The organism is Micromonospora sp. I033 (assembly GCF_053890995.1).
This window is the reverse complement of sequence record NZ_JBSSLX010000001.1, coordinates 1-113,484: the sequence shown is the minus strand read 5'-3', so window position 1 is coordinate 113,484 and position 113,484 is coordinate 1. Positions and strand designations below refer to the sequence as shown.

The following is a 113,484-nucleotide window of genomic DNA, read 5'->3' as shown; positions in this document are numbered from 1 at the left end:
TGTCCCCGCCCGCCGGGGAGGGCCCGTCCGCGCGGATGGCCCCCGCGGCGGGGGGGGGCGGGCCCGGGGGGGGGTAGCCGCCTCCGGCCCGATCACCCACACGACCCCTTTGGGCGCCGGCCGATCACCGCCCCGCGGCCGCCCCCCCGTCACCGCCGATAGACGCTGCCTAGTGCTCTGACCGGGACCGTTTACCGGGTTGGCGGCGGCGGGGCCGGAACCGGTTGGGATGAGACGGACATCCGACGGGTTTGGGGGCGTGGTGGCGGACCTGGTTTACGCGTTCGGGTCCCAGTCTGCGAGCTGCTCCATCGGCTCGGTGTCGCCGGTGGTCTCCAGGCCGTCGAGCGGGACACGGTCGTAGAAGTAGAGGACCAGTTCGCTCGCTGCGCCCCGCATCGCCATGTCGCCCGGCTCCGCGTCGGCGGCGAGGTCGTCGCAGCGGACGCCGTCGGCGTTGAGGGTCAGGCGCCAGGACCGGCCCTCGGTCGTGTGCAGGTCGATGGTCGCCGGCTTGAACGGCCAGGGGACGGTCGTCGCCGAGACGGTCGTCAGGAACTCGTCGACGCCCTCGACCGCGACGTCCGTCGGCAGCGGCTGCGCGGCCCCCTGGGTGAGCTGGGCATCGTAGGTGTGAACGGCGATCTCCTGGATCTGGTGCCGGGCCACGGCTCCGCTGGTCTGCGGGGCCTGCGAGCGGCCCCACCAGGTCCAGCAGCCGCGGTCCGGGCCGGCCTCGCGCATCGCGTCGAGCATGAGCTCGGTCGACTCGGCGAGCCAGGCGTCCAGGGCTTCGCGGTCGCGGGGCGCGGTCGGGGCGCCCTTCGGGTCCGTCCTCGCCGGGGGCTCAGCGCCCGGGCCCGCCGCGATGATGGCGGCCTGGCGGCGGCGGCCGTCGCCGAGGTGCTGCGCCAGTTCGCGCAGCGTCCAGTCCGGGCAGGTCGGGACCTGGACGTCAAGGTCGGGGGCGGACGCGATCGCGGCGCGGAACGCGGCCGAGCGGTCTTCGATCAGTCGCAGGACCTCGGGGAACTCCAAAATGTTTTGCACCCCGGTTGTGTATCACTGCGCTCCGGCCGCCGAGTAGCGAATTTGTCGGACGAACGCGTCGACAGCCGGGCGGAGCGCCGGCGCCGAGTTCATCGGCCGCGGATTGGCGTTCGTGCTGCCGTACGTGATCCTGCAGTTGGGCCGGCCACTCATCCTGAAGCCCGCGCTGCGCGGACACCCCCTGCAGCAGCTCCACCGCCGGTCGCTGCCGTGGCACCACCCCGACGTCCTCGCCGCCCGACGCTGGGAACGAGCCCGGCATCCGCGGCGAACGCCAACAACGCTGGGGACGGCCCCGAACCGAGGCCAGCTGATTCGTTCCTGTCACATGCCGCCGAGCCATTCGGTCTAATTGGTGCAATTCAGCAGATCGAAGACCTCGCCGGAAAGGCCGCCCGCGCATGAAGACCATCGTTCTCGTCCACGGCTTCTGGGTGACCCCCCGCAGCTGGGAACACTGGATCGACCGCTACCAGCGGGCCGGCTACCACGTCATCGCGCCCGCCTACCCGGGGTTCGAGGTGGAGGTCGAGGCACTCAACGCCGACCCGACGCCGATCGAGGAGGTGACGGCCCCGGCGATCATCTCGCACCTGGAGTCGGTGGTCGGCGCTCTCGACGAGCCGCCGATCATCATCGGCCATTCCGCAGGCGGTGCGTTCACGCAGGTCCTGCTGGACCACGGATTCGGCGCCGCGGGTGTGGCGATCAACTCCGCGGCGACCGAAGGCGTGCTCGTCGCCCCGCCGTCCCAGATCAAGTCGACGTTCCCGGTGCTGAAGAACCCGGCGAACCGGCACAAGGCCGTCGGCCTGACGCCCGAGCAGTGGAAGTACACGTTCGCCAACACCTTCACCGAGGAAGAGTCCCTCGAGCTCTACCAGCGGTACCACGTCCCGGCATCCGGGCGGATCCTCTGGGACAGCGTGCTGGCGAACTTCCAGCCCGGCCCGCAGGACATCCACGTCGACTACCACAACGACAGCCGGGCGCCGCTGCTGTTCGTCTCCGGCGGCGAGGACCACCTCATGCCGCCGAGCGTGCAGCGGTCCAACGCCAAGCACTACAAGTCGTCGGAGACCATCACCGAGATCAGGGAATACGAAGGCATGGCGCACCTGCTGCCCGCGCAGAAGGGGTGGGAGCAGGTCGCCGACGACGTCCTGGCCTGGGCCGTGGAGCACGCCGGCTGGCCGGCCGCGACCGGCGCCTGAAGGACGTCCGCGTCACGCACACCGGCGGGCCGGCGGTCCTGATCGAGGCACACGTGGTGCCTGCCTCCTGATCACCGCCGCCGACCCGGTCTCGCGGGTCAGCCGCTGGATCGAAGATCGCAGTGGCAGGTCGATCAGACGATTGTCCGCACCGCCCCGCCGCCACCGCACCATCGAAATCCCATGAGCCGTTCCGCTTCTGTCGCCGTCCGTGCACTACGGCGCGTCCCGGCTCGCTCGGGCCAGGGTTTGCTCTTCCGCCCGTTCGAGCCAGCCCGGTACCAGCGAGTGAAACCCATTGGACTCCCGTCGGACTCGTACAGAGGCCGGAACCCGCCGAAGCTGGCTGTGTCGTCCGCCCACGTCTGACCGCGAGCAGGTCCACCGATGCGAGGGCTTCGCGGTGAGCGCAGCCACGGCCGGTTTCGGACGAGGTCTACGCCCCGACCGCAGGCGAAATTCTCCCCGGGTCAGCAGGCGATGTGGCAGCGGTACCGGTCCAACACGGCCCGATTGGCGCGCAAGGTGACGGGTCGCCACCGCTGCGGTGATCGGAACGACAACTCACGTACCTTCTCTGCCGCGGAGCGCGTTGGGATGCGTGACTTTGCTGCGCCTGGCGCAGACGGCGATCGAGCAGCCTTCCGCAGGCCCCGCTGGGCAGAGGGGAGCGCTACCTCGACTTACTAATCGGCTCTGCTCAGATCCGGGTTCATCGAGTCGATGCCGTCGTCCAGGTCACCGGCGAGCGAGTCTGGGGCACGCATGCGCCACGCGTCGGTGACGAGCTCCTTCAGACGATCGACGCTTACCTGCGTCAACCGCAGCATGACCAGGGGCAACCCGTCATACGCGGGCGTGGTGAAGAAGACCTCTGGCTCGCCGAGGAGTAACGCCTGCTTCTCCGCCTCGTCGCCCACGTACAGCACCGCGATATCGGTCCGGATGCGGCGCGACGCACCAGGCCTGCGCTCGGGGTAGGACCAGACGAACCCCTTGTCGGAGACCCGGAAGTCGAAACCGTCGCTGTCGACCTCGACCACGTGAGGCAGCCCCAGCGCCACGTGACGGACATCGTCCGCGTCAGCCATCGAGGTCGCTCCAGGACACCGCCTCCTGCATCCGTACAGCCTAACCGCCGCGCCGCCACCGGCCCACGGGACTCGACGGCGAGGCGACCCGCCGGTAGCGACAGAGCCGCCGGCGGACCGTGCAGAACCAAGGCCTTTCTGCTGGCGTCGGTGACCGCTGGCCCGGCCGCACGCGCTCAAGCTGCCTGGAGTCCGGCCGCGGGCGAGGGTCTGCGGCTGCCACTCGGACGGGCCGGCGTGCGGATGCCGCGCGGTGGGAAGCTGTCAACCATGGGAAGCCGACCCGGGCCAGTGGAAATCATGTGGCGGCAGGGGGCGGAGGCCTTCGCCTTCCTGATCGAGGAGTGGGATTTCACCGGTCCTGAGCGCACCGACGCCGGAATCGCCTTCCACCGGCCCGACCTGCATGTCGAGGTCGAGATCTGGGCGTGGAAGAACGAAGCCGGCTTCCACACAGGGGTGCGCTGGGTGGACCCGGCGGCCGGCGAGCAGGAGACCGCCGGGTTGGACCGTCTCTACGTCGAGTGCGGCCTCGGCCCGCCACAGCACGTCCCCGAGAACCTCGGCGGCGGACACACCATTGTCAAGCGGTTGACCCAGCACGCCCGAGCTCTACGGCTGCTCATGCCGTACCTGACCGGACCGGCGGCGGCCGCACTGTTCCGTCGATGTCGCAGTGGTCCGCGACAGGAGCCGGAATGACGTCTCGGGTGGCCTCGACAAACGCAGCGGCATGCCGCGGGGCGCGCGGTCGGTCACGCCCGCCGATCCGCTAATCCTCGAAGGCGAACTCGAAGGTGCCCGCCTCGATGCGGTCGATGAGCTGGCTGACATCGTCCGCTTGCCGGATCGCGTTCTCCCAACCGTTGCTCGTGATGTCGACCAGCAGCACCGGTGCAGGGTCGCTGCGCAGATCGAGTACGAGCTGTTCACGGGAGCCGGCACCACCGATGATCGCGATGCCGGGGTGCGCGTCGGTGGCTTCGTCCCATGCATCATGCAGCTCGAACATCTCGCGTGGCGAATAGAGGCAAACGTAGGCTCCGCTGGTCACCCAGCCTCGCCGGAACCACGACTCACCTTGGAGGTAGGCGCGCCACTCGACCGGCAGAGATCGGCCCAATGCCTTGTCGGCGTCGATGAATTCCTGGTCGCTCACTGGGCCGCGGTACTCGGCTTCCTCGATGATCACGCCGACGAGGTGGGCGTTGAGGTCGGCAAGCTGCTCGGCGGGGATCCAGTACTCCAGTACGTCGCGGCCACCGGCCTGGTGAACCTCGTAGCGGTCCAGGTACGAACGCTGCACGTCGAACCGGGTCACGTAGCCGACACCCTCGGCGGGGACGTTCCACTCGCGGGCGATCTTCGTGGCGTACCAGCGGTTGAGTACGGGGTAGAAGATCGGCTGGTCCGGCAGGCGTGGTGGCCAAGCCCGCCACCCCGACGCCGCCACGAGGTCAAGTTCGGCCTGCCCGGTGGGCCGCCACAGGGTGATCGTGTCGGAGTTGTCGATGTTCTGCTCCTCGCCAGTCGTGGTTGCGGGTGGTCGTGGCGAGCCACGCGTCAAACATTCTGGTGGTATCGGCCCCGACCGTCGCCGTTGCCCGGTCGGCTCGGCCATGCGAAGAGGCGCAGACGCACTGTCCGGATGCGCTCACCTGCCGAGAACCGCGCATTCGTTTCTCGCCGGTCGGTGCGCAGTCATGCCGATGTGAGTGCGACGGTTGACCGGTTGACAGAAATCAAGCTGGAGGGTGTCGGATCTGCCGGATGCCGTTCGTAGCGTCTGCAGACGGACGTCGGGTCCGGGGACGATCAGAGGGAGCGGACATGCCTGAATACCTCATCTACTTCAATCAGCAGTGGGTGGGTGACCACACCGAGGAGTGGTTCCGCGGGCGCGGTCCACTCGCCAGGGCGGTTGTTGATGAGATCAAGGCCGCCGGGGCATTCGTCTTCGCCGGGGGCCTGGAGGAAGAGGACGGCCCGGTCTTCACCGCAGACGCCACAAGCGGTGCGGTGGTCTTCACCGACGGGCCCTATGTCGAGAGCAAGGAGTTCCTGGGTGGCCTGACCATCGTGGATGTGCCGGATGAGGCGACCGCCCGGATGTGGGCCGGCAAAATCGCGGAGGCATGCGGCTGGCCGCAGGAGGTTCGCCGGTTCAAGCCGCGGCGCGTCTTGCAGGGATGAGATCGTCGCCCGTCGGCTCAGGCTTGAGCCGAGGCGTGGCCGGCACCGGGGCGACGTCGCTGCTGCGGTATCGGCAAGGATTCGACCAGGCACGGGGGCGGCCAGAAAAGTGCCGCCCACGGAGCCGGCCGACGAAAGCGCTTCGCCGTACTCATCTGCCGCAGACCGAGCGGTTGCGGTGCACGGCTGGATCGCCGGGCGCGGCCGGCAGGTGCACGAGGAGTCCGACGTGCCGGCCCGACGTCGAGACCGTCCTGAGCAAAGTCGTCGAGGTCCTGCCTGCGAGGGTCCGCCGAGCGACCGGTGCGCCGGCAGCCCGGCGAGTCGGTCCGGCCCACAGGCAGAGGCTGCGGCAACTGCAGCGGTAGCCTGCCGTCATGGGGAGCGCCGAACTGGATGAGTTGATCCTCGCGGACGCCGACGCGCTGCGCGCGTGGTTGTCGGCCAACCACGCCACGTCGCCCGGTGTCTGGCTCGCCCTGACCAAGAAGGGCGGCACCGTCACGACGCTGACCTGGCAGCAGGCGGTCGACGAGGCCCTGTGTTTCGGCTGGATCGACGGGCAGGCCCGTAAACGGGATCAGGAGTCCTCCTGGATCCGGTTCACCCCTCGCAGGCCCCGCAGTTCCTGGTCACAACGCAATGTCGCCCACGTGGCCCGGCTGGAAGCGCAGGGCCGAATGCTGCCCCCAGGCCGCGCCGCGGTGAAAGCCGCGAAGGCCGACGGGCGGTGGACGGCCGCCTACGCCCCGCCGTCGGAAGCCGAGGTCCCGGCCGACCTGCTCGCCGCCATCGCCGCCGAACCCGCCGCGCAGGCCATGTTCGACGTACTCACCAAAACCAACCGGTTCGCCCTCATCTACCGCGTCAATGCCGTCAAACGCGCGGAGACCCGCGAGCGGAAGATCCGCGAGTTCGTCGCCATGCTGGCCCGTCACGAGACGATCTACCCGCAGAAGGCCAAGCCTCCGAACTCGCCGTAGTCAAACATTTTCGTGATCATGTAACGGCATGTTGCCGCCGACGTGCGCCCGCCAGCCGCTACCGCCCGGCTCTGCCGAATCGAGTGTGGTCAGGGTGTTCGACTCTCCCAGACCGGCTCCTGGGGCTCGTCATTGTGCACGATGATGTCGACGTGATCGGTCGGGCGGACCGTAGCGAAGTAGAACTGCTGGGAGGGGATGTAACGCTCGCGCCAGCGCCGTTCGACTTCTGCCCGAGATGACACCCGGCGCTCGCGGATCACCGCACGTCCCACTGTCTTCTCGAGCGCGGTTGACACGAAGATGCGCAGATCCCACCTGCCGATCAGCTCCGGGCGCATGAGGAAGACGCCGTCGAAGACCAGCACGGCGTCGGCGGTGGCAGTGGTGGCCGGCGGGGACAGCGCCGTATCCGCGGTGCGGTCGTAGACCGCGTGTTGGAAGCGTCGATCTCCGGCCGGGCCGAGCGAATCGAGCAAAACCCGGTTCAGCGCCTGGTAGTCGTGGGCGTCGAAGTAGCAAGCTTCGGCCGAGTACTCGCCGCGCGGATAGCGCTGTGCCCGGGGGACGAGGAAATCGTCGATCGTCGCGCCGATGACGTCGCGGCCCTGGTCGCGCAAGATGACGGCCAGCTCGTCGGCGAGGGTGGTTTTGCCGGCGGCGGGCGGTCCGTCGATGGCAACCCGCGTCGGGTGTGCGACGGTGATGGACCCAACTGCCTCAGCCAGGCGGCCGAGCACCTCGTTGCGGGTGCCTTGGTCCATCTCCTGGCCCGTCCGATTCTCGCGAAGGTTGCCGTGTCGAGCCGACCTTATGCGCGTCAGCCTTTTCCGCGCCCGCCACGCCCGAGTCAGCGAGTTTGCCGCGTGCGCAGTGGTGCAGTCGCGGCGCAACCGGGCAGCAGGACGTGGGCCGACCTCCACGCCGCGTCGCGTCGATGATCGGAGACACTTTCACCGTGCGAAACGACCTCGACCAGATCGAAGCGGCGTTCGTCGGCACGCCACTGGCCGGCCTGCCGATCGGGCACGGCCCGTCGGGCACTGTCCTCGTCGACGACATCGACCCCAATCGCCTGCACGAGGCCTGGCAGGCTGCCGAGGCGCTGGTGCCGGTCATCGGCCGCCGGCCCGTCATGGTCACCGACGACTTCGACGACACGCTGAGGATCCGGCCCGAGCCCGAGCCGGGCCCGTCGGTGTCGGAGCTGCGCGCGTTCGCCGAGGCGGCCCAGGCTTCCGATCCCTGGCTGACCTACCGCCACTACAGCGAGGACGACGAGGTCGACGAGGGCGAGGTCAGGTACTACGCGCGCGGTGTGGCCGGCGTCGACCTGACAGCTCTGGTGTCGGACGTGGCGCTGCCGACTGAGCGCCCGGCGCTGGAGAGGGCGCTGTACGACCGGCTGCTCGCCGACGCCGACCTGTACGCCCGGGTGACTGGCAGCGTGCGGTTCGTGACGCAGACCGACTACTGGTACACGCCGGACAGCGTCCTGCTCATGCTGCTGCCCACCAGCGACGTCCGCAGCTCGGGGTACTGGGTGGACTTCTTCGGTGCGCTCACGCGGGAGTACCAGCAGAGGCTCGCCGAGGTGTTGGCGCAGTGGCGTCACCGGTGGGACGCCCGCCTGGTCGCGTCGTGGGGCACCATGCTGCAGTTCCAGGTGGGTCGTCGCCCGGCACCGGGTGACGAGGCCTGGACCGCGGCCGGCCAGCTCAAGGCGCTCGCCCCGAACCTCGACCTGCACCGGTGGGAGGTCGCCGTTGCCATGGCCGCAGGTGACGCGTGGTTTGTGCACAACCGGCCCTGACCAACCCGACCACGTTGCCCGCCGAGCTCGGCCGTGAACCGGGCTCGCCGATCCGCCAGCCCGCAACTGCCACTCCGCACTCTGCCTCGCGGCAACCCTCCGCTGGATCAACACTGGGTTCAGCGCGACGCCCTGGGTACATGGCGAGCGCGCGACCTGATCCACGTTTGCGGCCGGCCGGGGCTACGGTGCCGAGCACGTGTGCACCGGGTACAACGCCTTCCCGCGGTTGCTGGGCTCGTGCTGGAAGCGGCTGGCTTTTGACGCCGGGGGCGGCGAGCTCCGTATCCCTGCTGCCGCGCGCACACCTTGCGTCAACCGTTCGTGATCATGATGTGGTTGGCGCGTCGTGGCTCGGGCTCGAACATGGTCAGCAGGCTCTCGCCCTCGGCGACCACGGCGTCGCGCTCGGGCGTCGTGAGCGCGCGCAGCGGCGTGATCTGCAACGTCGCCGCGCCGTCGTCGACCGCGACCGCCCAGGTGCCCACGACCCGGCCGTCGACCAGCAGGAAGCGGGCACCCGTGACACTCAGCCCGCGATGTTCGGTGTCGATGACGCGGCTGCGGTCGTCGTAGCCGAGCACCGCGTTGTCGAACGCCGGCAGGAAACGCGGCGGCACCGGGGTCTCCGGGTCGGGCAGCGCGCCGTCGGGAACGTCGAGCAACTCGCGGCCGCGCTCGTCGCGGAACGTCCGCAACGACGGTCGCAACCGCTGAACGGACTCCCGCAGCCCGCTCAGCCCCGACCAGGCGCGGATGTCAGCGCTGGCCGCCGGCCCGTAGGCGGCTAGGTACCGCAGGACCAGCGCGTCGACGGCGGCCGGCGACTCCGGCTCCAGCGGGCGGCCCAGCCACATCTCGATCGTGGTGTTGTACGCGGCGCCGCGCTCGCCCCAGACACCGCGGGGCGGCACCTGCACGAGCGGCACGAGCGTGCTGAGCGCGTCACCCAGCGAGCGCGGCTCCACCCCCGGCCAGCGGTCGGCGATCGCGCGAGCCGCCTCGGTCAGCATGCGCGGCCGCTCCTCGAACAGCGGCCGGCCCAGCCTCGCCAACTCGTCGAGGCCGACGCCGGGCAGCACCCGGCGCAGCGTCGACCACATGCGTGAGACCAGCATTGCCTGGTGCACCGGCCGCAGCGCCAGGCAGTCGCGCGCGGTCACCAGATGGAGGGTGCGGCGCATCAGCAGCGTGCGGACCGCCCGGCGGCTCACTAGCAGCTCGGCCAACGCCGACGGCTGGAAGCCCGCCAGACGGCTCCACAACCCGACGTACGGCTCCAGGGGCTCCTGCGCCTGCAACCCCACCAAGTGTTCAAGGGCGTCGGCGACCGGCATGTCGTGCCGCTGCAGCAGGAGTTGGCGAGCCAGAAGCGCCCGGTTGAGGGCGCGGCGGTCGAGCACGATCACGGCGATGACACTATCTCCCACCCCAGACACATCCCCGCGTCGTGCAGCGGGTCACCGACGAGCCCGTCACCACGCCGGCCAGAGAATCCCGCCGGAGAGGGAAACCCGCATCACGTTCTCCCAGCCGTTGCAGAGCGACGAAGGCTTCGAGAGGGGCGCGACGCGGCGTCGTCAAGGCGGAGACCCGGAGCCGTCACTCATATCCCATGGCCGGGATGACTTTGCCGAGTGCTTCTTTGACGAACTCGCGGGTTTCGTCGTCGAACTGGTTGTTGCGGTTCGTCAACCTGTGCGACTGAAACATTGAAGAGGTGGCGAAGTCGTCGACGCCGAGCCGTTCGAACAGGGCGCGGCGCTGCCCGGGCCAGTCGGCTGCGAGATCTTCCGCTTTCACCTCGATGTATCGCCTGCCCGTCAGGTCGACCGTGTCCTTCCAGGTGAGCCATCGGTGGTAGACCGGCTTGAGGTAGGCGAGTGCGCCGTCGACGGTCGACGGTGCCCATGGCTGAGCCAGATGGGATGCGAGCACTGAGACCGGGTGACGCTTGATGTGCACGATGGTCGCTTCGGGGACCAGTTCCCAGAGGAACTCCATGCACAGCAGGTTGAACGGTGTCTTCTCGCACCAGGTCGGCTTGCCCGCGTCGGCGGCTGCTCCGCCGAACATGGTGTCGATCAGACCCCGCAGGATTCCGAGCAGTTCGCCCCGGTCGCTGAAATACCTGGGGACCACCCGCCGGCGGCTGAGCGGCTCGAACGGCCCGGCAGGCCGGTCGGCGTTTCCGAAGCCTTCCGCGGGCGCAGGTTCGTCGTATGTGTGCGCGATCAACTGCGGCCAGAGCTGTTGCACCGCGTCCCGGTAGCGCCCCTGGCCGACCAGCTCGGGAACGGTCTTGCCGCGATCGTCGCGCCGGCCGGGCACTCGTACGGTGAGGAAGTCGCTCAGCCGGTGCAGGGCGTCCTCACCGACGGTCGGGTCGTATCGATCGGTGAGCGCGTCAGCCAGGTCCCGTAGACCACCCGGGTCGACGAGGAACTTGGTCTCCATGGGAATCCGATGGATCAGCGGATGTTCGCCGATGATGTCGGCGATCCGTGACGTTCCCGAACGACCCGTACCCGCGACGAAAATCGGTGAGGGGGAAGGCATGGCGAGCAGTCAAACTTTCCGCCCGGCGCCTGTGCAAGCCATTTATCCCCTTCACGAGCTGCTACGGGCTTTACCCGCACCCGCCGCGCCGGGTCCGTGCCGGACGGCCGCCTCCGACAAGCGAGCAACGAATTGTCGGAGCTTCCCAACGCGCTGCATCCCTCCCACACGGATGCCCTGATCTCGGCATGCCCCGCGGGTGCCGCCCGCTGGGACGCTCGGCCGCGCTCTGCGGATGGCCCTCCGGCTCGTACGCCGACGGCCCTCGTTGCCTGCGCTGGACGGGGGAGCACGTTGGGAGCGGCTGGGAGCACTGGACGGCGATGAACGGGACCCCGTAGGCCACGCCCGGACCTTCACTTCCGCAGATCGGGGCGTGTTCCTCGTTGATCTTGCTGTACTGACCTCCTCGGGAAGACCGAAGGCATCAGTGCTAGGTGGTCGCCCTAGATGACTGCGCTGGTCGCCCGCTGCTCCCCGGAGACTGGCATCGCCTCGCTGACCCGCTACCGGCGCCAGCAGGACATCGAGCGGAGGCACGATTACTGCATGAGGTGACGGACCCGTTCGAAAGCAGGATCGAGCTGCGTTTCCACCGTTGCGCGGCCCTCTCGCCACCGCGGCAGGTGTGACTCGAGCTCGGTCCGCGCGTTGCTCTGTGAGTCGACGTAGAAATGCAGCATGCGTTCGCGGCCCCCGGTTTCGTGCGCGACGAGCGCGCCGTTGCCTCCGATGGCGGCGCTCAGTTCGTCCTCGAACCTGCGTAGGGCAGCCAGCGACTCGTCCACCGGGAGCTGCCCTTCGTTGTGCCGCTGATAGGGCAGCCTGATCGGCATGTACAGGTCGAACCGTGGCCAGCGAGCGGGGCGTAGCGGTGACGCCGCCGTGGCGAGCAGCGGTGTGCCATCCCGCCGCTGGCCCTGCATGAGCACCCAGGAGTCCTCGTCGCCGGCCACGGCCGTGACCGCGTGCCGGAGGTCCTCCGGCGTTCTGGGGTTCGTCGGCTCAATCGCGGTCCAGGTGATCTTGCCGAGCCAGGTCTCCACGTCGTCTTCGCCAAGCGCCCAGTCGAGCGTGAGGAAGGTGATCTGGGCTTGGATGTTGTCCGGCAGGTCGGCGAATGCGGGGTGGTAGCAGGCGACGTCGATCTGATGGCTCTGCATGTTCACGGCAACGCCGTACCGGACGTGCGTGAGTTCCAGCGAGTGACCGCCAAGTTCAATGGTGGACTCGAAGGCCGACCGATCGCCGGTGCGTACGGACCGGTAGGACCAGGTTTCGTCGGCAGGTGGAGCGGCGGTCAACCACCGGGCGGCGATGGCACGTATCGTTGCCTGCCCGCCGGACGTAACGACCAGCACGTGCGCGGACGTGACGCCGGGAGCCAACTCCCATTGCAGGTCGGGATGGATCGCGTGGACACGACGACCGAGCTCATCGGCGAAGTCCCGCACTGCGCCGGTGAGGATCGCCTCCGCTACATCGTCGCGTGCTGTCGCCCACCACCGCCAGAACTCGGCGATGGTTTCGGCTTCGGGCCGTGCCTTCTTCCGAAAAAGACCCATGGCCGCGCAGCGTAACGGACAGCGTGTTCACGTGCTCATTGCACTCTGCTGGCCGACGGAGCCTGCCATATCGTGACCCCGATCCGCGGCTCATGACACTGCGTCCACCATCGGCCCGACCAGGTTTGCCATCCGGATGGGCTCGTCCTCGGCGAGCTTCTGACTTGTGCAGATGCGCAAAGTCGTTCTTGTGTCGCTGACGACACCGCGGTGAGGGTGAGCAGAACCCGTGCCGCAAGGAGTCGGCCGGGCGCTGGACACCTTGCAGGAGCACAGATGCGCAGACTCAAGGCACCACCCGCCCTCGCCATCCTGGCGGCGGCCGCCCTCCTCGGAACCACCGCCCAGGCCGCGAACGCGGCGCCCTCATCGCCGACGGGCGCGACGACGGCCGCGGAGGCCTCCGTCCCGGCCACCGTGGCGCCCGGCACGGACACCCCTGCGCTCGTGGACGACCTCGCCGACCCGGTCGACGCCACGATCGCACCGGACAAGGCCGCCAAGGCCCACCTCGCGGGCCACAAGGACCGCTACAAGATCGCCGACGCGGCCGGCACGCTCACCACGGCGAGCGTCGACACGCAGGGCGCGCGGGAGACGGTCCGGCTGAACCAGAAGTACAAGGGCCTGCCGGTGTTCGGCGCCCAGTACGTGGTGCGGATGGAGAAGAAGGCCGGCAAGCGCACGGTGACCGGCACGTCGGGCAGCTACTTCACGGACCTCGACGTCGACACGACGGCCACCCGGATGCCCGCGAACGTCGCGATCTCCCGAGCGGTCGAGGACGTACGCAAGAGCCTGCACCCCGGCGCGGCCGTCGTGGCCGGCGCCCCGCGGCCCGGCACGAAGCCCGATGCGGCCCACACCGACCTCACCGGCACCGACCAGGGGCTCGTGGTCATGCCGACCGGCACCGGCGTGCTCGCCCGGCGCGTGCTGGTCAAGGGCAAGGACGTCGTCACGGGCCAGCCCGTGCTCCGCGACGTGTACGTGGGCGCGACGAACGGCGTGACGCTGCTCAGCGTCAGCCGGATCAAGTCGTTCGCCACCGCGCAGCAGGCCGCCGCCCTGGCCGCCGGCGGCAGCGCCGTCGCGCCGCGGGCCGTGACGGAGCCGGCCCCGCCGGGCACCGGCACGACGCCGGTCGTCGGCGAGGGCACGAGCCTGCACGGCGCCACGCTGTCGGTCCCGCTCGTGCGGATCGACGACGCCGGCTCCTACCTCATGATCGACCAGACGCACACCCTCCCGGACGGCCGGACGGTGCCGATCACCACCTGGGACGCTCGGGGCCGGGACTACTACGAACTGCTCGACGGCCAGCTGCCCGAGGGCGTGGGACCGTTCGCGTCGCCGTCGAGCACCCTCGGCGCGGACCTGACCGACGCCGGCGCCGTGGACGCGGCCTGGGACGCAGCGAAGGTTTTCGAGTGGTTCCAGACGCAGCTCGGGCGCAACAGCCTGGACGGCGACGGCATGCCGATCAACTCGATCGTCGGCATCACCTACGGCGGCTACCCGTTCGTCAACGCGTACTGGGACGGCACCCGCATGGTGTACGGCAGCGGCGACGACGAGTACCTGCCGCTGGCCGCCGACCTGGACGTCGTGGGCCACGAGATGACGCACGGTGTGGTGGAGAACTCCGCCAGCCTCGTCTACGCCGGCCAGCCGGGCGCGCTCAACGAGGCGATCGCCGACTACTTCGGCAACGCCATCGACCTCGACGCGGCGGGCACGCCGATGTCCGACCCCGAGGCGAGCCTGATCGGCGGCGACCTCTGCCGCACCCTGACGCCCACCAAGTGCGCCCTGCGCAACCTCGACGACGGCGCCACCACGGCGGACTTCCAGCACCTCATGGACACGCCGCAGATGGACGACGGCGGCGTGCACCTCAACTCGACGATCGTGTCCGGGGCGCTGTGGGACCTGCGTCAGGCGTTCGGCGGCCCGGTTGCCGACAAGATCGTCTACCGGGCGCTCACCGACTACCTCACGCCCATGTCCGACTTCGTCGACGCCCGCGACGCGGTGCTCGCCTCCGCCAAGTCCTTCGGCTTGAGCAACAAGGACGTCAAGGCGGTGCAGGCGGCGTTCGACTCGCGCGGGATCACCGCGAAGTGGAAGGCGAACCTGTACGGCAAGAACACCGACCTCCTGGTCGACCGGCTCAACACCGGGATGTACGTCGACATGACGGCGAGCATGGCCGGCGGCTGGTTCACCGTGCCGCGCTCGGACGCGAACCACACCCAGCCGCCGTCGATCTGGGTGGGCCGCACCGACGGCAAGGTCGCGCCGTACCGGATCTCCCCGGACGACGGGAACCCGCACAGCTTCCCGCACACCGACGGCAAGCGGGTCGTGTGGCTGTCGATCGAGGTGGACCCCGACTCGCCGACGTGGGAGACCAACCGCATCCTGTCGGCGCCCGTCGGCGGCGGCGACGTCGAGGAGCTCTACAGCTCCCCGTACCGGGTCGACGGCCTGGGCTTCGACGGCAGCGTCGTCGCGTGGAGCCAGTACGACCCGGAGCAGGGGTACCGCGACGTCGTGCGCTACCTGCAGGGCGGCTCGCGGACCGTCCACACCCTCGCCCACCCCGACTGGCTCGGGAACGCGACGGCGCCGAGCGTCAGGAACGGGAAGATCTCCTACGTCCGCTACGAGGACTACCCGCAGCCCGACGCCAACGGCAACTGGTGGTCGCTGGGCGTCGAGGTGTACGACGTCGCGACGGGTACGACGACCTTCGCCGGCGGTGACCCTGGCGCCGAGACGATGAGCTACCCCCAGGTGTCCGGCACCGGCGTCGCCTGGGTGATCAACCGTGACTACGGCAGGTACGTCGACGGCGAGTGGAGCCAGGGGACGTTCAACGACTCCGTGCGGCTCTTCGACTTCGCCACCGGCACGAGTCACCTGCTCTTCGAGGAGAACTCCCCGCAGGCGATCCGCGCCGACGTCCTCACGTTGTCCGACACGATGCTGACGGTCACCGAGGAGGCCCCCGTGGACCTCTGGCTCGGGACCGGCGGCTACCCGGACAACTCGCTCAACCCGAAGCTCAAGCAGTACACGTTCGACGGAACGTACGTCGGCCCGGCGTCGTGCAGCCCGGGCGCGCAGATGTTCGCGACGGCGGGCGCGGGGCGCGAGGTGATCTTCATGGACTCGTCGGCGGGCGGCTTCGGCCTGGCGTACGCGAAGGGAGCCAGGTCCTGCGAGTGAGCCCCTGCTAGGAGCGCGCCGCACGACGGCGCGCCGGGACCCCGAACGGCGGTCCCGGCGCGCCGTCGTCTTCGGGATGTGCCCTGGCAAACAAGGGATTGAACGAGCGGCGGCTGCGGGTGCCGGACCGGCAGGCCCGGTGCGGCATCCCGTCCTCACCTACCCCTTCAGCCACCCCCGCTCGGCCGCCAGCAGCGCGATCTGGAACCGGGTCCGGGCGCCGAGCATGGAACCCGCATCGCTGACATGTTTCTGCACGGTACGGCGGCTCACCTTGAGCACGCGTGCGATCGCCTCGTCCTTCATCCCGGTGGCCATCATGTGCAGGATTTCCCGTGTGCGCCGGTCCGGGCCCGCGGTCGTCAGACTGCCCTTCGGGGCGGGCCCGTGTCGGCTCGCCAGCGACACCGGGTCGGCGCGTTCCCACACGCTCTCGAACAGCGCCACCAGCGCCACCACCAACGCGGGGGAGTGCACGACCAGCGAACCCGCCGCGGGGCGGTCGCCGCGCACCGGCAGCAGAGCCGCAGCCCGGTCGAACACCACCAACTTCACCGGCAGCCGTGACGCCAGCCGCAGTTCCCCGCCCTGACCCGTCCCGCGCAGCGCCGTCCTGAGCGACACCGCGTCGGTGAAGCCCTCCGTCTCGTACACCGAGCGCATCCGCACCCCGGCCGCCACTCCCGGCTCCCCGACGGACGCCTGCGTGGCCGTCACATACGGCGGCTTGGCCAGATGCAGTACCTCGACCGAACTCCCCTTCAGCAGCTGACCGTAGCGCGCCGGCACCTCGTCCTCACGCTCCAGCACCTCCACCAGGTGCGCAGCGCGCGGCCCGGACACCGCCTCGTACACCTCGTGAAGCCGCTCCACGAGGCCCTCGACGCGGGCCAGTTCGGCCCGCCGCCGGGCCAGCAGGGCGCTGAGCGATGACCGCGGGGGACCGGCCGCCCATCGCGGTGCCGTTCCCTCGATCTGCAGAACCAGTGCGGAGTCCGTAAGGTGCCGCAGCGCTCGTTCCGCCTCCAACGGGGGCACCCCGACCGCCGCCGCCACCTCGGTGACGTCCGCCGACGGCACGGTCACCAGGTGCTCCAACACCCGCCCGGCGAGTGGATCCAGACCGGTTACCGCCCACGGGCTGCCCGCAGTTCCGTCCATACGTTCTGACACTCCTGTGGTCTGAGCGTGTTCCGCTTCGGCGGACACCATCGGTGTGGTGGTCAGGCCGTCAGGGCGGCCTCGTAGTCGGCGGGACTGCGGTGGCCCAGGCTGCTGTGCAGCCGGTGCAGTTGTACCAGCCGGAAGGGCAACCGAGGACGCCCGTACCAGCCGATGGCCGTCGAGCCGGGAAACCGAGACGGCGCGTCAGCCGTTTGATCGGGAGGTGAGCCAGTCGAGGACCTTGGCCGCATGCTCATGGGGCGGGAAGATCGGATAGAAGACGTGCTCGACCTCGCCGTCGCGCACGATCAGGGTCTGGCGCTTGTAGAGGCGCTGGCCACCCGCGTCGAAGGTGGGCAGCCGCAGTGCCTCGGCGAGGGCGAACGTGGGATCGGACAGCATCGCGAAGGGCAGGTGCAGGCGCTCGACGACCTCGCTCTGGTACTCGGTCGTCTGACTCGAAAGCCCGTAGACAGCGGTCGCTCCGGCATCGAGGAGGTCACGGTGGTGATCGCGGAAGGCACAGGCCTCCGGGGTGCATCCGCGTGCGCCGGGAATGGCGTCCCAGCCGTCGGGCAGGTCGATCCCGGGCCGACCGGTCAGGGGATAGAGGTAGATCACCGTCCGTCCGACCGCCAGCCGGTCGAGGGCGATCTGGTCGCCGTTCGTGGCGGTGAGGCCGAGCGGGGGCATGGGCAGTCCCGGCACGTGAGCCGTGGCGCCGTCGTCCTCGGGGACGGGCAGTTCGCTGGGAAGGTACCCCAGGTCGGTCATGTGGCCGTCTCCTGTCTGACCAGGAGACGACATGTGGTTGCCGCGGTTCGCGGCCGTGTGCAGATGTGTCAGCAGCGCATCGCGCCGCGAGACGAGTCCGCTGATACGTCGGGTCAGGTCGTCGATGGCGTCCCGGTATCCGGCCAGCGATGCCGGGCAGTCGTCGCCGTGGTCGTGTCCTGCGCTCAGGCACTCCACGAAGGGACGGCACTGCTCGGCCGCGACGCCAAGGCCGGTCAAGGTCTTGATCTCACGGACCACACGGACGTCGTGCTCGTCATAGTCGCGATACCCGTTGGGCAGGCGCCGTGGCGCGATGAGGCCCAGTCCCTCGTAGTAGCGAACCGCCTTGGTGCTCACACCTGCGCGGCTGGCGATCTGGCTGATCTGCATGCTCACCTCCGCCGCGACCGTAGACCCTGCCCTCCAGGGCAAGGTCAAGCATGCGACAGCCGAAGCCGAGCGGCTCACGTAGGCGGGTCCCGCAACCGTTTCGGTCGCGGGACCCCACCTCCGTCACCAGGTCGTGGGCTTGCCCTTCTGGAACAGCCACACGTCGAAGAAGGCAGTGAGGTCCTGCCCGGATTCCCGCTCGGCCAGAGCGATGAAGTCGGCCGTTGCGGCGTGGCTGTACCGGTGGCTGGCCGCCCACTCGCGCAGGATGCGGAAGAAGGCGTCGTCACCGATCTTGCCGCGCAACGCGTGCAGGGTCATCGCCCCCCGGTTGTACGGGATGTTGCTGAACATGTCCTCGGGGCCCGGGTCGGCGAGGACGATCTGCCAGAACGACGACGACGCGGCCCGACCGTAGTTGCTGCTGCTGTTGAAGGTCTGGCCGACCGACGCGCCGCCGTTGTACTCGGTGTACATCCACTGGGCGTAGGTGGCGAAGCCCTCGTTCAGCCAGATGTCCGACCAACGCTGCGGGGAGACGGAGTCGCCGTACCACTGGTGTGCCAGCTCGTGCGCCATCGTGCCGACGCTCGCCGCGCTGGAGAAAATCGGCTTGGTCTGGGTCTCCAGGGCGTAGCCGACGTCGGGGGCCCGGTCGATGATCGCGCCGGTCGAGGCGAACGGATACGGGCCGAACATCGAGGAGAAGAAGTCGATCATCTTGGGGATCTGCGCGACCGCGGCGGCGGACCCGGCGACCTGCCGCGGGTCGATCGCGACGTACACGGGGATCCCGCTCGGCGTGGTCGACTCCGTGACCACGAAGTTGCCGATGGTGATCGTCGCCAGGTAGGTGGCCATCGGCTCGGTCGAGTCCCAGGTGAAGGTGGTCCAGCCGTCCCGGGTCTCCTGGGACAGGAGCTGGCCGTTGCCGACGGCGGTGAGCCCCTCCGGCACCTTCGCGGTGAACCGGAAGGTGGCCTTGTCGGTCGGGTGGTCGTTGGTGGGCAGCCAGGCCGGCGTGCCCTGCGGCTCCCCGACGACGAAGGCGCCGTCGTCGGTGGGCACCCAGCCCTCGATCGACCCGTCCGGGTCGGTGATCGGACCCGGTACGCCGGCGTACCTCACCACCACGGTGAAGGCCTGCCCGGTCCTGAGCTTCGGGCGCGGCGTGACGACCAGTTCCTGGCCGTCCCGGACGAAGTCGTGCGCGTGCCCGTTGACCGTCAGCGACGAGATCTCCGGACCGCGGAAGTCCAGGTTGAACCGGTCGAGATCCTGCGTGGCGATCGCGGTGATGGTGGCGGTGGCGGCCATGAACCGGGTTGCCGGGTCGTAGGAGAAGTTGAGGTCGTAGTGCTGGACGTCGTATCCGCCGTTGCCCTCGGCCGGGAAGTACGGGTCGCCGACGCTCGCGGCACCGGCCGAGTAGCGAGGGGCTGCGGGGTTGCCAGGTGCTGCGCCGGCCGCGTCCGGTACCACCATCGACCCGATGGTCACCACAGCGACCGTGGCCAGCGCGGCACCGCGCAAGCGTGGGAATGTCATGTGAACCCTCTCCCTTGGACTGCCCTGGCACCATCCACCCGCACCGAACGGGGATCGTCAAGGTCTACAGGCCAGCCACGGCAGTGCGGCGAGGGTCTCGGCGGTCAACCGGTCAGCCGGACGAACTTCTCCCAGGGGCCGATGGCGGTGCGGTTGGCGATCAGTGGCCGGGTGCCGGCTTGCTCGGCGGTCACGTACCGGTTGTTCGCGTTGGCCAGCAGGCTGGCCGTGCCGTCGGTGTTGGTGATGAGGCGGAACTTCTCCCAGGAGCCGACCGCGGTGCGGTTGGCGATCAGCGGCGAGGCGCCGGCGTTCTCCGCCGTGACGTACCGGCCGTTGACCCGGGCGCGGAACGCCACGAACCCGCCCCCGGCGTCGACCTGGTCGAACTGCTGCGCCGGGCCGGTCGTGGTCCCGTTGGCGATCAAGGCCGAGGCGCCGCCGGCGTCCGCCGTGACGTATCGGAGGTTCACGGTGGAGAGCAGATTGACCGCGGCCGGCGGCGTGACGACGCGGAACTTCTCCCAGGGGCCGATGGCGGTGCGGTTGGCGATCAGTGGCCGCGCACCGGCCTTTTCGGCGGTCACGTACCGGTTGTTCGCGTTGGCCAGCAGGCTGGCCGTGCCGTCGGTGTTGGTGACGACGCGGAACCTCTCCCAGGGTCCCACCGCGGTGCGGTTGGCGATCAGCGGCGACGCGCCGCCGTTCTCCGCCGTGACGTACCGGCCGTTGACCCGGGCGCGGAACGCCACGAACCCGCCCCCCGCGTCGATCCGGTCGAACTGCTCCCAGGGACCGATCGCGGTCCGGTTGGCGATCAAGGCTGAGGAACCGGCGTTCTCCGCGGTCACGTAGCGGTTGTTGACGGTCGCCAGCAGGCTGGTCGCGGGGCCGCCGAGCAGCCGGGCCAGGGCGGCGTGGTCGCCCTTGAAGACGTCCAGATCGGCCGAGGAGAAGTCGGAGCCGGGGATGGCGGCGCCCGCGGCGTGCTGCCAGATGGTGAAAGACGTCCAGCCGGCCGGCAACGGCGGTGGGTTCTGTGAGTAGTTGGCGATGAACAGCGGGTTCGCCGCGAAGCTCTGGCTGCTGCCCGTGCAGGGATTCCACCAGTTCCTGTTGGTGTAGATCATGGCCTGCCGGCCGGTGCGCACCGCGATCTCGGTGACGAAGTCCCGGACCCAGGCCACCAGTTGGCCGGGCGTCATGTTGTAGCAGTCGTTCAGGCCCCACTCGGGCCGGGGCCACTCGATGTCCAGCATCGGCGGGAGGCTGCGTCCATCGGCGACGTACGGGGCGAAGCCGAGCAGGACATCCGCCTGCTGCTTGCCGCTGCTCAGGTCGGGGCGGGCTCGGTGGTACGCCCCGGTGTACAGGCCGTTGGCCCGGGCGCCGGCGAAGTTGGTGGCGTAGAAGGGATCAGGATTGTTGTGCGGCACCGCTCGGCCGTCCTGCTCGCTGACCCGGATGTAGGCGAACTTCGCGCCGCCCCGGGCTGCCGCGGCCCAGTCGAACGACGGTCCCTGGAAGTAGGACACGTCAACGCCGGTGATCGAGTAGCCGGACGGAGTCGGCAGCGCCCGGGCCGGCGAGGCGCCCCCGACCAGCCCCACGAACCCCAACGCCGTACCCAGCAGCACAGCCAGACCTCTGCGTACCATGGCTCGCCTCCCGACACCAGCCAAGGCGCGACGCCGCGTCCATACGAAGCGTAAGCGCGCGGCGGACGCCCAGGCATGGGCCGCTCGTCCATAGCTGCAGGTGGTGGGGCCGGGCTGGGATGGGACGGCGTCAGCCTTCTTCTGGCTCCGGTGCCCCCCAGCCGTCGGGAACGGACAGGCCGGCGAGCCGTCGGGCCAGGATGGCGGCGCCGATCTGTGCGGCCTGCGCACCGAAGGCGGAGCGCAGCACCGGGGGCGGGGTCCGCCATGCGAGGGCCGCGCGCAGGGCGTCGCGTACCGGGTCGAAGAACAGCGCGCCCGCGTCCGCCAGCCCACCGCCGAGAACGATGCGGGCCGGGTCGAGGGTCAGGGTGAGGGTGGCCAGGGCGATCCCCAGCGCCTGGGTCGCGTCGTTCCAGACGGCGGCGGCGACCGGATCGGTGGCCACCGCGTCGGCGATGGCTCGGCTGTCCGAACCCGGGGTTCCGCCGAGCCGGGCATAGCGGCGGGCCAGCCCACCGGCGGAGGCGTAGACCTCCAGGCAGCCCCGCTGCCCGCAACTGCACGGCTCTCCGCCGGGGTGGACCGGCATGTGGCCGACCTCGCCGGCCGAGCCGGTCGCGCCCGGCACCGGCTCGCCGTGCACCACCACCGCCGCGGCGATGCCGGTGCCCAGCGGCAGCAGCAGGAAGTTGTCCAGCCCACGGGCCGCCCCGGCCACCGCCTCGGCGACGCCGGCCGCCCGCGCGTCGTGCCCGACCGCCACCGGGAGCCCGAGGTCGTCCCCGACGAGGGCGCGGAACGGCACGTTGCGGAACCGGAGGTTGGCGGCGTACCGCACCACCCCGTTCGTCTCGTCGACGAGGCCCGGCGTGACCACGCCGATCGCGGCGGGTGTGGCGCCGAGATCGAGCGCGTCGTCGCGCAGCTGGAGGCACAGGGACCGGACCGCCTTGACCGGGTCGTCGTCCGCGCGCGACGGCACGGTCAGCGTGTGCCGGCGCCGGCCGTCCTCGCCGACCACGGCCCCCTTGATGGTCGTTCCGCCGACGTCGACGGCGAGGACGCAATGGCCTTCGGGCTGGGTCACGCGATCACCCGGTCACCACGGTGAGGTCCGCGGTGAAGTCGCGGTCCAGGGGAAACACCGGTCGCACCACCTTCTGGTACGGCAGTCGCGCGAGGTCCTGGTCGACGCCGCCCGGCGTGAGGGCGAGCAGCCAGTCTCCGGCCGCGTCGAACAGTTCGGGTTCGAGGTAGCCGATCTTCACCACGACGAGATCCATCTCGTCGACCTTGATGCCCAGCCGGGCGTAGGACTCCAGCAGGCGGTACTGCATCCGGCGCGAGGTGACGAAGACGCTGAGCCCACCCACCCGCACGCTGACGCACCGCCCGCCGTCGGGATCGTCGGCGACCGCCTCCAGGACCCCGTCGAGCGGGAGCGGCCCCGGGTCCCGGGAGTCGATCCGCCCGCCGACGGTCACCCGGACCGGCGAGCCGAGCGGCTGGTCGGCGATCTGCGCCACGGCCTGCGGGTCGACCAGCGAGGCGAACACGGCACGACGGGAGCCGTCGCGGATCTCGGGGCGGGCCAGCATCCGTTCGACGGCGAAGGTGACGTCGTCGGCGCCGCCGGCGCCCGGGTTGTCGCCGGAGTCGCTGATGAAGAACGGTCGCCGGGCCGGATCGGCGACCGCGGCCAGGGCGGTGTCGAGGCACTCGTCCATCGAGCCGGTGGGGGCGACGAAGGCGAACTCGTCGCGGGCCGCCCAGAAGTGCCCGCCCAGCTCACGGGCCGCCTCGGTGGTGGCGGTGGCGTCGGTGCCGGTGACGACGACCGCGCCCCGGCAGCGCGGCTGGTCGGCCCAGGCGAACCCGATCCAGATCGCCGCGTCGACGACGCCGTCGCGGGCTTCGATGTCGGGGATCCGCGCGTAGAGTCCCCGGGCCGGCTCCTCGCGGGTGCTGGTCATCTCGCCCGGCAGCAGGATCGGCACGTGGACCAGCGCCTTGTGCGGGCGCTGCTGCCGGCGCAGCGCCTCGACCAGGTTCCGGGCGGCGCGCTCACGGGTCTCCCACACGTCGACGTGCGGGGCGGTGCGGTAGCAGGTGAGCAGGTCGCAGGCGTCGAAGAGCACCTGCGAGACGTTGCCGTGCAGGTCCATCGCGGCGGAGACGAACGGCTCCGGCCCGATCACCGACCGGATGGCGGTGACGAGTTCGCCCTCCGCGTCGTCGCTCCCGACGACGGTCATCGCACCGTGGATGTCCAGCAGCATGCCGTCCAGGGGGCCGGCCGCAGCCAGCTTCTCCACCATCTCGGTGGCCCAGGCCTCGTACGTCGCGGGGTCCACCGCCCCGCCGGGCAGGGCCCGGGCGTGCACGAGCGGGATCCACTCGACGTCGGCGGCCCAGGGCTGGGCGGGGGAGAGCCAGTCGTATCGCGCCAGCAACGCATCGCCCCGGGTGACCTCGAAGTCGTCGGCGGTGCTCAGGTGCGGCGAGAACGTGCTGGACTCGATGTGGATGCCGCCGATGGCGACGCGGAGGGGACGGGGCACGGGTGTTGCTCCTCAGGAGGGTCGTACGTCGGTCGTCGTGCGCAGCAGGTGCCCGAGGCCGACCAGGGCCGCGTCCGGGCCCGCGACGCTGGCTTCGATGGTCAGGGACTGGGTCATGGACGGTAGGCAGCGTTCGTAGAGCATCCCCCGGGTCGCGGCCACGTAGACGTCGAGGCTGGACAGCGCGCCGCCGATGACGACGGCGTCGGGGTTGAGGAAGTTGACCAGGCCGGAGAGGGCGACGCCGAGCAGTCGACCGGCGTGGCGCACCATGGTCACCACGGTCGGGTCGGCGTCGCTGACCGCCGCCACGATCTCCCGGATCGTGGTCGCCGAGGAGCCCTGCTCGGCCAGCTGGCGGGCCAGGGCGGCGCCGCTGGCGACGGTCTCCAGGCAACCCCGGCTGCCGCAGGAGCACTCCCGCTCGCCGCTGTCGGCCACGCGGACGTGGGTGACGTCGCCGCTGAGGCCGCGCCCGCCCCGGTAGATCTGACCGCCGCTGACCAGACAGGCGCCGATGCCGGTGCCGGCCTTGACGTAGATCATGTCGCCGAACTCGTTGCGCCGGGTGACGTACTCGCCGATCGCCGCCGCCTTGGCGTCGTTGTCGACGACCACCGGCACCGGGAAGCGCTCGGCGAGGCGGGCGCTCGCGTCCACGCCGCTCCAGCCGGGCATCCGGGCCGGGCCGATCAGCCGCCCACCGGGGAACTCGACCGGACCCGGCAGGGCGACACCGACCCCGAGCAACTCCTGACCGGGCGCGGTCGCCGCCTGGAGCCGGTCGACCGTCGCCGCGACGACCTCGAACACCTCCGCCGGCCCGGCGGCGATGTCGATGGCCACCTCCTCGGTGGCGCGCAGCCCTCCGTCGGGCGCGCACAACCCCACCCGGGCGTGCCGGCCGCCCAGCTCGGCGACGGCGAGGATCCCGTTGGTCTCCCGCAGGCGCAGGATCCGGGGGCGTCGCCCGCCGGTGGACCGGCCCACCCCCTCCTCGAGGATGACGCCCTCCTCCAGCAGCCGGCGTACCACGCTCGTGACGGTCGAGGGGGCGACCTGCAACGCCTCGATGAGGTCGGCGCGCGAGGTGACCGTGCCGCTGGCCAGCAGGCTCAGGGTCTGGTCTCGCAGCGTGGCGGAGATCGATGGTTCCAAGGGTGCCTCTCCTTGTTCGGGCGGTCCTCCGGCGCCGCCTCAGTGTCGCAGTGCCCGGCAGGGTGCGCGCCGGAGCCCACGCGAAGAGTTTCGGTCGATGCTTCGCCGACTTAGATCGTACCCTGGCCGAAGTCTCCGAATAAAGAGGGTAACTTTCGTTGACTACAGACTTCGGCCTGGATACATTCTCCGCGTCGAACGTCGAGGAGCAGCACCAGGTGGCCGAACGCGTGGCACCGCAGGTAGCGCCCGGAGACGCGGGGCAGTGCACATCAATCGAGGAGATTCATGAGGAGCAGATTTCCCCGGCGAGCCCTCCGCGGCGCGGTCGCGGTAGCCAGCGCGGTCGCCCTCGGAGCGGGTCTGGTCGCCTGCGGTGGTGGCAGCGGTTCGTCGAAGGGCGGCGGGAGTCAGGGCAAGGACACCGCGACCGTCGCCTTCCGTACCCCCAACTGGATCCTGCCGATCTCGGCACCCGGCTTCACCCAGGGCGAGAACGCCATCTTCGGCCAGGCGCTGTACCGGTCCCTCTACCAGTACAAGCTGGACGGCACGGCGCAGTACAACATCGACCCGCAGCGCTCGATGGCCGAGGCGCCGGTGGTGAGCGACGGCGGCAGGACCCTGACCATCACGCTGAAGGACAACACCTGGTCCGACGGCAAGCCCGTCACCACCAGGGACATCCAGTTCTGGTACGACCTGGTCAAGGCGAACAAGGACAAGTGGGCGTCCTACCGGGCCGGCGGCCTCCCGGACAACATCGCGCAGTGGTCGGTCAAGGACGACAAGACCTTCTCGATCACCACCACGAAGGTCTTCAACACCGCCTGGTTCGTCGACAACCAGCTCAACAAGATCACCCCGATGCCGCAGCACGCCTGGGACAAGGACTCTGCCGGCGCGGCCGTGAGCAACCTGTCCAGCACCCCGGCGGGCGCGAAGAAGGTCTTCGACTTCCTCACCGCGGCCGCCAAGGACCCCAAGACCTACGACTCCAACGAGCTGTGGAAGGTCACCAGCGGCCCCTGGAAGCTGGCGAAGTACGTGCCGAACGGCGAGGTCACCCTCGCCGCCCAGCCGAACTACTCCGGCACGGACAAGCCGAAGCTCGCCAAGATCGTGCTCCGGCCGTTCACCGGCGACGACGCCGAGTTCAACGTCCTGCGCGCCGGTGACATCGACTACGGGTACGTGCCCGCGGCGAACCTCTCCCAGGAGGGCTACCTCAAGTCCAAGGGCTACACGGTCTCGCCGTGGTACGGCTGGTCCGTCACCTACCTGCAGCTGAACTTCAACAACCCGAAGACCGGGGTGCTGTTCAAGCAGCCGTACCTGCGGCAGTCGCTGCAGATGCTCATCGACCAGCCGACGATCAGCAAGGTGATCTGGTCCGGCACGGCCGCGCCGACCTGCGGCCCGGTGCCGGCCAAGCCCGGCACCAACGGCGCCGACGCCGCCGGCTGCGCGTACTCCTTCGACCCCGCCAAGGCGAAGGAACTGCTGGAGAGCCACGGCTGGAAGGTGACCCCGGACGGGCAGACGACCTGCCACACGCCGGGCACCGGACCGAACCAGTGCGGTGACGGCATCGCCGCCGGCACGGCGCTGAACCTCACCGTGACCAGCCAGACCGGCTTCGCCGCCACGACCAAGATGTTCGCCGAGATCAAGTCGCAGATGGCCAAGCTCGGCATCCAGCTGACCATCAAGGAGGTGCCCGACTCGGTCGCGGTCACCCCGGCCTGCAAGCCGACGGACGCCACCTGCTCGTGGGACATGTCCTTCTTCGGCTCGCAGGGCAGCTGGTACTACCCGGCCTTCGCCAGCGGCGAGCGGCTCTTCGCCACCGGCGCCCCGGTGAACCTGGGCAGCTACAGCAACCCGGAGGCCGACAAGCTCATCGAGGCCACGCAGTTCTCCGGCGACGAGAGCGCGCTCAAGGCGTACAACGACTTCCTCGCCAAGGACCTGCCGGTGCTCTGGATGCCGAACCCGGTGTTCCAGGTCTCGGCGTACCGGTCCGGCCTGCAGGGAGTCGAGCCGCAGGACCCGATGAACTTCATGTACTTCCAGGACTGGTCCTGGAAGTGACCGATCACTGATCGTCCCGGCCCCGGCGGCGCCCACCGCGCCGCCGGGGCCCCGACCGGGGAGGAGGCAGGGCCCAGGTGGTCCGGTACCTCATCACGCGCTTGGGCCAGGCCCTCGTCGTCGTCGTGCTCGTCACGGTGATCGCGTTCCTCATCCTGCACCTGCTGCCCGGTGGCGCGGCACGCGCCACCCTCGGCAAGGAGGCGACGCTGGAGCAGCTGGCGGCGTTCAACCACGACATGGGCTACGACCGGCCCTGGATCCAGCAGTACGGCATGTACGTGCAACGCCTGCTGCGGGGCGACCTGGGCTACTCGTACCAGCTCAACCAGTCGGTCGTCGAGGCGATCAGCCAGCGGCTGCCGAAGACGATGGTGCTGTCGCTGCTGTCGACCGTGCTCGCCATCGTGCTGGCGATCCCGCTCGGGGTGATCCAGGCGGTACGCCGCAACCGCTGGCCCGACTACGCCATCACCTCGCTGTCGCTGCTGGCGTACGCCACGCCCATCTTCTTCATGGGCCTCATGATGATCATCCTCTTCTCGCAGGTCTGGCCGATCCTGCCGCCCGAGGCGCCGCAGGGGTTCACGGTGGCGGAGGTGCTCGCCGATCCGGCCGGGCTGGTCCTGCCCACGGTCACACTCGCCATCGTCACCATCGCGGTCTACTCGCGGTACGTCCGCTCCGCCATGGTCGACAACCTCAACGAGAACTACGTCCGTACCGCCCGCAGCAAGGGCCTCTCCGAGCGGCGGGTGGTGCTGCGGCACACCCTGCGCAACGGGTTGTTCCCGGTCATCGCGCTGCTCGGGATGTACCTGCCCGCGCTGTTCAGCGGGGCGCTGGTCGTCGAGTCGCTGTTCAACTTCCCCGGCATGGGGCACCTGTTCTGGCAGGCGGCGCTCAAGCGTGACTTCCCGATCCTGCTCGGGGTCACCGTCATCATCTCGATCGCGACGGTCGTCGGCGCGCTCGTCGCCGACCTGCTCTACGCCGCCGTCGATCCCCGGGTCCGACTCCAGCGGAGCGCGTCATGACCACACCCACCGAGGCGGTCCGCCCAGGTGCCGTCCCCGACCAGCCGGCCGACACCGAGGCGCCGGTGCGCGGCCTCTGGCGGCAGGGGTTCGTCGTCTTCTGCGAGAACCGGCTCGCCCTGGTGGGCCTGGGCCTGTTCGTCCTGCTGGCCGGGATCTGCTTCCTCGGTCCGCTCTTCTACCACACCGACCAGGTGCACACCGACCTCACCGCCGTACACCTGGCCCCGGGTGAGCAGGGGCATCCGCTCGGCACCGACGGGGTCGGCTACGACCAGTTGGGGCGGCTCATGCTCGGCGGGCAGACCTCGATCATCGTCGGGCTCGCCGCCGGGATCCTCGCCACCGCCCTGGGCACGATCTGGGGCGCCGTCGCCGGGTTCGCCGGCGGCTGGGTGGACTCGGCGATGATGCGGGTCGTCGACGCGATGATGTCGATCCCGTCGCTGTTCCTCTTCATGCTGCTCGCCGCCATCGTCACGCCGAGCGTGTCCATGCTCATCCTCATCATCGGCGCCTTCGCCTGGCTGGGACCGGCCCGGCTGGTCCGGGGTGACGCACTGACCCTGCGCTCCCGCGAGTACGTCCAGGCCATGCGGGGGATGGGCGGCACCGGCGGCCGGGCGGTGCGCCGGCACATCGTGCCGAACGCCATCGGGACCGTGATCGTCAACGCGACCTTCCAGGTCGCCGACGCGATCCTCTACGTCGCGTACCTGTCCTTCCTCGGCCTCGGCGTCCCCCCGCCGGCCGCGAACTGGGGCGGGATGCTCTCCGACGGCCTGGCGGACACCTACAGCGGCCACTGGTGGCTGCTGTACCCGCCCGGCATCGCCATCATCCTCATCGTCCTCGCCTTCAACTTCATCGGCGACGGGCTGAGGGACGCCTTCGAGGTCCGCCTCCGGCGACGCTGAGCAGGAGCAGAAAATGAGCGAATCGACCGTCCGACCCGCGCCGGCAACCGGCGAGCCGGCAGTGGTCCGGCCCCTGCTGGAACTGCGCGACCTCGACACCGACATCGCGCTGCGCCGCGGCACGGTGCACGCCCTGGACGGAGTCGACCTCCAGGTCATGCCGGGGGAGACCCTCGGCGTCGTGGGGGAGTCGGGCAGCGGCAAGACGATGACCGCGCTCTCGATCATGGGCCTGCTGCCGCCCGGCGGCCGGGTCTCCGGGGGACAGATCCTCTTCGAGGGCCGGGACCTGCGCTCGCTGCCGGCCGACGAGGTACGCCGGATCCGCGGTGTCCGGATGGGCATGGTCTTCCAGGACCCGCTCACCTCGCTCAACCCGACCATGCGGATCGGCGTCCAGGTCGGCGAACCGCTGCGCGTGCACGAGCGGGTCGGCCGGGCGGAGGCCCGGGAGCGGACCATCGAGATCCTGCGCCGGGTCGGGATGCCGCGCCCGGAGCGGATCGTCGACAACTACCCGCACGAGCTGTCCGGCGGGATGCGGCAACGGGTCGCCATCGCGATGGCACTGATCTGCTCACCCCGCCTGCTGATCGCCGACGAGCCGACCACGGCGCTCGACGTCACCACCCAACGGCAGATCCTCGAACTCATCGACGACCTGAAGGAAGAGTTCGGGATGGCCGTCATCCTGGTCACCCACGACCTCGGGGTGATCGCCGGCCGCGCCGACCGGGTCGCCGTCATGTACGCCGGACGGGTGGTCGAGACCGCCGCGACCGCAGAGCTGTTCCGCTCGCCCCGGCACCGCTACACCGAGGCCCTGATGGAGGCGCTCCCCGAGTCGGCGATCCGGGACTCCGGTGAACACGCCCGGCTCTACAGCATTCCCGGCCTGCCGCCGGACCTGTCCCGGCCCCTGACCGGCTGCCGCTTCGCGCCACGCTGCCGGCACGTCACCGACGAGTGCCGGACCACCGAGGTGACCCTGTCGGCCGGCGCGCACCAGCATGCCTGTCTGCACCCCGTCCCGGCGGAGCCCGCCGCGCCGGTCAGCCTGCCCACCCCGGTACGGGTCGAGCCGGTGCCGGAGCCGGCGGGCGCGGCGGCCGGATCCGGTGAGCCGGTGGCCACGCCCGTCCTGTCGGTGCGGGACCTGGTCAAGAACTACGCCGCGCGCGGCCGTGGGCTGCTGGGCCGGACCGCCGGGCAGGTGAGCGCCGTGGCGGGTGTGTCGTTCGACGTCGGCCCGGGTGAGACGTTCGGTCTGGTCGGCGAGTCCGGCTGCGGCAAGTCCACCGTGGGCCGGCTGGCCGTCGGGCTGGAGCAGCCGACCGCCGGGCAGATCCTCCTGGACGGCACGGACATCGCCGGCCTGGCCGGACGGGAGCGCCGCCGGATGCACCGGCACGTCCAACTGATGTTCCAGGACAGCTACGCCGCGATGAACCCGCGGATGCGCGTCGACGCCATCCTCGCCGAACCCCTCGAGATCCAGAAGGTCGGCGGGGCGGCGGCGCGGCGGGCGCGGATCGCGACGCTGCTCGACCAGGTGGGGTTGTCGCGCCGGGTCCTGGAGCGCTACCCGCACGAGTTCTCCGGCGGTCAGCTGCAGCGCATCGGGCTGGCCCGGTCACTGGCCCTGCAACCCCGGCTGATCGTCGGCGACGAGCCGGTGAGCGCGCTGGACGTGTCCATCCAGGCGCAGGTCCTCAACCTCATGCGGGACCTGCAGCGTGAGCTCGGCCTGGCGTACGTCTTCATCAGCCACGACCTGTCCGTCGTCGACTACATGGCGGACCGGATCGGCGTCATGTACCTCGGCAAGCTCGTCGAGGTCGGGCCCGCGCGGGACGTGGTCCGGGCCGCCCGGCACCCGTACACGCAGGCGCTCATCGACGCCGTCCCCTCCGTCACGCCGAACGCCGCGACCGCGCGCGACGGGGTGACCATCCGGGGCGAGCTGCCCAGCGCGCTCAACCCGCCCACCGGATGCCGGTTCCGGACCCGATGCCCCCTGGCCCAGGACATCTGCCAGACCGAGCCGCCGCTGGCCGGCGACGCGCACCAGGTGGCCTGCCACTTCCCGCTGCGTCCGGAGTCGACCGCGGTGTCCGCTCGGGCCGGGGCGGTCGCATGACCACGGTCGAGATCTGCGTGAGCGACGTGCCGACCGCGCTGGTGGCCGAGGCCGCCGGAGCCGACCGGCTGGAGCTCTGCGCCGACCTCGGGCAGGGCGGCACCACCCCGAGCCTGGGAACGGTCGAGGTCGCGCTGCGGACGTTGCGCAGGGCAGCCGTACGGGTCATGGTCCGTCCCCGCGGCGGCGACTTCCGGGTGAGCGAGGTCGAGGAGCAGGTCATGCTCGCCGACATCGAGGCCATCCGCGCCCTGCCCAATCCACACGGTCTCGCGGTCGGGATGGTGGTCGGTGCCCTCACCGCCGCCGGCGACCTCGATCTGGCCGTGCTGCGACGCCTGATCGAGGCGGCGGGACCGCTGCCGGTGACGGTGCACAAGGCCTTCGACGAGGTCGGCGACCAGCTGAGGGCGATCGACGAGCTCATCGACCTCGGGGCCGACGCCGTGCTCACCTCGGGCGGGGCGCCGACCGCGCTGGCCGGCGCCACGCGGATCGCCGCGCTGCGGCAGCGGGCCGGCGACCGGTTGCGGGTCATCGCCGGCGGCGGTGTCCGGTCGCACAACGTCCGGCAGGTGCTCGCGGAGACCGGAGCGCGGGAGGTGCACCTGCGGGCACCGGTGCGGCGCGACGGACGTGAGGCCACCGACGGCGAGGAGGTACGCAGGGTCGTCGCCGCCACGCGTGCCCAGACGGATCCGGCCCCGCTTCCTCGGGAGTAGCTGATCGTCCCCCGTGCCGTCCACACGGGCCCGGCGCGGTGCCGGCAACGTCCCGCACGGCGGTGGGCCGCGACGCCGGTTCCGGCGCCGCGGCCCACCGTTTCCCTGCCGACGGGCTACTGCGCCTCGGTGGGCAGGGCGCGCAGGACGGTCAGGGTCACGCTGTTGTTCTGGTAGGACACCCGGAACAGGTGACCGCCCGCGTTCAGGACGCGGTTCTCGGGCAGTGCGTGGAAGCCGCCGCTGATCGAGCTGCCGCTCATCATGGTCAGCACGGTGCCCGGGGTCAGCCGCCCGCGAACGTCCAGGTCCAGCTCGCCGGCCAGCGCCAGCGCACCGGCGGCCCGGACGCTGGTGTAGTCACCGTCGCCCGAGACGGTCACGGCGAAGCGGCCCGCCCGCCCGATGGTCACGTCCCCGCCCACGGCCAGGACGTCGCCGGCGGTTACCGGCACGTCGGTGATGCGCGCCGCCTCGTCCGACGAGAGGCCCGGCTGCAGCACGCCGCCGGTGACGTCGATGCTGCCCGCCACGCTGCCGCTGCCGCCGAGCGTGCCGCCGCACACGTCGATCGCGCTGGCGTGCGAGCCGACGATCGACAGCTTGCCGGCTTCGACAGTGCTCGTCCCGTGCCAGGTGTTGGCGCCTGTGAGGAACAGCGTGCCGTCGCCCCGCTTGGTGAGGCTTCCCTCGTGCGCGCGGGCGTCGCGAGCCTGCTCGCGCCGCACGCCGATGGCGTAGTCCGACCTGTCGGCGTCGCTCGCGCCGGCGGGCAGCCCGTTCGTCCAGCCCTTGGCGGCCTTGGTGGCCTCCCACGCGGCCGCCTCCGCGACGTCCTCCTGCTGGCGCGCCCGGATCGCGACGTCGGAGATGTCGTTCGACCAGACGTCGTCCTGTCCCTGCAGGTCGGCCACGAACGGCCCCAGGAACTGGCCCGGGCCCTTCATGGCCTCACGCAGGCTGACCGTGTGCCAGCCGTTGCGGGTGTCCGGAATCTGCACGATCTGGCCCCGGGTGGGATTCGGCACGGCGGTGCCCGCCGCGTCGTTGATCGTGTTGTTCTGCCGGCCGGTGGTGAACATCGTGTAGAGCGCCTGCTCGTTCGTCATGTACGGGAAGCGCTGCATGATCAGTGCCAGCGCCGCCGCCGAGTGCGGCCCGGCCATGGACGTGCCGGACGAACTGCCGTAGCGGGCCTCCGGCACGCCGTTGACCACCGACACCGTCGTGCTGTTGATGCCGTTGCTCGGCGCCGTCACGCAGGACCACTTCGCCACACCGCACTGGTTGAACGTCTGCTGGCCGGGGACCAGGACGGAACCGTCCGGGTTGAGCGTGCGCCCGACGTTCGGGTTGACCCCCGAGGTCGTGTACCAGCGGCCCTCGAGCTCCGGCATGAAGTACGGCGCGGCGCCCCGCGGCGACGGGTTCACGTAGCCACTGTTGCCGGCGGTGAACTGGATGATCGTGCCAGTGCGCCCGGCCTCGATGGCGCCGTTCAGCCAGCGGACGGTGCTGCCGTTGGCGTCGACCACGCCGTCCGGGGTGGACCAGAGGCGCCAGGCCGTGTTCAAGCCGAAGCCGGCCGGGCTGCCGGGGGGCGTGTCGTAGGTGTTGTAGTTCTCCGTGTTGGGCTGGCTGCCCCAGCTGCTGGTGATGATCCTGACGGGCTTGCCGTTCTCCGTCTGGGCCGAGTTCACGGCCCGGTAGACGTTACCGATGTAGGCGTCGTCCGGCCGCTGCGCGGGGGTAGCGGTCGTCGGCAGGAGACCGTAGAGCACGCCGTCCGTCTTGTGGGTGTTGCCCGCGTACACGTTGCTGTTGAACGCGACCCCGTGCATGTTGGCGGCGGGTCCCGCGGGTTGGGGCGCGCCGACGCCGTCGCGGCTCGCGCCGACCGTCCCGCTGACGTGCGTGCCGTGGCTGTCGTTGAACGCCGGGTCGTAGAAGCCGGATGTGGGGCCGGTCTGGCCACCGGCGGCCTCGACCGAGAAGTAGCGGTCCCCGGTCGCGTAGCCCGTGGCGAGGCTGCCGTGCTCCCGGACGTGCCCGGCGAAGACGCCCGAGTCGACGACACCGATGTTCATCCCGGTGCCGGAATATCCTGCGGCATAGGCGAACTCGGCTCCCATCGACAGCAGGCCGGTGTCCCGGTTGAACTCGGGGGTGCGCCAGCTCGCGGGATCGCCGAGCCGGCCGGGATCCCCCTCGTAGGACGTGATCGGCGGCGGCGCGGCCACCTCCGCGCGGGCGGGCTGCGCGACGACGCCGAGCACCACTATCGGTGTGAGTGCCGCGGTCAGCCCCGTTTTCATCCGTTTCGCAGTCGACACATTCAGCCCCTTTGCAAGATCGACTTTCGCGGATACTATCCCTCGCTCCATATCGGATCAAGACGCCCTCGGGAACAATTCCGTCTACCTGCGAAGTAATAGACGGACAGCCGGGCCGCTCCTGACGCGGCGGCTCTGCGCGACGCGTCGTGGGGTGCTCGCGCGATCGGATCGAGCCCAGGCTGAGCAGGCGGATCCCGCGCGGACGGTCGCCGGCCCGGGGCTCGTCGGCGATGATGCGGCCAATCGGTGGTTTTCCTGCCTGCCGCGATATCCCGGGGTACGCGGCAGCACAATTCCGTCCCGTTTCATTCGGTGCCGGTCGGGCAGATTCAGTGAGACGGTGCCCGCCGCCGGCGCGAGGCACAGCGGCCGGCGCTCCCGGAACAGGGCGCCATCTCCCGGCGGTCAGGGCGGCGCCGCGCCGCTCCCGCCGGCGCAGGGTCGCCGCTCGCCGCCGTGCGCGACGCGCTAGACGTGCGTGATGACGTTCTTGCCGTACGCGGTGAGGGTCTTCTCCTTGTCGTCATGCATGAGGTAGAGGGCGAAGTGGTGGACCCCGATCTCCTTGAGCTCCTGCAGCCGGTCGACATGGGCCGACTCGGGGCCGAGCAGGCAGAATCGGTCGACGATGGCGTCGGGGACGAAGTCGGTGGACGGATTGCCGGCACGGCCGTGGTGTGCGTAGTCGTAGCCCTGGCGGCCGGTGATGTAGTCGGTCAGCGCCTTCGGCACCACGCCGGAGTCGCCGTAGCGGGCGACCAGGTCGGCCACGTGGTTGCCGACCATGCCGCCGAACCAGCGCAGCTGGTCCCGTTGGTGTACGAGGTTAGTGCCCACGTAGGCGGGGGCGGCCACGCACATCGTGATCGAGTCCGGATCGCGGCCGGCAGCGGTGGCCGCGTCGCGTACCGTGCCGATCGTCCAGCGGGCGATGTCCGGGTCGGCGGTCTGCAGGATGAAGCCGTCGGCCTGCTCGCCGACCAGCCGCAGCGCCTTCGGGCCGTAGGCGGCCATCCAGATCTCCAGCCTGCCGTCACGCACCCACGGGATGCGCACCGGCGTGCCGTGGTGTTCGACCTCGCGTCCCTCGGCCAGTTCCTTGATCACGCGCATGGCGCTTCCGAGGGTGGCCAGGCTCGCCGGCGGTTGGCCGATGACCCGGCGGGCCGAGTCGCCGCGGCCGATCCCACAGACGGTCCGGTTGCCGAACATGTCGTTGAGGGTGGCGAAGAGGGACGCGGTGACCGACCAGTCGCGGGTGCTCGGGTTGGTCACCATCGGTCCGACGATCAGGTGCTTGGTCGCGGCGAGGACCTGCGAGTAGATGACGAACGGCTCCTGCCACAGGACGCAGGAGTCGAACGTCCACCCGTAGCGGAACCCGTTGTCCTCGGCGGCGGCGAGGCCCGCCACGACGTCGCGAGCGGGCGGGTCGGTCTGCAGTACGACACCGAAGTCCACGGTCAACTCCTCGTCACACCAGGTACTGGCTGAGGTCGCGCTTCAGGAACGTGCCGTGCCCGGCGGCGCCGTGGAAGGCGTTGTCGTCGACGACGATCCGGCCGCGGGACAACACGGTGGAGACCTTCCCGGTCAGCCGCATGCCCTCGTACGCGGAATAGTCCACCTTCATGTGGTGGCTGCCGGCGGAGATGGTCTGCTCGGCCGTCGGGTCGTACACCGTGATGTCCGCGTCCGCGCCGGGAGCGATGACGCCCTTGCGTGGGTAGAGGCCGAACATCCGGGCCGGCGTGGTCGAGCTGATCTCGACCCAGCGCGGCAGGGTGATCTCGCCCTTCACGACGCCCTGGTAGAGCAGGTCCATCCGGTGCTCGACGCCCGGCATCCCGTTGGGGATCTTCGAGAAGTCTCCCCGACCCAGCTCTTTCTGGTCCTTGAAGCAGAACGGGCAGTGGTCGGTGGACACCAGCGACAGGTCGTTGGTGCGCAGGCCCCGCCACAGTTCCGCCTGGTGCTCCTTGGGCCGCAGCGGGGGAGAGGCGACGTACTTCGCGCCCTCGAAGTCGGGCCTGGCCAGGTCGTCCAGCGACAGGAACAGGTACTGCGGGCAGGTCTCGGCGAACACGTTCTGCCCGGTGTCACGGGCCTGGGTGACCGCGTCGAGAGCGTGCGCGGCCGACAGGTGCACGATGTACAGCGGTGCGCCGGTGACCTTCGCCAGGGTGATCGCCCGGGAGGTTGCCTCGCCTTCCAGCTCGGGCGGCCGGGTCAGCCCGTGCTGTACCGGGTCGGTCCGCCCACTCGCCAGTGCCTGCGCGACGAGCTGGTCGATGGCGATGCCGTTCTCCGCGTGCATCATGATCATCGACCCGGTGTCCCGGGCCTTCTGCATCGCCCGCAGGATCTCCCCGTCCGTGGCGTAGAAGACACCCGGGTAGGCCATGAACATCTTGAAGGTGTTCACGCCCGCGTCGATGCAGGCCTCCATCTCCTTGAGCGACGTGTCGTTCACGTCCGAGACGATCATGTGGAACCCGTAGTCGATCGCGCAGTTGCCGTCGGCCTTGCTGTGCCACTTGTCCAGCGCGGACAGCAGCGACGTTCCCTTGCCCTGCACGGCGAAGTCGATGATCGTGGTCGTGCCGCCCCAGGCCGCCGCGATCGTCCCGCTCTCGAAGGTGTCGGCCGAGAAGGTGCCCCCGAACGGCATCTCCATGTGGGTGTGGCCGTCGATGCCGCCCGGCACCACGTACTTCCCGGCCGCGTCGATAACTCGCTCGGCGCCGGACGCCCACTGCTCGGCCAGACCCGAGTCCGGCGCGGCGAGCGCGGCGATCCGCTCGCCCTCCACCAGCACGTCCGCCGGGTACTCCCCGGTGGCGTTGACGACTGTTCCGTTGCGGATGACGATGCTCACGGCGTCACCAGCGATTCGTAGGTCTCCGGCCGGCGGTCGCGGTAGAACGCCCACAGGTCGCGCACCTCGGCCAGCCGGTCCATGTCGAGGTCACGGACGACGACCTCTTCCTCCGTGTCCGACGCGGCGTCGCCGACAAGTTGCCCCCGCGGGTCCACGAAGTAGGACTGGCCGTAGAAGTCGTTGTCGCCCAACGGTTCCACGCCGACCCGGTTGATCGTGCCGACGTAGTACTCGTTGGCGACCGCGGCGGCCGGCTGCTCGAGGCGCCAGAGGTACTCCGACAGGCCCCGGCTCGTGGCGGAGGGGTTGAAGACGATCTTCGCGCCGGCCAGCCCCAGCGCCCGCCAGCCCTCCGGGAAGTGCCGTTCGTAGCAGATGTAGACGCCGATCCGGCCCACCGCGGTGTCGAACACCGGATAGCCCAGGTTTCCCGGCCGGAAGTAGAACTTCTCCCAGAACCCCTTCACCTGCGGGATGTGGTTCTTGCGGTGCTTGCCGAGGTAGGTGCCGTCGGCGTCGATCACCGCCGCCGTGTTGTAGTAGACGCCGGGTTGTTCCTGCTCGTACATCGGCACGACCAGCACCACGCCGTGCTGCTCGGCGAGCTCACGCATCAGCGCGGTCGTCGGCCCGTCGGGGATCGCCTCGGTGTACGAGTAGTAGTCGGCGTCCTGCACCTGGCAGAAGTACGGACCGTAGAACAGCTCCTGCAGGCAGACGACCTGTGCGCCCTGCGACGCGGCGCTGCGGATCGCCTCGACCGCGTTCGCGATCATCGACTCCTTGTCGCCGGTCCACTTCTGCTGCACCAGCCCGGCTCGGATGATGTTGCTCACCTGATTTCCCCCTTCGCGTGGCTGCCGCGCGGCGGCATCGACAGCGCCAGGTAGACGAGGAACCCGGCGATCAGACCGACCACCCAGCTGTAGTCGTAGAGCGGCTTGAGGAACGGGATGAGCCCGTCCTCGGGAAACGGCCCCTTGCCCGGTGCGGAGTAGGCGCCACCCACCGCGAGGACCGCGCCGACGACGGTGGCGACGATGGCCGCCCAGTTCCAGCCGCCGGAGAACCAGTACCGGCCCTCGGGACGGTAGAGGGCGGGCAACTGGAGGCGCGTGCGGCTGCGGACCCAGTACCCGGCGATGAGCACCCCGGCGACGGCGCCGAGCAGGCCGCCGTAGAACCCGAGCCACACGAAGATGTAGATGTTGGGGTCCTGCACCAGCCGCCACGGCTGGATCAGGATGCCGAGCACTCCGGTGATCAGCCCTCCGGTCCGGAAGTTGACCAGCCGGGGTGCGGCGTTGGAGAAGTCGTACGCCGGGCTGACCGTGTTGGCGGCGACGTTCACCGACAGCGTCGCGACCACGACCGTGAACAGGCCCAGCGCGACGACCAGCGGGTTCTCGAACTTGGCCGCCAGCTGGATCGGGTCCCAGATCGCCTCGCCGTAGATCACCGCCGTGCCCGAGGTGATCATGATGGACAGGATGGCGAAGAACGACATCGTGGTGGGCAGGCCGAGGACCTGGCCGACCGCCTGCTGCCGCTGGCTGCCGCCGAAGCGGGTGAAGTCGGGGATGTTCAGCGACAGCGTCGCCCAGAAGGCGATCATCCCCATCAGGGACGGCGCGAACAGCTTCCAGAAGTCGGCGCCCCAGCCCAGCTTCGACGGCTCGGACAGGATCGGACCGAGCCCGCCGGCCTCGACCAGGACCCAGATCAGCAGGGCGACGGCCACCACGATGACGAACGGCGCCGCCCAGTTCTCGAAGCGGCGCAGGGTGTCCATGCCTCGCCAGATGATCGCCATCTCGATCGCCCAGAACAGGAGGAAGGAGGCCCACAGCGTCCACGGGTAGTCCATGATCCGCGCCGCGTCGACCCACCAGGAGCCCAGCAGTTTCCCGGCGATCGCGTAGATCGCCTCACCGCCGATCCAGGTCTGGATGCCGAACCAACCGCACGCGATGAACGCGCGGAGCAGAGCCGGGAGGTTCGCGCCGCGGACCCCGTAGAACGCGCGGGCGAAGACCGGGAACGGAATCCCGTACTTGGTGCCCGCGTGGCTGTTCAACAGCATCGGGATCAGGACGAGCAGGTTGCCCAGGGTGATCGTGAGGAACGCCTGCACCCAGTTCATGCCGAGCTGGATGAGCCCGGCGGCGAGCAGGTAGGTGGGGATGTTGTGCGCCATGCCGATCCACAGCGCCGCGAAGTTGTACGTGTTCCAGGTGCGCTTCTCGATCGGGACCGGGGCGAGCTCCTCGTTGAAGTAGCGGCTGCCGGCGATCGTGGAGAAGTCGCGCAACTCGACCCGGCCGTCCGGATGGGTGATCTGCGTGCCGGGTTCGACCGCGGTGGTTTCGGCCGGGGGCAGGGGTTCGACGGTCATCGGTCACCTCCTGATACGGTGCCGCAACACTGGCCGACCAACCCGGCTCACGCGCTCCTGGTGGGCGGTTCAGCGCGATCTTTATGGGGGAATGGTGGGTGTCGCGAGCCCGCCACGGGCAGCGGCAAAGTGTCCACGCTTGCCATGATCGGGGCACACTCTGTACACGGCACGCCCGCACCCACCTGTCAATCAGTACGGCGGGTGGATTAGCGCTGCGAGGGGCCCTACGCGTCGAGTTCGTGCACCAGGAGCGCGACGTACAGCGACAGCACCGACTCCGGGTCCTCCAGCGACACCCCGAGCACCTGCGCGATCCGCGACAGCTGCTGGTAGTAGGCCGTACGCGACAGGTGCGCCGCAGCGGCCGCCGCCGACTTGTTCCCGCCCTGCTCGCAGTAGCAGCGCAGCAGCTCCACCAGCCGGCTGCGCTGGTGGGCGTCGCGCGCCAGCAGCGGGCCCAACTCGCGGTCGGCGAACGCCTGGACCCGCTCGTCCTCCCGCAACAGGTGCAACAGGCCGCGCAGGCGCACATTGTCCAGCCTGTGGTAGAGCTGCGTCCCGGGGGTGCGCAGGGCCGCCCCCGCGACGTGAGCGGCCTCGCCGAGGCTGCGGCGCACCTCGGCGGCGTGTGACACGGTGGTGCCGACCGCCACCAGCACCGGGCCGGCTGTCGAGCGGTGCACCTCCTCGGCCAGCCGACGGAGGACCGCGTCGACCCGGGCGTGGGCGGGCAGCGACAACAACGCTCGCACGCTCGTGTCGTCCACGACGCCCACCAGGGCGGGCACCGACACCCGCCGTGCCGCCGACGCGGTCACCTCGGCGAGGTCGCGCAGCACCTCCTGAGTGGCCAGCGCAGGCGCGCGCGGCGTCATGTGCCCGGGCCGGATCGCCACCCCGACGAGCTGCCGCCGTTCCAGGCCGACGCCCAGCGCCGCCGCCCGGGCGGTCAGATCCGGCGGCGGCACCGCCTGACCGAGCAGTTGCGCGAGCAACATCCGATGCGTCTGCCGTTCCAGACTCTCCCGATCACGGGCCACGAGCCGGTGCACCGCCAGCGCCGACGCGGCCCGCTCCGCGACCACCATGTGCCGGTGCGGCGGAGGGTCCGGCGAGAGCAGCACCAGGCGTCCCCAGTCGGCGCCCTGCGCGCCGACCACCGTGACCAACCAGCCGGCCTCCTCGTCGTAGGCCGTCCGCTCGGGCACGGCCACGGACCGGGACCGCTGACTCCAGTCCGCGAGCAGCTCGGTGGGATCCTGCCCGGCCGCGTCATACGCGAGCACCTCGTGCCCCAGCGTCTCCAGCACGACGGGCAGCCCGGAGATCCGGGCCACCTCGCGCAGCACCTCGGCCGGCTCGGCCCCGGCCACGGTGAGCGAGGTGAACGTCTCGTGCACCTGCTCGGCGGCCCGCAGTTCGGCGAGCTGGGCGTCGACGATCAGCGCCACCACCGCCTCGGTGACCGACACGAACCGCGTCTCCTCCGCGAGCGTGATCAGGGGGAGTCGGTGCCGGTCGGCCGCTGTCACGAGCGCCTCGGGCACGTGATCGTTCCACCGGCGGACCAACTCGATGACCAGCCCCGCCGCGTGGACCGCGGCCAGGTCGTCCACGTAGCCCGTGAGCGCCGCCGGCTCCTCCGGCAGCGCGATGCCCGTGGTCAGCACCAGCTCCCCACCGCGGAGCAGGTGCGCGATGTCGGCGACCTCCGCCACGTGGACCCACCGGACCCGGCCCTGCATACCGGCCGACCCGGCCACCACCTGCGGCCTCGCGCGCCGGAACACCGGCAGCGCGACGGCTTCTGCGACGGAGGGATACATCGCGACCTCCCTACTACCGGGATTGCACACAACGTAATGGCAGCGGCGGCAGAGCGGTACAGGTTGCACATAGCGGTTGGACAACGAATGCCGCCACACTCGGCCTACCGGCGGAGATACGGAGGACGCGATGGCGCACCGCGAGCTGCTGACCAGACACCGGTCCGTGATGCCGAAGTGGCTGGCGCTGTACTACGAACAGCCCATCGAGTTCGCCAGCGCGTCCGGTCGCCGGGTGACCGACCGGGAGGGACGCACCTACCTCGACTTCTTCGCCGGCATCCTCACCAACGCGATCGGCTACGACGTGGCCGAGATCAGCGACGCGGTCCGGTCGCAGATCGACACCGGCGTGCTGCACTCCTCCACGCTCTACCTGATCCAGTCGCAGGTCGAGCTCGCGGAGAAGATCGCGCAGCTCTCCGGGATCCCGGACGCCAAGGTGTTCTTCACCAACTCGGGCACCGAGGCGAACGAGACCGCGCTGATGCTCGCCACCCAGTACCGGCGCAGCGAACAGGTGCTCGCCCTGCGCAACTCCTACCACGGCCGCGCGTTCGCCACCGTCGGCGTCACCGGCATCCGCGGCTGGTCGGCCAGCGCGCTCAGCCCCGTCAAGGTGAGCTGGGTGCACGGCGGCTACCGCTACCGCAGCCCCTTCCGGGACCTGCCCGACGCGGACTACGTCCGCGCCTGCGTCGCCGACCTGCGGGAGATCATCGAGACGACGACCGCGGGTGACGTCGCGTGCATGATCGTCGAACCGATCCAGGGCGTCGGTGGCTTCGCCACCCCGCCGGACGGGCTGTTCGGTGAGTTCAAGAAGGTGCTCGACGAGTACGGGATCCTCCTCGTCTCCGACGAGGTGCAAACCGGCTGGGGTCGCACGGGCGAGCACTTCTGGGGCATCCAGGCGCACGGCGCCGTGCCCGACGCGATCACCTTCGCCAAGGGCCTGGGCAACGGCCTGGCGATCGGCGGAGTCATCGCCCGGGCGGGCCTCATGGACTGCCTCGGCGCCAACTCGATCTCCACCTTCGGCGGCAACCCCCTCGCCACCGCCGGTGCTCTGGCCTCGCTCAACTATCTCCTGGAACACGACCTCCAGGCCAACGCCGCGGAGCTGGGTGCCCGGCTGCTCGACGGCCTCCGCGCGGTCGCGCAGGCGCATCCCGTGGTCGGGGACGTCCGCGGCAAGGGCCTGATGATCGCGCTGGAACTCGTCGGACCGGACGGCGCGCCCCACCCGGCGGCCGCCGCCGCACTGCTGGAGGAATCCCGGGAACGGGGACTGCTCGTCGGCAAGGGCGGCCTGTACGGCAACGTCATCCGCCTGGCGCCACCGATGACGCTGACCCGGGCCGAGGCGGACGAGGCGCTGGAGATCCTCACCCAGTCGATCGAGGCCGTGGCCAAGGAGGTGCAGCAGCGATGAGGACCACCCACTGGATCGGCGGCAAGCCGTGGAACGGCGTCGCCGAACGCGCCGGCGACCTCTACGACCCCGCCACCGGCCAGGTCGCAGGACAGGTCGACTTCGCGACCGCCGCGGTCGTCGACCAGGCCGTCGCCGCCGCCGGCGAGGCCTTCACCCGCTGGCGTACGGCGTCCCTCGCCCAGCGGTCGAACGTGATGTTCGCCTTCCGCGACCTGCTGAACGCCCGCCGGCCCGAACTGGCCGAGATCATCACCGCCGAGCACGGCAAGGTGCTGTCCGACGCCGCGGGCGAGATCCAACGCGGGCTGGAGAACGTGGAGTTCGCCTGCGGCATCCCGCAGATGCTCAAGGGCGGCTTCAGCGAGAACGCCTCCACCGGAGTTGACGTGTACTCCATCCGGCAGCCGCTCGGCGTGGTCGGCGTGATCACCCCGTTCAACTTCCCCGCCATGGTGCCGCTGTGGTTCGCGCCGAACGCGATCGCGTGCGGCAACAGCGTGGTCCTCAAGCCGAGCGAGAAGGACCCGTCCGCGGCCAACTTCCTCGCCGAACTGTTCGCCGAGGCCGGGCTGCCGGACGGAGTGTTCAACGTCGTGCACGGCGACAAGGAGGCGGTCGACCGGATTCTCGAACACCCGGCGGTGAAGGCGATCTCCTTCGTCGGCTCCACCCCGATCGCCCGCTACGTCTACGAGACCGGCACCCGCAACGGCAAGCGTGTGCAGGCGCTCGGCGGCGCGAAGAACCACATGGTCGTCCTGCCCGACGCCGACCTCGACCTCGCCGCCGACGCCGCCGTGTCGGCCGGTTTCGGCTCGGCCGGCGAACGATGCATGGCCATCTCCGTCGTCGTGGCCGTCGACCCGGTCGGCGACGCGCTGGTCGACAAGATCAGTGAGCGGATCGCCGCGCTCCAGGTCGGTGACGGCCGTCGGCCGGGCTGCGAGATGGGACCGCTGGTCACCGGCGCCCACCGCGACCGGGTGGTGTCGTACCTGGACGCTGGACGGGCCGCGGGGGCAGAGCTGGTGGTCGACGGGCGGAGCCACCCGATCGACGGTGACCGAGCCGGCTTCTGGCTCGGGCCGAGCCTCTTCGATCACGTCGACACCGACATGTCCGTCTACACCGACGAGATCTTCGGACCGGTGCTCTCGGTGCTGCGCGTGCCGAGCTACGACGACGCCGTCGAGGTGGTCAACACCAACCGCTACGGCAACGGCACCGCCATCTTCACCAACGACGGCGGCGCGGCCCGGCGCTACCAGAACGAGGTCGACGTCGGCATGGTCGGAGTGAACGTCCCGATCCCGGTCCCGGTCTCGTACTACTCCTTCGGCGGGTGGAAGGACTCCCTGTTCGGTGACGCGCACGCGTACGGGCCGGAAGGAGTGAACTTCTTCGTCAGATCCAAGGTGGTCACCAGCCGGTGGCTCGACCCCTCCCACGGTGGCGTCAACCTCGGCTTCCCCCAGAACAGCTGAGCACCTCGGCACCAGGACGAAAACGCGTGGCTCGTCGGCGCGTCCCGCCCTACCTTGTACCTGGATCTTCTTCTCCGAGCCACTCACGAGAGGACTTCACCCCGCGTGACCCCGCCTGCTCTTTAGACCTGACACCGTCCCGCGCATCGGTCGCCGACGTCGCCGTCGGCTCTTTTCCCATGCCTTCCGTCAGGTTTGAAGAGAGATCATGTCTACGCGTCCTCACACCGTGCTGTCCTGCGCCCTTCGGCGCGCGCGCCTACCCCTGTTCCCATTCCGTCGCGGCCACTGCCGTTCCGGCCTCGCCAGCCCCGGCGACGGCACGTTCCGCGTCGATGCCAACGGCACACTCCCCGATCGCTGGTTCCTGGTCGCCTGCGTTTCCTGCGACCGCACCAGCGCCATCGCCGTTCACGATCGCGTCCCGGTCCGCTACCCGGATGCGATCCCTCTGGATGGCTACTCCCGCACCTCCTCGGCCCTCGTCGCCCGCCTCCGTCTCGACCCGTCGCGCCAAGAGCGGCATCCCGCTGAACCGCGGAACTCACCGGTTCTCCTCGTGCGTCCCGCCGTGAGCCGCCGTGGGCCTGAGCCGGGGCGAGAGGCGCGGTGGCCCTGCCCCGGACTGCGTCACGCGGCGGTCCGCGCGCGGTCGTTCATGACCGGGCGCGAACGACGGTCAGGGCCGGCCCGATACGGGCGGCGAAGGTGAACGCGCGGGTGCCGGCTCGGTGGGACCTGGCGTGAAGAAGCGGACGATGTCGTCGGCCGCGGTGGGGGACAGCATCATCGCCTGGACTCGTGCGGACATCTCGGCGATCCGGTGGGTTCTGACGAACATCGCCTCCTCGTACGCCTGGATCGCCGGGTCGGGGCCGGCGGGGTTGCTGGCGAGCTCGGCGGCGAGTTCGGCGGCGTCGAGCATGGCCTGGTTGGCGCCCTCGCCGACCGGCGGCATGAGGTGCGCGGCGTCACCGATGAGGGTGACGCCGCGCTGGTGGGCCCAGCGTGTACCGGTGGGCATCGCCTCGATCCGGCGTGGGGTCGGCGGGCTGTCGCCGGCTTCGATGAGTGCGGTGAGGCGGGGTCCCAGCCTTCGAACATGTCCAGCAGAGCACGCCTGCTGCGGTAGGTGTCCAGGTGGCGGTCGTCCGCGGGCAGGGAGATGCCGACCCGGATGCTGCCGTCGCCGAGGCGTTGTGCCGCCAGGATCTGGCTCACGCCGATGCACCAGAGGTTTCCGGGGCCGACCAGATCGGCGAGATCCGGGTGGCGCCGGTCGGCGTCGCTGATGCTGAGCTCGACCAGGGTGGCGACGGAGGACGATGTCGCGTCGGTGAGCAGCGGCCGGACGACGGAGCGTGCGCCGTCCGCGCCGATGAGGACGTCGCAGTCGGCGTGGTGGCCGCCATCGAAGGTCAGCCGGAAGCCTCCGTCGGGTCGTGGCGTCGCCGCGACGAGCCGGTGCTGCCACATCACGGTGTCGGCGGGGAGTGAATCGAGCAGAAGGTCACGCAGTGCGCTGCGGTCGATCTCGGGGCGTCCGGAGAATGAGCCGGGTTGCGGCTTGTGGTGCACGAGGGTGCGGCCGGTCGGGTCGAGGATGCGATGTTCCTCGCCCTCCGGCCGTGCCTCGGACCGGAATCGGCCGGCGAGGCCGGCATCGGCCAGGGCCCGTTGCCCGGACTTCGGGTGCAGGTCGAGCGATCCGCCCTGTGATCGCGCGGATTTGGTTGCCTCGCGTTCGTACACCACCGCGCCGATGCCGTGCCGGTGCAGGATCCGGGCCAGCGTCAGGCCGCCGAGGCCGCCACCGGCGATCGCAATTCGCATCATCATCTCCGTTACCGTACGCTGTATCTCATGGATACGCCGTACGGTAGTCCACCGCTGCCCGTCTGGGAACGGCCCGAGCCTCAGCCGCGGGCGGCGCCGGTGCCGCTGAGCCGCGCGAAGATCGCCACCACGGCGATCCGCCTTGCCGACGCGCACGGCCTCGACGGGCTGTCGGTACGCAAGATCGCCAAAGAGCTCGGTGTCGGTCCGATGCGGCTCTACGACTACGTGATCAACAGATCCGAACTGCTCGATCTGATGGTCGACGCCGTGTACGCCCAGATCGCCGAGGTCGGCCAGCACTCCGAGTGGCGCGCCACGGTACTGGCCATCGTTCACCGGACCCGCGAAGCCGCCCTTGACCATGAATGGTTCGCCGACCTGCTCGGCGCAAGGCCACACCTGGGACCTCACGCGCTCGCCGTGGGCGAAACGACCGCGGCGGCGCTCAGTCAGGCCCCCGGCGTGCGCGGTACCGACGATCTCCAGCGGGCCGTCGGCGCCCTCAACGCCTTCATCGTCGGAGCGCTCCGCAGGGAGATCACCGAGCGACGCACCGCCCGTTCCACCGGCACCGACGTGTCCGCCTGGCAGGCCGCCCTCGGGCCCTACCTGACACGCATGCTCGAAACAGGCCGCTATCCCACCGTCGCCCGGCTCGTCATCGACGGCGCCCACCTCAACGCCGAGGAAACCTTCCACCACAACCTGATCACCATCCTGGACGGCATCACCAGCCGTCCCCAGACGTGATCCACTGCTCGGAGGTCGGTCTCAGACGGCCTCAAGGGCGAAGAAGAGAAAGCCGATGAACGATCCGCCTTCCTCCAGACCGGGGGAAGCCGCTCCGGAGGAGTGTCCGGCGCCGGAGGTGGCTCGCTGACGGTGGCGATGCGGAACCCCGCGGAGTAAAGGCATCCGTCATGGCATGCAGTGGTCGATGCCAGAAGGTCAGGCACCTCTCTCGCCCTTGTTTCTCAATTCGGCTATATACATCCGCTCGTCGACTACGCCACCGCCAAAGTCGTCGGGATAGTGCCAGGCGCCGGTGTACTGGTCGGTGCAATCTGGCCGCAGTGCGCTCGCTACCGGACAGTGCACGCGAGTGACGGCGCGCAGCAACCGTCTGATCTCGTGGCCGTCGCCTGACGCGCCCCTCAGTCGTCGACTTCCTGTGCCGCCGCGGCGATTGGCTCGAGCCCCGCGATCAGCTCGTCGAGCTCGTCGGCGGTGAGCACGTCGTACGCCGGCGCCGCCAGCTCGTCGGTGAGGGCCTCGATCCGCTTCTTGGTCTCCCGCCCGGTGTCGGTGAACCCGCCGGCGGCGTCCACGAGGCCGCGGCGGCGCAACCCGTCGACGACACCGGCGAGCTGTGCCTTGGGCAGGTGGTGGGTCCGGCCGAACTCCTCCGCCCGCATGCCGAGGGAGAGGGCGAGCAGGACGTGGGCCTCGGTGCCGCCGATGCCGTGGGCGAGGAGGGCGGCGTTGTGGCCGTCTCCGCGGTGTTCCCGCAGCAGCGTCGCCGCGTGCCAGAGCCTGGCCACCGGCTCTGCGGGCACGTCGAGCGCCCGGAGTCCTGCGTACAGTGCGCGGCCCTCGGTCGGCGCGCTGACCGCCGCCCGGGTGGCGAGGTCGGCGGCCCGCACCAGATCGGGGGAGCCGGCGAGCTGCCCGATCCTCTGCCGCAGCGCTGCGGCGCTGCCCCGCTCGCGCACCGCGATCGCCTCCTGCGGGGTGATCTTCCCCCAGACCCACGGGATGTGGCGCGCCACCTCGCCGTCGGCGAAGTTGTAGAAGACCGCGTGCACCACCTCGGCCGGCGCCAGGCCCAGCGGCGCGGCCCGGCCCGCGAAGTACCCGTCCCAGTAGTTGCGCATACCCAAGGCCAGGAACGCCTCGTTCGGCACCGCGGAGAAGGTGACGGTGGCGATCGGCTCGACGAGCTCGAACATGCGGTGGACCTTGGCCAGTGGGTGCGTCATCGGTGGCAGCTCCTGTGGTCGTGACGGCGCCTTCGTGGACCGCCTCTCACCGTAGCTACGAACGCCGCGGCCCGGATGCGACAACTCCGGCCGACATCAATCCAGCCAACATCAGCTCACTCTCGTTGCCGCAGTCCGGGCGCTGACCTTCGTCGGTGAGCAACCGGATTTGCCGACGAGCGGTAGCGCTGGTCGGAAACCGAGTGCTATGACCGCCAGTGTGTTCGACATCTTCGCTGGGGTTCGACGGGCAATGCAGCGGCGAGCCCGCTCGCGCAATGCGGCCCGGTTTCCCAAGGTCCACATTGGCTGGCGCTACATCCGCTACCAGGAGCCGTTCCGGCGCCTTGAACTCGGGGTCGAGCCCACGGTGAAGGGGCGGGCCCTCCTCTACGTGCCCACCGTCGAAACTTGGGCCAGGGAGATGCCCGCTTGGGCACAGGGGCGCCGCGACGAGATCCTGGGAGTCATCTTTGATCGCGTTTTCCCCCATCGCGATTTTGATATCGAAGAGTATTAGACGGCGGTCTTACTGTTCTGCGGTGACGGATGGTCAGGGCGGTTGCTCTGGGCGACGTGGCGCATCATGATCGGGCGATGCTGCACAGGGTGTTCCGATGGTAGCCACAGGACGCGGCGGGGTTCGGCCCGTCGAGTCCTTGACACCGCGCGCCCGGCGGAGTCGTGTTCTACGAGGCGAACGGATACCTGATCGACGACGCCGGGTTTGCCTATCTGCCCGACGGCCCAAGTCCGGACCTGGAAACCCCTGACTTTGAGTCCCCGGTCTTCAAGCACCTCGGCGGTGCCTGGTACAGCTGGACCGCGAGCTGGTAGGCGAGGAACGCGAGGGCGAGCACTGGCCCTCCTACGCGACAGCAGCGGCGTCCGCTGCCTCGGGCGCTGGTTGCTCAAGTGTCAGCAGCGGTGGCGTGGCGGCGATCGGAGGGGTCAACGCCAGGACCAGTTGGTCGCCCCCGTCACCGCCGAGAGTGAGACAGCCGAAAGGTGAGAAAGAGCCGTTCACGAGACGGCCCCATTCTCGGAGCCCTTGGAAGCCAGGAAGAGTTCGAGGGCCTCGACGACGAGGCGGTGGTCTTCGAGTTGGGGCAGTCCTGAGACGGTGACGGTGCCGACCGGGCCGGTGCCCCTGAGGATGATCGGGAAGCAGCCGCCGTGCGCGGCGTACCGGGCCGCTTCGAGGTGGGATTGTTCCTCGAAGGTGGTGCCGCGGTCGCGGTAGGTCTGGCCCACGAGGTAGGAGCTGTGTCCGAACCGACGGACGACGCGGATCTTGCGTTCGATCCAGTCGTCGTTGTCGGCAGAGGTGCCGGGCAGTGCGTAGTGGAAGAGTTGGTGGTCGCCGAGGCGGATGTCGACGGTGACAGCGTGGCCGCGCTCTCTGGCCAGCCCGACCAGGCGAGTTCCCAGGGCCCAGGCGTCGTCATGGTCAAAGCGGTCGAACTGCAGGCGTTCTTCCTGCTCCTGAAGCTCCGGCGTCACGGCGTACCGTTCCCTTCCTCGATCGTCAGAACGATCTAAGCAGAGGAAGAACCGGCGAGCGGAAAGTCCCGCGCTGAACAGTGCCCCCAGTAGTGGGTGCCCGGGGCTTCATCCGGTGGACCTGGGCGCCGAGGCGTGGCCGTGCGGCGGTCGGTGACCGTTACGCTTCGCAGGGCAGTCCAGCAGGGGAGTGCCCCATCGGGATGAGCGGGAGTCAGCGACGGTGCCGAAGGCCTACTGGATCACCACCTACCGGTCCATCAGCGACGACAAGAAGGTCGCCGCCTACGCGGAGCTGGCGGGTCCGGCGCTGCGTGCCGCCGGCGGCACGTTCCTGGCGCGCGGCCTGCCGGCGCACGCGTTCGAGTCCGGCGCGCGGGAGCGCACGACGCTGATCGAGTTCGACAGCGTCGACGCCGCGCTCGCCGCCCACGAGACCCCCGCGTACCAGGAGGCGCTGCGGGCCCTCGGCGACGGCGCCGACCGCGACCTGCGCATCATCGAAGCAACGCCCTGACGGCGGGCGACCGGCAAACCCGGGCGGGGCCGGCACGGGGACGGCGACGGAGGTGAGCCGGCCGCACCTCTAGGCTGTCGGAATGCTTGCCCGGCACCTCGCACCCGATCAGTCCGACGGTCCCGGTGGGAGTGCGGGCGGGCCGGGGCGGTGAGGCCGCCCCGGCAACGAGACGCACCGCCGGCCCGGCGATCCGGCCTGGCGGACCGCTGCCGTCAGATCGCCCACTCGCGCGCCTTCGACGTGGTGATCGTCGTGGTCATCATGCTCAACGGGATCGTCCTCGGCTTCGAGACCTACCGCGGCCTCGGGGCGGCGCATCCGGCCCTGCGGTGGATCGAGTGGTTCTTCCGGCTCGTCTTCGTCGTCGAGATCGGGATCCGGGTGCTGGCCTACGGTCGTCGGCCGCAGGACTTCTTCCGGCACGGCTGGAACGTGTTCGACTTCCTGGTGATCGCCAGCATCTTCATTCCCGGCCTGCACGGTGACTCGGCGGTGCTGCGGTTCCTGCGGGTCGCCCGGGTGCTGCGGCTGGTGCGGTTCTCACCCGGGCTGCGCACGATCGTGGCGGCGCTGTGGCGGAGCCTTCCCGGTGTCGCGGGCTTCCTCGCCCTGGCCGCGGTCACCCTCTACGTGTACGGCATGGCCGGCTGGTTGATCTTCGGGGAGCGGTACCCGGAACAGTATGGCGACATCGGCCGCTCGCTGCTGACCCTGTTCGTGCTGCTGTCGCTGGAGACGCTGCCGGATCTGCTCGAGCAGGGCATGGCGGTGTCGCCGTGGACCCTGGTCTACTACGTCAGCTTCGTGCTGATCACGGTGAACCTGCTGCTCAACATCCTGATCGCGGTCATCGTCAACTCCATGGAGGAGGCCCGCCGGCTGGAGATGACCGAGCGGCTGTCGCCGGACTACGACGAGGACGGCGACGGGGTGCCCGACGAGCTCGACCGGATCGCGCTCACCCAACGGTTGGACGACCTGCGCGCCGTCATCGCCGAGCTCGAGCGGGAGCTGCGGATCGACCGCGAGGACGGACACGGCCGACCGCGCCAGCATCGCGAGCGTGCGGGCTGACGCCCTCTCGCGCGCATCCACAAGGAAAGCGGTCGCGCCGGCGATACCGCGCCGGCGCGACCGCTCGTCCGATCAGGACAACTGCAGCCGAGGCTCCAGGATCACCTCGAAGAGCCGGTCCCACGGCAGCTCGACACGCGCCGACTCGAAGCGCGCCAGCGTCGCCGTGAACGTCTTCGCACCCCGCCGGCCCAGCACGATGCGGTGCCCGGCGAAGTGGTCGGCGAAGTACCGCTCGGTCAGCGGCACCAGCCGTTCACGTACCCAGCCGTCGAAGTAGCTCTTCTGGGCGGCGGTGAGGGCCAGCGGGTCCCAGCCCTGCGCCCGCGCGTGCGCGTACGCCTCGACCTGCACGATGTTCTTCCACGGGTCGTCCTTGACGAACCGGTGGAGCAGGTACTCGGCGTGCGCCTGGCCGGGCCCGCGCAGATCGGGCACGCCGTATCCGCTGCCCGGGGAGCGGAGGTACGCCCACCGGGCGGTGCCGTGCCCGAGCGCCAGCCCGAGCGCGTTGCCGCCGGTGTTCCACCCGGAGTACGACAGCAGCGCCGCGAGATCCAGGCCGCTCTCCATCCGGGCGACCAGGTCGTGGTCCGCCTTGTTCACGATCAGCGGGTCCACCACGATGACCGGCGTGCCGGCGGCGAGCAGCGCGCCGATCCGCCCGACGAAGGCGTCCAGGTCGGCGGCCCGCTGCCCGGGTGCCGCCGAGGGGGTGTTCACGGCGAGCACGATGTCCGCGTCGCCGCTCACGACCCGTCCGCCCACGGCGGCCACGTGCCGGCGGATGTTCTCCGCGAACGGGATGCCCTCCAGCTGGGCGGTCCAGTCCTCGCCGGAGACGCCGGCGTACTCGACGCGGTAGGTGGGTGCCGTGCCGGCGGCGATCACCCGCGCGACCAGCAACGCGTCGACCTCGTCGGCGCCGGGGAAGATCTCCACCCGGTCGCCGACGCCGAGTCGGGCGACGAGCGCCTCCAGCTCCACCCGCTCGGCCCGGGCCAGCCCGACCGGCGCGGTGTCGTCCTCGGAGAGCACCAGGTGGCTGATGGTGCCGTCGGCGACCCACTCGATCATCAGCCGGTTGACCTGGTGGTTGCGGGCCCGCGCGGCGAGATAGTCCTCGACGACCTGGTCCGGGATCTGCGCCCGGACGGCGTCGAGCTGGGCCCGCAGCTCCTCCTGCGCGAGGTTCACCACCTGGTCGTAGAGCTTCGCCCAGCTGACCAGCCGGTCGCGGTACGTGTCCAGCGCGGTGCCCGTGCTGGTGATGGCGAGGCGCTGGATCGTGTCGTGCACCTCGATCACCGCACCCGGCCGGGTGGCGCGCAGGCTCCGGATGGCGGCCAGGTTCTCCAGGGCGGCAGCCAGGGTCGGTGCGGCGGTGCGCGAGGCGATCAGGCCGCCGTAGGCGAGCATGCTGACCGAGATCACGTACCCGTCGACGCCGTCCGTGGTGCCGAGCCAGCGGGCGATGGCGGCCCCGTCGCCGGGGGTGAAGAAGCGGCCCAGCAGTTCCCGCGGCGGCAGCCGGACCCGGGCGCCGGCGCTCGCCGCGGTCATCTGCGGGGCGTAGGTGTTGACCGGCCGGTCGTCCAACGGCACCAGTGCCACGGTCGGCTGCCGCTCGGCGGGATCGGCGAAGGCGGGCCGGCCGAGGGCCACGGTGGCCAGCCCGGCCACGCCGGTGGCCAGGAGGGTACGTCTTCTCATGCTCACTCCCTCTTTCCTGGGGCGCTCGCCGCGCGGGGGGTGGCCGGCACGAGCCGGCGGGTGATCCACAGCGGTGAGGTGACGGCGTTGCCCATCACCACCGCGTGCGCACCCGCCTCGAAGGCCCGGCCGATCTGTTCCGTGGTGCGGTACCGCCCTTCGGCGAGCACCGGCACGGGCAGCAGTGCGACGAGTCGCGCCACGAGCCCGAGGTCGGGCCCGTCAGTCGGTGGGCTGGCCGGGGTGTAGCCGGACAGCGTGGTGGCGACGGCGTCCGCGCCGGCCTCGACGGCGGCGACGCCCTCGGCCGCGGTGGAGACGTCGGCCAGGACCAGCGCGTCGGTCCGTCTGCGGATGGCGCGGACCGTGTCGGCGAAGGTGCGTCCGTCCGGTCGGGGGCGGTCGGTGGCGTCGATCGCGACGATGTCCGCCCCGGCCAGCGCCACGTCGAGCGCGTGGGCCGCCGTCGGGGTGATGAAGACGTCCTCGGTGCCGTGCTTGTAGAGCCCGATCACCGGCACGTCGACGGCGGCGCGTACCGCCTTGACGTCGTCCGGTCCGTTGACCCGGACCGCCGCCGCGCCGCCGCGTACCACAGCGGCCGCCACCCGGGCCTGGACGTACGGGTCCCGCATCGGGTCCTCCGGGTCGTCGGGCAGCGGTTGGCAGGACACCACCAGCCCGCCGGCCAGGTCGTCGAGCACGCTCACCGGCTGGTCCCTTCGATGTCGCGGCCGTCCATGGCCAGTCGGGCCGCGCCGACGAGGACGGCGTCGGCGCCCAGCGTGGCGGGCAGCAGCGGAACGTCGGCCCAGCCCGCGGCCAGCTCGGCCGCGTAAGCGGCCGACGCGGCGGGCAGCAGGGTGCCGGCCGCCCCGCCGGACACCAGGACGGCGTCCGGATCGAGCAGGGCCACCAACCCCGCCAGGGCCGCGCCGAGGACGGTTCCGGCCCGGTCCACGACCCGCCGGGCGACCCCGTCGCCGGCCGCCGCGCGGTCCGCCACGGTCCGGCCGGTGACCTGGGCGCCGGTCTCGGTGGCGTACGCGGCGGCCAGCCCGCTGCCCGACGCGATCGCTTCCAGATGCCCGTGCCGGCCGCACCCGCACCGCAGCCGTTCGGCGCCCGGCGCCGGCAGGTGCCCGACCTCGCCGGCGGCGCCGCGGGCACCGGCCTCGACGCGGCCGTTCCGGACGACCGCCCCGCCCAGCCCGGTGCCGACGGCCACCATCAGCACATGCGCGCGGTCCCGTCCGGCGCCGGCCCAGCACTCGCCCAGCGCGGCGGCGTTCACGTCGTTGGTGACCCGCACGGGTCGACCCAGCCGGGCGGCCAGTGCGCCGGCGACCGGGGTGCCGGTCCAGCCGGGCAGGCTGTCGGTGGCGTACCGGATGCTGCCCGTCGTGGGATCGACCGTGCCGGCGGTGCCCACCCCCACCGGACCGGCGGCCGCGCCGACCAGGTCGGCGGCCAGCCGCGCGGCGGCGTCCAGCACCGCCTCGGGCCCGGACCGGGCGGGGGTGGGCGCCTCACGGCGCTGAAGCACCCGCCCGGACCGGTCGACCAGCGCGGCCGCCGTCTTGGTGCCGCCGATGTCGATGCCGACAAGCGGTGTCGTCATCCCTTGAGGCCGGTGTGCGCGAGGCCCTCGACGAACTGCTTCTGCGCGATGACGAACACCACGAGGACCGGCAGCGCGGTCATCGACGCCGCGGCCAGCTGGACGTCCCACATCGGGCCGCCGTAGGCGTCGACGAACTGGGTGAGCGCCTGGGGCAGGGTGAACTTCTCGGGAGAGGAGAGGAACACGATCGGTTCCAGGTAGAGGTTCCAGCTGTGCAGGAAGGTGAAGATGGCCACCGCCCCCAGCGCCTGCCGTGACAGCGGCAGGGCGATCCGCCAGAAGGTGGCGAAGCGGCCCAGCCCGTCGACCCGGGCCGCCTCCTCCAGCTCACCGGGGAGGCTGATGAAGAACTGCCGCATGATGAACGTCGCCAGCACGCTCGGCGCGCCGAAGATCGGCACCAGGATCAGCGGCCAGTGGGTGTCGACCAGGCCCAGCTTGAAGAACATCTGGAACAGCGGCACGATCGTCACCTCGCTGGGGATGAGCAGGCCCGCGAGGACGACCAGGAACAACACGTTCTGGCCGCGGAACCGGATGCGCGCGAAGGCGTACCCGGCCAGCGCCGACACGGCCAGGGTGCCGACCGTGACCACAAGCGCGATGTAGAGGCTGTTCAGGTACTGCTGCCCGAACGGCTGCAACTCGAACACCCGCCGGTAGGCGTCGAGCCGCGGGTTGGTCGGCAGCAGATCCGGCGGGAAGGCGAAGATGTCCGCCACCGGCTTCAGCGACGAGGTGACCATCCACCACGTCGGGAAGACGAACGGGATCGCCAGGACCAGCAGCGCACCGTAGAGCACCAGCTTGGTCCGCCGCGACAGGTCACGACTCATGGAAGACCCACCTCTTGCGCATCTGCCACTGCAGCACGGTGAGGGCGAGCACGATGGCGAACAGCACGATCGACAGCGTGGCGCCGTAGCCGAAGTGATGGAACTGGAAGGCCTGCTGGTACAGGTAGTAGACGAGGACCGTCGTCGAGGTGCCGGGCCCGCCCTGGGTGAGCACCGCGATCTGCGCGAAGACCTGCAGCGACCCGACCACCGTGATGATCGAGGTGAGCAGGATCGTCGGGCTGATCAGCGGGACCGTGATCCGCCAGAACTGCCGCAGCCGGCTCGCCCCGTCCACCTCCGCGGCCTCGTACAGCTCGGCCGGCACGCCCTGCAGGGCGGCCAGGAACAGCACCATGTTCAGGCCGACGTTCTTGAACACCTGCACGACGATGACCGACACCATCGCCGTGCCCTCGCCGCGCAGCCAGTTCGGCCCGTCCACGCCGACGGTGTCGAGCAGGCTGTTCAGCCCGCCGTTGTCCTGCAGCAGGAAGCCCCACACGATGGTCCAGGCCACCAGCGAGACCACCACGGGGGAGAAGAACAGCGTGCGGAACAGGATCGTGCCCCGCAGTTTCTGGTTGAGCAGGACGGCCAGCAGCAACGCCAGGCCGAGGTTGAGCACCACCAGGCCGACCGAGAACAGCCCGGTGGCGCGCAGCACCGGGCCGAGGTTGGGATCGTCGGCGAGGGCCTGGTAGTTGTCGGTGCCGACGAATTCGAAGGTCCCGGCGAGCACGTTCCACTCGTGGAGGCTGTACCAGACCACGAGGACCAGCGGCAGGATCACGAAGACGGCGCTGCCGAGCAGCTGCGGGGTGATGAACAGGTAACCGGTGAGCTGGTCCCGGCGGCGGGTGGTCCAGAACGGCCGGGCCGGGCCCGGGGCGGGCCCGGCAGCGGCCGGGCCCACCCTGGTGTCCGTCTGGGTCATGATCGTCGGCCCTACTTCGCCAGCAGCGGCTGGATCTTGCCGCAGACGCCGTCGAGCACGGCCTTGACGTCGGCGTTCGGCTGCCACAGCGGGTCGAGGCCGGCGCGGACCTGCTGGCTCAGCTCGGCCTGACCGGCGTGGCTGGGCTTCACGACGCCGTTGGTGATGCCGTCGATGACGACCTTCTGCAGCTGCTCTGGCTTGAGCTTCGGGTTCGTCTTGGCGAGCGTCTCGGCGGTCAGCTGCGACTGCCGCGGCGGCGGGAAGAACTGGGCGAGCTTCGCCGAGTTCGTGGGGTTGGTGAGGAAGGCCAGGAAGTCGCCCGCCTCCTTGGCGTGCGGGCTCTTCTTCATGACCCCGATGCCGGCCTGGCCGACCACCGCGTAGTTCCCCTTCGGCCCGGCCGGCAGCGGCACCAGGTCCCACCCGAAGCCGCCGTCCTTCAGCAGCGAGGCGCGGGAGATCTGGGTGATCGTCATGGCGGAGTCACCGGCGAAGAAGTCGGCCGTCGTGCCCGGGCCGGGCAGCGCCTTCTGGGTGAAGGTGGCCTTGTGCAGGGTGGTCATGGCGTCGACCATCTCGGGGCTGTTGAAGCCGCAGGTCTTCCCGTCCTCGCTCCAGGCCTGGGCGCCCCACCCGGTCCAGAAGGTGGACAGGTTGTCCCAGCCCTTGTAGTCGAAGTCCCGGATGACCAGACCGGCCTTGCCGGACTTCGCCGCCGTCGCCGCGGCGGTCGCCAGGGCGTTGTCCCAGGTCCACTGCCCGGCCGCGATCAGCTCGGCCGGGGTCTTCTGCCCGGCCTTCTTGACCATGTCGGTGTTGACGAAGACCCCGAACGGCGAGGTCGAGAAGGGGTACGCGTACAGCTTCCCGCCGTTCTGCCAGAGCTTGAGGGTGGCAGGGGAGAGGTCCTCGTACTGGTAACCCTCGGCCTTCTTGAGCGTGTCGTCCAGCGGCAGCAGCGCGCCCGAGGCGACGAAGTCGGGGGCGGAGTTCTCGAACACCCACGCGAGGTCCGGCGCGTTCCCGCCGGCGATCTGCGTGGTCAGGGTGGTCGTGTAGTTCTCGAACGGCAGCGGGTCGAACTTGATCTCGGCGACGTCCGGGTGGCTCTTGCGGTACTCGTCGGCGATCTCGTTGAACAGCTTGAGGTGTGCCTCGTTGGCCGACCAGACGGTCATCCGCAGCTTCGCCGGGCCGCTGTCGCCGCCGTCGCCACCGCCGCCGCAGGCGGTCAGGGCGAGCGCGCCGGCCAGCGCGACGGCGACGCCGCGCAGAGCCTTTCCTGCTCTCACAATCTTCTCCTCACCGGGGGTGTGTTCAGTAGCCCGCGATCTGCGGCCAGCGCTGTTCCACGCCGGCCGCCGTCAGGCGGTCCTGGAAGTCGGCCAGCAGACGGGGGGTGTTGCGGACCGCACGCGGAGACTCGCCCCGCGCCAGACAGAAGTCGGCGAGCAGGCCGGCGACCTCGCCGACGTTCCACTCGACCGGGTGCAGCCGGTAGCTGCCGTTGGTGACGTGGGTGGTGCCGATGTTCTTGCCGGCCGGCAGCAGGTTCTCCATCCGCCGCGGGATCAGCGCGCCGAGCGGGATCTCGAACGGGCACGAGCCGACATCGATGTAGTTGTCGCCGCCGGTCGACGGATGCAGGTCGATCCGGTACATGCCCACGCCCACCGCGTCCGGGTAGCTGACCGCGCCGTGGTCGCCCCGTACCGCCAGGGACAGGTCCTGCTCGACGACGGTGTACTCGGCCCGGATCCGGCGGGACTCGCGGATGTACGGGGCCTGGGCCAGGCCGTCGGAGCTGCCGGTCACGTCGCCGCGCAGCCGCAGGCCGGGGAAACCGGTGCCGCCGTCGGGCCGGGGCGCCTCCGTCTGCAGCCAGTAGAGCACCGAGTACGACAGCTCGCGCGCCTTGGCCAGGTGCCACGACGCGTTCGGCACGTCGATGACCGGACCCTCGAAGTAGTCGATCATCGGCCAGTTGACCAGCGTGATGTCGCTGCCGTACGCGCCGTCGGTGAAGTTGCGCCGCGCGGCGATCCGCCGGAACGTCCACAGGTTGCCGTCACCCGGGTTGACGCGCTGGTCGGCGTTGACGGTCAACGGGTCGTCGTCCGGGTTGGGGGTGAAGCTGCGCTCGACGATCTCCAGCGTGCGCGGGTGCGGCGACTTCCAGGACAGCAGCCGGTCACCCCAGAAGTCGGGCTTGTAGTCGCGCCAGAAGTCGTACCCCGCCGGGCGGTCGATGGTGTGATCACCGTCGACGTGGTCGATGGCGAAGCAGACCGACACCGCCTGCATGTTCATGGGCTGCGCCTCGGCCGGGGCGCTCGGCTCACCGGTCTCGGCCTGCGACTCGAACCCGGTGACGTACTCGGTGCCGGTCAGCGGCAGCAACTCGCCGGTCTCGGTGGCGTCCAGGACGTACGGCGCGACGACGTCGATCCGCTCGTCCCGGTCGCGGTGCGCCAGCGTCACCCCGGTCACCCGGTCCCCGTCGGTCTCGGCGGCGACCGGCCGGTACGGCTGCAGCACCCGCAGCTGGCCCGCACCGCGGTACGGGGCGAGCATCTGTTCGAGGACGGCGACGGCCACCCGCGGCTCGTGGCAGATGCGGCTCACCCAACCCGCGCCCGGGTTGAGGTCGCGCCAGGCCCGGGACCGTTCGGTCAACGGGTAGTGGCGACGGTAGTAGTCGCGGATGCCGTCGCGCAGCGCCCGGTAGCTGGCGGTGGCGCCGAACAGCTCGATCCAGGAGTGTTCGTCCGGCGGGACGGCCTGGCTGGTGAGCTGCCCGCCGAGCCAGTCGAACTCCTCGGTCAGGATGACGGACCGGCCGGCCCGGGCCGCGGCGAGCGCCGCGGCGACACCGCCCAGTCCGCCCCCGACGACGAGGACGTCCGCACGCATGATTGCCACTTGCTTCCTTCCAGTTGCGCGGCCGACCGCTCAGCGTCGGTCGACCGCCGGATCAGGGGTGCCGAGAGTGCTGCCCTCGACGAGTTCGCAGGGGAGAAGTCGCTGCTGGAGGCCGCCGGCGCTGCCGTCGATGACGCCGGTCAGCACCTCGACCGACTGCCGGCCCATCTCCTCGCGGGGGATGCGGAACCCGGTGAACAGGATGTCGGTGGGGACGGGAACGGTCGGGTCCCCGAGGGTCACGATCGACAGGTCGCCGGGCACGGTCAGGCCGCGCCGGCGGGCGGCCGACTCCAGCGCCACCGCCGTGGCGAAGTCCTCCACGAAGGCCACCGTGCTGCCGTCGGCCAGCAGGTCGTCGAGGGTCGCGTCGGCCGCCCCGGGCACCGCGGACACCTGGCGGGCGCTCTCCGCGGTGGTCGCGGCGGCCACGAAACCCTGGCGCCGGTCCTGCGAGGACTCGGCCGTCATGCCCATGCCCACGTACGTGAGGCGGCGGTGACCGCGCCGCAGCGCCGCCTCGACGAGCCGGGCCACCGCGGAGGTGTAGTCGGCGCCGACGTAGGGGACCGGCCCGCCGGCGTCGTCGCGGCGCCCGACGGCGACGTACGGGTAGCCGTCACCGTTGAGCCGGTGCAGCTCCGCGCCGGGGATCTCGCGCCCGAGCAGGATGCAGCCGTCGGCCAGGCGTAGCCGGTTGTCCTGGTGGAAGATGCGTCGCCGACCGTCCACCACCGGCGCGCTGGTGAACAGCAGCAGGTCGCAGCCGACCCGCTCGGCGTACTCCTCGATGCCGAGCAGGAACGGGTGAAAGAAGTCCCGGCTGCCGCTGGGGAAGGCGGGCTCGTAGGTGAAGACGCCGATGATCCGGTTGAACCGCGAGGCGAGGCGGCGGGCCACGGGGTCGGCCGCGTACCCGGTCTCGGCGATGACCCGCAACACCCGGTCCCGGGTCTCCGGGGCGATGCGCACCTCGGCGTCGGTCCGGTTGTTGAGCACCAGCGACACGGTCGCCTGACTGACACCGGCCATGCGCGCGATGTCACGTTGGGTGACGCGTCTGGGGGGAGCGGTCACGTCGGGTCCTTCCGGTGCGGCTAATGCGTATTAGCGCTCGGCGATGGGAAGGAGCCTGGCGGGTGGACCGGCCCGTGTCAAGAGGTGGCCGCAAGATTTCGACGGGATGAACCCGCTGGAGTAATGCGCATTAGCGGTCGAGCCCTCCGGTGGCTTCGTTCGCGGCCAGGCGGATTGGCGGAGTGCCGGACCGCCTCTTGACAGGAACCCCGCCGGGCGCGCAACATTCGAGAAACATAGATGCTAATACGTATTAGCTCGGCGGCGCCGCAGGGCCTCCGCCGATCGATGTCCCCTGTGTTCTTACTGAGAGTCACCCCAAGCCGCTCGGCCGCCGACGGCCGGGCGCGCCGTCTTGTGCCCGCCTGGCCGGCCCCGTGCCCGGCGCCGTCGCTCGCGAGCCGTCCACAGCGTCCGATCGAACCGACAGAAGAGGAAGCCGCATGACGAGACCATCCGCCCCGTCGTCCCGACGCGCCGTCCTGGCGACCGCCAGTGCCGGCCTGCTCGTCGCCGCCATGGCCGGTGCCGCGCCGGCCGCCGCCGATCCCGGCCTCGACTTCCCCCAGTTCGCCTACCAGGGGACCGCGTTCGACAAGAGCACCCTCGCCTACAACCCGACGAACGAGTTCATCTTCCCGAGTGTCATCCGGGCCGCCGACTACTTCCCCAACCCGCTCGGCACCTACTACCTGTACTACGCGCCGCACGAGCGTCCCGGCGGGATCGCCCTGGCGTACGCCGACTCGATCGACGGCCCGTGGACCGAGTACGACGCGAACCCGCTGATCGGCAACACCTGGCTGCCGTACTACACCACCGTCAGCCACATCTCCTCACCGCACGCCGTGTGGATCGAGGGCGAGCGCAAGCTCTTCCTCTACTTCCACGGCGAGAACTCGATCACCCGGTACGCGACCTCCGACGACGGCATCCACTTCAGCTACGGCGGCACCGCGGTCAGCCGCAACGAGACGACCGGCGGGGAGACCTCCTACGCCCGGGTGTTCGAACAGTCCGTGCCCCGCCTGGGCACGCGCTACCTGATGGTCTTCATGGACAATCCCACGGGTGGGGCGCCCGGCCCCACCGGGCCGGTGTCCCGCCGGATCCGCTGGGCGGTCTCGAACGACGCGCGCAACTGGGCCATGCAGCCCGAACCGATCGTCACCCCGCAGGGCATCGAAGGCCCGAACGCCTCGGGACCGTTCTTCCTGCGGTGGAACGACCGCAACCTGGTGATCTACCACGCCGCCGACGGCAACATGCACGCGGTGGACGTGGGGGAGGACTTCGACCAGGAGGTCCACCTCGGCATGGTGCACGACTCGATGTCCGCCGCGCCCGACCTCGGCCGCTCGGCCGCGCCGACGTTCTACTTCGACGGGCGGACCGCGCACATGTACTACGAGGCCGGCGGCCGGCTCACCGCGACCATCGGGCACGCCACCGCCACCCTGGCGGACCCGCTGCCGGCGCGGCAGCTCGACTGTGTGGCGGACCGGCCGGTCCTGTGGCCGCCGAACCACGAGCTGGTCGACGTCAACGTGACCGTGGACCTGCACGACGGCGTGCTCGGCCCGCACGCGTTCACCCTGACCGGCGTGACCGGGGGTGACGCCGCGGACATCAGCGGCTTCGCCACCGGTGCGCCGGACACGAGCGGCCAGCTGCGGGCCGAACGGGCCGGGAACGGCGGGGACCGGGTGTACCACCTCACGTACGCCGGTCACGACGAGATCGGACGACCGGTCGGCTGCACCGTCACCGTCACCGTCCCGCACGACGAGGGAAGCAACTAGTCGCCGGTGGTGCCCCGCCGACCGGCGGGGCACCACCCTCGGGCACGTCCCGCCCAGCGGAGGAAGGCGCCCACCGCCGGAAAGAACTTCCAGCTCCGGGTTCCGCGCGGAAGGATTTCTTTCGGTCTATGCCGTTGGTACTGTGCTGCCGTGCCGCCCCCGCTTACCGTCAGCGCCCCACCGGATGGCCGCGCGCCGACCACAGAGTCCACACGCTCCACCGCCAGACGAAGGGACCCCGCGCGCTTCGCCGAGTCCGGCCTCAGGTGGCTGCTGCTGCTGCCGTCGGTCGTGGTCTTCGCCCTGTTCGTGTTCTGGCCGCTGGGGCGCACCCTCTACCTGTCCGTGCACGGCAACGACCTCTTCGGCGCCCCGTCGGTCTACGTCGGCGCCGAGCACTACCGGGAGATGCTGTCCGCCGAGTTCGGCAAGGTGCTGGCCACCACAGGCCTGTTCACGTTGTTCTCCGTCGTGCCGGCCGTCCTGGGCGCGCTGTTCGTGGTGCTGCTGCTGGAGGCGCGCATCCGCGGCGTACGGGTGCTGCGCACCGCGTTCGCGCTGCCGTTCGCCTTCTCGGTGGCGACCGCGTCGGTCGTCTTCGCCGTCATCTACAACCCGGCGATCGGCGTGGCGAACGGCCTGCTCGGATCCCTCGGGATCGACCGGGTCAACTGGCTCACCGACCCGTCGATCGCGCTGCCCGCCGTCTGCGCCGCGACGGTGTGGATGAACTTCGGTTACAACGTCCTCGTGCTCTCCGCCGGCGTCGCGGCGATCTCGCCCGAGGTGGTCGAGGCGGCGCGGCTCGACGGCGCGACCGGCTGGCGGCTGGCCTCCCGGATCACCGTGCCGCTGCTCTCACCACAGCTGTTCTTCCTCGTCGTGGTGTCCACCATCCACGCGTTGCAGAGCTTCGGACAGATCCACATCCTGACCAGGGGCGGCCCGGACCAGGCCACGACGACGCTTGTCTACTCGATCTACGAGAAGGCGTTCGCCTTCGGGTCCTCCGACTTCGGATCAGCCAGCGCTCAGGCCGTCGTGCTGCTGGTCGTCATGCTCGGCTGCACGGCCGTCCAGTTCGGCATCCTCGAGCGGCGGGTCCACTACCGATGAAAAAGTTCAGCTTCGGCACAGCCGCCGTCTACGTCGTGCTGGGCCTGGCCGCGATCCCGGTCCTGTTCCCCATCTACTACGGCTTCGTCGGCGCCGTGATGGGCCCCGGCGACCTGGCGACCTACCCGCCCGCGCTGGTGCCGCATGAGCTCCACTGGCAGAACATCAGCGACGTCTTCCGCGCGGTGCCGCTCGGTCGCTTCTACATCAACTCCGCCGTCCAGGCCGGTGCCATCACGGTGGCCCAGATCGTCACCAGCGTCCTGGCCGCGTACGCCTTCGCGTTCCTCCGCCTGCCGGCGAAGGCGGCGACCTTCGCGCTGTTCCTCGCCACCCTCATGGTGCCGTGGGAGGCGATCATCATCCCCAACTACCTGGCCATCTCCGGCTGGGGTCTGGCGCGGGGTGGATTGACCTACCTCGGTCTCGTGCTGCCCTTCCTCGCCTCGGCGTTCGGCACGTTCCTGCTGCGTCAGGCCTTCCTGCAGTTCCCGACCGAGCTGCGGGACGCCGCGGTGATCGACGGCTGCGGTCACTGGCGCCTGCTGTGGCGGGTCATCGTGCCCCTGTCCAAGCCGTCGATCGCGGCGGTCGGGGTCTACGTCTTCCTCTCGGCGTGGAACCAGTACTTCTGGCCGCTGATCCTGATCCGCGACTCCCGGTTCCAGACGCTGCAGATCGGCATCTCCCAGCTCAACGACGCCGAGGTGGCGCAACCGGGCCTGGTCCTCGCCGGCGTCGCGCTGTCCCTGCTTCCCACGCTGGCCGTCGTGCTCTTCGGCCAGCGCTACATCGTTCGCGGCCTCACCGCCGGCGCGCTGCGTTAACTCGTGAAGAGGAGAGAACCCGTGAGACACCCCAGGCTCCGCCGGAGCATGACGGCATTCGTCGCCCTGGTAGCCGCCGCCGCCCTGACGGCGTGCGGTGATTCCGGGTCCGGCACCGATTCCGGCAAGGACGCGCTCGAAGCGCCCGGCGCGGAGGTGCTCGAGAAGGCCACCGACAAGACCACCATCGAGTTCTGGCACGGGATGAAGGGCGCCAACGCCGCGGCGATCGACAAGCTGGTCGCCGACTTCAACGCCCAGAGCGGCGGCAAGGTCGAGGTCAAGCCCATCTTCCAGGGCAACTACGACGAGACGATCGCGAAGTACAAGGCCTCGGTGCAGCAGAAGAACACCCCGGCGCTGGTGCAGATCTACGACATCGGCTCCCGCTTCATGGTCGATTCGAAGCAGACCGTGCCGATGTACAAGTTCATCGACAAGGACAAGTTCAACGCCGGCGACATCGAACCCAACATCGCCAACTACTACTCGATCGACGGCAAGCTCCAGTCGATGCCGTTCAACACCTCCACCCCGCTGCTCTACCTCAACAAGGAAGCCTTCGTGAAGGCCGGCCTCGACCCGACGAAGCCGCCGCAGAACCTCGACGAGATCGGGGAGATGGCGAAGAAGTTGACCGTCAAGGACGCCGGCGGCAAGACCGTCCAGTACGGCTTCGGCGCCGCCATCTACGGCTGGCTGGTGGAGCAGCTGATCGCCACCGACGGCAAGGAGTACTGCGACAACGGCAACGGCCGCAAGGGCCTCGCCACGAAGGTGCAGTTCGACCAGGAGACCGGCGTGCGCGTCGCGCAGTGGTGGGCCGACCTGGTGAAGGGCGGCTACGCGACGAACACCGGCCGCAAGACCGACGACGCCCAGGCCGCCTTCAAGGCCGGCACGGTGGCGATGCACCTGGAGTCCACGGGCGCCATGCGTGGCTACATCGACGCGGCCAAGGGCAAGTTCACCGTGCTCACCGCGCCGTACCCGAAGGCGAGCAGCTCGGCGACGGGCGGGCCGATCATCGGTGGCGCCTCGCTGTGGATCAACGGCGTCGGGCACAGCGACAAGGAGAAGCGGGCCGCCTGGGAGTTCGTGAAGTTCGCCGTGCGCGCGGACCAGCAGGCCAAGTGGCACACCGGCACCGGGTACGTGCCGGTCAACGCCAAGGCGCTCGACGAGCAGATCGACAAGGACTGGGTGGCGCAGTACCCGCAGTTCAAGACCGCCGTGGACCAGCTGCACGCGCTGCCGCCGTCGGTCGCCTCGGCCGGCTGTCTGCTCGGCGTGATGCCGCAGGCCCGCAAGGCGGCCGAGGACGGCCTGGAGGCGGCGATCGTCGGTAGCAAGCCGGCCGACCAGGCCATGAAGGACGCCGCGGCTAGCGTGCAGGCCGCGATCGACAGCTACAACAAGTCGGTCAGCTGACCACCGCACCACCGCCGAGGGAACGCCTCGGCGAAGAGGGGCCGGCTCTACGGAGCCGGCCCCTCTTCCGCTCAGATGATGTAGGCGTAGAGGTCCACGATGGTGCCGTCGGCGCGGTGCAACCCGGCGGAGTCGCCGCTCGTGCCGTTCCAGACCGCGGTGGTGCGCCCGTTGTGGTAGGTGGTCGCGTCGTCGGTGCCCGGCCCGGTGTGCACCCGCAGCCGCCCGCCGGGTGGAATGACGTAGCCGTCGCCCACCACGATCCGGTCGGACGCCTGGTTGCGCAGGTACCAGCCGCTGACGTCCACCGGCTGGTCGGAGACGTTGCGCAGGACGACGTGCACGCCGGGGGAGTGGTAGCTGATGTCCTCGACGACCACGCCCGCCGCACCGGGCACGTGGTCGAGGCCGCTCAGCATGTCCCGCAGGGCGTACGGGTAGTTGGTGATCATGCCGTCGACGCCGAGGTCGAGGGCCCACCGCCAGAGCTCCGGCGAGTCGACCGTCCACGGCACCAGGGCCATGCCCGCCTCGATGACCCGGGCCGCGTCCTCGGGCCGTAGCCGGCGGATGTCCGGGTTGACCGAGAAGATCCAGCCGGCGAGGTCCGTCAGCCGCCCGCCCGCCGGCACGTCGTAGGTGATCAGCGAGACCGGGACGTCGGGCAGTTGGGTGTGGAAGTCCCGGAGGGCCGGCTCGTCGAAGGACCCGACGATCAGCGGCTGTCGGCCTGCGCCCGGCTCGATCCAGTCCCGACGCCGGCGTAGCCGGGCGACGACCGCCCGCGCCAGCCCGGGATTCACCGCGGGCGACTTCAGCTCCAGGTTCAGGCCGATCCGTCCCCCGACCAGGTCGAGCAGTTCGTCGAAGGTGAGGATCTGCTGGCCGCGGAACTCGGCCTCGTACCAGCCCCCGGCGTCAAGCTTCTTCAGCTCGGCGAGGGTGAAGTCGTGCACGTTCCAGGGCGCCCGGTCCGCGAATGCCAGCCGGGCGTCGGTGGTGCGGGGGAGCGTCACGTCGTGGATGATCACCAGCTCCCCGTCGGCGCTGAGCTGCACGTCGGTCTCGACGTAGTCGGCGCCCCCGGCGATCGCGCGCTCGAAGGCAGCCGCGGTGTTCTCCGGCGCCGTCCCCGACGATCCCCGGTGCGCATACGTCGCGGCGCGCCTGCCGTTACGGCTGACCGACGGTGTGGTGCCCTCCCGGGGAACGGGCACCGCCGGCCCTGCCTGAAGGCCGGGCCTTGATGACGGACTCGTGCTCATGCAAGAACTCCCTGAGACCGGTGCCGACGCCGCCGGCCACCGCGGACTCTAACCGAGATCCAGCTGGCGAATCACCAGCGCAATGTGCGTGCCGCTCACGCGAGGCGCCACTTCCGGGTCAATCCGGCGCTTCGTCAGCAGCTCACCTGATCCGGATGAGGCAGGCTCACCCGCCGTTAACGGGAGGCTGTCGGCAAGGCACGCCGATATGAACCTGAGCGCGAATGAGGTCAGAGTTCCGTAACTGGGGGTTCGACCGGATCCGGTGGGAGGAGATTCAGTTGGAGTACCAGGACTTCATCAATGCAGTGGCCACGCGGGCGAAGGTGTCCACCGATCAGGCGGCCACCGTCACCCGCGCGACGTTGGAGGCATTGGCAGATCGGATCAGTGCCGGCCAGGCCGAGAACCTTGCCTACCAGCTTCCCGGCGGGCTTGACGACTGCCTGCGCAAACCGCTCAGACAGGACCAGGTCAAGGCGTCGCTCGGGTTCGACGATTTCGTGCAGCGGGTGGCGGATCGCCCGGAGGTCGACCGTGCGCTCGCCGATGCCGGCGTCGGCGCGGTGCTCACCACGCTGCGTGAGGCCGTCACCCGCGACGAGTTCGAGAACGCGGTGGCCCAGCTTCCGAAGGAGTTCCGGCAGGCGATCGAACCGGTGGGTGCCGGCGGTGGGCGGCGCCCCGGCTCGTAGCACGCGCACCGTCGAGAGGGGAGCAGGAGTGCCGGCCGGCCGGTTGTCTGGTGAGCAGCCGGCCGGCCGGCGCATCCATCCGCTGGGCCATGGCCGTCGCCCCTCCCTTGAAGCGGTTGCGACACGGTGGCGCCCTTGACGGTGTACGGCGTACACCCTACTCTCGTCGTAGGTGTACGCCGTACACCTGCTCGCCGGGGGCGGTGTCGCCAACTGCGCCGAGGACCAGAAGACGAAGGGACGTGCCGTGACCACTTCGGCCAGACGAGAATGGCTGGTACCCGTCGGCCTGATCATGCTCAGCGCCGTTCCCGTGATCGCCGGTGCCGCCCGCACCGCCGAGCTGGCCGGCGGTGCGACGGTCACCCCGGACAACGCCCGGTTCTTCGCCTCGCCCGCACCCGTGCTGGTGCACATCATCGGCGCCAGCCTGTACTGCCTCCTGGGCGCGTTCCAGTTCGCCCCGAACCTCCGCCGCCGCCGGCCCGGCTGGCACCGCACCACCGGCCGGTTGCTGATCCCCTGCGGGCTCGCCGCCGCCCTGTCGGGCCTGTGGATGGCGCTGTTCTATCCGCGACCGCCCGCCGACGACGTGCTGGTGACCCCGATCCGGCTCGTCTTCGGCACGGCCATGGTCTGTTGCATCGTCCTCGGCGTCGCCGCCGTCCGGGGTCGGGACATCGCCCGCCACCGCGCCTGGATGGCCCGCGGCTACGCAATCGGACTCGGCGCGGGCACCCAGGTGCTGACCCACCTGCCCTGGATGCTGCTGGCCGGTCAGCCGGGCGGGCTCGTGCGGGTGCTGCTGATGACGGCCGGCTGGGTGATCAACCTGGCCGTCGTCGAGTGGGCGCTGCGCAGACGGCCGGCCAAGCCCCTCCGTGGCGTCCCACACGGAGCGAGCGGTTCTGCCCCGGGACAAACGGCCTCGACAGGCATCCTCGCCGCGCCATAGCGTTTGGGCGATCGAGGACGCGAGAGGGGCACAACATGGCGGGGGCAGCAGCCAGTCTGACGCAGGATGAGGCGCGCGAACGTGCCGCGCTGCTCGAGGTCGAGAGGTACGACGTCGACGTCGACCTCACCGGCATGCTGACGGGGGATGAGTTCCGCGCGACCTCGAGAATCACCTTTCGCTGCCGGACGCCCGGCTCGGAGACGTTTGTCGACTGTGTCGCCGAGGTCGAAGCGGCCACGCTCAACGGCGAGTCGATCGGCCCGGACAGCGTCCGGGACGGCCGCATCGTCCTGGCCGGCTTGACCGGGCGGAACACTCTCGTCGTCACGTCCGTGCAGCGCCAGACCGACCGTGGGTCGGGGGTGCACCGTGCGGTCGACCCGTCGGATGGCCTGGTCTACGTCTGGACGACCTTCGAGCCCGACGACGCCCGCCGGGCCTGGGCCTGCTTCGACCAGCCCGACCTGAAGGCGCCCTTCGCGATCACCGTCACCGCGCCGGCCGACTGGACGGTGCTGAGCAACTCCGGTGACGCCACGGTGAGTGAACCGTCGGACGGTGCCCGGACCTGGGCCTTCCCGGACACGCCACCGATGTCGACGTACATCCCGGTCGTCAACGCTGGACCGCTCCACGAGCTGCGCGCGTCGCGAGGCGGCTACGACCTGGGCCTGTACGCGCGCAGGTCGCTGGCGTCGATGCTCGAGCGGGACGCGGAGGAGTTGTTCGCCATCACGGCGGCAGGGCTGGCCTTCTACGGGGAGCGGTTCATGTTGCCGTTCCCGCAGCGCCGCTACGACCAGGTGTTCATGCCCGAGTTCGGCGGTGCCATGGAGAACTACGGCTGCGTGACGTGGTCGGACGTCTTCGTCTACCGGGAGCCGCCCACGTTCGTGGAGCGGCAGCTGCGGGCCCAGGTCCTGCTGCACGAGATGGCGCACATGTGGTTCGGCGACATGGTGACGATGCGTTGGTGGGACGACCTGTGGCTCAACGAGTCCTTCGCCGACTGGGCCTGTGCCTGGTCCGCGGCGAACGCCACGGAGTTCACCGGCATCTGGACCACGTTCCTCGCGAACGACAAGCAGTCCGCCTACCTCGCCGACAAGGCCCCGACCACGCATCCGATCAGGCAGCCGATCGCCGACACCGACGCGGCCGCCGCCACCTTCGACGCGATCACCTATCCCAAGGGTGCGAGCGTGCTCAAGCAGCTCGTCGCGTACGTCGGTGAAGACCGGTTCGTCGAGGGGCTGCGGGCGTACTTCCGCAAGCACGTCTGGGGGAATGCCACGCTGGAGGACCTCTTCGCGGAACTCGAGAGCGTGAGCGGGCGCGACCTGGCGTCCTGGCGCAAGACCTGGCTGGAGACCTCGGGGACCGACCGGCTCACGCTGGAGCGCCATGGCGACACCGTGGCACTCCGTGCGGTCGGACCCGACCGGGCCGAGCCGCGACCGCATGTGCTGCGGATCGGGCTGTACGACCGCCGGGAGGACGCCTTCACGCTCCGCGGGTCCGTCCCCGTGGAGGTCCGCGGAGAGCTCACCCCGCTCTCGCTCGACCAGGCGGATCTCGTTCTGCTCAACGACGACGACCTGACGTTCGCCTCGGTCCGGCCGGAGCCCTCGGCCCTCCGCACCCTGGTCGACCGCTCCGGCGTACTTCCGACCGCGATGGCGCGGATGCTGGCGGTGACCACGGTCTGGGACATGCTCACCACCGGGGAGGTCACCACCGAGGACTTCGTTCGCTGTGCCACCGGGGCGCTGCTGCGGGAGTCGACGGACGCGGTTCTGGAGCCGCTGTTGACGCTCGCGGTGCGGGCGGGGGAGTACTGGTCGCCGGACAGCGCCCGGAACGCGCTGCTCGCCTCGATCGCGGACGCCTGTCTCGCCCTGGCCGCTGATCCGGCCCGGGAGCAGGTCGCGCTGCGAACGCTGGCCCGGACCGCCACCACGCCGCAGCAGTTGTCGCAGCTCGAGGAGCGGGCGACCACGCCGGACCTGAGGTGGCGAAGGTTGTCCCGGCTGGCCGAACTCGGGAGGGTCGATCTGGCCGAGGTCGACGCCCTGGAGCGCGCGGACCCCAATCCCGACGCCTGGATCAAGGCCCTGCTGGTGCGGGCGGCGCAACCCACTCCAGAGGCCAAGCAGGCAGCCTGGGAGACGCTGGTCGAGCAGCGGCGGGTGCCTGCGGGGATGATGCGGGAGGCGGGTCGTGCCTTCTGGCGCCCGTCAGCGGGAGACGTGCTCCGTCCCTTCGCGGACGCCTACATCGCGGCGGTGCCCTCGATGCACGAGGGCGGCATGCTGTGGGCGCTGGTGTTGTCGTCGGGGATGTTCCCGGCGGTCGGGGTGGACGGGTCGGTGGCCGACCGGCTAGAGGAGACGGCGGATCGCGCGGGCGTCAGCGCCCTGGTGTCGAAGAACGTGCGGGAGCGCGTCGACGAGCTGCGCCGGATGCTGCGGGCTCGACGCGGGTAGGACGCCGAGCGCCTGCCGGCAATCGGCGCGCCGGCGACCGACCTTCGGCGTGGACGACGGACGTTGTCATTCCGGCGAGATCCGGGGTGCGGCCGCCGGTGGCGGCTGCAGCTCGTCGAGCGGCACGTCGGGGTCGGCCAGTCGGGCGAGGTCGACCGGGTGAGCCGCCGCGACGAGCCGCCGGATCGACGGGACGACGTCCCACACGTTGACGTTCATGCCGGCCAGCACCCGCCCGTCGGCGGTCCAGAAGGCGATGAACTCGCGCTTGGCGACGTCGCCGCGGACGACGACCCGGTCGAACGCCCCGGGCGGGGCGTGTCCGACGTACTCCATGCCCAGGTCGTACTGGTCGGTGTAGAAGTAGGGCAGGTCGTCGTGGCTGACTTCCTGTCCGAGCATGGATCGGGCCGCCGCGGCGCCGCCGTGGAGCGCGGTGGCCCAGTGCTCGACGCGCAGGCGCCGGCGCAACACGCGGTGGTAGGCGTTGGCCACGTCACCGGCGGCGTGGATGTCCGGGTCGGCGGTGCGCAGGGAGGAGTCGACGAGGATTCCGTTCTCGACGGCGAGGCCGGCCGCCGTCGCCAGTTCGGTGTTCGGCCGTACGCCCACGGCCACCACCACGGCGTCGGCGGGCAGGTCGGTGCCGTCGGCCAGGAGGACCGAGGAGACGCGACCGGTGCCGCGGATCTCGCGGACCTCGGCGTCGAAGTGGAACGTGACGCCGTGGTCCCGGTGCAGGTTGGCGAACACCCGGGCGATCTCGTCGCCGAGCACCCGGCGCAGCGGCAGCGCGGCCGTCTCGACGACGTCGACGGTGGCGCCGCGCTGCCGGGCGGCGGCGGCGACCTCCAGGCCGATCCACCCCGCTCCGACGATCACGATGTGCGCGCCGTCGACCAGCGCCGCGCCGATGCGGCGGCTGTCGGCAAGGGTACGCAGCCGCAGCACCCCGTCCAGGCCGACGCCGGGCGCCGCGAGGTCGCGGGGCGTGGCGCCGGTGGTCAGCAGCAGCTTGTCGTACCGGATGTGCTGGCCGTCGGCGAGCCGGACCTCCCCGACGGACCGGTCGACGGCGACGGCGCGGGCGGCGGTGCGCAGGTCGACGTCGTGCTCGGCGTACCACCCGGCCTCGTGCACGTACACGCTGTCGGGTTCGGCGCCGCCGGTCAGCAGGCCCTTGGACAGTGGTGGCCGCTCGTACGGTCGCTCGGGCTCGTCGCCGATCACGACGACGCCGCCGTCGAAGCCCTCCTCCCGCAGCGTCTGCGCGGCCCGCGCGCCGGCGAGCCCGGCGCCCACGATCACGAACGTGCCGGTTTTCGACATCGGTCCAGCTCCTTTCGGGGTACGTCGATCAGCGGGGGCCGACCCCGGCCAGGGTGAAGAACTCGGCGCGCGAGCGGTGGTCGTCGCGCAGGGTGCCGAGCAGGGTCGAGGTGATGGTGCTGCTGCCGACGGCCTGGACGCCGCGCAGCGTCATGCAGAGGTGTTCCGCTTCGATGACCACACCGACCCCGCGCGGGCGCAGGTGGCTGGTCAGCCAGTCGGCGATCTGTTTGGTCAGGCGCTCCTGGACCTGCGGGCCGTGGGCGAACAGCTCGACGACCCGGGCCAGTTTGGACAGCCCGAGGATGCGTTCGCCGGGCAGGTAGCCGACGTGGGCGACGCCGACGAACGGCAGCAGGTGGTGTTCGCAGACCGATCGGATCGGGATGGCCCGGGCCAGCACCAGCTCGTCGTAGCCCTCGTCGTTGTCGAAGGTGGTCAGCTGGAACTCGCGCGGGGTGAGCAGCTCGGCGTAGGCGCGGGCCATCCGGCCCGGGGTGTCGGCGAGCCCGTCGGCGGAGAGGTCCACGCCGAGCGCGGCCAGGAACTCCGCCGCCGCCCGTTCGGCGGCGGCCGGGTCGCGGCGGGGGCGCTGGTGCTGCACGTGCAGTGCGGCGATGCCCATCAGCAGCTCTCCTTGTCTTCGCTGGGGAAGCCCGGATGCCCGGCCCGATCGGTCGCACGGGACCCCGAAGGGGATTTCCACCAACGCTCATTGGTGTTATCGATCATGCTGCCCCAGCGCGCCCAGAATTTCAATAGCGAATGCTGGTGATAATCTCGGAGCCGTGAGCACGGGGGAGCGCTGGAGCGCGATGGCCGCGCTCGTCGACCGGTCCCGACGGGCGCTGTACGACTACGTGTGCCGGGCCGACCACCCCGTCACCCGGGAGGAGGCGGCCGAGGCGCACGGCATGTCGCGCAACCTCACCGCGTTCCACCTCGACAAGCTCGTCGAGTCCGGGCTGCTGCGGGCCCGCTACGAGACACCGGCCGACCAGCCCCGCGGGCGTGGCCGGACGCCGAAGGTCTACGAGGCGGCGGGCGACGGCGTGGCGATCACCGTTCCCGAGCGGCGCTACGAACTCATCGCCGAGATCCTCGCCGACGCGGTCGCCGACGACCCGCACGACGCCCCCGAGGCGGCACGGCGGCACGCCCGGCAGCGGGGCCGGGAGATCGGAGCACGGGTACGCGACGCCGGCGAGGACCTCGTCGCCGTGCTCGACGGTCTCGGCTTCGAACCCGAGACGCTCAACGACCATGTGCTGCTGCGCAACTGTCCGTTCCACGCCCTCGCCAGCCGGCAGACCGCCCTGGTGTGCGGGCTCAACCACGCGTTCCTCGCCGGCATGGTCGACGCTGCCGGCCGTGCCGACCTGCTGCCCCGGCTCGCGCCACGTCCCGGCGCCTGCTGCGTCCGGTTGGACGGCGTACCGGACCGGTAGGCGCGCCTCCGGACAGGCGCCGGTCACCGTGAGCTGCGGACCGCGCGGCACCTGGCACCCATCAGCCCTGCGCGAAGGTTGCCGGGCGATGGAGGAAAGGCGGTCGCTGCGGTGTGCGGCCCGCCCCTCCGGGTACCCGCAGGGCCCGTGCACCAGCTCAGGGGGAGGCGCGCATGAGCGACGCGATCGGGTATTCGGGCCGGGGTGGGCGTAGCGGCAGCCCGACGGACCGTCTGGCGCAGGACGTGGCGGACGTCGTCCGCGAGGAGATCCACGCCGTCCGCGGGCAGCTGACCGAGGCGGCTCGACCGGCCGGGCTGGGGATCGTGCTGCTGGCTGCCGCGGGCGGTTGCCTGGTCCTGGGCGCCGGTGCCGCGTCCACCACGGTCCTGCGGATGCTGGAGGCGTTCCTGCCTCGCCGGCTGGCTTCCGCGGGCCTCACCGCGGGCTACCTGGCCACCGCGGCGGTTTTCGGTCGGATGGGGCTGGAGCAGCTGCGTGTGGCAGGTGGCCCTTCAGCCCGGCTCGCTGACGAGGTGCGGGACAGGGTGTCGTCGACCGCCTCCCGGGTGGTCCCGGCCGGCACCCACGCCGCCCGGGACGAACTGGGCCGGTAACCAGGACCGGAAGCGAGGGGTGCCATGCCGGACAAACACGAGCAGGCCGAGCAGATGCGCGACGATGTGCCGTCGACCGTCGCGCGCTCGGACGACAAGGCGGTCCGCACGTACAAGAAGACGCTGGAGGCGGCCGAGGAGAGCTACGGCGACGGGGAGCGGGCGCACCGCACGGCGTTCGCGTCGCTGAAGCACACCCACGAGAAGGTCGGCGACCACTGGGAGCCCAAGGAACACAAGGGGCCGTCGGACCCGCAGGCGGCGCTGGGCACCCCGGCCTCCCGCGAGCGGACCCGCCCGACCGCCCAGGGGGTCGACGCCAACGCCAGCACCGGGCACCTCGAGGACGTGGCCCGCCGGGTCGGCGTCGACGATCCGCAGAATCTGGACCGGGACGAGCTGGTCCGGGCCATCGAGAAGGCCAACGCCCGGGCCACCGCCCGGGCCCGGCGGAAGTGACCGACGACCGCGCTGTCGGGAGCGGTCAGCGTAGCTTCGGGTCGAGGGCCTCGCGGACCGCCTCGCCGAGCATGACGAAGCTCAGCACGGCGGCGACGAGGAACGCGGCGGGGAAGAACAGCAGGAACGGCGAGACCCGGATGTAGTTCTGCGCCTCGCTGATCATGATGCCCCAGGAGACCACCGGGCTCTTCAGGCCGATGCCCAGGAAGGACAGCGTGGCCTCCGCGCCGATGAACGACCCGACCATGATCGTGCCGTAGACCAGCAGCGGAGCCAGGCAGTTCGGCAGCAGGTGCTTGAGGATGATCCGGCCGGTGCCGGCACCCAGCGCCCGTGCGGCGACGATGTAGTCGGCCTCCTTGGTGGCGAGCACCGAGGAGCGCATCAGCCGCATCACCACCGGCCACATGAGCACCACCATGGAGATGATGACCAGGCCCATGATCTGCCACTCGTTGTTGTCGCTGCCCGAGCCGTTGAACGTGGTGAGGATGACGATCGAGCCGAGCACGAACGGCAGGCCGAAGAAGATGTCCGCGATCCGGGAGAGCAGCGAGTCCACCCAGCCACCGCGGTAGCCGGCGATGATGCCCATCGCCCCACCGATCAGCAGGGTGCACAGCGTGGAGAGCACGGCCACCACGATCGAGGCGCGGGCGCCGTAGATGGTCCGGGCGTAGACGTCGCGGCCCTGCACGTCGTAGCCGAACCAGGCGTCGCCCGACGGCTCGACGCGGCTGCGGGCCAGGTCGCCGTTGACCGCGTCGCCGCTGGTGAACAGGGACGGAAACACGGCCATCAGCAGGAACACCAGAATGAACGACGCCGAGATCCAGAACAGCGGCTTGCCGCGCAGGTCCCGCCAGGCGTCACCGAGCAGGCCGCGCGGCTGCTGCCGCCGGGCCGACTCCGGCAGACCGGCGTCGGTGGGCGCGCCGGAACCGGCCTCGGTCGGCATGGTGGCGGGCGGGGTGGAGACGATCGACGCGGTACTCGGGTCACTCATGCCGGCACCTCGCTCCGCTCGGCGCGGGCGGTAGCACCCCGCGTCCGGGGTTGACGACGTACACCACGGTAGCGGTCACCCGTACGCTGGGTGACCCCGTGGGAACGAATCCGGCCAAAGCCGACCTACGCCGCCAGGCCGGCGGCGTGGACCGGAGTGCGCCCGCTCAGCGAGCCTTTTTGGTCGGCCGCTTGCGGGGCGGCGTCAACAGGTCGGCGATCGCCGAGATCGCGGACGGCACCAGGCGGTAGTACGCCCAGACGCCCCGCTTCTCGCGCTCGAGCAGGCCGGCCTCGGTGAGGATCCGAAGATGATGACTCACGGTCGGCTGGGAGAGCCCGAGCGGCGCGGTGAGGTCAGTCACCGACGCCTCCCCCTCCGGAGCGGACTGGATCAGACTGAGCAGTCGCAGCCGGGCCGGGTCGGCGATTGCCTTCAAGACTCCGGCGAGCCGCTCGGCATCGGCACGTTTGATGGGCTCGCCGGCTAGCGGCGAGATGGCAGGCGTTGTAGTTTTCGCAGTTCCCACGCCTGCCATCGTTGCACCAACACGGCCGACAGGCCGGCTGGACCAGGACCCGAACTGTGTCAGTTCGCGCACTGGGACGGATCGGGCCGACGGCGGCGCTTGACAGGGACGACACGATGCAGGCGTGAGCCACCCGCCCATACCCCCGCCCTACCCCGGCGCCCGGCCCGCCCCGTCGCGGCGAGGCAGCGCGGGGTGGTGGGTCCTCGGCGCCGTCCTCGTCGCCGTGATCGCGGTCGGGGGCGTCGTCGTGTTCTGCGCCGGTCTCTGGACGTACGCGAACCACGACCGGCCCGAGTTGATCGACAACCCGCCGGTCAGCGACGTGGCGGAGAGCGCCTGCGCCACGATGCATGCCACCGTGGCGTCGAAGGCCGCACCTCCCGGCGCCCCCGTCGACGCGCAGGTGCGCGCGATCCGGGCGCAGAACGCCGCGGTGACCGCGATGGTGGCGCAGGTGCGCGACCTGGACCGCGACCTGCTGGCGGACGACCGACCGACTGACGCGTGGCTGGCCGACTGGGAGACCCTCGTCGAGGCCCGCGAGCGGTATGCCGCCGACCTTGCCGCCGGCCGCCGCCCGCACTTCGTGGTGCCGACCGCCGACGGCGAGCCGCTCCCCGACCGGATGAACTCGGTGGGGCTCACCTGCGAGGTGCCACCGCAGCTCGTCGACCTCCCGTAGGCTGTCCGGCCCCGGCCACGTCGCGGGGTCACCGTGCACCCCGCCGGCCGTCACCCGTCCCGCCGAGGCCGCCTACAACGCCAGGGCGGCCAGCTCCGTGCGGCCGGCGACGCCCAGCTTCGGGTACGCCTTGTACAGGTGGTACGCGACCGTCTTGGGGCTGAGGAAGAGCTGCGCGGCGATGTCCCGGTTGGACAGCCCCGTGCCGGCGAGCCGGGCGATCTGCAGCTCCTGCGGGGTGAGTTCCGCGGCGGCCGACGCGGCGGGTTGCGGGGCGCGCAGGCCGGTGGCCTCCAGCTCACCGCGCGCCCGCGCCGCCCACGGCGCCGCACCCAATTGGTCGAACGTGTGCAGGGCGTGGTGCAGCCGGCCGCGGGCGTCGGCCTTGCGCCGGGCGCGGCGTAACCACTCGCCGTACAGCAGCTCGGTGCGGGCCTGCTCGAACGGGCGGCCGCCGACCTTCAGGGCGAGCAAGTAATCCTGCTCGTCGCCGGAGAGCAGCGCCCGGCAGCGGTACGCCACGGCCGTCGCCCAGGGCTGATCCACCCGCTCCGACCAGGCCGAGAAGCGGGCGTACGCCTGCTCGGCCCGCTCGGGCACCCCGGCCCGGACGGCCGCCTCCACCAGGTCGGGCACGCTCCGGTACGCGCAGACCTGGTGGGCGTACGGGTTCTCCTGCAGGGCCGCGAGCCGGGCCACGGCGGACTCGGCCCGGCCCTGGCCGAGGTCGAGCAGGCCCAGCGCCCACAGCGTCCACGCCCGACCGGCGGCCTCGGCGCCCGCCGTGACGCCCTCCAGCGCCGAGGCCACCAGCTCCCGGCAGCGCGCCTCGTCGCCGGCCACCGCGGCCAGCACCGCCTGCACGGCGAGCAACTGGCTGACCCAGAGCGGCTGACCACCGTCGCGGGCCACCCGGACCGCCTCGTCGAGGCTGACCGCGGCGTCCCGGTGCCGGCCGTGGAAGAACTCCGCCTCGGCCAGGAAGAACAGCAGCGTGGGCAGCAGCCCGAGGATCCCCTCCGCCCGGCAGCGGGCGACCAGGCCGGCGGCCAGCTCGTACGTCTCGGCGTCCTGCCCGGCGACGAAGCCGAGCCCGCAGAGCTGCACCCGGTCGCGCGGCTCGGCGCCCACCTGCGCGGCGACCGCGGCCAACGGCAGCGGCCGGCCCCGGACCGCGGCGACCTGGTAACGGGCCACCGGGTGGTCGAGCGTCGCGAGCTGGTCGAGGCAGGCGCCCAGGTGCGGCTCACCGAGGTACCAGGCCGGGTGGAACGCCGCCACCAGCAACGCGTCCCGCTGTCCCGGGTCGAGCGTCGCGCCCTGGGTCATCAGGTCGTACGCGGTCTGGTGGCCGCCCTGCCAGAACCAGGCGTGCCCCTCGACCCAGGCGACGCGGGCGTGGAAGACCGGCTCGTTCACCAGGCCGGCGGCCCGCTCGGCGAGCCGGACCGCGTCGGCGAGGTGCCCGGACTGCAGGCCGCTGTCCGCGGCCAGCAGCAGCCGGCGGGCCTTGGCGGACGCGTCCCCGCTCAGTTCGGCGGCCCGCTCGAACGCGGCCAGCGCCGCGCCGTAGCCGCTGCGCCCGCGGGCCTGCTCGGCGGTGCGTTCCAGGGTGGCGGCCACCTGCTCGTCCGGTCCGGTGGTGGCCGCCGCGAGATGCCAGGCCCGCCGGTCGGCCGTGTCGGGCGTGGTGAGCGCACCCGCGAGCGCGCGGTGCACGGCGAGCCGCTCCGCGTACGTCGCGGCGGCGTGCACCGCGGCCCGGACCAGCGGGTGGCGGAACCGCAGCCGGCGACCGGTTACCTCGACGAGCCGGGCCTCCTCCGCCGGCCGCAGGTCCGCCGGGCCGCCACCGAGCGGAGCGGCGGCGCGCAGCAGCACGTCCAGGTCCCCGGTGTCCTCGACGGCGGCGACGAGCAGCAACGTCCGGGCGCCGGCGGGCAGGCGGTCGACCTGGCCGTGGAACGCCGCCTGCAACCGGTCGGTGAGCGGCAGCGGACCGCCGGCGTCGCCGGCCCGGACCACGCGGGGCAGCTCGATCAGCGCGAGCGGGTTGCCCTGCGCCTCGCCGAGCACCCGCATCCGTACCTCCGGAGGCAGCCCCGGGTCGAGCAGCCGGACGGCGTCGGCCGGCGCGAGCGCGCCCACGGTGAGGTCGGGCAGGCCCGGCGCGGGAAACATCCCGTCCCGGGCCGCGAAGATCATCACGACACCCTCGGCGTGCAGCCGGCGCGCGGCGAACAGCAGCGCCTCGGCGGAGACGGTGTCCAGCCAGTGCGCGTCGTCGACCAGGCAGAGCAGCGGGCCGTCGTCGGCCAGGTCCGCCAGGAGCGACAGCACCGCGAGCCCCACCAGCAGCCGGTCCGCCGGGGCGCCGCCGCCGAGCCCGAACACGGCGGCGAGCACCTGCCGCTGCGGTGCGGGCAGCCGGTCGAGGCGGTCGAGGGCGGGGCGCACGAGCTGGCTCAGCCCGGCGAACGGCAGCTCGGCCTCGAACTCGGCGGCGCTGGCGCGCAGCACGCGCAGCGGGTGGCCGGCCGGCGCCGTCCGTTCGGCGGCCCAGTCCAGCAGCGCGGTCTTGCCTATTCCCGGCCCGCCGCGCAGCACCAGCGCGGCGCTCTCGCCCACTCGGGCCCGCGCCACCAGGGCCGCGATCCGGTCCTGCTCTGCGGCGCGGCCGTGCAACATCCCCGCACCCTACACAGGTACCGGGTACCTAAGCGCTACCGATTCCCGGGCGCCGGATCCTCCCTAGCGTCGTGGCCATGGAACTGATCGAGAAGTACCTCGCCGCCTGGAACACCACCGACCCCGCCGCCCGCCGGGCCCTCATCGACGAGGTCTGGGCCGCCGACGGGACGTACACCGACCCGCTGGCCGCCGTCGCCGGACGCGATCAGATCGACGGGCTGATCGCCGCCGTGCAGCAGCAGTTCGCCGGCCTGGAGTTCACGCTCGCCGGCCCGGTCGACGCGCACCACGACCTGGCCCGGTTCACCTGGCACCTCGGCCCGCGCGGCGGTGAGCCGGTCGCCGTCGGCTTCGACGTCGCGGTCGTCGCCGACGGCCGGATCGCCACCGTGCACGGCTTCCTGGACCGGGTGCCGGCGTGACCGTCCTGACCGCGCGGCCGGGGCCGGTCACCGCCCCGGCCGCACGGCCCGGCGCCTTCCTGCCGGTGCTGCTGACCTCGACGTTCATGACCGCGATCGACGCGTTCATCGTCAACGTGGCCCTGCCGGCGATGCAACGCGACCTGCGGGCCGGCCCGGCCGCGCTGGAATGGGTGGTCGCCGGCTACGTGCTCGCGGTGGCCGCCGGCCTGATCACCGGCGGCCGGCTGGGCGACCGGTACGGCCGCCGCCGGATCTTCGGCCTCGGCGTGGCGCTGTTCACCGCGGCCTCGGTGCTCTGCGGGCTGGCGCCCACCCCGGGCGTCCTGATCGGCGCCCGGGTGCTGCAAGGGCTGGCGGCGGCGCTGCTCATGCCGCAGGTGCTGGCCATCGTGCGCACGAGCGTCGCGCCCGCCGAGCAGCCGAAGGCGTTCGCCCGGTACGGCCTGACCATGGGCCTGGGCGCCGTCTTCGGCCAGTTGATCGGCGGCCTGCTGATCCGGGCGGACCTGTTCGGCCTGGACTGGCGGCTGTGTTTCCTGATCAACCTGCCGATCGGGGTGGCCGCGCTGGCCCTCCTCCGCCGGGTGCCGGAGTCCCGCCAGCCGGCGACCCGGCTCGACCTGGCCGGCGTGGTCCTGGCCAGCGCGGCGCTGGTGGCGCTGGTGCTGCCGCTGGTGGAGGGGCGTGAGCAGGGCTGGCCGGCCTGGACGTGGTGGAGCCTGGCCGCCTCGGTGCCGCTGTTCGCGCTCTTCGTGGCGACCCAGCGGCGCAGCGCGCAGCCCCTGGTGGACCTGACGTTGTTCCGGGAGCGGGCGTTCTCGGTGGGGCTGGCGGCGACCCAGGTCTTCTGGATGGGGCAGGCGTCGTTCTTCCTCGTCCTGGCGCTCTACCTCCAGGTCGAGCGGGGCCTGTCGGCGCTGGAGTCGGGAGTCGTCTTCATGGCCATCGGCGCCGGCTACCTGGCCACCTCGACGTACGCCCACCGGATCGCGGCCCGGCTCGGTCGTCAGGTGGTCAGCGTCGGCGCGCTGGTGATGGCGGTCGGCCTGTACGGCATGTGGCAGGCGGCCGGGCACGGGACCGGCTGGCTCGTGCCGGGGCTGGCCGTGGACGGCATCGGCATGGGCATCGCGCTCGCCCCGCTCACCGCCACCGTGCTGGCCCGGATCAGCCCTCAGCACACCGGCGCCGCCGCCGGGGTGCTCGCCGCGGTGAACCAGACCGGCAACGCGGTCGGGGTGGCCCTGATCGGCATCGTCTTCTACCAGGCCGCGGATCTGACCGGCGGGTTCCGGGCCGGGCTGGTCGCGCTCATCGCGCTGGAGCTGGCGCTGGCCGCGATCATCCAGCTGCTGCCGAGGAAGTGACGCGGGCGCACCGGCCGCCGCCGACCAGGGCGGCGGCCGGTGGACCGTGCGGGCGAAGAATCGTTCCGCGAGGCATTGACAGGCGTAAACTTTCCTTCAACGATGCCTATCCATGAGGATGAGTCGGGTGGGTGCCGCGGTCCGTCGCACGCTGGTGTGCTCTCTGCTCGCGGGGTCGCTCGCGGTGTCTCCGGGCGGCGTGCCGGCGGCATCGGCGGCCGTGTCCGCGACCTCGGCCACCCTGGCCGGCTACCCGGTGTGGGCGCACTTCACCGACCCGACCGCCGGACGCGACTACACCATCCTGACCGAGTTGCAGCGGCTGATCGACGCCACGCCCGCCGGGGCCACCATCCGGGCGGCCATCCACTCCCTCAGCGTCGACTCGGTGGCCGACGCGCTGGTGCGGGCCCAGACCCGCGGCGTGACCGTGCTGGTGCTCCTCGACGGCAAGAACGCGACCTCGACCGACCCCGCCATCACGAAGATCAAGCAGCTGGTCAACCACCAGTTCTGCCTGAACAGCAGCGGCGGTCACGGCTGCATCAGCACCAGTGCCGCGGGCGACATGCACACCAAGCTGGTCACCTTCTCCCACACCACCGACCCGAACGGCGTCGCCCGCGGCAACGTCGTCTGGTTCGGGTCGAGCAACCTCACGTACGCCACCGGCCCGGACGCCTTCAACAACGCCATCACCGTCTACGGCGACGCGGCGCTCGCCGCCGGCCTCAACGCGAACTTCACCGACATGTGGAACCGGCGGCACTACAGCGGCAACGACTACTACGACTCCGCGTCCGGCCGGGGCTACTACCAGGCGGCCGCGGCCGACGCGTACGGGTCACCCGAGGGGGTGGGGCAGACCGACACCATCGCCACCCGGCTCAACGACCTCACCCCGGACGCCAACTGCCGACTCCGCGTGGGCATGGCGGCGGTGACCACCGGACGCCCGCAGATCGTCAGCCTGGTCAGCCGGTTCCGCGCTGCGGGGTGCAAGGTCTGGATGGTGATCGGTACGAACGCCGAGGGCGGCATCGCGATGAGTCAGTCGGTCTACAACGAGCTGCTCGACGCCGGCGTGTCCATCCGGCGCAAGGACAAGGTGCACGACAAGTTCTTCGTGGCCTACGGCAGGTACGGCAGCGCCTACCAGTACCGCGTCTACACCGGATCGCAGAACTGGACCCAGGACGCGCTGAACGAGAACGACGAGATCTTCGTGAAGATGGCCCCCGAGAGCGGCAGCGTCCACCCGCTCTACGACGGCTACTACACCCACTTCAACGACGCGTACAACACCGGGGTGACCTGCGTGAAGAGCAGCTTCCCGTGCCGATCCTGACCGCCGGCGGCGCGGCCGTCGACGCCGGGTTCAGGCAATCGCCGCGACGCTCAGATAACGGCTGAGCCGGGAGGCGGCGTCGAGCATGGCGACGCCACGCGCGGTGAGCCGCCGCTGCCAGTCGTCCAGGGCGCGGGAGAGCGTCTCCGTGCCGCCGGCCGTGCGGACCTGCTGGACCACGACCGCTATCCGGTCCAGTGGGTATCCTCCGCGCCGCAGCAGGTGGGCCAGCTCGGCGTCGCGGGTGTCAACCGCGCGGTACACCCGGTGACCGGTGGCCGGATCGCGGGCGGGGGCGAGGATGCCGGCGCTCTCCCATTTGCGCACGGTGGCCGGGGTGACGCGCAGCCGGCGCGCGAGGTCGCCGATGCTCCACACACCGGAGCCCGCGGTGTTGTCGGGCCCCGGGGGCAGGTCCCCGATCGCCGTCCGGACCGCGTCGAGCGTGTCCCGGTCGCGCAGCAGCTGGCTGTGGCCGCGGTCGATGACGATCAGCGCGTCGTCGAGCGCGCCGTCGTGCAGCGCGTTCATGATCTGGCCGGCGGCCGGGTAGCCGTATGCCGCGACGAGCGCCAGATAGGCACGCAGCGCGGCCGCGTGGACCTCGGTGTAGACCCGGTAACCGCTGCGCGTGCGCTCAGCGGGCGGGATGAACCCGTCCCGCTCGTAGTTGCGGACCGCCTGGGTCGAGAGTCCGTGCTCGCGGGCGAGGTCGGATGGTCGCACGGATTGAGACTTTACCCCCGGGTCACGCAGGCCCCTTCGCGAAAAGTCTCCACCGAAGTTTCAATGGTACGTTTGAGCCACATGAGCCAGGACATTCGCGCTTTCGTGCCCGTGCCATGTGACCTTCTCGCCCTGGGCGAGCCGACCCACCAGGAGCCCGCCTTCGGCGCGGTCCGCAACGAACTCTTCGCCCAGCTGGTCGAGCTCGGCTTCCGTTCGATCGCCCTGGAGACCGATCGCGTGGCCGCGCTCGCGGTCAACGACTACGTCCTGCACGGCACCGGAAGTCTGCACTCGGTGATGAGCGAAGGCTTCTCCCACGACTTCGGCGCCCTGGACGCCAATCGGCAGCTGGTCGCCTGGATGCGGGAGTACAACCGGGACCGGCCGGCGCGGGAGCGCGTGACCTTCCACGGTTTCGACGCCCCGACCGAGAACACGAGCGCACCCAGTCCCAGAGCCTATTTCGAGTACGCACGCGACTATCTCCAGATGGAGGATCTCGACATCGCGGGCATCGCCGGGGACGACCACCGGTGGAGCCGTGCTGAGGCGATCCTCGACTTCGCCAAGTCCATGGGCGCCACGCCCGAAGCCGAGCGGCTGCGAAGGATCGGCGAGGATCTGCTCACGAGGCTGTACGCCGGCGCGCCGGAGCTGATCGCCAGGACCTCACGCGCCGAGTGGCTTCGGGCCAGGACGCACCTCGATGCCGGCCTCGGCCTGCTCCACTACCACTGGCAGGCGGCGCAACCCCTCGGGCAGAGCGATCGGATCGGCCTCCTGCTGGCCACACGGGACACGTTGATGGCGCGCAACCTGCTCGACATCCGCAGCGTCGAGGCGGGGCGCGGCCCGACGATGCTCTCCGCCCACAACCTGCACCTGCAACGAAACGGGAGCGCCTGGAGCGGGGGAGACATGGGCGCCAGTTGGTTCGGCGCCGGGGCCATCGTCGACTCGCTGCGGGTCGAGAGCTACGCCTTCATCGCGGCCAGTCTCGGGCGCAGTGAGGTTCTCCAGCTGGGCGAGCCGGAGCCGGACACCTTCGAGGGTGCCCTGCAACGCCGCATCACCGGCTGGGGGCTGATCCCGGCCACCGAAGTGCCCTCGGCTCGCACGCGGACGGACACCACCCCGCGGCAGGGCTATTTCCCGCTCGACCAGGCGACCGTCGACGCAGCCGACGCGATCATGCACATCACCGGCTGAGGAGTGGCCGGACAGGGTTCGCGGTGAGGGGATCCGTGGCGGGTACGGGGCGGAACGCGTGGCGTGACGTCCCGGCCTGCCACGGGTCCCGGCAGGGCCGCCTCGGCCGACGATGCATCGACGGGCGGGTCGGACAGCTGATCGCCAAACCGTGATCATGGTGCCATGAGTCAGTACTTTCAGGTGGGCGACCTCGTCCTGTGGAACCCTTCCAACCGAGTGGCCGAGTTGTTCGTCCGTACCAGTGAGGCGGTCGCTGAGCTGGTCGACGTACCGACCGGGATCGGCCCCATGCGCGCCGACGACTATGCGATCGACCTCGACGTGTTCGTCGGCTTCGTGGATGCGCTGGTCGCGCAGTACCTGTCCTCAAGCCACGTGATCCTCAGGTCCCTGCTGGAGGGCTTCACCGCCACCGCGCTCGTCATGGTTGACCGCGCCGGCCGGAACGTACCCTCGCTCCAGGCCCCTGCCACGCTGGATCCGAGGGACGTCTCCGTAGGACCAGCAGGGATCCGCCGGCTGGGCGACCCCGCGCGCTTGTACGAGCTCGTCAGCGAGCACGCGGCAGCCATGCCACGTTGACCACATCACGTGATCGTGCCCGCCCACCGACCGAGAACAGGGGAAGCGACGAGATGGTCCACAGCTACACCACGCCCTCCCCGCTCCGTACCCAACGGCTGAGAACGTGCGTGCACTTGCCCGGTACGCGATGACTGCCGGCTGGACGCCGCAGGCGGCGGGCGGAACCTTTCACATCACGTCCGCCGCCGATGTTGCGTTGCCCGGGTTTGCCATCACTGATCTTTTGTGGGCCGATCCGCGGCGAGGGCGTGAGCCGGCCCCGCTTCGCGGCCGGGGCTCTTGACGCTGCTGTCCGGGGTGTCGCCCGACGGTGCTCGCGTGGGCACCGCAGGTCAGTCGTGGCGGTGACGCACGATGTAGTCGATGTAGCGGATCGTTTTCTCTCGGTCGTCCTCGCTGATCGAGTCCCACAGGTCCGCCAGCCAGTAGAGCGAGCCCGACAGCATCCAGGCCCACCCGCGCACCCAGGTCGCCTCGTCGAACCCGAGCGCCTCCCGGTAGGCGGCCCGCGCGCGGGCATCGAACAGGCTCCAGGCCGGCCGCACCTCGACCGCCGGATCGCCGCGGCCGAGACCGCCGAAGTCGATCACTCCGGTGAGCCTGCCCCGGTCGATCAGCAGGTTGCCTTCCAGGAGATCACCGTGCAGCCATACCGGCGGCCCGGGCCACTCGTCCGCCGCCATCGCCTCGTCCCACGCCGCGGTCGCCGCCCGCCCGTCGATCCGGTCGCCCAGCTCCGCGATCGACCGGCGGGTCAGCTCGTCCCGCTGCACCAGAGGTACGCCGCGCTGAATCCCCTCCTTGACCGGCCCGCCCATCGGGTCGACAGCGATCATCGCGCGCACGAAGCCGGCGAGGTCGACGGCGAGGTCGACGAGGTCCTGCCCGGCTTCCGGATTGCGTCCGTCCAGCCACGGGACGACCGTCCACGGCCACGGATAGTCCCCACCCGGCCGGCCGATCGCGACCGGCACCGGCACCGGCACCGGAAGAAGCGGCGCCAGCCGCGGCAGCCAGGTCGCGTCGGTCGCCACCTGGTCAACCGCCCACTGCGCCCGTGGCAGCCGCGCCGTCAGGGAATCACCCAGCCGGAACAGCGCGTTGTCGGTGCCGTTCAACGGCTGCGGAACGATCGGCAGGTCCGACCATTCGGGGAACTGCTCGTCGATCAGGGCGCGTACCTGCTCGACAGCGACGACGATCTCTCCAGGACGCATCGGCGCGACCGTAGAACCCGCCCGATCACCCGTCAATCGAATTCGGTGCTCATCCCGGCTATTGCGCTCGCCACGCTGGTCGCCGCGGCATCCGACACCGCTGCCGGCTGCGCAAGCCTGATCGGCAGAGCCGAGATCGGGTAAACGCGCTCCTGCGCTCCCGGGGCGTCCGCATCACCCACCGGTAGAGAGCATGCGGGAGGCATCTTCGCCTCCGGCCCCCCATGCCGGTTACGGTGATCCCGTGGCACGTTTCAGCATGATGGCTCGCGTCGACAGTCCTGCCGATGAGGTGGCCCAGGCGGAGGCGTGGACTGAGCGGCACGGCCACGCGCTGACCTCGATATCGGAAGGTGGCTGCGGTTGCTGCGTCCGCTCGTGGCGGATCGCCGGACCGGGACACCTGGCAGACACGATCCCTCAGGTGCTGACGGTGGATGACCCGCACTGGGAGCGAGACGGAGCAGGGCACATCCACCCGGCCTAGTTGCCGCCGGGCACCTGGTCCTTGACCTCGGCGTAGCCGACCTTCCCGGGTGCCGCGGTCGGCGCGTAGATCACGCGGATCACACCCGTCGGGAACACCTCCGTCGCCGTCACCCGGAAGTGGTACGGCGCGTCGCCGTCATCGAACAGCTTGCGGCCCTTACGCGCCGCCACCGGGTGCACCAGCAGGCGCAGCTCGTCGACCAGGCCCGCGGCGAGCAGTTGCTGCACCACCGAGATCGACCCGGGGATGAGGATGCCCCTGCTGCCGGCGTCGGCCTTGAGCGCGGTGACCGCGTCGAGGAGATCGCCCTTGATCACCTCCGAGTTGCGCCAGGAGAACTCCGGCGAATGGCGTGAGACGACCACCTTGCGCATGTCACCGAGTTGCTTGGCGAACGAGGCGTCGTCCCCACCCGCGGCCTCGCGGTCGGGCCAGGCCCCGGCGAAGCTGTCGTAGGTCTCGCGACCGATGAGCAGCACGTCGGCGCTGTCGTAGTCCTCGCCGACGGCACGGCCCATGTTCTCCTCGAAGTACGGGAAGTGCCAATCGGGGTCGATCTCGGCCACGCCGTCGGCCGAGATGAACAGCGTGGAGATGACCTTTGCCATCGGGCGGTCCCTTCCAGTCAGGTGGTGTCGACAGGTAGACCGCCGCAGCATCTCAGAATCATCGGCCGGCCAGCGACCAATCCGCCGCGCCGGGCATTTGGAATCCGCCGCCGAGTTGGTCGGTGGCGCCCCGCGCATCCGGGTTGACCCGGCCGAGGCTGGCATCTGTCGACGGCTTGCGCTCCGCAGCTCGTCCCTGCTGCCGGATGGGATACGTCCATCATCGACATTCCGCCGCTCCCGATCCGACGGGTGCGGGACCGTCCCCGAACCGTCGCCAATAGATCATGAATCATGCTCTTCGCGTCCGTCGTCATCCTGGTGGCGTTCCTCGTGTGGCTGACCGTCGCCCGGCTGCGGTGGTTCACCGGCATGGTGTCGGTGGCGCTGATCCTGGTTGCGGCCGCCTCGCTCACCCTCACCGCCGTCCAGCCCCGGGCGGCGGTGGAGGCGCGCCTGTTGCTGTTCCTCGGGGCCGCCGTGACGCTGCTCGTCGCGGGGGAGGGGCAGCGCCGCACGCTGGGCGACAGCGGCGATGACCACCGCCGGCGCTGGCCGTACCGGGTCGCGGCCGGCCTGGCCCTGGTGGTCGCCCTGTGCTGCTTCCCCGCGGCTGCCTGGGACGTCAACGACGACGGGTTCGTACCGTCGGTGCGGGAACTCGGCCCGCTGCCGGGCGGGCTCGCCGTTCGGGGCGCGGGCGGCGACTCGGAGTGCGGCACCGGTCGTTGCGCCGTCTCCTACCGACTCGCCGGCCGGGCGGGCGAGCCGGCGGACCAGGTGGCCCGACGGGTCTGGGACCACCTGGTGAGCAGGGGCTGGCCCGCCCCCGAGGGTGGGCGGAGCTGTCGCCCGGTCGGTTGGCTTCTCGACACGCGGGTGACGTGCGTGGCGATCAGCACGGCCGACGGGGCGGCGCGGCTCACGCTGGAGGGCGGTCGCCCGTAGCTCCGGCTGCCGGCTCCGTGTCCGTCGCCCGGAGGTCAGCCGGTGGCGTTGAGCCACCGTCGCCAGCTCGTGCGGGTGGTGCGTTGTTCGGGGTGCGCGGCCACGTGGAGGACGAACTGCGCCTGCCACCTCGGGCGAGGTGCCGCGGCGGCGGCCGCGGTCGGTGCGTGCCGGGGCCGCCGCCGCGACGTAGGGCGGGGCGGGTCAGGCGGCGCGACCCGCCTTGAGTGCCGCCGCGGTGTCGACGACCCGCCGGGCCTGGTAACGGGCGCCCTCCAGGACCACGTCGCCGGGCGGGCCGTCGCCGGCCACGTGGGACGTGCCGTAGGGATTGCCGGTCTGGAACTGGACCGGGTCGGTGTAGCCGGGAGGAACGATGATGCCGCCCCAGTGGTAGAACACGTTGCCCAGCGCCAGGATGGTGGACTCCTGCCCGCCGTGGGCGGTGTTGGAGGCCGTGAAGGCCGAGTAGACCTTGTCAGCGAGTCTGCCCTGGTACCAGAGGCCGCCGGTGGTGTCGATGAACGCCTTGAGCTGGCTGGCCACGTTGCCGAAGCGGGTGGGGGTGCCGAACAGCACCGCGTCGGCCCAGTCCAGGTCGTCGGGGCCGGCCTCGCCGACGTCGGCGGTGTCCTGGATGTGCTGGACCCACTCCGGCCTGGCGTTGATCGCTTCCGGTGGCGCCGTCTCGGCGACCTTGCGCAGTCGCACCTGCGCGCCGGCCTTCTCCGCGCCGTCGGCGGCGGCGCGCGCCAGAGCGTGCACGGTGCCGGTGGCGCTGTAGTAGATGATGGCGACCTTCACGGGTTCCATTCGGTGTCCCTTGCCTCGCGGATTCTGTCTGGTGATGCCGGCAGGAGGTCGGCGCCGGCGTGGCCGCCCGGCTGGACGGGCTCAGCAGTACGACGAACCGACCCTTCGGAATGTGAGGTGACCGGCCGACCTCACAGTCGGGTGTGCTGTCTCGTCGAACGGGCGACGGCAGACGCGACCGAGGGAGCCGGCGACACCATGACCACCCGACCCGAGCCGGGACCCGACCGGCCCGATCCGAGTCTCGGCGCGATCGTGAGCGAGCGGCGGCGGCTGATGAATCTGGCGTACCGGCTCCTCGGCTCGCTGGCCGATGCCGAGGACGTCGTCCAGGAGACGTACGCCCGCTGGTACGCCATGTCCCCGCGCCAGCAGGACGCCATCGAATCCCCCGCGGCCTGGCTGACGACCGTCGCCAGTCGCATCTGCCTCGACCTGCTCGGCTCGGCGCGGGCCCGGCGGGAGCGCTACGTGGGCGAATGGATCCCGGAGCCGCTGCCGGACCGTGGTGAGTGGACGACCGGGCGGTCGGACGGCGGCACCGTCGACCCGGCCGACCGGGTCACCCTCGACGAGTCGATCAACATGGCCTTCCTCGTCGTGCTCGAGTCGATGACCCCGGCCGAGCGCGTCGCGTTCGTCCTGCACGACGTCTTCCGCTATTCCTTCGCCGAAGTGGCCGGGATCGTCGGCCGTACCCCGGCGGCGTGCCGCCAACTGGCCTCGTCGGCCCGTCGTCGCATCCGCGCGTCGCACGCTCCCGCTACTCCGGTGGCGCGGCAGGCCGAGATCGTCCGGCACTTCAAGCGGGCCTGGGAAGCCAAGGACATCGACGCTCTCGTCGGCCTCCTCGACCCGAACGTCACGGCGGTCGGCGACGGCGGGGGCCTGGTCAGCGCCGAACTCCGCCCGATCGAGGGCGGGGAGCAGGTCGCCCGCGTGCTCGTCGGCGTCGCGGCCGGGACACCCCGGCTGAGGATCGTGGAACGGACGGTCAACGGTCGACCCGGCCTGGTGGCCCAGCTCGACGGCGTCACCGTGACGGTGATCGCGTTCGACATGGCGGGCGACCGGATCACGCACCTCTGGGCGGTCCGCAACCCGGAAAAACTCCGGCTGTGGACGGCGACCTGACCGGCCGGCCGCTAGCGGTCGGTGCAAAGCCTGACTAAAGTCAGGCATATGAACTCGGAACTCATCGCCACCGTCCGGCGCTTCAACCGGACCGTCACCCAGCGCGTGGGCGCGCTCGACGACCAGTACATGGCCCGCGACCGTCCCCTCGCGCAGGCGCGGCTGCTCTGGGAGATCGGCCCCGACGGTGCCGAGGTGGCCGCGCTGCGGGCCCGGCTCGGGCTCGACTCCGGGTACCTCAGCCGGCTCCTGCGCACCCTGGAGGGCGACGGGCTGGTGAGCGTCGGCCCGGCCGACCGGGCCGGCGGCGACGGCCGGGTCCGCGTCGCCGCACTGACCGAAGCCGGGCGCGCGGAGTGGGCCGAGCTGGACGAGCGGTCCGACGAGCTGGCCCGGTCCATCCTCGAACCGCTCAACGACCGGCGCCGTGAGCGCCTGGTCGCGGCGATGGCGCAGGTGGAGCGGCTGCTCGTCAGCTCGATGGTGGTCGTCGAGCCCTGCCCGCCGGGAGATCCGCGCGCACGCGCCTGTGTGCGGGCGTATGCCCGCGAGGTCGCACAGCGCTTCGACGACGGCTTCGACCCGGCGCTGAGCAAGCCGGTCCACGACGACGAACTCGTCCCGCCCGCCGGCGTGTTCCTGCTCGCCACCCTCGGCGGCGAGCCGGTCGGCTGCGGGGCGGTCAAGCTCCACGCCGGCGCGCCCGCCGAGATCAAGCGGGTCTGGGTGTCGGGCACCGTGCGCGGGCTCGGTGTCGGCCGACGGCTGCTGGACCAGCTGGAGCGGTACGCGGCGGAGCGCGGCTGGACCGCCGTCCGGCTGGACACCAACCGCAACCTGACCGAGGCGATCGCCATGTACCGCGCCGCCGGCTACCGGGAGATCGAGCCGTACAACGACGAGCCGTACGCGCACCACTGGTTTGAGAAGCACCTGGCGACGTGACCTGACGGGTGCTCATATCGGGGCGATATGACCCGAAGAGCATGGCCATGAAATCCATTGATATCAATACGCTGTCCGCAATCTCGAATCAGGTGCGCACCCCGAGGCGCACCGGTCCTGATGCGGAGGAATTCATGGTTCGCTGGCGCACCCTCACCGGCCTGTTGGCCGCCGCGCTGGCCGCGGTGACCGCGGGCAGCCTCACTCTCGCCGCACCCGCCGTGGCCGACGGCGCTCCGGCCACCCCGTACGTCGTCGGCGGCACCCGCGCCGCACAGGGCGAGTTCCCGTTCATGGTGCGGCTCTCCATGGGCTGCGGCGGCGCGCTGTACAGCCCCCGCCTGGTGCTCACCGCCGCCCACTGCGTGGGCCGTACGGGCACCAACACCAGCATCACGGCCACCCTGGGCGTGGTCGACCTCCAGTCGTCCAGCCGGATCACCGTCCGGTCGAACTACGTCTACCGGGCCCCGGGCTACAACGGCAGCGGCAAGGACTGGGCGCTCATCCGGCTGGCCACCCCGGTCACCGGGCTGAGCACCCTGAAGATCGCCACCACCACCGCGTACGACAACGGCACGTTCACGATCGCGGGCTGGGGCGCGGCGAGGGAAGGGGGCGGGCAGCAGCGGTACCTGCTCAAAGCGACCGTGCCGTTCGTCAGTGACGCCACCTGCAACGCCAACTACGGCGGCGACATCATCCCCGCCGAGGAGATCTGCGCCGGGTACGCCAGTGGCGGCGTGGACACCTGCCAGGGCGATTCCGGCGGGCCGATGTTCCGCCGCGACGCCACCAACGCCTGGATCCAGGTCGGCATCGTCAGCTGGGGCAACGGCTGCGCCCGGCCCGACTACCCCGGCGTCTACACCCAGGTGAGCTACTTCTCCTCGGCGATCGCCTCGGCCGCCGCGAGCCTCGGCGGCTGACCGCACGACCGGAGGGCGGCCTGGCTCACGACGAGCCGGGCCGCCCTTGCGCGCCTCGCCGGGAGTCAGGCGTAGAGCGGGCTGCCGGTCTCCAGCAGCGTCTTCAGGTCGCTGAGGACCTCGGCCCAGCCGCCACCGGCGCCCTCGACCTCGCCGTTGACCTGCGCCATGGTCTGCGGCGCGCCGGCCAGCTCGTGGGTCACGGTCAGCGAGGTGACGCCGTTGCCCCGCTCCGCGATCTCGTACGTCAACCGGGTGGCCGGCTCGTCCAGCCAGGTCGGCCGCCAGGTCTGGACCAGCCGGACCGGCGGGTCCACCTCGATAACCTCGCCCTCCACCGGCACCTCCGGCATGCCGGCCTCCCGGTGCTCCGGGATTGCCCGGGCCCGGTAGCTGCCGCCCGGCCGCAGGTCGAACTCGGCGATGCCCTGGTAGCCGTACCTCCGGGTCCACTCCGGCTTGGTGATCGCGTCCCAGATCGCCTGCGGGGTGGCCTTGATGTAGACCCGGTAGACCTTCGTCGTCCCGGCCGTCGTCGTGGTGGTCATCGTTTCTCCTTCGGGTCGTCGCCTTCGAGTTCCGCCTTGAGCTCCAGCAGTGACGCGGTGTGGTGCGCGGTGTACTTGTCGATCCACCGGTCGTGGATCAACCGGATCGGCACCGGATTGAGGAAGTGCAGCTTCTCCCGGCCCTGCCGTCGGGTGACCACGAGACCGGCGTCCTCGAGCAGGCGCAGGTGCTTCATGACACCGAAGCGGGTCATCGCCAGCTCGGACTCCAACTCTGTCAACGTCTGGCCGTCGCGGAGGAAGAGCCGGTCGAGCAGGGCGCGTCGGGTCGGGTCGGCGAGCGCCTTGAACACCAGATCGTCGTCGTCGCTCACGAGGACCAGAATAGGTGACCAAATGGTCACATGTCAAGGATGGCCAGGCCCGTGGCCGGGACGGCGACCCGGCCACGGTAAGCTTCCCGGCTCGGCTGGGGAGGAGATCGACATGTGGCCGTTCAGGAAGCGCCGGCAGCCGGCCGGTCTCGTCGTCGACCCGGCCCACGGTGATCCGCAGGCGCGGGCGCTCGTCGACGCACTCGCCGCCGGGGACTGGCGTACGGCTCGCGACATCCTCACGGCCACCAACGATCCGGACAGCCGCGCGTTTCTCATCGAGGCCGCCGGGACGGTCGGCGGCGTACAGGACTGGATCGGTGAGTGGGTCGACGCCGAGCCACAGTCGACGCTGCCGGTGCTGGTCCGCGGCTGCCACGCGGTGCACTGGGCCTGGGAGGCCCGGGGCGGGAAGCGTGCCGAGTACACCAGCCAGGACCAGTTCCGGGAGTTCCGTCGCCGGCTCCGGTTGGCCGAGAACCTGCTCGACGAGGTCGTCGCCCGGGACCCGGACGACCTGACCGCCCGGACCTGGCTGGTCACGTCCGCTCGGGGCCGGCAGGTCGGCCGCGACGAGGCCCGCCTCCGCTTCGACGAGGTGGTGAAGCGCCACCCGGGCCACGTCGTCGCGCACGAGCAGCGACTGCAGTACCTGTGCCCCAAGTGGTTCGGCAGCGACGAGCAGATGTTCTCCTTCGCCCGCGAGGCCACCGCGGCCGCCCCAGAGGGGAGCCTGCTGCCGGAGCTGCTGGCCGTCGCGCACGTCGAGAAGTGGCTCGACCTGCCGGTCGAGGAGAGCGACGCGTACATGCAGTCCGCGGAGGTGCGCGCGGACCTGCTGGCGGCGGCGGAGAAGTCGATCTTCCATCCGGCGTTCCGGCCCGCGTTCGGCTGGGTGCCGCGGGCGAGCGTGTTCGCGCTGGGATTGGAGTTGGCCCACGAGTTCGACGCCGCGGCGCGGGTCTTCGAGATGCTCGGCGACCACGTCAGTGAGTGGCCGTGGAACTATGTGGACGATCCCGTGACGGCCTTCACCCGGTCCCGCGAGTGGGTGTACGAGCACATCGCCTGAGCCCTGGCCCGGCACGCGCCGCCGCGCCGTCAGCCGTCGATCCGGGTGATGTTGCGGATCTTGTTGGCGGCGTCCAGGGCCGCCACCTTGTACGCCTCGGCCAGCGTCGGGTAGTTGAACACCGCGTCCACCAGGTAGTCGACGGTGCCGCCGCAGCCCATCACCGCCTGTCCGACGTGGACGATCTCGGTGGCCCCGGTCCCGAACACGTGGACGCCGAGCAGCCGCCCGTCCTCCGGCGCGACGAGCAGCTTCAGCATGCCGTACGAGTCACCGACGATCTGGCCCCGGGCCAGCTCCCGGTAGCGGGCGATGCCCACCTCGAACGGGGTGGAGCTGTCGGTCAGCTCCTCCTCGGTCTTCCCGACGAAGCTGATCTCCGGGATCGTGTAGATGCCGATCGGCTGCAACCCGGGCATCGCGCGGACCGGCTCGCCGCAGGCGTGCTGCGCGGCCAGCCGGCCCTGCTCCATCGACGTCGAGGCCAGCGCCGGGAAGCCGATCACGTCGCCGACCGCGTAGATGTTGTCGACAGCGGTGCGGTAGTTGCCGTCGACCTGGATCCGGCCCCGGTGGTCCGCCGCCAGTCCCGCCGCGTCCAGCGCCAGGTCGTCGGTCTGGCCCTGGCGGCCGGCGGAGTACATGACCGTGTCCGCGACGATCCGCTTGCCGCTCCTCAGAACGCACAACGCGGCGGTCCGGTGCTTCTCCACCGCGGCGACCTCCTCGCCGAAGCGGAACGTCACCGACAGGTCCCGCAGGTGGTACTTCAGGGACTCGACGATCTCCTCGTCGCAGAAGTCGAGCATCCGGTCGCGGCGTTCCACCACGGTCACCTTGGTGCCGAGAGCGGCGAACAGGGAGGCGTACTCCATGCCGATCACGCCGGCGCCCACCACGACCATGCTGCGGGGCACGGCCTGGAGGTTGATGACCCCGTCGGAGTCCACGATGGTCCGGTCGTCGAAGTCGACGCTGTCCGGGCGGGCCGGCCGGGTGCCGGCGGCGATGACGATCTTGTCGAAGGTGACCCGGGACTCGCGGCCGGAACCGCCGTCGACCCAGACCGCGTGGGCGTCGGCGAACCGCCCGGTGCCGGTGATCATCGCGACCCGGTTGCGGGCCAACTGGTTGCGGATGACGTCCGTCTGCCGGCTGATCACGTGCTGGGTCCGGGCGGCCAGGTCGCTGACCGTGATCTCCTCCTTGACCCGGTAGCTGCTGCCGTAGAGGTCCCGCTGGCTCAGGCCGGTCAGGTAGAGGACGGCCTCGCGCAGCGTCTTGGAGGGGACGGTGCCGGTGTTGATGCACACCCCACCGATCATGTCGCGGCGGTCCACGATGCCGACCCGGCGGCCGAGCTTGGCCGCGGCGATCGCCGCCTTCTGACCGCTCGGGCCGGAGCCCAGCACCAGCAGGTCGTAGTCGTACACAACCGCCAGCGTGGCAGGCCGACCGGGCGCGCGCCAGAGGTGGCGGACGAGCTAGCGCCGGCCCCTCGGTCCTGCCGGTGGCCCGGCCGGCCGGTCGACCAGCGCGGCCAGCTTCTTCGGGGCCAGGACGCAGTAGCTCTCGGTGAGCAGCTCGCCGACCTCGTCCCAGTCGACCCCGCCGTCGAGCGCCAGGCCCACGACGTCGGCGCCCCAGTCGGGCTTGTAGAAGGGATGACCGCCGGCGAGAAGTGCGGCGATCTCGTCGCCGGGGGAGCGGAAGGTCAGCACGCAGAGCGGCTCGTCGGTGCCGGCGGCTCGGGCGTGGGCGGCCTGGTGGTCGGGGTCGACGGTGAGCACGTGGGCGAAGGTCCGCTTGCGGATCCGCCAGCGGGTGCCCACCCACGCCGGTTCCTCGTAGGCCTCCGGCAGCCCGAGGCAGACGGACCGGAGCCGGTCGAGGATCTCGGGTGGGACGTCGCCAGGTCCGGTCACGCGCGGGAGGTTACGCCGCCCCTCCGACAGTTCCGGCCCGGCCGCTTTGACGTTGCACTTGCATTGCCAAGCGCGTACGGTGGTTAACAATGCAGTCGTAATGTAAAGAGGTCCCATGCGCGTGATGGCGTTGTCCGAGGTGACCGGCGGCCCGATCGACCTCGTCGGCGGCAAGGCGGCAGGGCTGGCTGAGCTGATCCGGCTCGGCGAGCGGGTGCCGGAGGGCTTCTGCGTCACCACCACCGCCCATCGGGCGGGGGTGCTGCCGGAGGCCGAGATCGCGGCGGCGTACCAGCGGCTCGGCGGCGGCCCGGTCGCGGTGCGCTCCAGCGCGACCGCCGAAGACCTTCCGGACGCCAGCTTCGCCGGGATGCAGGACACGGTCCTCGACGTCAGCGGCGTCGCCGATGTGCTGTCGGCCATCGAGAAGTGCTGGCACTCGTTGCACGCCGCGCGGGCGGTCGCCTACCGGGAGGCCCACGACATCGACCACGAGACGGTGCGGATGGCGGTCGTGGTGCAGCGGATGGTCGATCCGGCGGTCGCCGGGGTGCTGTTCACGGCGAACCCGGTCACCGGCTGCCGGACGGAGATGGTGGTGGAGGCCGCCGCCGGCCTCGGCACGGCGGTGGTGGACGGCACCGGCGACGTCGACCGGTACGTCCTCGACGGCTCGACGCCTCCCGAGCGGGGCCTCCTGACCGCCACCCAGCTCGAGGAGCTGCGCCGGACGGGGGAGCGGCTCCAGCGCCACCTCGGCGGCCCCCAGGACGTGGAGTGGGCGTACGACCGGGAGGGCGCCCTGTGGCTGCTCCAGTCGCGGCCGATCACCACGCTGTTCCCCCTCCCGCCGGCCACCGACGACCCCGAGCCCCGCGTCTACCTGGAGTTCGGTCACGTGCAGGGCATGCTGCGGCCGGCCACCCCGATGGGCATGTCCACCCTGAAAGCACTTGTCGCGGGGATGCTGGCCAGCTTCGGGCTGACCGTCGAGGTCACCGACATCGGCGGCCGGCTCTACGGCGACCTGACCGACCTGGCGCGCGACCCGTCCGCCCGCAAGCGCCTGGTCAAGCTGATGGCGGTGGACTTCGGTCCGCGGGCGCAGGCGGTGATGGAGCAGGTGCTCGCCGACCCCCGCTTCGCGCCGCGGCCGGGCGATCGACGCTCCCGGGCCGGCGGCCCGAGCGCACGGACGGCCCTCCGCGGGCTGGCCGGAGTCACCCGGGCGCTGGCCCGGCCGGAGGCCGCGCGGACCCGGCTGTTCCAGGCGATCGACCGGCTCGCGGCGGAGTCGACCGCCCCGCCCACGCTCAGCACCGCCGCCGACCGGCTGCGGTTCCTCCAGGCGCAGGACTCGACGGCGAGCCCGGACGACATCGTCTGGCCGATCGTCGCCGGCATGCTGGCGGCGACGGTGCCGGCCCACCTGCTCGCGGGTGTGGCCAGCCGCGACGAGATCAACACCGTGCTGGGCGGGATGCCGCACAACGTCACCATCGAGATGGATCTCGCGCTCTGGCGGCTCGCCGACCGCGCCCGGCCCCACCGCGACCTGTTGCTCACCACCCCGCCGCGGGACCTCGCCCACCGGTACCTGCGCGGGACGTTGCCGGACATCGGGCTGGGCGCGTTCCTCGACCGGTACGGCCACCGGGCCGTCGCCGAGGTCGACCTCGGGCTGCCGCGCTGGGACGAGGATCCCGCGCCGGTCTTCGCCATGATCGCCAATTACCTGCGGCTCACCGACCCCGAGCAGGCGCCCGACCGGCGCTTCGCCCGCGCCGCGGCCACCGCGGAGGCCACCCTGGCCGACCTCGTCGCGCGGGCTCGTCGCCGGCGACCCGTCCGCGGCCGCCTCGCCGGGTTCCTGCTGCGCCGGGCCCGAGCGCTGGCCGGCCTGCGCGAGGCCGGCAAGTTCGGCGGCCTGTACCGACTCCGCGAGATGCGGCGCCAACTGCTGCTCATCGGCTCCGAGCTGACCGAGGGAGGCCTGCTGGGGCAGCCGGACGACATCATGTTCCTGACCCTGGACGAGGTGGCGACGGCCGTACACCACGGCGCCGACCACCGGTCGACCGTCACCGCCCGCCGTGCGGCGCACCAGCGGGAGCTGAGGCGCCGGACGGTGCCGGTGGCCGTACTCTCCGACGGCACCGACCTCGAGGCCGTCCTGCCCGCGCCGGCCGGCGGCGCCGGCGCGCTGCGTGGCGTGGGCGCCGCGGCCGGGGTGGCGACCGGGCCCGCGCGGGTGGTCCTCGACCCGGCCACCGCCCACCTCGAACCCGGCGAGATCCTCGTCGCGCCCACCACCGACCCCGGCTGGACGCCGCTGTTCCTCACCGCCGCCGGGCTGGTCACCGAGACCGGCGCCGTCATGGCGCACGGCCCGACGGTCGCCCGCGAGTACGGGATCCCGGCCGTGATCTGCGTTCCCGGCGCCACCCAGGCGATCCGCACCGGCGACATCATCACGGTGGACGCCGCCGCCGGGACCGTGACCATGGGCTGACCCGGCAACGCCGTCGGCGCGCGCCGCCTCGTTTTCGGCGCGGCCTCCACTGTGGGTCGCCCTGCGGGGTCGGGTGCGCCGTCCTGCTGCCGGCGGTGCGTCCGACCGCGCTGCGGGCTGGTTATTTCAGGCCTTGAAATTAATCATCATCGAAAGCTAGGCTCCGACAGCGGGAGCTGATCATCCCCGCACGGGTCTCCGATACGGAGCACCACCCTCCACTCGCCACCGCGGACGGCGCCTGCCGCGGTGAGGACACTCCCTCTGACAATCTGGAGGCGCCGTGAGGCAATCCATCACCGCGGCACTCGCCGTCGCCTCGGCTGCCGTCACCGTGCTCGCCGCCGCGCCCGCGTCGCCGGCGACGGCCGACCGTGGCTCCGTCGTGACCGGGACGTACTCGACCGGCGCCGAGCACCGGTGGCAGCCGTTGCCCACCAGCCGCGTGGGCCGTGACCAGGGCGGGCCCGTGGACGCCACCGTGGTGGCCGACCCCAGCCGGCCGCGTCAGCACTACCGCGGCGTCGGCTTCTCCATCGACGAGACGAGCGTCTCCAACCTGTGGAAGCTCGACCCGGCGAAGCGGGAGGAGGCCATCCGGCTGCTCGTCGACCCGAAGACCGGGGCGGGCCTCGACCGGTTCCGCGTGACGATCGGCAGCCCCGACCTCATCGAGCACCTGCCCTTCTGGTCCTACGACGAGCTGCCCCCGGGCGTCACCGAGGACTTCGACCTGCGCCACTTCTCCATCCAGCGCGACGTCGACCTGCACATCATCGACACCATCAAGCTGATCCAGCGCCACAACCCGAGGGCCACGTTCTTCGCCTCCGCGTGGAGCGCCCCGGCCTGGATGAAGACGAACAACCGGTTCACCGGCGAGGTCGCCCTCCGGCCGGGCAGCACGACCAGCTACTACCAGGTCGGCAAGCTGCGCGACGACTGCATCGACGTGTTCGCCCGCTACTACGTGAGGTTCGTCCAGGCGTACGCCCGGCACGGCATCACGATCGACGCGCTGACGCTGCTGAACGAGCCCGGCATGGACGTCGTCTACCCGGCGATGGACATCAGCGTGGAGCAGCAGCAGAAGCTGGCCGTCGCGATCAAGCGCGAACTGGCCGCGGCCCGGCTCGGCACCCAGCTCTTCGTGCACGACTTCAACTTCTGGGACTGGCGGGACCCGAACAGCACCGAGACGAAGAACTACTACCGCATCTTCGAAGACGCACCGGACGGCTCGGTGACCGGAGCCCAGGTCCGGGCGGCCGCCGACGCCATCGCCTTCCATCCCTACTGGGGCGACCCGACAGTCATGCGCGACGCGTACGAGCAGTACGGCAAGCCCGTCGAGATGACCGAGACCGGCAGCGTCTCCCCGGACGACCTGCTGAGCTACTTCCGCCTGGACGCCAGCTCGTACATCATGTGGGCGCAGACCACCGACCAGGACGGCGGGACGCTGCACTGGACGCCCGCGCGCGACAACAACATCGACTGGGCGGAGGTCGGCCGGACCACGAAGTGGCCCAACCGCCTGGTCACGGTCAACACCACGACCCGCGACTTCACCGTCCGCGACGAGCTGTACCAGTTGGGGCAGTTCGCGCGCTACCTCGGCCCGGACGACGTACGCGTGGAGTCGAGCGCCCCGGCGAACGGCGTCAGCAACGTGGTCTACCGGGGCAGGGGCAACGACTTCGTCGCCGTCCTCCGCAACAGCAACGCCGCCGACGCCAGGGTCCGCGTGGTGCTCGCCGGTCAGTCCTTCGTGGCGACCGTGCCGGCGCAGTCGTTCGCCACGTTCCGGTGGAAGGGCGAGCTGCCCAGGGCGAAGGGCAATCACGCTCCGGCGCTGGGCAACGTGGCCGACGTGGTCGCCGACCAGTACCGCACCGTCCAGGTGCCGCTCACGGCGACCGACGCCGACGGCGACAAGCTCGCCTTCTACGCCACCGACCTGCCCGACGGCGTCGGCGTCGACGGCACCACCGGGCTCGTGACGATCCACCCCACGGTGGCCGGTGAGCGGGACCTGACGTTCGTGGTCACCGACGGCCGGGCCCATGACGAGGTGACCGTGCACCTGACGGTGCGGCCGCGCGGCGCGCCCATCGGTGCCCGGGTGGAGGCCGAGTCGTACGCCGAGCAGCACGGCTGGGACGAAGGCGGCTGCTGCTTCGTCGAGAACAACCCGGCCGCCAGCGGCGGCCGGAACATCGGCTGGACGGCCGCCGGCAACTGGGTGACGTACCGCGTCGACGTCGCGCAGGCCGGGACGTACGACCTTGAGCTGCGGGTCGCCAACGGCACGGGTGCCGCCGCCGCGAACGCGGTGTCGTTCCGCGACGCGAGCGGCCGGGTGCTGGCCACCGCGTCGGTGCCGGACACGGGCGGCTGGGGAACCTACCAGTCGGTGCACGTGCCGGTGGCCCTCCCGGCGGGCGACCAGCTGGTCACGGTGTACTGCGAGACGGGCGGGTTCAACCTCGACTACTTCCGGCTCAGCTCGTAGGTCGGCCCTCCCGCCGTTGCCGCGGCGAGGTCGAGTCCTCCGGTCTCGGCCTCGCCGCGAACGCCGCCACGGGGAGCGGCCGTGGACGGTGCCGGCGCGGCCGTGTACCGGCCCCGTGCGCGGCTTTTCCCACCACATCCCGTCACTGACCTGCCGGCCCGCACCGGGTCCGGCGGATGCCGGCCGGTCGCCCTCGAAACTGGCCTAAAGTGCGTAAAAGGGATGTTGGGCAGTGTGCCCCGGAGGGCGGTAGGGGTCCTTGACAGCCGGTACGAGCGAGCAACAGAGCGAGGCGGATCTGGTGGCGGAGGTGGCCGGCCCGCCGGCGACCCGGCGTTCGCGCCGGCGAATCGTCGCGGCGCTGGTGCTGCCGCTGGCCATTCTTCTCCCCGTGCTCGCGCATGTCTTCGAGCTGAGATCGAAGCCGGTGGCCGCGCCGCCCGTGATCACCACTTATCACGTCAGCCCGACCGGGGACGACGCCCGGGACGGCTCGTCGCCCGCCACGGCGTGGCGCTCGCTGGACAAGGCCGCCGCCTTCGCCTTCAAGCCGGGAGACAAGCTCCTGCTGGAAGGGGGCGCGCGCTTTCGTGGGAGCCTGACCTTCGGGCGCGAGGACGCGGGTGACGCGGCGCATCCGGTCGTCGTCGACACCTACGGCGCCGGCCGCGCCACGATCGTGGCCTCCGACGGCGCGGGGATCAGGGTGCACAACACGGCCGGCGTCGAGATTCGCGACCTGGTGATCGTCGGGGGCGGCGCGGGCAGCAGGGCCACCGGCGGGATCGAGTTCTACTCGGACCTGACCGACGGCCGCAGGCTCGACCACGTGGACATCTCCGGGGTCGAGGTGAGCGGATTCAAGAACGGGATCCAGATCGGCGCCGGCCCGCATTCCACCGGCTTCCGTAACGTGCGGATCCGTGCCGCCAACCTGCACGGCAACACCGAGAACGGGCTGATCAGCTTCGGGCCTCGCTTCGACGCCTCGGCGCCGCGCTACGCGCACGAGGACGTCGTCGTCTCGGAGGTCGAGGTGCACCACAACCCGGGAGATCCGAACAATCACTTCAGCCACACGGGGAGCGGAATCGCGCTCGGCAGTGTGCGCGGCGGGCGCATCGAGCGGTCCAGCGCGCACGACAACGGATGGTCGGCCTCGGCGCCCGAGGGGCCGGTCGGCATCTGGACCTGGGATTCGACCGCTGTGGTCATGGAGCGCAACGTCTCCTACCGCAACCACACGGGCGGCCAGAAGGACGGCGGCGGCTTCGACATGGACCAGAACGTGTCCTCGTCGGTGCTGCAGTACAACCTGTCCTACGAGAACGACGGCGCCGGGTACCTGCTCTACAGCGGCCAGCCCAACGCCGCGCACACCGACAACGTCGTCCGGTTCAACGTCAGCATCAACGACGCCCGCAAGCTGTCCGAGTACGCAGGCATCCACCTGGCCGGGTCGGTCAACGACGCCGAGGTCTACCACAACACCGTGGTGATGGAGGCGACGGGCCCGGCTGCCGCGGCCGTCCGCCTGCAGAGGTTCTTCGAGGGCCTGTCCGACGTCGTCCTGCGCAACAACCTGATCGTCTCGGGCGGCACCGACCTGGTGCGGGCCGACGATTTCTCCACGGCCGACGTCCTGATGCAGGGCAACAACTTCTTCGCCGAGTCGGGAACCTGGGCCGTTTCGTGGGCCGGCGCGTCCTATGCCGATCTGGACGCGTGGGCGGCGGCGACGGGGCAGGAACGTCTCGGGGCGAGGGTGCGCGGATCGAGCGCGGACCCGCGTTTCGTGTCGGCCGGTCGCTCCGGCTCAGCGGCGCAACGGGCGGAGGCGCTCACACCGCGCGGCGATTCGCCGCTGGCGGGCCGCGCCCTCGATCTCCGGTCGCGTTTCGACGTCGATCCGGGACCGGTGGACTTCCTGGGCCGGCCGCTCGTCGGAGCGGGCACGGTCGGGGCCATCCAACCCGCCCCCTAGTCGCCGGCGCCCGCGGTGGCACCACCCCACGACCGGTGACTTCCGCCTCGCCGCGTCGTCTGCACAGTGGGAACGCGCCACCCTGACCGTCGCCGCGCCCGCCGCGAGGGTGTTCGCGGTGCTGGCCGACCCGACGACCCATTCCGCGATCGACGGCACCGGCTGGGTTCAGGAAGCGGTCGACCGGGCCCCGCTGACCGCGGCGGGGCAGGTCTTCCGGATGGACCCGAGCACCTGCCCAACTCGCTGCGGCACCTGGCCGAGCTCGCCGCACCGGCGTCCCGGGCGTCGACGTCCGGCGGCCAGGCCGTGTCGGTCCGTGCCAGGGCGGGTGACGACCCGGCCTAGTTGGCCAGGCTCCTGGTCGTCGGGTCCGGCGCGTCGAGCGACCGCGCCGCCGGGATGGCGGCCCGCCCCGTCAGGTCGTCGTCGAATCCGGCGGGATTCAGCAGCTGGAAGCGCCACGCGTCGCGGCACATCGTGGCGAGGTCCCGGGTCGTGCGCCAGCCCCACTTCCGGGCCGCCGCGCCGGGGTCGGCAACCAGGGTGGCGACATCGCCCTGCCGCCGTTCGACGACCTCGTACGGCAGGGGCCGCCCGCAGGCCGCGCTGACCGCCCCTACGAGCTCCAGGACCGACGTCCCCACGCCGGTGCCGAGATTGCAGGTGTCCATGCCGGTCACCTCGTCGAGACGCTCCAGGGCGATGCGGTGCGCCTGCGCGACGTCCATGACGTGGATGTAGTCGCGCACGGCCGTCCCGTCCACGGTGGCGTAGTCGCGGCCGAAGATGCTCAGCCGGTCGAGCCGGCCGACCGCCACCTGCATCAGATACGGCATCACGTTCTGCGGGACGCCGCGGGGGTCCTCGCCGAGCAACCCGCTGGGATGTGCGCCGACGGGGTTGAAGTACCGCAGCGCATAGGCCGCCAGCTCCGGGTGCTGCCGGCAGGCGTCGGCGATGATCTGCTCGCACATCCACTTCGACCTGGCGTACGGGTTCGTCGGCCGGGGCGGGGCCTGCTCGTCGATCGGGATCCGGGCCGCCTCCCCGTAGACGGAACACGACGAGGAGAACACCAGGCGGTGCACGCCGTGCTCCCGCATGCTCCGCAGCAGGCTCGTCGTGCCACCGACGTTCGTGTCGTAGTAGTCGACGGGAATCCATACCGACTCGCCGACGGCCTTCCTCCCGGCGAAGTGGACGACCGCGTCGATGGCGTTCGCCGCGAAGATGGCCGAGAGCGCCTGATGATCACGGACGTCGGCCTCGTAGACGTTCAGCAGGGGACGGCCCGCCACCTTCTCCACCCGGGTCGGCGCCGCTCGTGAGCTGTTGGCGTAGTTGTCGACGATGCACACCTCGTAGCCGTGCTCGAGCAACTCGACGCAGGTGTGGCTCCCGATGAAGCCGGCGCCGCCGGTCACCAGGACGGTCTTCGGACCAGACATGGGAATCTCCTTCCGGTGCGTGCACGCGAATCGGGGTCATCGGTGGTGAAGCAGCACCGTGGGGTCGGGGTAGCCGGCGATGGCCGCCGCGAGCGGGAGGAGCGCCACCACGCCGACGAGCAGGGGTACGGCGGCGGTCGGCACGGCTGACCGCACGCGCAGCCCGGCGGCCCGGGCCGCCTCCACCACATGCAGTGCCGGTACGGCGAGGCCCGCCGTCGCGTAGCAGAAGGCGCCGAGAATGCAGAGGAACACGTAGCCCGGCGTGTGTGTCGACCGCTCGCCGAGCAGGGCGGCAGCGGACAGCACCACGGTGATCGCCGCATAGGGCAGGACGAGTCGGGTGGGGAGTGGCTCCAGGCCGGTGCGCGCCTTGGGGGTGACCTTGAACGAGACCTGCCGCGGCCGTGCGTTCAGCCGCGTCGCGGCCACGACGCCCCACACGACGTACGGCCAGCGGGTCAGGGCGAACAGCATCCCCTCCCAGCTCAGGACGGGCACGGTCCGGGGGCGTAGCAGCCCTCGCCGGCGGAGCAGCAGGGTCAGCAGGGGCAGCCACAGCGACACCGCGGCGAGGTGGAGCAGGAACTCCACATAGTTGACGTTGACCCACGGCAGCCCGGTGACCGCGGCGAACGGGGGCAGGGCGAGACCGACGACGGTCGCGATCGCCAGCAGGGGGTAGTAGGACAGCTGGAACGCGAAGCGCAGCCGCAGCGTGGCGCCCATCCGCCGCAGGTGATCCGGCGCGAGGTCGTACCGCAGCGTGGTGAGGCTGCGCGACCACTGGAACTCCTGGGTCAGCATGTCGGCGACCGTGAGCGGGCCGTCGCCGTGCGCCTCGGCGTCGATGGCGAAGGCGCCCTGCCAGCCGGCGGAGGTGAGCAGGAACGTCGTGGAGAAGTCCTCGGCGAGTTCGGGGCCGAGACCGCCGATGTCGCGCAGCGCCTTCGTGCGTACGGCGTAGTGCGAGCCGATGCACAGGGGGGCGAGGCCGCGGTTGTGGCCCAGCTGGACCGGACCGTGAAAGGTGGCCTCGCGGTGCAGCCGTCCGCGCGCCGCCCAGGAGTTCGCGCTGTTGGCGTCGCAGACGCTCGGTGCGGCGACGTAGCCGATGGCGGGATCGGCGAACGGTCGCGTGATCGCGGCGAGGTAGGTTGGTTCGGGCACATGGTCGCAGTCGAGCTGGGCGACCAGGTCGTAGTCCCGGTAACCCCAGTGGTCGTAGAAGTAGGCGAGGTTGCCTTCCTTGCAGCGGGTACGGCGGGGCCAGGTGGCCCGGTGGTAGGCGGCGACGCCACGTCGACTGGACACCCGAACCCCGTTCGCGGCGCACCATTCCAGAGCCTGCTCGGAGGGGTCCTCGTCGCAGAGCCAGACGTCGTACGGGTACGGGTACCGCTGGGCCAGCATCGCGGTGAGGGTGCGGTGAGCGAGCGACCAGGGCTCCGACGGCGCGCGGGTCACCACGAAGGCCACGCGCAGCCGTGGCACCCGGAGTGCGGGGTTGATCCGCCGGAATCGCGAGACGGCGAGGAGGTAGTAGGCGGGCAGCCCGGTCAGGTACAGCAGAAGCAGACTGTTCAGGGCCAGCCCCGCCCAGCCGACGCGGTGCGCGGGTTGCCACCACCACACCCAGAAGGCCGCGAAGGCGATCGCCCAGCCGGTGGTCAGGGCGGCGACGGCCACCCGGTCGCGCCGGCGCAGGGCCGGGACGAAGGTGGACGCCCTGGTGGCGCGCCGGCGCCGGAAGGGTGCGAGGGTCGGTCCACCGGGCCCGGCGCGGAGGACGTTGCCGCCCGAGAGCTGCCGGATCTCGGTGTCGAGTGCCGCCGGTGCTGGCAGGGTCGGCGCGCTCATGCCGCGGTCCCTGCCCGCGGCCCGGCCCAGATCTCCGGTGGTCTCGGCCCCCCGGCTCGTCGATTCCCCGAAGTCTGCACGTGCACCTGCGGTCCCCGTATCTATATCGATCACTATCGATGAAGTGGCGCTCAGTGGTTCCCGTTGTGTCAGGCGGGAGGATTTCTCGGTCAGCTCGAAACCGACTAGGGCGATGCTAACGGGACCAAACCAGCAAAAGCCCGAGTCCGGGACGTATGGGACACCATCGGGGGAGGTGTGCGACCGCCGGGAACGAGGAGCGTGCCCCCAAGGAAGTGGATCTCTGCCGTATGGTGCGCTGATGCGTCGCCACGTACCGCTGATCCTGCTTCTCGCACCGCTGCTCGTCACCGCGTGCACCAGCGATCCGGCCGCCCCGGCCGCCGGCCCGTCCGCCCCCACGACCGCGCCGAGCCCGACCGTCCCCGCGGTCGACTACACCGCCTGGCAGGCCGGGCGCTCCGCCCCGGTGGCCGACCGGGTCTACCCCGCCCGCGGCAGCGACGCGCTGGACGTCCTGCACTACGACCTGGCCCTGGAGTGGGCGCCGTCGAGCAGGACCCTCACGGGCACCGCCACCCTGCGGATCCGGCCCACCGAGGACGCGCGGAGCATCGCCCTCGACTTCATGCCCTACCAGGTCGACGGCGTGACGCTGGACGGTGCGACGGTCACCGGCACGGTCGCCGGGGAGAAGCTCACCGTGACCGCCCCGGTCGTCGCCGACACACCGGTGACGCTGGTCGTGAAGTACCACGGCCGGCCGAAGACGACGCCGATGCCGTCGCACCGCAAGGATGTGGAGGACCTGGGGCTCACCGTCACCAAGGAGGGCGGCCTCTGGACGATGCAGGAGCCGTTCGGTGCCTTCACCTGGTATCCGGCGAACGACCAGCCGTCCGACGAGGCCCTCTACGACATCCGGGTGACCGTCCCGGCGGGCTGGTCCGCGATCGCCAGCGGCACCCCCGCCGGGCAGTCCGGGAACACGTTCACCTACCGCAGCGCCGACCCGGTGGCGACGTACCTGACCACGCTCGCGGTCGGGAAGTACCAGAAGCTGACCGCCAAGGGGCCGCGCGGCATCCCGCTCACCTACTGGTACCGCAAGGGCGCCGACGACAAGCTGCTGCCGTACCTCAAGAAGTCCCCCCAGTACCTGGCCTGGCTGGAGAAGAAGTTCGGTCCCTACCCGTTCCCCTCCGGCGGGGTCGTCGTGGTGGACTCGGCGTCCGGCATGGAGACCCAGCAGATGATCACGATGGGCCGGAAGATCGAGAACACCCGGGCCCGCCGGGACCGCTGGGGCGGCGACCTGCTGCACGAGTACGCCCACCAGTGGTTCGGGAACTCCGTCACCCCCACCACCTGGACCGATCTGTGGCTGAACGAGGGCTGGGCACAGTACGCCCAGGACCTGTACACCAAGGAGACCCGGCACCTCAGCGACGCCAGCCTGGACCGGTACCTGCGCGACGCCGACGCCGCCATGCGCAAGAAGCTCGGCCCGCCCGGCAGGCCCAACCCGAAGAACTTCGCCGAGGGCAACGTCTACCTCTGCCCGGAGGCCATGCTCCACGAGATCCACCGGCAGCTGGGCGACAAGGCGTTCTTCGCACTGGCCCGCGCCTGGGTGCAGGAACAGCGCAACACCCAGCAGGACCGGGCGTCGTTCATCGCCTTCGTCAACAAGCAGACCGGGCGCGACTTCACCCGGCTCATCAACACCTGGCTGGACTCGAAGACCACGCCGAAGCCGATCACCGTCACGTGAGCCCGCCGCCGCGACCAGCGGCGGCGGACCCACGCCGTCAGGAACTCCCGAGACGGGGCACGACCGGCCGGACCAGGACCGGGTCGCCCGGGCCACCGCCGGCGCGGTTCCGGTACGCCGGGACGCCCACGCAGGTGAAGAGCAGAGTCGCCAGCTCCGGAGGCTCGGACAGCAGGGCCGGAACCTCCGAGTCGACGAAGGTCATCCCGGAGGCGCCCGCACCGAGCGCGTACGCGGCCAGGTGCAGCCGGCCCTCCACCAGCCCGGCGGCGAGCTGGGCGTCCCGGTAGCTGCGGTCGTCGAGTGTGGACAGCGGGCTGGCCGCGATGACGACGTACGCCGCGTCCGCGGCGAGCGACTGGTCCAGGCAGATCCGGAGCAGCTCGTCGCGCAGGTTCCCGGCGCGCAGCGGCGCCGTGAGGTCGGGCCACCGGTAGAGCCCGGGTGGCACGTCGTCGACACCGTGGACGGCGACCCAGTGCGGCACGGCCACGCCCCGCAGGGCCGCGCTCAGGGGCCACTCGAGCAGGTGACGCGGCAGCGTCCGGGTCCGGTCCATGCGCCGCTGCGAACCGCGCCGGCGCACGACCTCGTCGAGCGGGTCGGAGGGCGGGACGTCGGCCAGCGCCGGCGCCTCCGGCCAGGGTGCGCCGATCTCGTCCCGCTCGCCGGCGCGCTGGGCGGTGGTGCACAGCGGCAGCTCGACCGGGGGCAACAACCCCGTCACGGCCGGCCCGGCGGGTGTGACCGCCGGCTCGCCGTCGCCGAGGGACAGCAGGGCCAGCGGGTACTCGTGCACCCCGTCCGCGCCGACGAGGTCGCGGACCGCGGCGTCGGGGAAGCGCGAGCGCAGCCGGGGTGACAGGCCGGCGCTCGCGGCCGCCGTCGACAGTTGGGACAGCAGCGTCCCGGCATCCCAGTAGAGGTGCCGCCACCCGCGCTCGGCGTAGCGCCACCCGGTCCGCCAGGGCACACCGGTCACCACGAGCGTGGTGACGTGCCCGCCGGCGGCCGGGGCGACCTGGACGAGCGCGTGCCGTGCCGCGTCGTACCAGTGCACCCCGTCCGGCACCCCGGCGACACCGCGGGTGCTCGCGTAGACCTCCAGGGGGAAGCGCGCCCCCGCCGACCCGGAGGCGCGGTAGAGGAAGCGGCGACCCTGGCGGTCGGCGGTCCGCACGACGCCGGCGCCGAGGAAGAGCACGCGGCCGAGCTGCGCCGCGTCGAGCGGCCGCGCCGGAGCTGGTACGCCCGCGAGAACCGCCGTCGCCGGGATGCGGGGATCTGGGAGGTCGCGCGGCAGAGCCAGGACGGGCAGGCCCTCCGGGTAGTCCTTCATGGGCGGCGGCAGGGTCTCCGGATCGTTCGGCACGAGGTCGTGGCGGATGCGGGGGTCGTCCGCGGCCACATCCCACTCGCGATCCGGCACGTACGACGTCAGCCGGTGCAGCAGCCCGGCGCCGGAGTTCAGGTCCACCGGGCCATCCTGCCAGCATTCCGCGGTCCCGGCAGTGGCCGGATCATGGCCGACGCCGACCGGGGGACCGGCTCCGATCCGGTCTTCCCCCGGCATGGCTGGCAGTGCCGGGCCCCCGCCGCACCGGGCCGCGCGCACGGCAGGTGGTGCCGGTCTCCCGACCGGCCGCCTCCGCCCGACCGGGCGGGCGACGCTCCGCGGCGGGCGTGGCGGCCGTCGCGGCCGCCCGCCTCGTCCGGGCCGGCACCGACGGGACGACCACCGCCCGTTCCGCCCGGCCCGGCCGCGGTGCCAGGTCGTCCACCTCGCGGGCGTGCCGCAGCGGGGACAGCAGCAGCGGGACGGGTGCCAGCGTGAGGCCGGCGCCGATGACCAGCAGGGTTGAGCGGACGCCGACGGTCTCCCCGAGGGCGCCGCCGAGCAGGCCACCGAGCGGCAGCGCGCCCATCACCAGGAACCGCATGGTGGCGTTGACCCGGCACTGGAGCCGGGCGGGCACGGTGGCCTGCCGGTAGGTGGTCTGGGCGATGCCGTAGACGACCTGGCCGATGCCGCTGCCGAGCAGACCCACGACGAAGAGGGTCAGGCCCCAGCCGCGGCCGGTCAGCGGAACCAGCAGGTTGAACGGGCTGCTCACCGCGGCCGACAGCCAGATGAGGCGGGCCACGCCGACACGACGGGCGAGCCGACCCGCCGTCACGGCACCCAGCAGGGCCGCGGCGGGGGCGGCGGACAGCAGCAGGCCAACGACACCGGGCGCGACACCCACCGTGTCGACCAGGAACAGGATGATCAGGGCGGTGGCGGCGGTGAACAGCAGGTTGACCAGGGCGCTCGTGGCCGCGATCGCGCGCAGCACCGGATTCCGCAGGACGAAGGCCAGGCCCTCCCGGGCCTGGTGGAGGGTGCCCACCCGCGCGACCTGCCGGGGTGTCGGCTCGCGGGCCCGGATCCGGGCCAGGCAGGCGGCGCTGACCAGGAAGCTCACCGCGTCGACCAGCAGGGTGTTCGTGGCGCCCACCAGCTGGGTGAGCCAGCCGCCGAGGCTGGGGCCGGCGACCTGCCCGGAGGAGCGGACGGTCTCCAGCGTGCAGTTGCCGCGCAGCAGGTCCGCCCGGTTCAGCAGCCTCGGCAGGTAGGACTGGTGGCCGATGTCGAACAGCACCCGCATGGTGGCCATGACGGCGGCCGTCGCCATCAGCAGCGGCAGGGTGAGCCGGCCCAGCGCGGCGGCCACGGTCACCGTGATCAGCGCGCCGGACCGGACGAGATCGCTCGCGATCAGCACCGGGCGCAGCCGCCGCCGGTCCAACCAGACGCCGGCCGGCACCCCGAGCAGGAGGAACGCGCCGTTCTGCACGGCCACCAGGACGCCCAGCTGCCACGGCGTGGCGTGCAGGACCAGCACGGCGACCAGTGGGAACGCGATCGCCGTGACATCGGTGCCCAGCTGGGTGACCGTCTGGCCGGCGACGAGCAGCCGGAAGTCGCCGGACCGCCGGGGCAGGCCCCGAGGTCGAACCGTCATCTGCGTCCTCGCACGTGCGCCGGGTCCGTCCCTCCCGGCGATCCGCGCGTCGACCGGCCGCGGCGGCGGGGACGGCGCGCAGAGGTCGCCGTGGCGAGACGGCTGGGTGGACACGGACCGTCGGCGGACACCGCCGCGGGGGAGCCGGCCACCGGCCCGCCGGTCGGCGGCGGGCGCGGGGCGTGCGAAGAGCGGCTCGGGGCGTCGGGGGAGACCCGCCGCCCTCGGTCCGAGGTTAGCCCAGTGGCGTCCTCTCATGGCGCGGTATGCGGGTCGCCCGCTGCCAGCGTCGAGGCTTGACCGATGGTTCCGTAAGTCGTAGCGTACCGTTCGTGGCTACTTACCGAACGGGCGATGGCTGGGACGCGTTGGGTGATCCCACCAGACGCGCCATCGTCGCGTGCCTGGCCGAGCGACCCCGTGCGGTCGGCGAGCTCGCCGCCGAACTGCCGATCAGCCGGCCGGCGGTGTCCCAGCACCTCAAGGTCCTCAAGGACGCCGGGCTGGTCACCGACCAGGCGGCCGGCACCCGCCGGGTCTACCGGCTCAATCCGGCGGGAGTGGCCGCGCTGCGGGACCAGCTGGACACGTTCTGGCACCGCGCGCTGGACAGCTATCAGGACGTCGTCGAACAACCGACCGAGGAGACACCATGACCGAGACAACAGCCCCGGCCGTCCGCCGGGAGATCGTCGTCGAGGCGCCGCTGGAACGGGCGTTCACCGTGTTCACCGAACGGTTCGGTGACTTCAAGCCGCCGGAGCACAACCTGCTCGGTGCGGCGATCGCGGAGACGGTGTTCGAACCCAGGGTGGGCGGTCACATCTACGACCGGGGCGTCGACGGCAGCGAATGCCGCTGGGCGCGCGTGCTCGCCTACGAACCGCCGAACCGCGTGGTGTTCAGCTGGGACATCAGCCCGCGGTGGCAGGTCGAGACCGACCTGGACAGCACCAGCGAGGTCGAGGTCCGGTTCGTCGCCGAGACCCCGCAGCGCACGCGGGTGGAGCTGGAGCACCGCCACCTCGACCGGCATGGTCCGGGCTGGCAGTCGGTCAGCGACGGCGTCGGCCACGACGAGGGATGGCCGCTGTACCTCGCCCGGTACGCCGCCCTGTTCACCCGGGAGTGAGTGACGCGGGGCCCCGCGCGCCTGCGGGGCCCCGCGCGACCTCACCGGCCCTGGAGAGCCTTGACGTTGTCGCCGAAGGTCCAGCCCTTCGACCCGTCCCAGTTGACCGACCAGGTCATGAGCCCCTTCAGGCCGCCCCGGTAGGTGTTCCACGCCTGCGCCACCAGCGACGGGCTCAGGTAGCCGCCGCCGGCCCCGGTCTGCGCGGGCAGGCCGGGGACCTGCTTGTCGTACGGCACGCGGATGGTGGTGCCCTGCACGACCAGGCCGGTGTTGAGGCAGTCGGTCTGGACCACGAAGCCCTGCACGGTCCCGGCGGAGTACGAGTCGCCGGCGCAGCCGTACATGGAGCCGTTGTAGTACTGCATGTTCAGCCACCAGAGCCGGCCGTTGTCCGCGTACTTCTTGATGATCGGCAGGTACGCGCCCCAGATCGAGCCGTAGGTGACGCTGCCCCCGGTGACGTACGCGGTCTCCGGGGCCATGGTGAGCCCGAAGCCGGCCGGCATCTGGGCCAGCACCCCGTCGATGATCCGCACCAGGTTGGCCTGCGAGGTGGAGAGCTGGTTGATGTTGCCGCTGCCGGTCAGCCCGGTCTCGATGTCGATGTCGATGCCGTCGAAGTTGTAGCGCTTGAGGATCGGCACGACGGTGGCCACGAACCGGTCGGCCACCGCGCTGGAGCCGAGGTCGATGCCGGCGGTCGCGCCGCCGATCGACAGCAGGACGGTCAGCCCGGCGGCCTTGGCCTGGCAGACCTCGGCCGGCGTGGGCACCTTCACGCCGGCGTCCATGCCGTCCTCCCAGAGCACGGTGCCGTCGGAGCGGATCACCGGGAAGGCGGCGGTCACCACGTTGTAGCCGTGGGCGGTGATCCGGGAGTCGGTGATCGGGATCCAGCCCATGCCGGGGTGTACGCCGTTGGCCGCGCCGTCCCAGTTCTCCCAGTAGCCCTGGAGCACCTTGCCGGCGGGCCGGGACTTCAGCGCGCA

Annotated in this window: 95 protein-coding genes and 2 pseudogenes; 46 read left to right on the top strand and 51 right to left on the bottom strand. The window is 71.1% G+C overall.

Annotation, left to right across the window (positions count from 1 at the left end):
• Positions 1 to 276 precede the first annotated feature (276 nt).
• Positions 277 to 1,050: a maleylpyruvate isomerase N-terminal domain-containing protein gene (locus tag ACW0Q9_RS00485; protein ID WP_456177540.1), complete on the bottom strand. Its 774-nt coding sequence runs from the start codon at positions 1,048 to 1,050 to the stop codon at positions 277 to 279.
• 401 nt (positions 1,051 to 1,451) lie between these two features.
• Between ACW0Q9_RS00485 and ACW0Q9_RS00480 the strand changes: the two genes are divergently transcribed.
• Entirely contained in the window at positions 1,452 to 2,264 is an 813-nt protein-coding gene (locus tag ACW0Q9_RS00480) for an alpha/beta hydrolase (protein WP_456177538.1), read from the top strand.
• A 686-nt stretch (positions 2,265 to 2,950) separates the two neighbouring features.
• On the opposite strand, the gene ACW0Q9_RS00475 is transcribed toward ACW0Q9_RS00480, so the two are convergent.
• The gene (locus ACW0Q9_RS00475; protein WP_456177536.1) at positions 2,951 to 3,355 is read right to left on the bottom strand and encodes an MmcQ/YjbR family DNA-binding protein; all 405 of its coding nucleotides are present in this window, start codon (positions 3,353 to 3,355) and stop codon (positions 2,951 to 2,953) included.
• Between the two features lie 300 nt (positions 3,356 to 3,655).
• Here ACW0Q9_RS00475 and ACW0Q9_RS00470 point away from each other — a divergent pair, with 300 nt between their 5' ends.
• Positions 3,656 to 4,057: a hypothetical protein gene (locus ACW0Q9_RS00470; protein ID WP_456177534.1), complete on the top strand. Its 402-nt coding sequence runs from the start codon at positions 3,656 to 3,658 to the stop codon at positions 4,055 to 4,057.
• A gap of 463 nt (positions 4,058 to 4,520) precedes the next feature.
• On the opposite strand, the pseudogene ACW0Q9_RS00465 reads toward ACW0Q9_RS00470, so the two are convergent.
• Positions 4,521 to 4,937: pseudogene (locus ACW0Q9_RS00465) on the bottom strand (hypothetical protein); the annotation flags it as partial.
• 248 nt (positions 4,938 to 5,185) lie between these two features.
• Here ACW0Q9_RS00465 and ACW0Q9_RS00460 point away from each other — a divergent pair.
• On the top strand, positions 5,186 to 5,548 hold the full coding sequence (locus ACW0Q9_RS00460) for a YciI family protein (protein WP_456177532.1): 363 nt from the start codon (positions 5,186 to 5,188) through the stop codon (positions 5,546 to 5,548).
• A gap of 377 nt (positions 5,549 to 5,925) precedes the next feature.
• Positions 5,926 to 6,531: a YdeI/OmpD-associated family protein gene (locus ACW0Q9_RS00455; protein ID WP_456177531.1), complete on the top strand. Its 606-nt coding sequence runs from the start codon at positions 5,926 to 5,928 to the stop codon at positions 6,529 to 6,531.
• Positions 6,532 to 6,620: 89 nt separating this feature from the next.
• Here ACW0Q9_RS00455 and ACW0Q9_RS00450 read toward each other — a convergent pair whose 3' ends face one another.
• Positions 6,621 to 7,295: a uridylate kinase gene (locus ACW0Q9_RS00450; RefSeq protein ID WP_456177529.1), complete on the bottom strand. Its 675-nt coding sequence runs from the start codon at positions 7,293 to 7,295 to the stop codon at positions 6,621 to 6,623.
• Between the two features lie 194 nt (positions 7,296 to 7,489).
• On the opposite strand from ACW0Q9_RS00450, the gene ACW0Q9_RS00445 reads away from it, so the two are divergent.
• Positions 7,490 to 8,344 (top strand): DUF4253 domain-containing protein, encoded by an 855-nt coding sequence (locus tag ACW0Q9_RS00445; protein ID WP_456177527.1) that lies wholly within the window; start codon positions 7,490 to 7,492, stop codon positions 8,342 to 8,344.
• Positions 8,345 to 8,658: 314 nt separating this feature from the next.
• On the opposite strand, the gene ACW0Q9_RS00440 is transcribed toward ACW0Q9_RS00445, so the two are convergent.
• The 3 genes from ACW0Q9_RS00440 to ACW0Q9_RS00430 form a co-directional block, all read right to left on the bottom strand.
• Positions 8,659 to 9,753, bottom strand: coding sequence for a winged helix DNA-binding domain-containing protein (locus ACW0Q9_RS00440; RefSeq protein WP_456177525.1), 1,095 nt, complete (start codon positions 9,751 to 9,753; stop codon positions 8,659 to 8,661).
• 193 nt (positions 9,754 to 9,946) lie between these two features.
• Positions 9,947 to 10,903 carry a sulfotransferase family protein gene (locus ACW0Q9_RS00435; protein ID WP_456177524.1) on the bottom strand — a complete coding sequence of 319 codons (957 nt, stop codon included), beginning with the start codon at positions 10,901 to 10,903 and terminating at the stop codon, positions 9,947 to 9,949.
• A 542-nt stretch (positions 10,904 to 11,445) separates the two neighbouring features.
• On the bottom strand, positions 11,446 to 12,468 hold the full coding sequence (locus ACW0Q9_RS00430) for a DUF695 domain-containing protein (RefSeq protein ID WP_456177522.1): 1,023 nt from the start codon (positions 12,466 to 12,468) through the stop codon (positions 11,446 to 11,448).
• A 276-nt stretch (positions 12,469 to 12,744) separates the two neighbouring features.
• Here ACW0Q9_RS00430 and ACW0Q9_RS00425 point away from each other — a divergent pair, with 276 nt between their 5' ends.
• Positions 12,745 to 15,702 carry a M4 family metallopeptidase gene (locus tag ACW0Q9_RS00425; protein WP_456177520.1) on the top strand — a complete coding sequence of 986 codons (2,958 nt, stop codon included), beginning with the start codon at positions 12,745 to 12,747 and terminating at the stop codon, positions 15,700 to 15,702.
• Positions 15,703 to 15,861: 159 nt separating this feature from the next.
• Here the strand turns inward: ACW0Q9_RS00425 and ACW0Q9_RS00420 are convergent, their stop codons facing one another.
• From ACW0Q9_RS00420 to ACW0Q9_RS00390, 7 genes are all read right to left on the bottom strand, one after another.
• The gene (locus ACW0Q9_RS00420; protein WP_456177518.1) at positions 15,862 to 16,803 is read right to left on the bottom strand and encodes a LuxR C-terminal-related transcriptional regulator; all 942 of its coding nucleotides are present in this window, start codon (positions 16,801 to 16,803) and stop codon (positions 15,862 to 15,864) included.
• Between the two features lie 267 nt (positions 16,804 to 17,070).
• On the bottom strand, positions 17,071 to 18,033 hold the full coding sequence (locus tag ACW0Q9_RS00415) for a MerR family transcriptional regulator (protein WP_456177544.1): 963 nt from the start codon (positions 18,031 to 18,033) through the stop codon (positions 17,071 to 17,073).
• A gap of 123 nt (positions 18,034 to 18,156) precedes the next feature.
• On the bottom strand, positions 18,157 to 19,581 hold the full coding sequence (locus ACW0Q9_RS00410) for a M1 family metallopeptidase (RefSeq protein WP_456177516.1): 1,425 nt from the start codon (positions 19,579 to 19,581) through the stop codon (positions 18,157 to 18,159).
• 104 nt (positions 19,582 to 19,685) lie between these two features.
• Positions 19,686 to 21,239 (bottom strand): GH25 family lysozyme, encoded by a 1,554-nt coding sequence (locus tag ACW0Q9_RS00405; protein ID WP_456177515.1) that lies wholly within the window; start codon positions 21,237 to 21,239, stop codon positions 19,686 to 19,688.
• Between the two features lie 130 nt (positions 21,240 to 21,369).
• Positions 21,370 to 22,329, bottom strand: a complete 960-nt coding sequence (locus ACW0Q9_RS00400; RefSeq protein ID WP_456177513.1) for an ROK family protein — start codon at positions 22,327 to 22,329, stop codon at positions 21,370 to 21,372.
• Positions 22,330 to 22,333: 4 nt separating this feature from the next.
• Positions 22,334 to 23,803 carry a M81 family metallopeptidase gene (locus tag ACW0Q9_RS00395; RefSeq protein WP_456177511.1) on the bottom strand — a complete coding sequence of 490 codons (1,470 nt, stop codon included), beginning with the start codon at positions 23,801 to 23,803 and terminating at the stop codon, positions 22,334 to 22,336.
• 12 nt (positions 23,804 to 23,815) lie between these two features.
• The gene (locus ACW0Q9_RS00390; protein ID WP_456177510.1) at positions 23,816 to 24,961 is read right to left on the bottom strand and encodes an ROK family transcriptional regulator; all 1,146 of its coding nucleotides are present in this window, start codon (positions 24,959 to 24,961) and stop codon (positions 23,816 to 23,818) included.
• A 288-nt stretch (positions 24,962 to 25,249) separates the two neighbouring features.
• On the opposite strand from ACW0Q9_RS00390, the gene ACW0Q9_RS00385 reads away from it, so the two are divergent.
• From ACW0Q9_RS00385 to ACW0Q9_RS00365, 5 genes are all read left to right on the top strand, one after another.
• Positions 25,250 to 27,055 (top strand): peptide ABC transporter substrate-binding protein, encoded by a 1,806-nt coding sequence (locus ACW0Q9_RS00385; RefSeq protein WP_456177508.1) that lies wholly within the window; start codon positions 25,250 to 25,252, stop codon positions 27,053 to 27,055.
• Positions 27,056 to 27,132: 77 nt separating this feature from the next.
• Positions 27,133 to 28,092 (top strand): ABC transporter permease, encoded by a 960-nt coding sequence (locus ACW0Q9_RS00380; RefSeq protein WP_456177506.1) that lies wholly within the window; start codon positions 27,133 to 27,135, stop codon positions 28,090 to 28,092.
• Positions 28,089 to 29,009: an ABC transporter permease gene (locus ACW0Q9_RS00375; RefSeq protein ID WP_456177504.1), complete on the top strand. Its 921-nt coding sequence runs from the start codon at positions 28,089 to 28,091 to the stop codon at positions 29,007 to 29,009. The genes ACW0Q9_RS00380 and ACW0Q9_RS00375 overlap by 4 nt, the downstream gene beginning before the upstream one ends.
• Before the next feature lie 13 nt (positions 29,010 to 29,022).
• Positions 29,023 to 31,149 (top strand): dipeptide ABC transporter ATP-binding protein, encoded by a 2,127-nt coding sequence (locus ACW0Q9_RS00370; protein WP_456177502.1) that lies wholly within the window; start codon positions 29,023 to 29,025, stop codon positions 31,147 to 31,149.
• Complete coding sequence (locus ACW0Q9_RS00365) at positions 31,146 to 31,871, top strand: copper homeostasis protein CutC (protein ID WP_456177500.1); 726 nt, start codon at positions 31,146 to 31,148, stop codon at positions 31,869 to 31,871. Before ACW0Q9_RS00370 ends, ACW0Q9_RS00365 begins: the two co-directional genes overlap by 4 nt.
• A gap of 116 nt (positions 31,872 to 31,987) precedes the next feature.
• Here ACW0Q9_RS00365 and ACW0Q9_RS00360 read toward each other — a convergent pair whose 3' ends face one another.
• The 6 genes from ACW0Q9_RS00360 to ACW0Q9_RS00335 form a co-directional block, all read right to left on the bottom strand.
• A complete protein-coding gene (locus tag ACW0Q9_RS00360; protein WP_456177499.1) occupies positions 31,988 to 34,147 on the bottom strand; it encodes a S8 family serine peptidase in 2,160 nt (719 codons plus the stop codon).
• A gap of 528 nt (positions 34,148 to 34,675) precedes the next feature.
• Entirely contained in the window at positions 34,676 to 35,668 is a 993-nt protein-coding gene (locus ACW0Q9_RS00355) for a TIGR03842 family LLM class F420-dependent oxidoreductase (RefSeq protein ID WP_456177497.1), read from the bottom strand.
• Between the two features lie 13 nt (positions 35,669 to 35,681).
• Positions 35,682 to 37,085 carry a dihydropyrimidinase gene (gene hydA / locus ACW0Q9_RS00350; protein WP_456177496.1) on the bottom strand — a complete coding sequence of 468 codons (1,404 nt, stop codon included), beginning with the start codon at positions 37,083 to 37,085 and terminating at the stop codon, positions 35,682 to 35,684.
• Entirely contained in the window at positions 37,082 to 37,924 is an 843-nt protein-coding gene (locus ACW0Q9_RS00345) for a nitrilase-related carbon-nitrogen hydrolase (protein WP_456177495.1), read from the bottom strand. The genes hydA and ACW0Q9_RS00345 overlap by 4 nt, the downstream gene beginning before the upstream one ends.
• Positions 37,921 to 39,483 (bottom strand): NCS1 family nucleobase:cation symporter-1, encoded by a 1,563-nt coding sequence (locus tag ACW0Q9_RS00340; protein WP_456177493.1) that lies wholly within the window; start codon positions 39,481 to 39,483, stop codon positions 37,921 to 37,923. Before ACW0Q9_RS00340 ends, ACW0Q9_RS00345 begins: the two co-directional genes overlap by 4 nt.
• A gap of 227 nt (positions 39,484 to 39,710) precedes the next feature.
• The gene (locus ACW0Q9_RS00335; RefSeq protein ID WP_456177491.1) at positions 39,711 to 41,312 is read right to left on the bottom strand and encodes a PucR family transcriptional regulator; all 1,602 of its coding nucleotides are present in this window, start codon (positions 41,310 to 41,312) and stop codon (positions 39,711 to 39,713) included.
• Between the two features lie 130 nt (positions 41,313 to 41,442).
• On the opposite strand from ACW0Q9_RS00335, the gene ACW0Q9_RS00330 reads away from it, so the two are divergent.
• From ACW0Q9_RS00330 to ACW0Q9_RS00320, 3 genes are all read left to right on the top strand, one after another.
• Positions 41,443 to 42,747: an aspartate aminotransferase family protein gene (locus tag ACW0Q9_RS00330; protein ID WP_456177489.1), complete on the top strand. Its 1,305-nt coding sequence runs from the start codon at positions 41,443 to 41,445 to the stop codon at positions 42,745 to 42,747.
• A complete protein-coding gene (locus tag ACW0Q9_RS00325) occupies positions 42,744 to 44,234 on the top strand; it encodes a CoA-acylating methylmalonate-semialdehyde dehydrogenase (RefSeq protein WP_456177488.1) in 1,491 nt (496 codons plus the stop codon). Before ACW0Q9_RS00330 ends, ACW0Q9_RS00325 begins: the two co-directional genes overlap by 4 nt.
• Positions 44,235 to 44,442: 208 nt before the next feature.
• Positions 44,443 to 44,946, top strand: coding sequence for a DUF1062 domain-containing protein (locus ACW0Q9_RS00320; RefSeq protein ID WP_456177486.1), 504 nt, complete (start codon positions 44,443 to 44,445; stop codon positions 44,944 to 44,946).
• Here the strand turns inward: ACW0Q9_RS00320 and ACW0Q9_RS00315 are convergent.
• Positions 44,914 to 45,258 carry an FAD-dependent oxidoreductase gene (locus tag ACW0Q9_RS00315; RefSeq protein ID WP_456177484.1) on the bottom strand — a complete coding sequence of 115 codons (345 nt, stop codon included), beginning with the start codon at positions 45,256 to 45,258 and terminating at the stop codon, positions 44,914 to 44,916. The two genes, ACW0Q9_RS00320 and ACW0Q9_RS00315, sit on opposite strands and share 33 nt — an antisense overlap.
• Positions 45,259 to 45,542: 284 nt before the next feature.
• Positions 45,543 to 46,067: pseudogene (locus tag ACW0Q9_RS00310) on the bottom strand (FAD-dependent oxidoreductase); the annotation flags it as partial.
• On the opposite strand from ACW0Q9_RS00310, the gene ACW0Q9_RS00305 reads away from it, so the two are divergent.
• Positions 46,002 to 46,823 carry a TetR/AcrR family transcriptional regulator gene (locus tag ACW0Q9_RS00305; RefSeq protein ID WP_456177482.1) on the top strand — a complete coding sequence of 274 codons (822 nt, stop codon included), beginning with the start codon at positions 46,002 to 46,004 and terminating at the stop codon, positions 46,821 to 46,823. The pseudogene ACW0Q9_RS00310 and the gene ACW0Q9_RS00305 sit on opposite strands and share 66 nt — an antisense overlap.
• A 404-nt stretch (positions 46,824 to 47,227) precedes the next feature.
• On the opposite strand, the gene ACW0Q9_RS00300 is transcribed toward ACW0Q9_RS00305, so the two are convergent.
• Positions 47,228 to 48,052, bottom strand: coding sequence for a MarR family winged helix-turn-helix transcriptional regulator (locus ACW0Q9_RS00300; protein WP_456177481.1), 825 nt, complete (start codon positions 48,050 to 48,052; stop codon positions 47,228 to 47,230).
• A gap of 220 nt (positions 48,053 to 48,272) precedes the next feature.
• Between ACW0Q9_RS00300 and ACW0Q9_RS00295 the strand changes: the two genes are divergently transcribed.
• Together ACW0Q9_RS00295 and ACW0Q9_RS00290 are read left to right on the top strand one after the other, a co-directional pair.
• Positions 48,273 to 48,572, top strand: a complete 300-nt coding sequence (locus ACW0Q9_RS00295; protein WP_456177479.1) for a hypothetical protein — start codon at positions 48,273 to 48,275, stop codon at positions 48,570 to 48,572.
• A gap of 164 nt (positions 48,573 to 48,736) precedes the next feature.
• Positions 48,737 to 48,889, top strand: coding sequence for a hypothetical protein (locus ACW0Q9_RS00290; RefSeq protein ID WP_456177478.1), 153 nt, complete (start codon positions 48,737 to 48,739; stop codon positions 48,887 to 48,889).
• A gap of 186 nt (positions 48,890 to 49,075) precedes the next feature.
• On the opposite strand, the gene ACW0Q9_RS00285 is transcribed toward ACW0Q9_RS00290, so the two are convergent.
• Positions 49,076 to 49,555 (bottom strand): heme-degrading domain-containing protein, encoded by a 480-nt coding sequence (locus ACW0Q9_RS00285; protein ID WP_456177476.1) that lies wholly within the window; start codon positions 49,553 to 49,555, stop codon positions 49,076 to 49,078.
• Between the two features lie 223 nt (positions 49,556 to 49,778).
• Here ACW0Q9_RS00285 and ACW0Q9_RS00280 point away from each other — a divergent pair, with 223 nt between their 5' ends.
• Together ACW0Q9_RS00280 and ACW0Q9_RS00275 are read left to right on the top strand one after the other, a co-directional pair.
• Positions 49,779 to 50,072: a DUF1330 domain-containing protein gene (locus ACW0Q9_RS00280; protein WP_456177474.1), complete on the top strand. Its 294-nt coding sequence runs from the start codon at positions 49,779 to 49,781 to the stop codon at positions 50,070 to 50,072.
• Between the two features lie 246 nt (positions 50,073 to 50,318).
• Complete coding sequence (locus ACW0Q9_RS00275) at positions 50,319 to 51,149, top strand: ion transporter (RefSeq protein ID WP_456177472.1); 831 nt, start codon at positions 50,319 to 50,321, stop codon at positions 51,147 to 51,149.
• Positions 51,150 to 51,221: 72 nt separating this feature from the next.
• On the opposite strand, the gene ACW0Q9_RS00270 is transcribed toward ACW0Q9_RS00275, so the two are convergent.
• From ACW0Q9_RS00270 to ACW0Q9_RS00235, 8 genes are read right to left on the bottom strand one after another with little or no spacing between them, the layout of a single operon-like run.
• On the bottom strand, positions 51,222 to 52,862 hold the full coding sequence (locus tag ACW0Q9_RS00270) for a DUF4127 family protein (RefSeq protein ID WP_456177470.1): 1,641 nt from the start codon (positions 52,860 to 52,862) through the stop codon (positions 51,222 to 51,224).
• A 2-nt stretch (positions 52,863 to 52,864) separates the two neighbouring features.
• Positions 52,865 to 53,572, bottom strand: a complete 708-nt coding sequence (locus ACW0Q9_RS00265; protein ID WP_456177469.1) for an N-acetylmannosamine-6-phosphate 2-epimerase — start codon at positions 53,570 to 53,572, stop codon at positions 52,865 to 52,867.
• Positions 53,569 to 54,483, bottom strand: coding sequence for an ROK family protein (locus ACW0Q9_RS00260; protein ID WP_456177467.1), 915 nt, complete (start codon positions 54,481 to 54,483; stop codon positions 53,569 to 53,571). Before ACW0Q9_RS00260 ends, ACW0Q9_RS00265 begins: the two co-directional genes overlap by 4 nt.
• Positions 54,480 to 55,322, bottom strand: a complete 843-nt coding sequence (locus ACW0Q9_RS00255) for a carbohydrate ABC transporter permease (RefSeq protein WP_456177465.1) — start codon at positions 55,320 to 55,322, stop codon at positions 54,480 to 54,482. Before ACW0Q9_RS00255 ends, ACW0Q9_RS00260 begins: the two co-directional genes overlap by 4 nt.
• Positions 55,312 to 56,259, bottom strand: coding sequence for a carbohydrate ABC transporter permease (locus ACW0Q9_RS00250; protein ID WP_456177463.1), 948 nt, complete (start codon positions 56,257 to 56,259; stop codon positions 55,312 to 55,314). The genes ACW0Q9_RS00255 and ACW0Q9_RS00250 overlap by 11 nt, the downstream gene beginning before the upstream one ends.
• Positions 56,260 to 56,270: 11 nt before the next feature.
• Positions 56,271 to 57,554, bottom strand: a complete 1,284-nt coding sequence (locus tag ACW0Q9_RS00245; protein ID WP_456177461.1) for an ABC transporter substrate-binding protein — start codon at positions 57,552 to 57,554, stop codon at positions 56,271 to 56,273.
• Between the two features lie 25 nt (positions 57,555 to 57,579).
• Complete coding sequence (locus ACW0Q9_RS00240) at positions 57,580 to 59,175, bottom strand: FAD-dependent oxidoreductase (protein ID WP_456177460.1); 1,596 nt, start codon at positions 59,173 to 59,175, stop codon at positions 57,580 to 57,582.
• A 39-nt stretch (positions 59,176 to 59,214) separates the two neighbouring features.
• Entirely contained in the window at positions 59,215 to 60,261 is a 1,047-nt protein-coding gene (locus tag ACW0Q9_RS00235; protein ID WP_456177459.1) for a LacI family DNA-binding transcriptional regulator, read from the bottom strand.
• 443 nt (positions 60,262 to 60,704) lie between these two features.
• Here ACW0Q9_RS00235 and ACW0Q9_RS00230 point away from each other — a divergent pair, with 443 nt between their 5' ends.
• The 4 genes from ACW0Q9_RS00230 (at position 60,705) to ACW0Q9_RS00215 (ending at position 65,437) form a co-directional block, all read left to right on the top strand.
• Positions 60,705 to 62,063 (top strand): hypothetical protein, encoded by a 1,359-nt coding sequence (locus ACW0Q9_RS00230; RefSeq protein WP_456177457.1) that lies wholly within the window; start codon positions 60,705 to 60,707, stop codon positions 62,061 to 62,063.
• Between the two features lie 150 nt (positions 62,064 to 62,213).
• Positions 62,214 to 63,179, top strand: coding sequence for a carbohydrate ABC transporter permease (locus ACW0Q9_RS00225; protein WP_456177456.1), 966 nt, complete (start codon positions 62,214 to 62,216; stop codon positions 63,177 to 63,179).
• A complete protein-coding gene (locus tag ACW0Q9_RS00220; RefSeq protein ID WP_456177454.1) occupies positions 63,176 to 64,006 on the top strand; it encodes a carbohydrate ABC transporter permease in 831 nt (276 codons plus the stop codon). The genes ACW0Q9_RS00225 and ACW0Q9_RS00220 overlap by 4 nt, the downstream gene beginning before the upstream one ends.
• 48 nt (positions 64,007 to 64,054) lie before the next feature.
• A complete protein-coding gene (locus ACW0Q9_RS00215) occupies positions 64,055 to 65,437 on the top strand; it encodes an ABC transporter substrate-binding protein (RefSeq protein ID WP_456177452.1) in 1,383 nt (460 codons plus the stop codon).
• Between the two features lie 71 nt (positions 65,438 to 65,508).
• On the opposite strand, the gene ACW0Q9_RS00210 is transcribed toward ACW0Q9_RS00215, so the two are convergent.
• Positions 65,509 to 66,654 carry a glycerophosphodiester phosphodiesterase family protein gene (locus ACW0Q9_RS00210; protein WP_456177450.1) on the bottom strand — a complete coding sequence of 382 codons (1,146 nt, stop codon included), beginning with the start codon at positions 66,652 to 66,654 and terminating at the stop codon, positions 65,509 to 65,511.
• Between the two features lie 329 nt (positions 66,655 to 66,983).
• On the opposite strand from ACW0Q9_RS00210, the gene ACW0Q9_RS00205 reads away from it, so the two are divergent.
• The 3 genes from ACW0Q9_RS00205 to pepN all read left to right on the top strand — a co-directional run bounded on the left by ACW0Q9_RS00205 (position 66,984) and on the right by pepN (position 70,841).
• Positions 66,984 to 67,397: a DUF2267 domain-containing protein gene (locus ACW0Q9_RS00205; protein ID WP_456177448.1), complete on the top strand. Its 414-nt coding sequence runs from the start codon at positions 66,984 to 66,986 to the stop codon at positions 67,395 to 67,397.
• Between the two features lie 295 nt (positions 67,398 to 67,692).
• A complete protein-coding gene (locus ACW0Q9_RS00200; RefSeq protein ID WP_456177543.1) occupies positions 67,693 to 68,352 on the top strand; it encodes a DUF2306 domain-containing protein in 660 nt (219 codons plus the stop codon).
• A 35-nt stretch (positions 68,353 to 68,387) separates the two neighbouring features.
• Positions 68,388 to 70,841 (top strand): aminopeptidase N, encoded by a 2,454-nt coding sequence (gene pepN / locus ACW0Q9_RS00195; protein ID WP_456177446.1) that lies wholly within the window; start codon positions 68,388 to 68,390, stop codon positions 70,839 to 70,841.
• Positions 70,842 to 70,907: 66 nt separating this feature from the next.
• Here pepN and ACW0Q9_RS00190 read toward each other — a convergent pair whose 3' ends face one another.
• Positions 70,908 to 72,170, bottom strand: coding sequence for an NAD(P)/FAD-dependent oxidoreductase (locus ACW0Q9_RS00190; protein ID WP_456177444.1), 1,263 nt, complete (start codon positions 72,168 to 72,170; stop codon positions 70,908 to 70,910).
• Between the two features lie 28 nt (positions 72,171 to 72,198).
• Positions 72,199 to 72,795, bottom strand: coding sequence for a GTP cyclohydrolase I FolE (gene folE, locus ACW0Q9_RS00185; RefSeq protein ID WP_456177442.1), 597 nt, complete (start codon positions 72,793 to 72,795; stop codon positions 72,199 to 72,201).
• Between the two features lie 163 nt (positions 72,796 to 72,958).
• On the opposite strand from folE, the gene ACW0Q9_RS00180 reads away from it, so the two are divergent.
• From ACW0Q9_RS00180 to ACW0Q9_RS00170, 3 genes are all read left to right on the top strand, one after another.
• Complete coding sequence (locus ACW0Q9_RS00180) at positions 72,959 to 73,618, top strand: helix-turn-helix transcriptional regulator (RefSeq protein ID WP_456177440.1); 660 nt, start codon at positions 72,959 to 72,961, stop codon at positions 73,616 to 73,618.
• A gap of 173 nt (positions 73,619 to 73,791) precedes the next feature.
• On the top strand, positions 73,792 to 74,235 hold the full coding sequence (locus ACW0Q9_RS00175; protein ID WP_456177439.1) for a phage holin family protein: 444 nt from the start codon (positions 73,792 to 73,794) through the stop codon (positions 74,233 to 74,235).
• Positions 74,236 to 74,259: 24 nt separating this feature from the next.
• On the top strand, positions 74,260 to 74,694 hold the full coding sequence (locus ACW0Q9_RS00170) for a ChaB family protein (protein WP_456177437.1): 435 nt from the start codon (positions 74,260 to 74,262) through the stop codon (positions 74,692 to 74,694).
• A gap of 25 nt (positions 74,695 to 74,719) precedes the next feature.
• Here the strand turns inward: ACW0Q9_RS00170 and ACW0Q9_RS00165 are convergent, their stop codons facing one another.
• Entirely contained in the window at positions 74,720 to 75,703 is a 984-nt protein-coding gene (locus tag ACW0Q9_RS00165; RefSeq protein WP_456177435.1) for an ABC transporter permease, read from the bottom strand.
• Positions 75,704 to 75,869: 166 nt separating this feature from the next.
• On the bottom strand, positions 75,870 to 76,241 hold the full coding sequence (locus ACW0Q9_RS00160) for an ArsR/SmtB family transcription factor (RefSeq protein WP_456177433.1): 372 nt from the start codon (positions 76,239 to 76,241) through the stop codon (positions 75,870 to 75,872).
• Between the two features lie 115 nt (positions 76,242 to 76,356).
• Here ACW0Q9_RS00160 and ACW0Q9_RS00155 point away from each other — a divergent pair, with 115 nt between their 5' ends.
• Complete coding sequence (locus ACW0Q9_RS00155; RefSeq protein ID WP_456177431.1) at positions 76,357 to 76,917, top strand: hypothetical protein; 561 nt, start codon at positions 76,357 to 76,359, stop codon at positions 76,915 to 76,917.
• A gap of 72 nt (positions 76,918 to 76,989) precedes the next feature.
• Here the strand turns inward: ACW0Q9_RS00155 and ACW0Q9_RS00150 are convergent, their stop codons facing one another.
• Positions 76,990 to 79,605 (bottom strand): ATP-binding protein, encoded by a 2,616-nt coding sequence (locus ACW0Q9_RS00150; RefSeq protein ID WP_456177429.1) that lies wholly within the window; start codon positions 79,603 to 79,605, stop codon positions 76,990 to 76,992.
• A gap of 77 nt (positions 79,606 to 79,682) precedes the next feature.
• Between ACW0Q9_RS00150 and ACW0Q9_RS00145 the strand changes: the two genes are divergently transcribed.
• The 3 genes from ACW0Q9_RS00145 (at position 79,683) to ACW0Q9_RS00135 (ending at position 82,748) form a co-directional block, all read left to right on the top strand.
• Positions 79,683 to 80,030 carry a nuclear transport factor 2 family protein gene (locus ACW0Q9_RS00145; RefSeq protein ID WP_456177427.1) on the top strand — a complete coding sequence of 116 codons (348 nt, stop codon included), beginning with the start codon at positions 79,683 to 79,685 and terminating at the stop codon, positions 80,028 to 80,030.
• A gap of 5 nt (positions 80,031 to 80,035) precedes the next feature.
• Positions 80,036 to 81,400, top strand: a complete 1,365-nt coding sequence (locus tag ACW0Q9_RS00140) for an MFS transporter (protein WP_456177541.1) — start codon at positions 80,036 to 80,038, stop codon at positions 81,398 to 81,400.
• Between the two features lie 220 nt (positions 81,401 to 81,620).
• Positions 81,621 to 82,748 (top strand): phospholipase D-like domain-containing protein, encoded by a 1,128-nt coding sequence (locus ACW0Q9_RS00135; protein ID WP_456177425.1) that lies wholly within the window; start codon positions 81,621 to 81,623, stop codon positions 82,746 to 82,748.
• 30 nt (positions 82,749 to 82,778) lie between these two features.
• On the opposite strand, the gene ACW0Q9_RS00130 is transcribed toward ACW0Q9_RS00135, so the two are convergent.
• On the bottom strand, positions 82,779 to 83,474 hold the full coding sequence (locus ACW0Q9_RS00130; protein ID WP_456177423.1) for a TioE family transcriptional regulator: 696 nt from the start codon (positions 83,472 to 83,474) through the stop codon (positions 82,779 to 82,781).
• 81 nt (positions 83,475 to 83,555) lie between these two features.
• On the opposite strand from ACW0Q9_RS00130, the gene ACW0Q9_RS00125 reads away from it, so the two are divergent.
• Complete coding sequence (locus ACW0Q9_RS00125; RefSeq protein WP_456177421.1) at positions 83,556 to 84,686, top strand: erythromycin esterase family protein; 1,131 nt, start codon at positions 83,556 to 83,558, stop codon at positions 84,684 to 84,686.
• Between the two features lie 165 nt (positions 84,687 to 84,851).
• Positions 84,852 to 85,271 carry a DUF6086 family protein gene (locus tag ACW0Q9_RS00120; RefSeq protein WP_456177419.1) on the top strand — a complete coding sequence of 140 codons (420 nt, stop codon included), beginning with the start codon at positions 84,852 to 84,854 and terminating at the stop codon, positions 85,269 to 85,271.
• Between the two features lie 335 nt (positions 85,272 to 85,606).
• Here the strand turns inward: ACW0Q9_RS00120 and ACW0Q9_RS00115 are convergent, their stop codons facing one another.
• On the bottom strand, positions 85,607 to 86,527 hold the full coding sequence (locus tag ACW0Q9_RS00115; RefSeq protein ID WP_456177418.1) for an aminoglycoside phosphotransferase family protein: 921 nt from the start codon (positions 86,525 to 86,527) through the stop codon (positions 85,607 to 85,609).
• Between the two features lie 447 nt (positions 86,528 to 86,974).
• Positions 86,975 to 87,589 carry a dihydrofolate reductase family protein gene (locus ACW0Q9_RS00110; protein ID WP_456177416.1) on the bottom strand — a complete coding sequence of 205 codons (615 nt, stop codon included), beginning with the start codon at positions 87,587 to 87,589 and terminating at the stop codon, positions 86,975 to 86,977.
• A gap of 294 nt (positions 87,590 to 87,883) precedes the next feature.
• On the opposite strand from ACW0Q9_RS00110, the gene ACW0Q9_RS00105 reads away from it, so the two are divergent.
• Complete coding sequence (locus ACW0Q9_RS00105) at positions 87,884 to 88,537, top strand: hypothetical protein (protein WP_456177414.1); 654 nt, start codon at positions 87,884 to 87,886, stop codon at positions 88,535 to 88,537.
• Between the two features lie 204 nt (positions 88,538 to 88,741).
• On the opposite strand, the gene wrbA is transcribed toward ACW0Q9_RS00105, so the two are convergent.
• On the bottom strand, positions 88,742 to 89,350 hold the full coding sequence (gene wrbA / locus ACW0Q9_RS00100) for an NAD(P)H:quinone oxidoreductase (protein WP_456177412.1): 609 nt from the start codon (positions 89,348 to 89,350) through the stop codon (positions 88,742 to 88,744).
• A 198-nt stretch (positions 89,351 to 89,548) separates the two neighbouring features.
• Here wrbA and sigJ point away from each other — a divergent pair, with 198 nt between their 5' ends.
• From sigJ to ACW0Q9_RS00085, 3 genes are all read left to right on the top strand, one after another.
• The gene (gene sigJ / locus ACW0Q9_RS00095) at positions 89,549 to 90,484 is read left to right on the top strand and encodes an RNA polymerase sigma factor SigJ (RefSeq protein WP_456177410.1); all 936 of its coding nucleotides are present in this window, start codon (positions 89,549 to 89,551) and stop codon (positions 90,482 to 90,484) included.
• A gap of 48 nt (positions 90,485 to 90,532) precedes the next feature.
• Entirely contained in the window at positions 90,533 to 91,429 is an 897-nt protein-coding gene (locus ACW0Q9_RS00090; RefSeq protein ID WP_456177409.1) for a bifunctional helix-turn-helix transcriptional regulator/GNAT family N-acetyltransferase, read from the top strand.
• A gap of 134 nt (positions 91,430 to 91,563) precedes the next feature.
• Positions 91,564 to 92,358 carry a S1 family peptidase gene (locus ACW0Q9_RS00085; protein WP_456177407.1) on the top strand — a complete coding sequence of 265 codons (795 nt, stop codon included), beginning with the start codon at positions 91,564 to 91,566 and terminating at the stop codon, positions 92,356 to 92,358.
• Positions 92,359 to 92,423: 65 nt separating this feature from the next.
• Here ACW0Q9_RS00085 and ACW0Q9_RS00080 read toward each other — a convergent pair whose 3' ends face one another.
• Positions 92,424 to 92,906 carry an SRPBCC family protein gene (locus ACW0Q9_RS00080; RefSeq protein ID WP_456177405.1) on the bottom strand — a complete coding sequence of 161 codons (483 nt, stop codon included), beginning with the start codon at positions 92,904 to 92,906 and terminating at the stop codon, positions 92,424 to 92,426.
• Positions 92,903 to 93,241, bottom strand: coding sequence for an ArsR/SmtB family transcription factor (locus tag ACW0Q9_RS00075; protein WP_456177403.1), 339 nt, complete (start codon positions 93,239 to 93,241; stop codon positions 92,903 to 92,905). The genes ACW0Q9_RS00080 and ACW0Q9_RS00075 overlap by 4 nt, the downstream gene beginning before the upstream one ends.
• 112 nt (positions 93,242 to 93,353) lie before the next feature.
• Between ACW0Q9_RS00075 and ACW0Q9_RS00070 the strand changes: the two genes are divergently transcribed.
• Complete coding sequence (locus ACW0Q9_RS00070; RefSeq protein ID WP_456177401.1) at positions 93,354 to 94,313, top strand: DUF4034 domain-containing protein; 960 nt, start codon at positions 93,354 to 93,356, stop codon at positions 94,311 to 94,313.
• Between the two features lie 29 nt (positions 94,314 to 94,342).
• Here ACW0Q9_RS00070 and sthA read toward each other — a convergent pair whose 3' ends face one another.
• Positions 94,343 to 95,746 (bottom strand): Si-specific NAD(P)(+) transhydrogenase, encoded by a 1,404-nt coding sequence (sthA, locus tag ACW0Q9_RS00065; protein ID WP_456177399.1) that lies wholly within the window; start codon positions 95,744 to 95,746, stop codon positions 94,343 to 94,345.
• Between the two features lie 51 nt (positions 95,747 to 95,797).
• Complete coding sequence (locus tag ACW0Q9_RS00060; protein WP_456177397.1) at positions 95,798 to 96,238, bottom strand: MmcQ/YjbR family DNA-binding protein; 441 nt, start codon at positions 96,236 to 96,238, stop codon at positions 95,798 to 95,800.
• Positions 96,239 to 96,362: 124 nt separating this feature from the next.
• On the opposite strand from ACW0Q9_RS00060, the gene ACW0Q9_RS00055 reads away from it, so the two are divergent.
• From ACW0Q9_RS00055 to ACW0Q9_RS00045, 3 genes are all read left to right on the top strand, one after another.
• Positions 96,363 to 98,750 (top strand): PEP/pyruvate-binding domain-containing protein, encoded by a 2,388-nt coding sequence (locus tag ACW0Q9_RS00055; RefSeq protein ID WP_456177396.1) that lies wholly within the window; start codon positions 96,363 to 96,365, stop codon positions 98,748 to 98,750.
• Positions 98,751 to 99,033: 283 nt separating this feature from the next.
• Entirely contained in the window at positions 99,034 to 101,265 is a 2,232-nt protein-coding gene (locus ACW0Q9_RS00050) for a carbohydrate-binding protein (protein ID WP_456177394.1), read from the top strand.
• 301 nt (positions 101,266 to 101,566) lie between these two features.
• Entirely contained in the window at positions 101,567 to 103,249 is a 1,683-nt protein-coding gene (locus ACW0Q9_RS00045; protein WP_456177392.1) for a right-handed parallel beta-helix repeat-containing protein, read from the top strand.
• 344 nt (positions 103,250 to 103,593) lie between these two features.
• Here the strand turns inward: ACW0Q9_RS00045 and galE are convergent, their stop codons facing one another.
• Positions 103,594 to 104,700 carry a UDP-glucose 4-epimerase GalE gene (gene galE / locus ACW0Q9_RS00040; RefSeq protein WP_456177390.1) on the bottom strand — a complete coding sequence of 369 codons (1,107 nt, stop codon included), beginning with the start codon at positions 104,698 to 104,700 and terminating at the stop codon, positions 103,594 to 103,596.
• 36 nt (positions 104,701 to 104,736) lie between these two features.
• On the bottom strand, positions 104,737 to 106,560 hold the full coding sequence (locus tag ACW0Q9_RS00035; protein ID WP_456177389.1) for a glycosyltransferase family 2 protein: 1,824 nt from the start codon (positions 106,558 to 106,560) through the stop codon (positions 104,737 to 104,739).
• Between the two features lie 322 nt (positions 106,561 to 106,882).
• Here ACW0Q9_RS00035 and ACW0Q9_RS00030 point away from each other — a divergent pair, with 322 nt between their 5' ends.
• Positions 106,883 to 108,355 (top strand): M1 family metallopeptidase, encoded by a 1,473-nt coding sequence (locus ACW0Q9_RS00030; RefSeq protein ID WP_456177387.1) that lies wholly within the window; start codon positions 106,883 to 106,885, stop codon positions 108,353 to 108,355.
• Between the two features lie 37 nt (positions 108,356 to 108,392).
• Here ACW0Q9_RS00030 and ACW0Q9_RS00025 read toward each other — a convergent pair whose 3' ends face one another.
• Both ACW0Q9_RS00025 and ACW0Q9_RS00020 read right to left on the bottom strand, forming a co-directional pair.
• Positions 108,393 to 109,832, bottom strand: a complete 1,440-nt coding sequence (locus tag ACW0Q9_RS00025; RefSeq protein ID WP_456177385.1) for a nitroreductase family protein — start codon at positions 109,830 to 109,832, stop codon at positions 108,393 to 108,395.
• Positions 109,833 to 109,875: 43 nt separating this feature from the next.
• A complete protein-coding gene (locus ACW0Q9_RS00020) occupies positions 109,876 to 111,360 on the bottom strand; it encodes an MFS transporter (protein ID WP_456177383.1) in 1,485 nt (494 codons plus the stop codon).
• A gap of 332 nt (positions 111,361 to 111,692) precedes the next feature.
• On the opposite strand from ACW0Q9_RS00020, the gene ACW0Q9_RS00015 reads away from it, so the two are divergent.
• Positions 111,693 to 112,016 (top strand): ArsR/SmtB family transcription factor, encoded by a 324-nt coding sequence (locus ACW0Q9_RS00015; RefSeq protein ID WP_456177381.1) that lies wholly within the window; start codon positions 111,693 to 111,695, stop codon positions 112,014 to 112,016.
• Positions 112,013 to 112,492, top strand: coding sequence for an SRPBCC family protein (locus tag ACW0Q9_RS00010; RefSeq protein ID WP_456177379.1), 480 nt, complete (start codon positions 112,013 to 112,015; stop codon positions 112,490 to 112,492). Before ACW0Q9_RS00015 ends, ACW0Q9_RS00010 begins: the two co-directional genes overlap by 4 nt.
• Before the next feature lie 41 nt (positions 112,493 to 112,533).
• Here the strand turns inward: ACW0Q9_RS00010 and ACW0Q9_RS00005 are convergent.
• Positions 112,534 to 113,484 (bottom strand): chitinase (locus ACW0Q9_RS00005; RefSeq protein ID WP_456177377.1); only part of this gene is annotated, 951 nt, incomplete at its 5' end.

What these genes read in the sequence shown, in the direction of transcription:
- ACW0Q9_RS00480 (WP_456177538.1), top strand. Translation starts at nt 1,452, where the DNA reads ATGAAGACCATCGTTCTCGTCCACGGCTTCTGGGTGACCCCCCGCAGC.
- ACW0Q9_RS00475 (WP_456177536.1), bottom strand. Translation starts at nt 3,355, where the DNA reads ATGGCTGACGCGGACGATGTCCGTCACGTGGCGCTGGGGCTGCCTCAC.
- ACW0Q9_RS00470 (WP_456177534.1), top strand. Translation starts at nt 3,656, where the DNA reads ATGTGGCGGCAGGGGGCGGAGGCCTTCGCCTTCCTGATCGAGGAGTGG.
- ACW0Q9_RS00460 (WP_456177532.1), top strand. Translation starts at nt 5,186, where the DNA reads ATGCCTGAATACCTCATCTACTTCAATCAGCAGTGGGTGGGTGACCAC.
- ACW0Q9_RS00455 (WP_456177531.1), top strand. Translation starts at nt 5,926, where the DNA reads ATGGGGAGCGCCGAACTGGATGAGTTGATCCTCGCGGACGCCGACGCG.
- ACW0Q9_RS00450 (WP_456177529.1), bottom strand. Translation starts at nt 7,295, where the DNA reads ATGGACCAAGGCACCCGCAACGAGGTGCTCGGCCGCCTGGCTGAGGCA.
- ACW0Q9_RS00435 (WP_456177524.1), bottom strand. Translation starts at nt 10,903, where the DNA reads ATGCCTTCCCCCTCACCGATTTTCGTCGCGGGTACGGGTCGTTCGGGA.
- ACW0Q9_RS00430 (WP_456177522.1), bottom strand. Translation starts at nt 12,468, where the DNA reads ATGGGTCTTTTTCGGAAGAAGGCACGGCCCGAAGCCGAAACCATCGCC.
- ACW0Q9_RS00425 (WP_456177520.1), top strand. Translation starts at nt 12,745, where the DNA reads ATGCGCAGACTCAAGGCACCACCCGCCCTCGCCATCCTGGCGGCGGCC.
- ACW0Q9_RS00415 (WP_456177544.1), bottom strand. Translation starts at nt 18,033, where the DNA reads ATGCAGATCAGCCAGATCGCCAGCCGCGCAGGTGTGAGCACCAAGGCG.
- ACW0Q9_RS00410 (WP_456177516.1), bottom strand. Translation starts at nt 19,581, where the DNA reads ATGACATTCCCACGCTTGCGCGGTGCCGCGCTGGCCACGGTCGCTGTG.
- ACW0Q9_RS00405 (WP_456177515.1), bottom strand. Translation starts at nt 21,239, where the DNA reads ATGGTACGCAGAGGTCTGGCTGTGCTGCTGGGTACGGCGTTGGGGTTC.
- ACW0Q9_RS00385 (WP_456177508.1), top strand. Translation starts at nt 25,250, where the DNA reads ATGAGGAGCAGATTTCCCCGGCGAGCCCTCCGCGGCGCGGTCGCGGTA.
- ACW0Q9_RS00375 (WP_456177504.1), top strand. Translation starts at nt 28,089, where the DNA reads ATGACCACACCCACCGAGGCGGTCCGCCCAGGTGCCGTCCCCGACCAG.
- ACW0Q9_RS00370 (WP_456177502.1), top strand. Translation starts at nt 29,023, where the DNA reads ATGAGCGAATCGACCGTCCGACCCGCGCCGGCAACCGGCGAGCCGGCA.
- ACW0Q9_RS00365 (WP_456177500.1), top strand. Translation starts at nt 31,146, where the DNA reads ATGACCACGGTCGAGATCTGCGTGAGCGACGTGCCGACCGCGCTGGTG.
- ACW0Q9_RS00340 (WP_456177493.1), bottom strand. Translation starts at nt 39,483, where the DNA reads ATGACCGTCGAACCCCTGCCCCCGGCCGAAACCACCGCGGTCGAACCC.
- ACW0Q9_RS00335 (WP_456177491.1), bottom strand. Translation starts at nt 41,312, where the DNA reads ATGTATCCCTCCGTCGCAGAAGCCGTCGCGCTGCCGGTGTTCCGGCGC.
- ACW0Q9_RS00330 (WP_456177489.1), top strand. Translation starts at nt 41,443, where the DNA reads ATGGCGCACCGCGAGCTGCTGACCAGACACCGGTCCGTGATGCCGAAG.
- ACW0Q9_RS00325 (WP_456177488.1), top strand. Translation starts at nt 42,744, where the DNA reads ATGAGGACCACCCACTGGATCGGCGGCAAGCCGTGGAACGGCGTCGCC.
- ACW0Q9_RS00320 (WP_456177486.1), top strand. Translation starts at nt 44,443, where the DNA reads ATGTCTACGCGTCCTCACACCGTGCTGTCCTGCGCCCTTCGGCGCGCG.
- ACW0Q9_RS00315 (WP_456177484.1), bottom strand. Translation starts at nt 45,258, where the DNA reads ATGCCCACCGGTACACGCTGGGCCCACCAGCGCGGCGTCACCCTCATC.
- ACW0Q9_RS00300 (WP_456177481.1), bottom strand. Translation starts at nt 48,052, where the DNA reads ATGACGCACCCACTGGCCAAGGTCCACCGCATGTTCGAGCTCGTCGAG.
- ACW0Q9_RS00270 (WP_456177470.1), bottom strand. Translation starts at nt 52,862, where the DNA reads ATGAGAAGACGTACCCTCCTGGCCACCGGCGTGGCCGGGCTGGCCACC.
- ACW0Q9_RS00260 (WP_456177467.1), bottom strand. Translation starts at nt 54,483, where the DNA reads ATGACGACACCGCTTGTCGGCATCGACATCGGCGGCACCAAGACGGCG.
- ACW0Q9_RS00255 (WP_456177465.1), bottom strand. Translation starts at nt 55,322, where the DNA reads ATGAGTCGTGACCTGTCGCGGCGGACCAAGCTGGTGCTCTACGGTGCG.
- ACW0Q9_RS00250 (WP_456177463.1), bottom strand. Translation starts at nt 56,259, where the DNA reads ATGACCCAGACGGACACCAGGGTGGGCCCGGCCGCTGCCGGGCCCGCC.
- ACW0Q9_RS00240 (WP_456177460.1), bottom strand. Translation starts at nt 59,175, where the DNA reads ATGCGTGCGGACGTCCTCGTCGTCGGGGGCGGACTGGGCGGTGTCGCC.
- ACW0Q9_RS00230 (WP_456177457.1), top strand. Translation starts at nt 60,705, where the DNA reads ATGACGAGACCATCCGCCCCGTCGTCCCGACGCGCCGTCCTGGCGACC.
- ACW0Q9_RS00220 (WP_456177454.1), top strand. Translation starts at nt 63,176, where the DNA reads ATGAAAAAGTTCAGCTTCGGCACAGCCGCCGTCTACGTCGTGCTGGGC.
- ACW0Q9_RS00215 (WP_456177452.1), top strand. Translation starts at nt 64,055, where the DNA reads ATGACGGCATTCGTCGCCCTGGTAGCCGCCGCCGCCCTGACGGCGTGC.
- ACW0Q9_RS00200 (WP_456177543.1), top strand. Translation starts at nt 67,693, where the DNA reads ATGCTCAGCGCCGTTCCCGTGATCGCCGGTGCCGCCCGCACCGCCGAG.
- pepN (WP_456177446.1), top strand. Translation starts at nt 68,388, where the DNA reads ATGGCGGGGGCAGCAGCCAGTCTGACGCAGGATGAGGCGCGCGAACGT.
- ACW0Q9_RS00190 (WP_456177444.1), bottom strand. Translation starts at nt 72,170, where the DNA reads ATGTCGAAAACCGGCACGTTCGTGATCGTGGGCGCCGGGCTCGCCGGC.
- folE (WP_456177442.1), bottom strand. Translation starts at nt 72,795, where the DNA reads ATGGGCATCGCCGCACTGCACGTGCAGCACCAGCGCCCCCGCCGCGAC.
- ACW0Q9_RS00175 (WP_456177439.1), top strand. Translation starts at nt 73,792, where the DNA reads ATGAGCGACGCGATCGGGTATTCGGGCCGGGGTGGGCGTAGCGGCAGC.
- ACW0Q9_RS00170 (WP_456177437.1), top strand. Translation starts at nt 74,260, where the DNA reads ATGCCGGACAAACACGAGCAGGCCGAGCAGATGCGCGACGATGTGCCG.
- ACW0Q9_RS00165 (WP_456177435.1), bottom strand. Translation starts at nt 75,703, where the DNA reads ATGAGTGACCCGAGTACCGCGTCGATCGTCTCCACCCCGCCCGCCACC.
- ACW0Q9_RS00160 (WP_456177433.1), bottom strand. Translation starts at nt 76,241, where the DNA reads ATGGCAGGCGTGGGAACTGCGAAAACTACAACGCCTGCCATCTCGCCG.
- ACW0Q9_RS00150 (WP_456177429.1), bottom strand. Translation starts at nt 79,605, where the DNA reads ATGTTGCACGGCCGCGCCGCAGAGCAGGACCGGATCGCGGCCCTGGTG.
- ACW0Q9_RS00145 (WP_456177427.1), top strand. Translation starts at nt 79,683, where the DNA reads ATGGAACTGATCGAGAAGTACCTCGCCGCCTGGAACACCACCGACCCC.
- ACW0Q9_RS00125 (WP_456177421.1), top strand. Translation starts at nt 83,556, where the DNA reads ATGAGCCAGGACATTCGCGCTTTCGTGCCCGTGCCATGTGACCTTCTC.
- ACW0Q9_RS00120 (WP_456177419.1), top strand. Translation starts at nt 84,852, where the DNA reads ATGAGTCAGTACTTTCAGGTGGGCGACCTCGTCCTGTGGAACCCTTCC.
- ACW0Q9_RS00110 (WP_456177416.1), bottom strand. Translation starts at nt 87,589, where the DNA reads ATGGCAAAGGTCATCTCCACGCTGTTCATCTCGGCCGACGGCGTGGCC.
- ACW0Q9_RS00105 (WP_456177414.1), top strand. Translation starts at nt 87,884, where the DNA reads ATGCTCTTCGCGTCCGTCGTCATCCTGGTGGCGTTCCTCGTGTGGCTG.
- wrbA (WP_456177412.1), bottom strand. Translation starts at nt 89,350, where the DNA reads ATGGAACCCGTGAAGGTCGCCATCATCTACTACAGCGCCACCGGCACC.
- sigJ (WP_456177410.1), top strand. Translation starts at nt 89,549, where the DNA reads ATGACCACCCGACCCGAGCCGGGACCCGACCGGCCCGATCCGAGTCTC.
- ACW0Q9_RS00090 (WP_456177409.1), top strand. Translation starts at nt 90,533, where the DNA reads ATGAACTCGGAACTCATCGCCACCGTCCGGCGCTTCAACCGGACCGTC.
- ACW0Q9_RS00085 (WP_456177407.1), top strand. Translation starts at nt 91,564, where the DNA reads ATGGTTCGCTGGCGCACCCTCACCGGCCTGTTGGCCGCCGCGCTGGCC.
- ACW0Q9_RS00080 (WP_456177405.1), bottom strand. Translation starts at nt 92,906, where the DNA reads ATGACCACCACGACGACGGCCGGGACGACGAAGGTCTACCGGGTCTAC.
- ACW0Q9_RS00070 (WP_456177401.1), top strand. Translation starts at nt 93,354, where the DNA reads ATGTGGCCGTTCAGGAAGCGCCGGCAGCCGGCCGGTCTCGTCGTCGAC.
- ACW0Q9_RS00055 (WP_456177396.1), top strand. Translation starts at nt 96,363, where the DNA reads ATGGCGTTGTCCGAGGTGACCGGCGGCCCGATCGACCTCGTCGGCGGC.
- galE (WP_456177390.1), bottom strand. Translation starts at nt 104,700, where the DNA reads ATGTCTGGTCCGAAGACCGTCCTGGTGACCGGCGGCGCCGGCTTCATC.
- ACW0Q9_RS00035 (WP_456177389.1), bottom strand. Translation starts at nt 106,560, where the DNA reads ATGAGCGCGCCGACCCTGCCAGCACCGGCGGCACTCGACACCGAGATC.
- ACW0Q9_RS00030 (WP_456177387.1), top strand. Translation starts at nt 106,883, where the DNA reads ATGCGTCGCCACGTACCGCTGATCCTGCTTCTCGCACCGCTGCTCGTC.
- ACW0Q9_RS00020 (WP_456177383.1), bottom strand. Translation starts at nt 111,360, where the DNA reads ATGACGGTTCGACCTCGGGGCCTGCCCCGGCGGTCCGGCGACTTCCGG.
- ACW0Q9_RS00010 (WP_456177379.1), top strand. Translation starts at nt 112,013, where the DNA reads ATGACCGAGACAACAGCCCCGGCCGTCCGCCGGGAGATCGTCGTCGAG.